The sequence below is a fragment of the Dyadobacter sp. SRI_021 genome, from assembly GCF_057586235.1.
The window spans coordinates 1-99,284 of the sequence record NZ_JBYCZM010000016.1 but is presented as its reverse complement, the minus strand read 5'-3'; the positions used below and the strand labels follow the sequence as shown (position 1 = coordinate 99,284).

At 48.9% G+C, this 99,284-nt stretch carries 86 protein-coding genes; 35 read left to right on the top strand and 51 right to left on the bottom strand.

Annotated elements, in window-relative coordinates:
- Window positions 1-281 precede the first annotated feature (281 nt).
- A complete protein-coding gene (locus AC2YIT_RS30050) occupies window positions 282-1,925 on the bottom strand; it encodes a leucine-rich repeat domain-containing protein (protein WP_487281626.1) in 1,644 nt (547 codons plus the stop codon).
- Between the two features lie 180 nt (window positions 1,926-2,105).
- Here AC2YIT_RS30050 and AC2YIT_RS30045 point away from each other — a divergent pair, with 180 nt between their 5' ends.
- Both AC2YIT_RS30045 and AC2YIT_RS30040 read left to right on the top strand, forming a co-directional pair.
- On the top strand, window positions 2,106-2,993 hold the full coding sequence (locus AC2YIT_RS30045) for a dienelactone hydrolase family protein (RefSeq protein WP_487281625.1): 888 nt from the start codon (window positions 2,106-2,108) through the stop codon (window positions 2,991-2,993).
- Window positions 2,994-3,067: 74 nt separating this feature from the next.
- On the top strand, window positions 3,068-3,490 hold the full coding sequence (locus AC2YIT_RS30040) for a hypothetical protein (protein ID WP_430851461.1): 423 nt from the start codon (window positions 3,068-3,070) through the stop codon (window positions 3,488-3,490).
- A 65-nt stretch (window positions 3,491-3,555) separates the two neighbouring features.
- Here AC2YIT_RS30040 and AC2YIT_RS30035 read toward each other — a convergent pair whose 3' ends face one another.
- The 3 genes from AC2YIT_RS30035 to AC2YIT_RS30025 form a co-directional block, all read right to left on the bottom strand.
- A complete protein-coding gene (locus AC2YIT_RS30035) occupies window positions 3,556-5,382 on the bottom strand; it encodes a YjbH domain-containing protein (protein WP_487281624.1) in 1,827 nt (608 codons plus the stop codon).
- 74 nt (window positions 5,383-5,456) lie between these two features.
- Window positions 5,457-6,491 (bottom strand): hypothetical protein, encoded by a 1,035-nt coding sequence (locus AC2YIT_RS30030; protein WP_487281623.1) that lies wholly within the window; start codon window positions 6,489-6,491, stop codon window positions 5,457-5,459.
- A 1,055-nt stretch (window positions 6,492-7,546) separates the two neighbouring features.
- Window positions 7,547-8,977, bottom strand: coding sequence for a T9SS type A sorting domain-containing protein (locus AC2YIT_RS30025; RefSeq protein ID WP_430851467.1), 1,431 nt, complete (start codon window positions 8,975-8,977; stop codon window positions 7,547-7,549).
- Window positions 8,978-9,483: 506 nt separating this feature from the next.
- Here AC2YIT_RS30025 and AC2YIT_RS30020 point away from each other — a divergent pair.
- Window positions 9,484-11,187, top strand: coding sequence for a tail fiber domain-containing protein (locus AC2YIT_RS30020; protein ID WP_487281622.1), 1,704 nt, complete (start codon window positions 9,484-9,486; stop codon window positions 11,185-11,187).
- Between the two features lie 57 nt (window positions 11,188-11,244).
- Here AC2YIT_RS30020 and AC2YIT_RS30015 read toward each other — a convergent pair whose 3' ends face one another.
- The 9 genes from AC2YIT_RS30015 to AC2YIT_RS29975 form a co-directional block, all read right to left on the bottom strand.
- Window positions 11,245-12,147, bottom strand: a complete 903-nt coding sequence (locus AC2YIT_RS30015; RefSeq protein WP_487281621.1) for a carbon-nitrogen hydrolase family protein — start codon at window positions 12,145-12,147, stop codon at window positions 11,245-11,247.
- Window positions 12,148-12,152: 5 nt separating this feature from the next.
- The gene (locus AC2YIT_RS30010) at window positions 12,153-12,755 is read right to left on the bottom strand and encodes a GNAT family N-acetyltransferase (protein WP_487281620.1); all 603 of its coding nucleotides are present in this window, start codon (window positions 12,753-12,755) and stop codon (window positions 12,153-12,155) included.
- Window positions 12,752-13,156 (bottom strand): ketosteroid isomerase-related protein, encoded by a 405-nt coding sequence (locus AC2YIT_RS30005; protein WP_291034839.1) that lies wholly within the window; start codon window positions 13,154-13,156, stop codon window positions 12,752-12,754. Before AC2YIT_RS30005 ends, AC2YIT_RS30010 begins: the two co-directional genes overlap by 4 nt.
- Before the next feature lie 26 nt (window positions 13,157-13,182).
- Window positions 13,183-13,584: a hypothetical protein gene (locus AC2YIT_RS30000; RefSeq protein WP_487281619.1), complete on the bottom strand. Its 402-nt coding sequence runs from the start codon at window positions 13,582-13,584 to the stop codon at window positions 13,183-13,185.
- Between the two features lie 15 nt (window positions 13,585-13,599).
- Entirely contained in the window at window positions 13,600-15,582 is a 1,983-nt protein-coding gene (locus AC2YIT_RS29995; protein ID WP_487281618.1) for an ArnT family glycosyltransferase, read from the bottom strand.
- 65 nt (window positions 15,583-15,647) lie between these two features.
- Window positions 15,648-16,697 carry an ABC transporter ATP-binding protein gene (locus AC2YIT_RS29990; RefSeq protein ID WP_430851481.1) on the bottom strand — a complete coding sequence of 350 codons (1,050 nt, stop codon included), beginning with the start codon at window positions 16,695-16,697 and terminating at the stop codon, window positions 15,648-15,650.
- A complete protein-coding gene (locus AC2YIT_RS29985) occupies window positions 16,694-17,716 on the bottom strand; it encodes a FecCD family ABC transporter permease (protein WP_430851483.1) in 1,023 nt (340 codons plus the stop codon). The genes AC2YIT_RS29990 and AC2YIT_RS29985 overlap by 4 nt, the downstream gene beginning before the upstream one ends.
- A 26-nt stretch (window positions 17,717-17,742) precedes the next feature.
- Complete coding sequence (locus AC2YIT_RS29980; RefSeq protein ID WP_430851485.1) at window positions 17,743-18,915, bottom strand: ABC transporter substrate-binding protein; 1,173 nt, start codon at window positions 18,913-18,915, stop codon at window positions 17,743-17,745.
- Between the two features lie 81 nt (window positions 18,916-18,996).
- On the bottom strand, window positions 18,997-19,389 hold the full coding sequence (locus tag AC2YIT_RS29975; protein ID WP_430851487.1) for a DUF5618 family protein: 393 nt from the start codon (window positions 19,387-19,389) through the stop codon (window positions 18,997-18,999).
- Between the two features lie 172 nt (window positions 19,390-19,561).
- Here AC2YIT_RS29975 and AC2YIT_RS29970 point away from each other — a divergent pair, with 172 nt between their 5' ends.
- The 8 genes from AC2YIT_RS29970 (at window position 19,562) to AC2YIT_RS29935 (ending at window position 28,600) form a co-directional block, all read left to right on the top strand.
- Window positions 19,562-20,671 carry a ligase-associated DNA damage response exonuclease gene (locus AC2YIT_RS29970; protein WP_487281617.1) on the top strand — a complete coding sequence of 370 codons (1,110 nt, stop codon included), beginning with the start codon at window positions 19,562-19,564 and terminating at the stop codon, window positions 20,669-20,671.
- Window positions 20,668-22,266 (top strand): ATP-dependent DNA ligase, encoded by a 1,599-nt coding sequence (locus tag AC2YIT_RS29965; protein WP_487281616.1) that lies wholly within the window; start codon window positions 20,668-20,670, stop codon window positions 22,264-22,266. Before AC2YIT_RS29970 ends, AC2YIT_RS29965 begins: the two co-directional genes overlap by 4 nt.
- A gap of 68 nt (window positions 22,267-22,334) precedes the next feature.
- On the top strand, window positions 22,335-23,513 hold the full coding sequence (locus AC2YIT_RS29960) for an ATP-binding protein (RefSeq protein ID WP_487281615.1): 1,179 nt from the start codon (window positions 22,335-22,337) through the stop codon (window positions 23,511-23,513).
- Window positions 23,514-23,613: 100 nt separating this feature from the next.
- Window positions 23,614-23,847, top strand: coding sequence for a DUF433 domain-containing protein (locus AC2YIT_RS29955; protein WP_223408154.1), 234 nt, complete (start codon window positions 23,614-23,616; stop codon window positions 23,845-23,847).
- Window positions 23,847-24,197 (top strand): DUF5615 family PIN-like protein, encoded by a 351-nt coding sequence (locus tag AC2YIT_RS29950; protein ID WP_223408156.1) that lies wholly within the window; start codon window positions 23,847-23,849, stop codon window positions 24,195-24,197. The genes AC2YIT_RS29955 and AC2YIT_RS29950 overlap by 1 nt, the downstream gene beginning before the upstream one ends.
- A gap of 63 nt (window positions 24,198-24,260) precedes the next feature.
- Entirely contained in the window at window positions 24,261-26,723 is a 2,463-nt protein-coding gene (locus AC2YIT_RS29945) for a ligase-associated DNA damage response DEXH box helicase (RefSeq protein ID WP_487281614.1), read from the top strand.
- The gene (gene pdeM, locus AC2YIT_RS29940) at window positions 26,713-27,354 is read left to right on the top strand and encodes a ligase-associated DNA damage response endonuclease PdeM (protein WP_487281613.1); all 642 of its coding nucleotides are present in this window, start codon (window positions 26,713-26,715) and stop codon (window positions 27,352-27,354) included. The genes AC2YIT_RS29945 and pdeM overlap by 11 nt, the downstream gene beginning before the upstream one ends.
- Before the next feature lie 85 nt (window positions 27,355-27,439).
- Window positions 27,440-28,600, top strand: coding sequence for an ATP-binding protein (locus AC2YIT_RS29935; protein ID WP_487281612.1), 1,161 nt, complete (start codon window positions 27,440-27,442; stop codon window positions 28,598-28,600).
- Window positions 28,601-28,721: 121 nt separating this feature from the next.
- Here the strand turns inward: AC2YIT_RS29935 and AC2YIT_RS29930 are convergent, their stop codons facing one another.
- The 7 genes from AC2YIT_RS29930 to AC2YIT_RS29900 form a co-directional block, all read right to left on the bottom strand.
- Window positions 28,722-28,874, bottom strand: a complete 153-nt coding sequence (locus tag AC2YIT_RS29930; protein ID WP_430851502.1) for a hypothetical protein — start codon at window positions 28,872-28,874, stop codon at window positions 28,722-28,724.
- Between the two features lie 71 nt (window positions 28,875-28,945).
- Window positions 28,946-29,152, bottom strand: coding sequence for a hypothetical protein (locus AC2YIT_RS29925; protein ID WP_309993166.1), 207 nt, complete (start codon window positions 29,150-29,152; stop codon window positions 28,946-28,948).
- Window positions 29,153-29,311: 159 nt separating this feature from the next.
- Window positions 29,312-31,315 carry a PAS domain-containing hybrid sensor histidine kinase/response regulator gene (locus tag AC2YIT_RS29920; protein WP_487281611.1) on the bottom strand — a complete coding sequence of 668 codons (2,004 nt, stop codon included), beginning with the start codon at window positions 31,313-31,315 and terminating at the stop codon, window positions 29,312-29,314.
- Window positions 31,316-31,342: 27 nt separating this feature from the next.
- Window positions 31,343-31,750 (bottom strand): response regulator, encoded by a 408-nt coding sequence (locus AC2YIT_RS29915; protein WP_430851507.1) that lies wholly within the window; start codon window positions 31,748-31,750, stop codon window positions 31,343-31,345.
- 62 nt (window positions 31,751-31,812) lie between these two features.
- Window positions 31,813-33,144 carry a sensor histidine kinase gene (locus tag AC2YIT_RS29910; RefSeq protein WP_487281610.1) on the bottom strand — a complete coding sequence of 444 codons (1,332 nt, stop codon included), beginning with the start codon at window positions 33,142-33,144 and terminating at the stop codon, window positions 31,813-31,815.
- A gap of 3 nt (window positions 33,145-33,147) precedes the next feature.
- A complete protein-coding gene (locus tag AC2YIT_RS29905) occupies window positions 33,148-34,269 on the bottom strand; it encodes an FIST signal transduction protein (protein ID WP_430851511.1) in 1,122 nt (373 codons plus the stop codon).
- A 109-nt stretch (window positions 34,270-34,378) separates the two neighbouring features.
- A complete protein-coding gene (locus AC2YIT_RS29900) occupies window positions 34,379-35,725 on the bottom strand; it encodes a deoxyguanosinetriphosphate triphosphohydrolase (RefSeq protein WP_430851513.1) in 1,347 nt (448 codons plus the stop codon).
- Window positions 35,726-35,870: 145 nt separating this feature from the next.
- On the opposite strand from AC2YIT_RS29900, the gene AC2YIT_RS29895 reads away from it, so the two are divergent.
- The 6 genes from AC2YIT_RS29895 to AC2YIT_RS29870 are packed head-to-tail and all read left to right on the top strand — an operon-like array spanning window position 35,871 to window position 39,566.
- Entirely contained in the window at window positions 35,871-36,914 is a 1,044-nt protein-coding gene (locus AC2YIT_RS29895) for a DUF3500 domain-containing protein (protein WP_430851515.1), read from the top strand.
- 39 nt (window positions 36,915-36,953) lie between these two features.
- Window positions 36,954-37,202: a hypothetical protein gene (locus tag AC2YIT_RS29890; protein WP_487281609.1), complete on the top strand. Its 249-nt coding sequence runs from the start codon at window positions 36,954-36,956 to the stop codon at window positions 37,200-37,202.
- The gene (locus AC2YIT_RS29885) at window positions 37,187-37,486 is read left to right on the top strand and encodes a type II toxin-antitoxin system RelE/ParE family toxin (protein WP_487281608.1); all 300 of its coding nucleotides are present in this window, start codon (window positions 37,187-37,189) and stop codon (window positions 37,484-37,486) included. Before AC2YIT_RS29890 ends, AC2YIT_RS29885 begins: the two co-directional genes overlap by 16 nt.
- A 6-nt stretch (window positions 37,487-37,492) precedes the next feature.
- On the top strand, window positions 37,493-38,158 hold the full coding sequence (locus AC2YIT_RS29880; RefSeq protein ID WP_430851521.1) for a pseudouridine synthase: 666 nt from the start codon (window positions 37,493-37,495) through the stop codon (window positions 38,156-38,158).
- Between the two features lie 50 nt (window positions 38,159-38,208).
- Entirely contained in the window at window positions 38,209-38,580 is a 372-nt protein-coding gene (locus AC2YIT_RS29875) for a YccF domain-containing protein (RefSeq protein WP_487281607.1), read from the top strand.
- Window positions 38,577-39,566: an NAD(P)H-quinone oxidoreductase gene (locus AC2YIT_RS29870; RefSeq protein ID WP_487281606.1), complete on the top strand. Its 990-nt coding sequence runs from the start codon at window positions 38,577-38,579 to the stop codon at window positions 39,564-39,566. The genes AC2YIT_RS29875 and AC2YIT_RS29870 overlap by 4 nt, the downstream gene beginning before the upstream one ends.
- Here AC2YIT_RS29870 and AC2YIT_RS29865 read toward each other — a convergent pair.
- Both AC2YIT_RS29865 and AC2YIT_RS29860 read right to left on the bottom strand, forming a co-directional pair.
- Window positions 39,541-40,314, bottom strand: a complete 774-nt coding sequence (locus AC2YIT_RS29865; protein ID WP_487281605.1) for an alpha/beta hydrolase — start codon at window positions 40,312-40,314, stop codon at window positions 39,541-39,543. The two genes, AC2YIT_RS29870 and AC2YIT_RS29865, sit on opposite strands and share 26 nt — an antisense overlap.
- A gap of 49 nt (window positions 40,315-40,363) precedes the next feature.
- On the bottom strand, window positions 40,364-42,331 hold the full coding sequence (locus AC2YIT_RS29860) for a TonB-dependent receptor plug domain-containing protein (protein ID WP_487281604.1): 1,968 nt from the start codon (window positions 42,329-42,331) through the stop codon (window positions 40,364-40,366).
- A 68-nt stretch (window positions 42,332-42,399) separates the two neighbouring features.
- Here AC2YIT_RS29860 and pdxR point away from each other — a divergent pair, with 68 nt between their 5' ends.
- The 4 genes from pdxR to AC2YIT_RS29840 all read left to right on the top strand — a co-directional run bounded on the left by pdxR (window position 42,400) and on the right by AC2YIT_RS29840 (window position 47,507).
- The gene (pdxR, locus tag AC2YIT_RS29855) at window positions 42,400-43,887 is read left to right on the top strand and encodes a MocR-like pyridoxine biosynthesis transcription factor PdxR (RefSeq protein WP_487281603.1); all 1,488 of its coding nucleotides are present in this window, start codon (window positions 42,400-42,402) and stop codon (window positions 43,885-43,887) included.
- Between the two features lie 76 nt (window positions 43,888-43,963).
- Window positions 43,964-45,316, top strand: coding sequence for a D-arabinono-1,4-lactone oxidase (locus AC2YIT_RS29850; RefSeq protein ID WP_487281602.1), 1,353 nt, complete (start codon window positions 43,964-43,966; stop codon window positions 45,314-45,316).
- 212 nt (window positions 45,317-45,528) lie between these two features.
- Window positions 45,529-46,203: a TetR family transcriptional regulator C-terminal domain-containing protein gene (locus tag AC2YIT_RS29845; protein ID WP_430851535.1), complete on the top strand. Its 675-nt coding sequence runs from the start codon at window positions 45,529-45,531 to the stop codon at window positions 46,201-46,203.
- 2 nt (window positions 46,204-46,205) lie between these two features.
- On the top strand, window positions 46,206-47,507 hold the full coding sequence (locus tag AC2YIT_RS29840) for an ABC1 kinase family protein (RefSeq protein WP_487281601.1): 1,302 nt from the start codon (window positions 46,206-46,208) through the stop codon (window positions 47,505-47,507).
- Between the two features lie 27 nt (window positions 47,508-47,534).
- On the opposite strand, the gene AC2YIT_RS29835 is transcribed toward AC2YIT_RS29840, so the two are convergent.
- Genes AC2YIT_RS29835 through AC2YIT_RS29820 form a run of 4 tightly spaced genes read right to left on the bottom strand, consistent with a single transcriptional unit; the run spans window position 47,535 to window position 52,199 of the window.
- Entirely contained in the window at window positions 47,535-48,734 is a 1,200-nt protein-coding gene (locus tag AC2YIT_RS29835; RefSeq protein WP_487281600.1) for an AI-2E family transporter, read from the bottom strand.
- Window positions 48,735-48,759: 25 nt separating this feature from the next.
- The gene (locus AC2YIT_RS29830) at window positions 48,760-49,212 is read right to left on the bottom strand and encodes a GNAT family N-acetyltransferase (RefSeq protein WP_487281599.1); all 453 of its coding nucleotides are present in this window, start codon (window positions 49,210-49,212) and stop codon (window positions 48,760-48,762) included.
- A gap of 57 nt (window positions 49,213-49,269) precedes the next feature.
- Window positions 49,270-50,280 (bottom strand): T9SS type A sorting domain-containing protein, encoded by a 1,011-nt coding sequence (locus tag AC2YIT_RS29825; protein WP_487281598.1) that lies wholly within the window; start codon window positions 50,278-50,280, stop codon window positions 49,270-49,272.
- 50 nt (window positions 50,281-50,330) lie between these two features.
- Window positions 50,331-52,199, bottom strand: a complete 1,869-nt coding sequence (locus AC2YIT_RS29820; protein ID WP_487281597.1) for a hypothetical protein — start codon at window positions 52,197-52,199, stop codon at window positions 50,331-50,333.
- A gap of 223 nt (window positions 52,200-52,422) precedes the next feature.
- Here AC2YIT_RS29820 and AC2YIT_RS29815 point away from each other — a divergent pair, with 223 nt between their 5' ends.
- On the top strand, window positions 52,423-53,370 hold the full coding sequence (locus AC2YIT_RS29815) for an MBL fold metallo-hydrolase (protein ID WP_487281596.1): 948 nt from the start codon (window positions 52,423-52,425) through the stop codon (window positions 53,368-53,370).
- A 43-nt stretch (window positions 53,371-53,413) separates the two neighbouring features.
- Here the strand turns inward: AC2YIT_RS29815 and AC2YIT_RS29810 are convergent, their stop codons facing one another.
- The 4 genes from AC2YIT_RS29810 to AC2YIT_RS29795 form a co-directional block, all read right to left on the bottom strand.
- Window positions 53,414-54,313, bottom strand: coding sequence for a DUF72 domain-containing protein (locus AC2YIT_RS29810; RefSeq protein WP_487281595.1), 900 nt, complete (start codon window positions 54,311-54,313; stop codon window positions 53,414-53,416).
- A gap of 72 nt (window positions 54,314-54,385) precedes the next feature.
- Window positions 54,386-54,901 (bottom strand): cupin domain-containing protein, encoded by a 516-nt coding sequence (locus tag AC2YIT_RS29805; protein WP_487281594.1) that lies wholly within the window; start codon window positions 54,899-54,901, stop codon window positions 54,386-54,388.
- Between the two features lie 274 nt (window positions 54,902-55,175).
- Complete coding sequence (locus AC2YIT_RS29800) at window positions 55,176-56,243, bottom strand: branched-chain amino acid aminotransferase (protein WP_487281593.1); 1,068 nt, start codon at window positions 56,241-56,243, stop codon at window positions 55,176-55,178.
- A 141-nt stretch (window positions 56,244-56,384) separates the two neighbouring features.
- Window positions 56,385-56,945 (bottom strand): cob(I)yrinic acid a,c-diamide adenosyltransferase, encoded by a 561-nt coding sequence (locus tag AC2YIT_RS29795; protein WP_487281592.1) that lies wholly within the window; start codon window positions 56,943-56,945, stop codon window positions 56,385-56,387.
- Window positions 56,946-57,054: 109 nt separating this feature from the next.
- On the opposite strand from AC2YIT_RS29795, the gene AC2YIT_RS29790 reads away from it, so the two are divergent.
- From AC2YIT_RS29790 to AC2YIT_RS29780, 3 genes are all read left to right on the top strand, one after another.
- Window positions 57,055-57,567, top strand: coding sequence for a hypothetical protein (locus AC2YIT_RS29790; RefSeq protein WP_487281591.1), 513 nt, complete (start codon window positions 57,055-57,057; stop codon window positions 57,565-57,567).
- A gap of 11 nt (window positions 57,568-57,578) precedes the next feature.
- Window positions 57,579-58,850, top strand: a complete 1,272-nt coding sequence (locus AC2YIT_RS29785; protein ID WP_487281590.1) for an S-adenosylmethionine:tRNA ribosyltransferase-isomerase — start codon at window positions 57,579-57,581, stop codon at window positions 58,848-58,850.
- A gap of 79 nt (window positions 58,851-58,929) precedes the next feature.
- Entirely contained in the window at window positions 58,930-59,481 is a 552-nt protein-coding gene (locus AC2YIT_RS29780; RefSeq protein ID WP_487281589.1) for a Uma2 family endonuclease, read from the top strand.
- Window positions 59,482-59,489: 8 nt separating this feature from the next.
- Here the strand turns inward: AC2YIT_RS29780 and AC2YIT_RS29775 are convergent, their stop codons facing one another.
- The gene (locus tag AC2YIT_RS29775; RefSeq protein WP_487281588.1) at window positions 59,490-61,271 is read right to left on the bottom strand and encodes a family 43 glycosylhydrolase; all 1,782 of its coding nucleotides are present in this window, start codon (window positions 61,269-61,271) and stop codon (window positions 59,490-59,492) included.
- Window positions 61,272-61,419: 148 nt separating this feature from the next.
- On the opposite strand from AC2YIT_RS29775, the gene tyrS reads away from it, so the two are divergent.
- Window positions 61,420-62,715, top strand: coding sequence for a tyrosine--tRNA ligase (gene tyrS, locus AC2YIT_RS29770; RefSeq protein ID WP_487281627.1), 1,296 nt, complete (start codon window positions 61,420-61,422; stop codon window positions 62,713-62,715).
- Window positions 62,716-62,739: 24 nt separating this feature from the next.
- Here tyrS and AC2YIT_RS29765 read toward each other — a convergent pair whose 3' ends face one another.
- Together AC2YIT_RS29765 and AC2YIT_RS29760 are read right to left on the bottom strand one after the other, a co-directional pair.
- On the bottom strand, window positions 62,740-63,960 hold the full coding sequence (locus tag AC2YIT_RS29765; protein WP_487281587.1) for an NAD(P)/FAD-dependent oxidoreductase: 1,221 nt from the start codon (window positions 63,958-63,960) through the stop codon (window positions 62,740-62,742).
- Between the two features lie 91 nt (window positions 63,961-64,051).
- A complete protein-coding gene (locus tag AC2YIT_RS29760) occupies window positions 64,052-64,867 on the bottom strand; it encodes a metallophosphoesterase family protein (protein ID WP_487281586.1) in 816 nt (271 codons plus the stop codon).
- Window positions 64,868-64,988: 121 nt separating this feature from the next.
- Between AC2YIT_RS29760 and AC2YIT_RS29755 the strand changes: the two genes are divergently transcribed.
- On the top strand, window positions 64,989-65,441 hold the full coding sequence (locus AC2YIT_RS29755; protein WP_430851569.1) for a regulatory protein RecX: 453 nt from the start codon (window positions 64,989-64,991) through the stop codon (window positions 65,439-65,441).
- Between the two features lie 79 nt (window positions 65,442-65,520).
- Here AC2YIT_RS29755 and AC2YIT_RS29750 read toward each other — a convergent pair whose 3' ends face one another.
- Window positions 65,521-66,516: a ribonucleoside-diphosphate reductase small subunit gene (locus AC2YIT_RS29750; RefSeq protein ID WP_430851571.1), complete on the bottom strand. Its 996-nt coding sequence runs from the start codon at window positions 66,514-66,516 to the stop codon at window positions 65,521-65,523.
- Between the two features lie 441 nt (window positions 66,517-66,957).
- Between AC2YIT_RS29750 and AC2YIT_RS29745 the strand changes: the two genes are divergently transcribed.
- Window positions 66,958-67,575 carry an FkbM family methyltransferase gene (locus AC2YIT_RS29745; RefSeq protein ID WP_487281585.1) on the top strand — a complete coding sequence of 206 codons (618 nt, stop codon included), beginning with the start codon at window positions 66,958-66,960 and terminating at the stop codon, window positions 67,573-67,575.
- 11 nt (window positions 67,576-67,586) lie between these two features.
- Window positions 67,587-68,654, top strand: coding sequence for a glycosyltransferase family 4 protein (locus AC2YIT_RS29740; protein WP_487281584.1), 1,068 nt, complete (start codon window positions 67,587-67,589; stop codon window positions 68,652-68,654).
- On the opposite strand, the gene AC2YIT_RS29735 is transcribed toward AC2YIT_RS29740, so the two are convergent.
- Together AC2YIT_RS29735 and corA are read right to left on the bottom strand one after the other, a co-directional pair.
- The gene (locus AC2YIT_RS29735; RefSeq protein ID WP_430851577.1) at window positions 68,641-69,627 is read right to left on the bottom strand and encodes a glycosyltransferase family 2 protein; all 987 of its coding nucleotides are present in this window, start codon (window positions 69,625-69,627) and stop codon (window positions 68,641-68,643) included. The two genes, AC2YIT_RS29740 and AC2YIT_RS29735, sit on opposite strands and share 14 nt — an antisense overlap.
- A 384-nt stretch (window positions 69,628-70,011) precedes the next feature.
- Entirely contained in the window at window positions 70,012-70,956 is a 945-nt protein-coding gene (gene corA / locus AC2YIT_RS29730; RefSeq protein WP_487281583.1) for a magnesium/cobalt transporter CorA, read from the bottom strand.
- Window positions 70,957-71,203: 247 nt separating this feature from the next.
- Here corA and AC2YIT_RS29725 point away from each other — a divergent pair, with 247 nt between their 5' ends.
- Together AC2YIT_RS29725 and AC2YIT_RS29720 are read left to right on the top strand one after the other, a co-directional pair.
- Window positions 71,204-72,391 (top strand): MFS transporter, encoded by a 1,188-nt coding sequence (locus AC2YIT_RS29725; protein ID WP_430851581.1) that lies wholly within the window; start codon window positions 71,204-71,206, stop codon window positions 72,389-72,391.
- Window positions 72,381-72,989, top strand: coding sequence for an IMPACT family protein (locus tag AC2YIT_RS29720; RefSeq protein ID WP_430851583.1), 609 nt, complete (start codon window positions 72,381-72,383; stop codon window positions 72,987-72,989). The genes AC2YIT_RS29725 and AC2YIT_RS29720 overlap by 11 nt, the downstream gene beginning before the upstream one ends.
- On the opposite strand, the gene AC2YIT_RS29715 is transcribed toward AC2YIT_RS29720, so the two are convergent.
- The 3 genes from AC2YIT_RS29715 to AC2YIT_RS29705 all read right to left on the bottom strand — a co-directional run bounded on the left by AC2YIT_RS29715 (window position 72,986) and on the right by AC2YIT_RS29705 (window position 78,319).
- Window positions 72,986-73,150, bottom strand: a complete 165-nt coding sequence (locus AC2YIT_RS29715) for a hypothetical protein (RefSeq protein ID WP_170118904.1) — start codon at window positions 73,148-73,150, stop codon at window positions 72,986-72,988. The genes AC2YIT_RS29720 and AC2YIT_RS29715 overlap by 4 nt on opposite strands.
- Window positions 73,151-73,262: 112 nt before the next feature.
- Window positions 73,263-75,026 (bottom strand): RagB/SusD family nutrient uptake outer membrane protein, encoded by a 1,764-nt coding sequence (locus tag AC2YIT_RS29710; protein WP_430851585.1) that lies wholly within the window; start codon window positions 75,024-75,026, stop codon window positions 73,263-73,265.
- Between the two features lie 35 nt (window positions 75,027-75,061).
- Window positions 75,062-78,319: a SusC/RagA family TonB-linked outer membrane protein gene (locus AC2YIT_RS29705; protein WP_430851587.1), complete on the bottom strand. Its 3,258-nt coding sequence runs from the start codon at window positions 78,317-78,319 to the stop codon at window positions 75,062-75,064.
- Between the two features lie 313 nt (window positions 78,320-78,632).
- Here AC2YIT_RS29705 and uvrA point away from each other — a divergent pair, with 313 nt between their 5' ends.
- The gene (gene uvrA, locus AC2YIT_RS29700) at window positions 78,633-81,485 is read left to right on the top strand and encodes an excinuclease ABC subunit UvrA (protein ID WP_430851589.1); all 2,853 of its coding nucleotides are present in this window, start codon (window positions 78,633-78,635) and stop codon (window positions 81,483-81,485) included.
- 58 nt (window positions 81,486-81,543) lie between these two features.
- On the opposite strand, the gene AC2YIT_RS29695 is transcribed toward uvrA, so the two are convergent.
- From AC2YIT_RS29695 to AC2YIT_RS29685, 3 genes are read right to left on the bottom strand one after another with little or no spacing between them, the layout of a single operon-like run.
- Complete coding sequence (locus AC2YIT_RS29695; protein WP_487281582.1) at window positions 81,544-82,911, bottom strand: Ig-like domain-containing protein; 1,368 nt, start codon at window positions 82,909-82,911, stop codon at window positions 81,544-81,546.
- A 60-nt stretch (window positions 82,912-82,971) separates the two neighbouring features.
- Window positions 82,972-83,703, bottom strand: coding sequence for a LytR/AlgR family response regulator transcription factor (locus AC2YIT_RS29690; RefSeq protein ID WP_430851618.1), 732 nt, complete (start codon window positions 83,701-83,703; stop codon window positions 82,972-82,974).
- A 2-nt stretch (window positions 83,704-83,705) separates the two neighbouring features.
- Window positions 83,706-84,776 (bottom strand): sensor histidine kinase, encoded by a 1,071-nt coding sequence (locus AC2YIT_RS29685; protein WP_430851591.1) that lies wholly within the window; start codon window positions 84,774-84,776, stop codon window positions 83,706-83,708.
- A gap of 359 nt (window positions 84,777-85,135) precedes the next feature.
- Here AC2YIT_RS29685 and AC2YIT_RS29680 point away from each other — a divergent pair, with 359 nt between their 5' ends.
- On the top strand, window positions 85,136-88,033 hold the full coding sequence (locus tag AC2YIT_RS29680; protein WP_487281581.1) for a TonB-dependent receptor: 2,898 nt from the start codon (window positions 85,136-85,138) through the stop codon (window positions 88,031-88,033).
- 64 nt (window positions 88,034-88,097) lie between these two features.
- Here AC2YIT_RS29680 and hemC read toward each other — a convergent pair whose 3' ends face one another.
- Genes hemC through AC2YIT_RS29665 form a run of 3 tightly spaced genes read right to left on the bottom strand, consistent with a single transcriptional unit; the run spans window position 88,098 to window position 89,718 of the window.
- Window positions 88,098-89,030, bottom strand: coding sequence for a hydroxymethylbilane synthase (hemC, locus tag AC2YIT_RS29675; RefSeq protein ID WP_487281580.1), 933 nt, complete (start codon window positions 89,028-89,030; stop codon window positions 88,098-88,100).
- 33 nt (window positions 89,031-89,063) lie between these two features.
- Window positions 89,064-89,423: a helix-turn-helix domain-containing protein gene (locus AC2YIT_RS29670; protein WP_430851597.1), complete on the bottom strand. Its 360-nt coding sequence runs from the start codon at window positions 89,421-89,423 to the stop codon at window positions 89,064-89,066.
- Window positions 89,401-89,718: a type II toxin-antitoxin system HigB family toxin gene (locus AC2YIT_RS29665; RefSeq protein WP_430851599.1), complete on the bottom strand. Its 318-nt coding sequence runs from the start codon at window positions 89,716-89,718 to the stop codon at window positions 89,401-89,403. Before AC2YIT_RS29665 ends, AC2YIT_RS29670 begins: the two co-directional genes overlap by 23 nt.
- Before the next feature lie 167 nt (window positions 89,719-89,885).
- On the opposite strand from AC2YIT_RS29665, the gene AC2YIT_RS29660 reads away from it, so the two are divergent.
- Entirely contained in the window at window positions 89,886-90,974 is a 1,089-nt protein-coding gene (locus AC2YIT_RS29660; protein ID WP_487281579.1) for a DUF2652 domain-containing protein, read from the top strand.
- A 67-nt stretch (window positions 90,975-91,041) separates the two neighbouring features.
- Here AC2YIT_RS29660 and rimK read toward each other — a convergent pair whose 3' ends face one another.
- The 6 genes from rimK to AC2YIT_RS29630 form a co-directional block, all read right to left on the bottom strand.
- Window positions 91,042-91,944 carry a 30S ribosomal protein S6--L-glutamate ligase gene (gene rimK / locus AC2YIT_RS29655; RefSeq protein ID WP_430851603.1) on the bottom strand — a complete coding sequence of 301 codons (903 nt, stop codon included), beginning with the start codon at window positions 91,942-91,944 and terminating at the stop codon, window positions 91,042-91,044.
- Between the two features lie 59 nt (window positions 91,945-92,003).
- Window positions 92,004-92,474 (bottom strand): ATP-dependent zinc protease family protein, encoded by a 471-nt coding sequence (locus tag AC2YIT_RS29650; RefSeq protein ID WP_487281578.1) that lies wholly within the window; start codon window positions 92,472-92,474, stop codon window positions 92,004-92,006.
- Complete coding sequence (locus tag AC2YIT_RS29645; RefSeq protein ID WP_487281577.1) at window positions 92,471-93,589, bottom strand: DNA polymerase III subunit; 1,119 nt, start codon at window positions 93,587-93,589, stop codon at window positions 92,471-92,473. Before AC2YIT_RS29645 ends, AC2YIT_RS29650 begins: the two co-directional genes overlap by 4 nt.
- Window positions 93,590-93,622: 33 nt before the next feature.
- The gene (locus AC2YIT_RS29640; RefSeq protein ID WP_487281576.1) at window positions 93,623-94,807 is read right to left on the bottom strand and encodes a putative sugar nucleotidyl transferase; all 1,185 of its coding nucleotides are present in this window, start codon (window positions 94,805-94,807) and stop codon (window positions 93,623-93,625) included.
- A gap of 154 nt (window positions 94,808-94,961) precedes the next feature.
- Complete coding sequence (locus AC2YIT_RS29635) at window positions 94,962-95,204, bottom strand: type B 50S ribosomal protein L31 (RefSeq protein WP_019945104.1); 243 nt, start codon at window positions 95,202-95,204, stop codon at window positions 94,962-94,964.
- Window positions 95,205-95,334: 130 nt separating this feature from the next.
- Window positions 95,335-96,246: a sugar phosphate isomerase/epimerase family protein gene (locus tag AC2YIT_RS29630; RefSeq protein ID WP_487281575.1), complete on the bottom strand. Its 912-nt coding sequence runs from the start codon at window positions 96,244-96,246 to the stop codon at window positions 95,335-95,337.
- Between the two features lie 439 nt (window positions 96,247-96,685).
- Between AC2YIT_RS29630 and AC2YIT_RS29625 the strand changes: the two genes are divergently transcribed.
- Entirely contained in the window at window positions 96,686-99,130 is a 2,445-nt protein-coding gene (locus AC2YIT_RS29625) for a ribonucleoside-diphosphate reductase subunit alpha (RefSeq protein WP_487281574.1), read from the top strand.
- The last annotated feature ends 154 nt before the right edge of the window (window positions 99,131-99,284 follow it).

Sequence of the window (99,284 nt, the reverse complement as noted above, 5' to 3'; positions counted from 1 at the left end):
GGGGGTCTGGTGTTCACCTCTTCCCAGTGGTACGCCAGCCGGTCGAGCGCGACCCCGGCCCCAACAGAGAAGTTAAGCGGGGCTGCCTAAGCGGGGCTGCCTAAGCGGCGCTGCCGATGATACTTGAACTACGCGTCCCGGACTACGCGTCCCGGTTCAAACCCGGTAAAGCAGGCGGGGCGCGCAGCCTAGCCGCCACAATTACTAACAACAACAAAAGCATCCCGCAAAGGATGCTTTTTTGCGTTTGGGGGTCTGGTGTTCACCTCTTCTTCTATTTCCTATTTTATGATAACGATCTTCTGCGCCACACGAGATGCGCTGATCGTGTATAAGCCTGGCGCAATGCCAGCTGTTGTCAATGGCTTGCCCGGCTCACCGATTTGCGTGCTCATGATTTTCCCTTGTAAATTCCGTATCACAATTTCCTCTTTTTCTTTCAGGTTTTTGAGGTAGAAATGGTCTGTAGCCGGATTCGGATATGCGATGACGTACGTGTTCTGATTTTGAATTGAAATAACTCTTGAATAGGCAAATGTGCCGTCAAAATCCAATTGTTTGAGACGATAATAGCTGGTAAAAAGCGGGCTTTTGTCGACAAAATTATAATCTCTATCAGCGTTACCGTCGCCTCTACTTGGCAAAAAGCCAATTTTCGCAAAATCAGTCCCGTTCCAGCTTCGCTCAATGTCAAACCCCCGACTATTGCTTTCAAAAGTGGTTTTCCAGGCCAAGATGTTTTGCTCTCCTTCGTTGCTGCCGGAAAATGAGACGAGTATTACGGGAAGCATAGCTACCACTAGGTTTTCGGTAGTAAGTGTGAGGCCCGGTACAGTGCTGTTTGAGACCTCCGCATGGTAAGTTCCATCTTCGACGACATTATAGGTTTTGTTGCCGGTTACTGTGGCGATCAGTGTATTATATCGATACCATTTGTAGGTGTTATTGGCGATATTCCCGCCTGCCTCGGCAGTAAGTAGTTTCGCCTGGGCGTCGTAACTAATGTTAATTTTTGCTTGATTGGCGTAAAAATCGATCCGGCTAATATTCGAATCTAGCCCCTCGAAATTAAAGGAGTTGTTACTGATATCGACGTTCGCAGCGACAGGGATACCCGTTAGCGTGGGAACGGGGCCGGTGAGCGTTCCGTAGCTCTCGCCACAGCAGTTAGAGTAGCGTAGACCTAGTGATTGCAGGTTAGTAAGGTTGTTAAACGAAGCGGGGATTGTGCCGCTAAATTGATTGGCGCCGCTTAGATTTAAATACTCGAGTTGGGTGAGGTTACCTAGCTCTGACGGGATAGCACCTGAAAATTGCTGATTTCCCAAATTCAGATATTTTAGATTGACCAGGTTGCCGAACGTGTTTGGAATAGGGCCATCGAGCGAGCCATGGTACATCATATCCCGTAGCATGCAACTCAGATTAAGGTAAGTGAGTTTTGTAAGATTTCCGATGCTTGCGGGTAGAGGGCCGGGCAACGGCAAGCCGCCATAAATGTCGTAGTTGATACCGTTATCCCCGCTCAGATCGAGGTGTTCCAGGTTGGTAAGGTTGCCGATTTCGGTAGGAATGGGCAAATAGGGTGGATTATACGCGGTGCGCGCGTCGGTCAGAGCTGTCCAGCCAAGTATCAGTGTCTTTAGTTGGTCTAGGTTGCCGATGGCGGGAGGAATGCTACCGTCAAGGCCACTTTGTAGTAAGTTTAACCCGGTTACGCGCCCACCCTCGCATGTAACTCCATACCAACCACAGGGGCTATCACCGGGGATACCAGCTGGATTCCAGCCGGCTTTTTGAAACCAGGCCGAACCATTGGTGGAGTTATAAAGCGAGATTAATGCCAAGCGATCCGATTCCAGCGATCCTTGCCCGAAACTTGACACAAACGATAAAAGCAGAAATGGTAAAAGCAGTTTTTTCATAGCATATTTAGATATGTTGGAGGAATATGTGAAAGTATATATTGGTAGTGACAAAATTGCTAATACCAGATACAATTGCAAAATAAACATTTCATTATGTTGGAGTTAGGTAGAAACGTATGTGAGACTGATTTTACTCCTAACTTTATAAATATCCATTTCACACAAACCCCTTTTCCCATGGCCCGGCTTAGAAAAGAAGATATCAAGCAGGAGGTATTCGACCTTTACGACGACTATGCGCATGACCGTATTGATCGTCGCAACTTTGTTCATAGTCTGTCGGCCTACGCAGTGGGTGGCGTGACGGTGGCCTCGCTAATGGGCTTTTTAATGCCGGATTACAAAGACCAGATTCAAGTTCAGGCGGGAGACCCTCGCTTGCAATCGGATTATGTGAATTATGACTCACCCAAGGGCGGGAAGACGATCAAGGCTCTGCTCTCTAAGCCTGCCAATGCCGTGGGGAAACTAGGAGGCATTGTGGTGGTACATGAAAACCGGGGGTTGAACCCGCATATCGAAGACGTTGCGCGCAGAGCGGCATTGGCTGGGTTCATTTCTGTTGCGCCGGATGCGCTTTCTCCCTTGGGTGGGTACCCCGGTAATGACGACGCCGGACGCGAATTGCAAAGCAAGCGTGATCGGAATGAAATGCAGGAAGATTTTATTGCGGCTTACGAGTATCTGAAAAACCACAGGGATTGCAATGGAAAGATCGGCGTAGTAGGGTTCTGTTTTGGCGGTGGTATTGCCAATATGATGGCCGTACGCATTCCTGATCTGGCGGCATCAGTGCCTTTTTATGGTGGACAGCCGGCTACTGAGGACGTTCCGAGTATCAAAGCACCGTTATTGTTGCATTACGCCGGGCTTGATACGCGCGTGAATGAAGGTTGGCCAGCGTATGAGAAGGCATTGAAGGAAAACCATAAGGAGTACACTGCATTTATTTATCCCGAGGTCAATCACGGTTTTCATAACGACACGACTCCCCGTTTCGACAAGACAGCTGCCGAACTGGCCTGGAAACGTACAATCGACTTTTTTAAGGAGAAATTAGCGTAGCGTAGGCAGCGGTTCGGTGAGCATTCTGGTCTGTGATAATGGAGGAAATCATTTATCATTAGTCAAAAAATCTCATGAAAGGCCATTTACGAACATTTATAGCGCTTTTTTTTCTGGTCGGTCTCAATGCATGTTCTTTACAGGACCATGTTGTTCCAAAGAAAATAAAGCTGAGTACGCCCGCATTCGAGTATACCGATGATTTCAAAATGCGGTTTAAAGTGCAGGCTGATTCGCTGGGCGATCTGCCGGTAACGGAATACGGAATTTTGCACCTGAGTTTTTTCCGGGCGGAAAATGATACAGATTACACGCCGCGGATTGAGCATGGTGCGAGAATGCAGTTTGACCAGCCGATAGTCATGGGTGTTAATAATTTCGTCTACACGGGTAATGCTTTCCAGGGCAAATACTTCTTTTTCTACCGTGCGTATGCACTGCTTTCGGACGGATCGGTTGCATACGGGGACATTAAGAGTTTTACGTTCGAACGATAGCATCTTTTAAAACCTGAAGTAAATTGCCCTGCGGAACGCTCTTTGGTTCGCAGGGCAATTGTGCATTACGGTCTTTGTCTGTTGAGATAATCGGTGTGGTATTGACGCAATTTTTGATCCAACTGGTAACCGGTGCGATAGCGTTCGCCTATCCGAAATCCACGAGTATAACTATATTCCCAGCGGAATTCATCGGCCGTCCGGAATCTGATTTTCTTGCCCTGGGCGATCTTTCCGGGTGGAATAGGGACCGCAAAATTGAAGCCTGCGGTTGTTCCGTTCTGGGTTTTCATTACATACAAACCAATTTCCGCATTGGTAAACTGACGTATGAGGTCAAACCGAGCCCCCTCGTCGCCGGCAAGGTACCTCCCACCTGACAATTTCAATGTCAGGTCCGGTTTTGAAAGTCGGTAAGCGGCATCGGCAATGAGCAGCAGGTTATTCATTTTTTCGTAATAAATCCCGCTTCTGGTGTAATAATAGAGCCCCGTAAGTCCGCCTTCGAGACCGAAGGACCATGGGCCGGATAGGTCGTGATGGCGGTATTGGATATTCGCGCCGTATTGATCATTGTAAAAATAGCCCGCCGAAGCACTTACAAAATGTTTTCCGAATGCCAGAAACTGGTTCAGGAAAACAGGGGCCGGACGGATGATTTTAGGACGGTTGTCCATGTCGTTGGTAATCGGGAACAGCACGCCGGCATTCAGGGCTAGTCCTTTCCAGAGGTAAAACTGGGTTTGGAGTAAAAGGCTTGTGTTGCTTTGCAGCGTTTTTTCCCGGTAGCCGAAATTGGCTGCAAACACTGGTTGAAGCCAGAAATCAAGCTTGTATTTACTAAGCAAAAAAACTGGGCGGGGCATTTCGTCTTTAGCAAGTTGGCGGTAGCTGAGTCGCTTGCCCATTTTGTAAGCCCCGATGGGCACCCCCTGGAACATTGGGATAAACTCCCTGCTGCCCGAATCAGGCAGAGCACGTTCCATTTCGAGCATGCCGACGTACGGATTGCGGTAAAGTCGCTGCTCGTAAACTACCTTTTCTGACGTAGAGTCAATGGTTAGATTTTCAAAATTATTGAGTAATCTTTCTTTTTCAGAAGCCGGTGCAGTTTTGGGTGGCTTGGCACGGGCCGCCTCCTGATAGGTGCGCAATCTCCTCGGAAGCGGCAGCATATTCACCGCATAGGAAGTGCCGAAGGTAATCTGATCGAAATTCAGTACACCTGCCTGAATGGTCCAGCGTTTGAAAAGGGTAGCATAGAGGCCCGCATTGAAATGCTGGCTGTCCCATTCGGCCATGAAGCCTGCTTTGTTGTCGAACCGCAAGTTGAAACCGCCGAACGGCCCCGACAGATAGCGATAGGCAAGGTCTTTTTTCTTAATGATCTCGAGACTTTCGAAAATGTTGTAGTTGCTTTTTTCCGATTCGTCGCGCTGGACGTAAATAGGGCTGCCGAATCCGGCCGTAACGTCTGCATAAATCCGGTTACCCAGGGAGAACGTTTTACTCGCCATGAGCGCGTTGGTAGATAAGGAGTTATCGATCCCGAACGGAGCGGAAAGAATAATCGCGACTGCGGGGCGTTTAGCAGTTTCTTTTAAAAAGACATATTTGATATCCAACTGGCGGTCTCCAATGCCTTTCTGTCCGCGTTTTACCTCGTGATTGATCCGAAGCAGGTTCACGTTGATTTCCAGCCTGGGCAGCAATGTCACATTGGCAAAATAAATTCCCTCCGAATTCCTGCGGTTGTACCTGAATCCATAGCGGATCGGATTGAAATGGTAGCCAAACTGGAGCGCAGCGTCGTTTGTCTGTTGGGCCGAGGGAATGTAGATCAGGCCTGGCTTGCCCGAAATGTTCGTTTGTGCGTGTATATGGGAGCTCAAACATAGAGCAAGCAGAAAGGGAAACAATACATTCCCCCTTCTGCCTCTAACAAATTGAATCATCCGCCGTATCGTTATTTACCGCCGCCTTGGTTGTGGCAGTTTTCGATCATTTTATCCCTCAACTCGATCGCCTTTGCAAGAGCATCATTGTAATTAGCTTCCACGCGGGCAGTGTTTGAGTTTTTGGTCTCTTCTGCACGTGCCTTCGCTTTTTCAGCGATTTCAGTGCAGGTAGCAGTTTTCGCTGCTTCCAACTGATTCACTTTGTCCAGATAGTCGAGCAGTTGGACATTGATCAGTGCTTTGAGGTATTCGTACTGGCCAGGGCGCAGGAATGGTTTTACTTTTTCTAATGCGGCCAATGCGTCGTTTGCAACCTTAATGCCAGCCTGACGAAGCGCTTCGAAATACGCAGCGTTGTTTTCGCCTGTACACTTTTCAAGGTTTCTCTGAATGCGTTCCAGGTCCTTGTTGTAGTTGTCATTGATCTTTCCCAGCTCTCTTGCTTTGCTGTCGTCCAGACGCTCCTTGGTTTTTTCAAACTTCTCGTTCGCACGGGCGATACAGTCGTCAGTATTACCTGCTTCGATCGCGGGGCTGGTGACAGATCCATCTGTTACTGCACCGGTTCTTTTGCTGTCAGAGAGGCCTTCTACCTTGGCCGCAGTAAGCAATGAAAGATAGCTTTGAAGTTTCGCATCGGCAGATGCCTTGTTCAGGATAGCACGCACCTGCTCAGAGTTGAGCACTGATTTGCTAGCTTGTGCAGGTGAAACTTCGTTCAGAGCCTTGATGTCAGCCTGTGAAAGCGAAGCCGATACCTCTTCGGCGGCTTTTGAAACGCTTGCAGGAATGTTGCTGGCAGTAACTGTGCTGAGCGATTTGTTGAGTTCCTGCGTTTTAGCCGAAGCTTCCACTTTTCCGGGTACGAGTTTGACGTCCGGTGTCTCTTCAAGTGTGGTAGGAGCCATTTCCAACTTGTCCAATTGATTGGAAAGCTCGGTATTGGCTGGTTCGAGTGAATCCGCTTCTTTGTCCTTACATTCATAAAGGAAGAATGTGAGGAACATCAGAAGGGTGAGTAATCTCAGAGTACGTGTTTTCATACGAGTTAGATTTAGTGAAAAAGGATATTCGGCGGATTATTAAATTGGTTCAATGAGTTCAATATTTTCCCGGGTCAGCGGGCCTGTGGAGGCCTGACCAACATTGGCTGATTACCGGTCGTAAACAGTCTGGTATCCCATCGCATAATAATGCCAGGCATTGCCTCTGTAAGGCAAGCTGCATGAAGCGAACGGATACTGCTATATGTTCCCTGTCAGACCATCTGATAACCCATTTGGTTATGAAGCATGGTCATGACCGCACGTGCTTTTCCTGCATTCCAAAAGGAATTTTCGCAATTATCAGTAAGAGGAAGTAGGTTGGACCTTTCCGACACGGAAGTCCACGAAATTGGATACTTAAAACGTAGGGTAGGATTATCAAATTGCCCTGGATGGGCCCACCCTGAACTGGGTGATACATTGCCGTGTGGCAAGAGCCGTTGGTAAGGATTTTCCATCATGTCTTTTAACGTTGAGTGAGTTACTGTCCAGACAGAGCTTCCATTCAAATTGGAATTCCACTAGCAATATGTAGACGTTATTTTACTTATGAGCTACCATGTGTAAAATAAAATCTACAACAAGTTTAAAGGATAAGATTTCAATTTCAAAATAAAAATATCTCTACAACTTCGTAATATACTCATAATGAGGAAAATGAATTTTGTCAAAAGTGAATATTCAAAAATGTTCTTTTAAAAGTAACATGCCTCAGAGAGTGCAGAGTGTCGTTTTTTCTGGAACAGGCCGCCGAGATGGGGCCAGTCTCCGGTGTTGCGGCAGCGGTTGTGAATAATCGTTGGTAATAGTTTCCCAAAGGCAGGAAGGGCCTATTCAAGTGGGAGTAAGACCTTATGATGATTTGATGCCTGAACACGATTTTTTGGGGGTGGAAGAAACGGCGTAGGTACTTATCTATATCCGGAAGAATTTCGGAAATGACGCCGATGCATTTCGGTAAACCACGTGCAGCGGGTATTGGGTAACTGATAAAAGCAAGACGCCCGCCGAAACATTCCGGCGGGCGTTCTGTAAGGGAGGGATTCAGTGGACTACGGCAGCAGTACTTTTTTGGTGATCGCACTGGCATTGCTGCGTTGCAACGAAAGGATGTAAAGCCCTGAGGAAATGCCACCCTTAGGTTTCAGGGTAAACTCGTTGCCGGTTTGACTTAGCGAGAACCGTATGGCCTTGCCTGACAAATCAAAAAGGCCCACATTCGCGGCGTTTTCGTTTTTAAGCAAGAATTTGATTTCCTTCCCCGATGCCGGATTTCCCAGAAGTTCGAATGCGACGCTATTGGCGCCGTTGTCAATGGAAATCATCCGCGAGAATTCAAACTTGCCATCGGCATCAACCATTTTGAGGCGGTAGTAGTTAATTCCCGTCAAAGGTTTGATATCCATGAATTTGTATTGCTGGGTTACCGACGAGTTGCCCTTAGCTTCTACGCGGCCCAGTTGAATAAATTCTTTCGCATCAGCACTTCTCTCGATATTGAAATGGCTGCTACCGCTTTCCTCTGTAGTGGTCCAGGAAAGACTGACCGCATTATTCAGCAGCGTTCCATTAAAGCGTGACAAGGTGACGGGCAATGTGATTGTACAGCCATTCTGCAACTCAGCTACGATTGCATTGGGTAGGCTTGGGCCGGTCAGTACTACCCATATAGTACGTTTGTCTTCCAGGAAATCATATGGATAATTCTCGTCCTTGCTTTGAATAGGCTGTGATGTGGAAAGGTTGGTCGGACCGCTTGTATAGAAAGCTTCGTCACCGGCACCGAAAGTCGTTACTCCGTTTGTCAATACGCCGTCGTCCAGGTATAATGTATACGAAACCTCAAATGCGGTTGGGTTAGTCGAAATGATACTCAGGTCATATGTACGAGGCCCTTCGGGTTCATTGCAGTTAATCTTACCTGTAATGACCGGGTCATTGATTTGCAAGTTGAAGCCTTCGGAATAGCAGTGAACCGGAGGGTTTGCACTGGATGCCTGGCTCGACCATACGTCTCCCTTCAGAATAGGGAGATCTTCACACGCACCTGGCACCGGGAACTGGATATTATTGATGGTTATACGAGTCAATCCTCCTCCCAGGTCTTCTTCCATAATAGTTAGTCCTGTATATAAAGGTATGACGGTCCCATCGGCGCTGTAAGTCGATAACAGAGACACAGCTCCGTCTGTATCGATGGCCAGTGTTGCAAGTACGCTGCCTAGGTCAGCTGCTTTCGGCGCTTTTTTGTAATCAATGTCGGGATACTCGGTAGGTTTCCATAAATGCACGTAGGTGAACTTGTTGCCATTGTTTTTATTGATTGTGAATGAAAGGTTGACATTCACATTGCAATTGCCGCCGCTGGAAGAAACACTGTTTAATTCAATTGCGGGTTCCACCAACGCGCACTGCGCGAAGGACTTGGAGGGGATGTGAATCGCCACGAGGGCAAGGCATACCCATAGGTAAAGAGTTTTCATGATTGAGGACGTTTAGTAACTAAATAATGCTAGACCAATATACCTCCAATATCTTGAAATAGTTACATTATTGTGAATTTGGTAAAGTATTTCTTACTAAACGTTTTGGCGGTATACGTGTTTGTAAAAATAATACTTATTGGAGTCAATTTAGTTGTTTGTCAGAATAGAATATATGTATCCAAATGTGTACATATATTTTTAGTTAATTGATTTACAAATGATTACATATTATTAAAATTGTTTTACAATAATAATTAATTATAATAAGACTATTTATAAATAAATCAGGGAGCCACTTGGTATGATCTTGGCAGGAAGAGGTCTGTATTGTAAAAGTACAATTCTTTATATCGAAGCTATCTTGGCGGAGTCCTACTTCACATGCATATATCCGTAATCAGACCATTATACGTTAACCTGTTAATTGGAGATTATGAATTCGTTCTCTCTGCGCCCTAAGGCCATATTCAGGCCTTTGCATTGAGTACGTTATTATTTTACCGATGCTATGTCTATTTCTGCCATTTGCTCATTCTTTTTGCAATCCCTGCTTTTATCGTCTCTTCTTTGGCGGTGGGTCGGATATCCGTTTCTCTCCGTTATTTAAAACAGCACATGATGAAAGCACTTTTAATTTGCACCTTTCTTACAATTCAGGTCTCACTTGCATTGCGCAGGCTCCTCAGCAGGTTAGTTTTCAAGGGTTGGCAAGAAAGGCGGACGGGAAGGTTGCTGCCAATACCTTGATAGGTCTCCGTCTTACGATTCATTCCGAAACAACGGGCGGAACCGTCGTTTATCAGGAGACACACACCGCGCAGACAAACGCCATCGGCATTTGCAATATTCAAATTGGAGGCGGTACTGTTGTAAGTGGCACATTTGCCGCTATACCGTGGAAAACGTTCCCGCATTTCCTCCAACTCGAAATGGACCCGCTTGGCAGCTCGGCGTATACCGATTTAGGTACGACGGAGATGCTTAGCGTGCCTTATGCCATGCAAGCAAAGGAGTCGACTAAATGGAACGATGGCTATCCGGTGGTGCAGAAGTTTGAATTCGGACCTGATGTTGATCCGAATGACCCGAATTCTATAAACGATCCTGATCTTCAAAAGTATTTGCTGCCGACAATTGGCGATGGGAACAGGTTGATTTGGTACCCATTGCAAGGGGCATTCCGCGCAGGCGAGTCACTGAATGGGAAATGGGAAAGCTCTCAAATTGGGGCTAAATCGGTTGCCTTCGGCGGGAACAATCAAGCGAAAGGTGATTTTAGCTTTGCGGTTGGCCTTGAAACCTCTGCAACTGGGCTTGCATCTAACGCAATCGGTTTTAGTGCGACGGCGACTGGTGATAATGCTGTTGCAATCGGAAAGGAGGTTATCGCTTCTGGACCGTCTGCTACTGCTCTCGGGTTGGGTATACTAAGCAGGTTTAAAGGGGAGTTTGCTGCGGGAATGTTTAATGCCACTCCGGATGTAGCAGATCCCGTCAATATCAAACCAACTGACGTCTTGTTCCAAATGGGAAACGGAACTTCAAGTATCGACAGGAAAAGTGCATTGACTTTGTTGCGAAGTGGAAATTTTGGGATAGGGAATAATACAATCGCACCCGAGTTCTTACTTGACGTAGGCGGTAGAATAAGAATCAAACACAATGGCTCCACATCCGGCATCCATTTCAATAACTCTCAAAATGTTGTAGATGGCTTCATGGGCATGAAAACAGATACGCAAATTGGCTTTTACATCAACAATGGATGGCGCTTCTGGATCGACGCGATAGGAGATGGCTACTTGCACGGGAATGTAATTCAATCCTCCGACCGCCGCCTCAAACGCGACTTCTCCCCACTTGCATCCAGCCTCGAAAGGTTCTCGCATTTGAAAGGCTATCATTACTACTGGAAAGACAAAGATCGCGATCAATCACTCCAGACAGGCCTGATCGCCCAGGATGTGGAGGCGCTGTTTCCGGAACTGGTAAAAACGGACGAGAAGGGCTTCAAATCACTGAATTATACGGGTTTGATTCCGCATTTGATTGAGTCCGTAAAGGAACTGGCGAAGCAAAATGCGAAGCTGGAAGCGGAAAATGCCGCTTTCCGGACAGATAACCAAGCAATTAATCAAAAGCTAACAACCATAGCGGCCCGCCTTGACCAGCTATCTTCAATACGCGCTGAAACAACGGCGAAATAGAGGTTTACGAGAGAGAGGTTAAATAGCTGCATTCAATTTGAGTGCAGCTATTTTGTTTCATAAGGATCTGAAAACGATAGATACCGCTTCTTCCGCCAGTCCGATGGACATACGTGACTGATCCCTGAAATTAAATACATGCCCGTCCCTGCGTACTTCGTCGGTAAGCGAAAAATCGATGGTTTGGATCAGCCAACCTTCTTCCTGCGGGTTTTTGGTGGCGATAATGCCTTCTTCGGGCATATCCTTATCGGGCGTAGTGTAGAATGCCGCGTAGCCGTAATTGAGGTCTACAGCGGGCGACCATAATGCTTCGCCGACGGTCTGGGACACTACCGTAAATGCCTGGTTCTCGAGTGCGCGGGCGCGGGCACCGACGTGTACACGTGTGGCGCCGCGGATGGTTTCTGTGCAGCTTGGTGCGAGAATCAGATTGGCGCCGGCTTCGCAGAGTTTTTGTGCGCCAATCGGGAATTCGACATCGTAACAGATCTGAATGCCGAATTTGCCCCACGAGGCTTCAAAGATTGTAAGCTGTTTCGGAGCGCTGTCGATACCCCAATGCTCGTTTTCGAAACGGGTCATGAAAAATTTGTCCTGATAACCAGCCAACCCGTTGGCCGAGAATACGAAGGCCCGGTTGAGTTTCTTGCCACCTTCGATCACCGGAATGCTCGGTGCGACTATAATGACGCGGTATTTCCGGGCTAATGCCTCAAAAGTCGCGCAGAAATCGGCCCTCAGATCATTCAAGTCGTGAATCTGGCGCCGGATATCGTTGCGCACCTCATTCCCGAAAATACTCACCAGCTCCATTGCCCCGTATTCCGGGAAAAGCACTAGCTCGGCACCCCGAATGGCGGCGTCCGACACCCATTTCTCGGTATGCCGCTGCCATGAGGCGAAATCCGCATGTTCGGTAATAGGATATTGCGCCGAAGCGATGGTTACTTGCTGCATGGTAGCTAGCGGTTGAGGGGTTTGGTCCAGAAAATCATGGTTTTGGGCGTAGAGGTAGTTTCTCCCAGATCGGGCCACTCCATGGTACTTTGTAATGCGGGTTCCTTACGGTAACCACGTTTAAGCCAGAATGCGTCGTTTGGGCGATAGTCAGATGGTTTAAGCGGATGGTTGTCGCCCCGGTCGACGGAGCAGAAACAGCAAGTTTCGAAATCGCCCAGGTTACGTGTATGCGCTTCGCGCTCGTCGAAAAATCGGTGACCCAGTCCATGTCCGCGGTAGGCGGGTAAAAGAATGCTCTCGCCAAAATAGCAGATAGCGCCTATGTCAAAGCCGGCGTCCTCGAAAGGTTTGCGGACGTCGGCTGTCTCGTCTTGCAGTGGAATACAGGTGGTGGCACCCACCATTTTCTTGCCGTCATAAACGGCAAAGAGAAGAGAGCGCTCCGATTGCAGGTAGGTTTGCAAATAACCCAATTCATATTCCACACTACCTTCGTACAAATAGGGATAATCCCTGAAAACGGCAATGCGGAGCCTGGCGAGGTCATTGAAAACTTCGGCAATGCCCGCTCCGGTTTTTCGAACGAATGTCAGTTCGGCGGTCATGGCTTGGAAACGAGTTCAATCCAGAGCGGTAGGTTGTAGTAGGTGGTTACACGGCTGATCTTGCCATCGGTCACTTCGAGGAATGCGCCGGCCGGTAGCACGTACGATTGTCCATGCGCTTCGGGAAGGCCTTCTTCGGCCTGCTTGTAAATACCGTTTACGACGAATTCCACGGCCACGCGCTTGTTCTGCGGCTCGCTGAAAAACACCATGTCGGTCAGTGTTTCTTCGTAGGCCTCGTCCATTTTTTGGAGAAATGCAGTGAATTTTTCCAATCCGATGCGCACGTCGCCCTGGTTGGCTTCATGTCTTACTTCAGGGTGGAGCAATGCGAGCATACCTTTCCAGTTTTTCGCATTGAAGGCTTCATAATATTGTTGTACGATTTCGAGTGCAGTCATTTGTATTATATCTGTTCAAAAAATATTCAAGGTAAGGGCCCCAAGGAAACCTGCCCATTGGCGTCTTTACGGTACACGGCAATGCAGCCGGCGGCGAATTTTGGTTCGAAATGGGGCTCCGTAGCGACCAGGTTGCCCGGGATCGGTTTTGCGGCATTGAAAAAATAGACTGTTGTGGTGCCATATTTAGTGTAGGGCATCAGGTCGCCGTATTGGCGCATATCCTTCGAAAGTGTATCTCCCACACTCACGGCATACACACGAATGATCGGCCCCGTGTTGTTCTCGTTGCGGTACATGGCCACTTCCCGAAAGCCGCCTTGCAGATCGGCCACAGTGGGCTGCGAAGCCGAGTCGTAAACAATGTAGCCGATAATGATGGCTAGCGCGAGTAACAAGAGGTTCTTTTTATTCTTAAAAAACTTCATAACAATTAAACAGGGTCATTGGGACGGAACGTAAAGCCACTTGCCATCGCTTTCCAGCGCGAGCCGGTAGTTTTTTCCATGATATCTAAATCCGGATCCTTCATTCTTTTCGGCGATGACCACGTCAGGTTGAAATGCCGGATCTTCCAACACCCGGGAGGGATTGCCCACGTGTATATGTGCAAATGCGCGGCCGGGTTTTCTCAACAGGAACTGGTAGGCATAGTCGAAACTGGCTTCCGTAAAAACAAAACCGATTTTTTGCGGATTGAGTGCATTCACCTGCTTCAAAAGTGTTTCGGTTCCGGGCCAGTGGTCGCCCCAGAACAGCCGTCCCGGACTGGCGTACAAGACGCTCTCCTGTTTGAGGTTCAGGTTAGCAGCGTCAATGCGGATGTTCAGATGCAATGCTGAATTGATAGGCGGGAAAATTTTTTCAAAAAACCATTTTGTGGAGAGAAAAGGGTGCGCCGAGCTGAGCAATGCGAAAGGCAGCGCTGCCAACCAAAGCAGGAAAGGAAGCAGCCGGGCCGGCCATGCGGGTAGCACCGAGCCGTAGGTGAAGCCCACAACAGGAGCTGCCAGAAGGAAGAATGGAATATGCAGCCGCGAACCGTAGGTCTGGTAGCTGATGAAAAAGCAGAAGACCAGCATGCTGAGGAAAGTCAGCCAGCCATACCATCTGGCAGTATTGGATAAGCGCGTAAAAATAAGAAGCGGAATGCTGAAAAGGATCAGCCAGATACCAAAGAAATTATGGGCAAAATCCTCATTGAAATTCAGCTTGTTCATCTTGAATGGCATTCCGAGACGCGGTACATCGAGGGGAATACCCATTGCCGTATGGAGGTTTCGCAGCTGGTTGAGGAGAAAATCGTTGTAGTAGTTACCGGGCGATACGAAGCCCAGGTGAAGAAAAGTATGCTTGCTGACCGACGAAATGTAGTCGGCCGGGCCGGTAAAAGTGTTCCGATTCCCCGAACTGATCGTGCCTACGGGCGAGGCGAAGATTTCGTAGGTACGGTACCAGTAGGGGATATTGATTGAGAGGGTCAGGATGAGGGAAGAGGCGAGAAACGCGATAATATGTTTTTGAAAAGCCTGCTTTCGAAGCATCGAAATTAACAGATAAGTGGCGAACGGAAGTACATAAAATAGGAATGTCCCCTTCGTCATCATACCGACTGCACAGCATACCGGAATCAGATACAGGCTTGTAAGATGGTTATTTTGGATATAATCAAAAATAAAAAATGCAGTCGCAAGGATAAAAAATGCTACAACCAGGTCATTCTGGGTCGTCATTGATTCCAGGACGACGATAGGTAGCGTGGCGGCAAAGCACATGCCGATACGAAGCGCCGCACGGGAATTTGAAAAAAGTCGGATAATCATGGAAACCAGCGCCAGTACGCCCGCGAGGCAGCACCATTGCAAAAGCTGGAAATAGCGCTCGGAGCCGGAAAGCAGGAAGGTATGCAGATGCACATATTCCGAAAAAGGGCTGAACGAGATCGAGCGCTCGATATGCGAGGCATAATGCGCCACGTTGCCCTGCTGTATCCAGTAACCCAGCCGGCTCAGATGGTAGCTGAGGGAATCCTGGTTATTGGGAATAGCTGCCAGGGCAACCACCAGAGTAATCGACGCAAGGATCGCCAGCATGGCAGTTGTGAAGGTGCCGAGTTCCAGGCAAAAGTTTCGGGTAGCATTCAGCCAGTGCTTCACAATGGTCCGGAAAGTCATGCTGTGAGTACTTTTCAGCCGGAACCACGTTGCCGCCAGGACGATATTGAAGACGGTCCAGCTGCTGGCAATAGCAACCCGGTTGATCAGGTTGAACAATCCCAGTGCCTCCGTGCTGATGGCAATGAAAAGGAATATAAAAATAGCGGCGGAAATCAGCGAACTGCGGAAGGGGTGCTCCGCGTTTCTGTAAAATGCCACATAGCAATTCGCTGTGGCCAGCACCATCGCCGTCGGGATCAAAAAGATCATAGTTAAGGAAGTCCTGTTCGGCAAATATGAGCCGCAAACTAACTATTTCGTTGCAAAGAATCGCATTAACTCGTCATACGCGGATGCGCGGGGGATGGAAAAAGTAAGTGCATTTGCCCGATAAGTGCCTGAACTGACGATACTTTGACCAGTTCCTTCTGGAAGATTATTTCGGCCTCAAATCCGTTTTCGGCTTCAAATACCCTGATAATGCAGGGGGCATCGCGGTAGCTGCCGACACCCAGTCCTTCCCTTTGCAGCGCCCGCCTTACCCAGAAGAGCGGTTTTTCAGCACCTTCGAGGTAAATCTGCGCATTGTCCACGGGTTGGTGGATGATAAATGTGCCGGTAGTGCGGTCAAATGAAAAGCCGTTTCGGGCAAATGTGGCTTCGAATGCGCCGTTTAGGACAAGATCTTCGGGAAGTCCTGCCAGAATTTTGCCATCGGGGTGCATTAGCCAGAGTTCGTCGGCGGTTTGCAGCGCGAGGTCCAGCTCGTGCGTGCTGAGCAGGATCGCTTTATGCATGTTACGCGCGAGCGTGTGCAGGAGGCGCATCATTTCCACGCGATTAGGGAGGTCGAGGTGGGCCGTAGGTTCATCGAGCAGGATCAGCGGCGTGTCCTGCGCGAGTGCGCGGGCGAGCATTACTTTCTGTCTTTCGCCATCGCTGAGCTGGTGCATATGGCGGTCGAGCAGCGGGGCGATGCCGGTTTGTTCGATGCTTTGGGCTATTTGGAAATGGTCATCTTTTGTCAATGTACCCAGCCAGCCGGTGTAGGGCGTGCGTCCCAATGCAACCAGCTCGCGGGCTGTGAGATTGCCAGCATCGACTCGGTCGGTTAATACAAGACTGAGTTTTTGGGCGAGCTCGGCCGGTTTCAGCGCGTGGAGCGGGCGGTTATCGATCGTAATTTCGCCCGTCAGAGCCGGTTGGAGACCACTTAATGTTCGCATCAATGTAGATTTGCCTGCCCCATTTGAACCGAGCAAACATACCAGGCTTCCGGGCCGTAACTGTAAGTCGAGATCGGTTGCTACCGTTCGTTCCGTACCGGACGACCGGTAACCGATCGCCAGTGCGTGGGTTTCGACAATGGCTTTCTGATTTTTCATGAAAAAGACGAACGTAGGTTATTGCGTCGGACAATGATCCAGATCACGACCGGAGCGCCAAGCAACGAGGTCACGACGTTAATCGGGATGATGGTTTGCGAGCCAGGAAGCTGGGCAATGATATCGCAAAACAGTAACAGTACGGTTCCGGTGAGGCAGGTTGCAGGGATAAGCACGCGGTGGTTGGATGTCCCGAGCAGCGAACGGGTAATGTGCGGAATAGCGATGCCCACAAAACCGATAGGCCCACAAAATGCTGTAACGCTGCCGGTAAGAAGGCTCGTGCTGAGCATGATCATCAAGCGCGTCCGGCCGACCGTAAGTCCCATGCTTCTCGCGTAATTTTCACCCAATAATAATGCATTGAGTGATTTCGAGGATGCAAATGCGAGCAATAAGCCTCCTGTAACTACACCCGAAAGTACATATAAATGATAGCCTGTAACACCGCCCAGTGATCCGAACGTCCACATAATGTATTCCTGCAATTGCTCGGGCTGGCTGAAATATTGCCAGATACTGATGACGGAAAGCGTAATGGTGCCGATCATGACACCCACTATGAGTAGGATTACGTTGTCGCGGATGCGCCCGGCGATCAGGAGAATCAATGCCAGAACACCGGCTGAGCCCAGCGAAGCCATCCCGATAATGAGCCAGCTTCCGGAAATTCCTAACTGGCTGATCGCGTACATGCTCGCGCTGCCCCCGCCTGCAAGCATTACGGCCGCCACACCCAGGCCGGCGCCTGCGGTAATGCCCAGTTCCGATGGTCCGGCCAGTGGGTTACGGAAGAGCGTCTGCATTTGCAGCCCACTGACCGACAGGCCACAGCCAGCAAGCATAGCGGTGATGGCTTTGGGTAAACGTATTTTTTCAATGATAAAAAGCCAGGCCCTGTTCTCGGATTCGCCGGTGGTCACGATCCGGATTACTTCCTTGAATGGTATCGCCACCGAGCCGAGCATGATATCAAGGCAGAACAGGGCGATGGCAAAAATCCCTAAAAAGAGTAACATCCAGCTTCTGTTTGGCATGTGCTGCGTCATTCGGGAAGCTGTTTGTAGTAAATAAGCTGATGATCCGGGAGGAGTTCGGGATGGAAAATCCGGACCATATCAGCCAAAACACTATTTGGGTTTACACTGCCCGATTCAAAAAAATCGTTCGAACCCTGGTCGTTGACCAGGCGGTTGTAGCTGTACAGCCTGCCTGTATGTACCGCTTTGAAATCGGCATAGCGGGTATCCTGGGCTATGATACTTTTCCGGGTGTCGCGACTGTCGAAGCCGACATTCAACCAGTAATCTGCTTTGAGAGCAAATGGATACACAGCTTCGAAACTAAGGGGAAGGCTTCCGGTCGCGGGATCGTTCTTCCACGGGTAATCGGCACCGGCATCCTTAAAGAAACGGGCCATGTAGCTATTCCCTCCGGGCAGAAACCAGGCATCTTTGGTATTCAATCCGGAAAGTACCATAGGCTTCTTCGTCGCTTTTTGGGCAAGGGCAGATAGCCGCTCATATTCTGTTTCTATTTGTGTAAATTTTTGATTAACCAACTCTTCTTTATCCAGCAATGCGGCCATGAGTTTCACCCATTCTGCACGGGCCAGTGGCGTTTGTTCAACCCACTCGGAGTTGATCAGCACCGGTATTCCGGCTTCCTTTAATATGTGGTAATGCTCCATTTTTCCGCCTGGATTGCCAATCGTCATTATCAGGTCAGGTCGCATTTCGATAACCTTCTCGTCATTCAAACCCTGATCGCGGCCTACTTCTGCTATTTTGCCGGCTTTGATCATGTCGATAACTTTCGGAGAATACACGTATTGCAAATTGCCAAGACCGGTCAGCACGTGTTCCGCATTCAGGAAACCCAATAATCCGATATGCATGGAAGACATGGCGACGAGGCTTTTTACCGGTATTTCAATGCGCTGAGCGCGTGGGTAACCCGCGGGCATTGCAGCATCTTTTTTTTGAAGAATATATTGTAAAGTATCGTCCTTTCCGCCGAATGGATTGATAATGCTGACCAGTTTGAAGTCTTTGAAATAGGCAATCTTAAATCCTCGTGCGTGATGGATTTCAGTTTTAACAAACCGGGTGATTGAATCGGCGGAAGCCTTCTGTCCCTTTTGCTCATCGCCTGATGGGCCGCAGCCCTGGATAAGCAAGCCTGTGAAAATGAGCAGGTAAAAGATTTTGAACATCATTTGTAATTTTGAACGAGTCATCGACTCGTTCAAAATTACTCATTTATTAAGCGTTTGCAGTGGTTAATGAATTTGTTCTCGTCAAATGTAACTCAGCATTTGTCTGACATTATTTAACCCATTTTGCATAGTGTCCACAGAACGAGTTCCATGATAGTAGCCAGCCAAATGCAGCTCATCATACACATTAGCGAGAATTCTCAAAAGCTTCTTGTCGTACTTTCTCAGCCGTATCATATAATCCTCGATACTCTTTGGTTTCGTAAAATGAATGCATTCCTTCTGCCGGAGATATTCATCCAGAATAAGCAATGCAGCCGAATAAGCCGTACCCGCAGCCATTTTAACATACTTGACATCGGCATAGAGGCCGTCTTTCTTGCCGGCTTTCTCGGTTAGGATCTGGCGTGCGTTTTCAAGGTAGCGTTCGGCTTCCTGCGCGGGAGTGAGGGGGAGATGGTGTTGTTCCGGCATAGTGGTGTGTTGGTTTATCTTACTCTTTATACGAACACATTCAGGAAAGGTAACATTCAAGTTCTGAATAAATTTCATCAGCTTTTACTGTCGGGTGGCAAAAGTTAGCACTCAATCGCATTTATAGCCGGGCTGGTGGCGCATTTGGCATACTTTTGATAAATTCCGGGATATGCCAAAACAGCCTCTCTTACAGTTTACCGGCAAAAGTATTTATTGCGCCATTGCCGATGTTCATATCGATCCGTGGATGCCCGTAGGCCGCGCGATCATCACGCATGCGCATAGCGATCACGCGCGATGGGGAAGCCGGCATTACCTCGCACACAAGGATAGCGAGCCGATCCTGCGGCTACGGCTCGGGCAGGATATTAATCTCCAGACGGTGCAATATGGTGAGAAATTCATGATCAACGGGGTGAAGTTTTCTTTGCATCCGGCCGGCCATATCATTGGGTCGGCGCAGGTGAGGGTGGAGTATCAGGGCGAAGTGTGGGTAGCCAGCGGCGACTACAAGCTGGAAGACGATCATTTCGCAACGCCGTTCGAACCCGTGAAATGCAATGTGTTTATCACCGAATCTACATTTGGATTACCTATTTATAAGTGGCAGCCGCAGCAAGAGGTGATGACAGAAATCGACGACTGGTGGGCGCAGAACCGCGCCGAAGACAAGGCCAGTGTGTTAATGGGTTATTCGCTGGGGAAAATGCAGCGGATTTTGAGGAATATCCGGTTGCAGGATTCTTCCATTTACGCGCACGGGGCCATTTACACTGTGAATGAGCGCCTGCGAGAGGCTGGTTTCGATCTGCCGGAGCTGACATTGGTTACCAAAGAGATAGACAGAAAGCTGTTCAAAGGGGCGCTGGTGCTGGCTCCACCTTCGGCTGACGGCACCACGTGGATCAGGAAGTTTGCACCTTATTCGGTCGGGTATTGCTCTGGCTGGATGGCTCTGCGTGGCGCTAAAAACCGCCGCGCGGTGGATCAGGGGTTCGTATTAAGCGACCATGTCGACTGGCCTGATCTGAACCGGGCTGTGAAAGAAACCGGCGCCGAAAAAGTGTACGTCACGCATGGTTATACGAGCATTTATGCACGTTGGCTCAATGAAAACGGCATTGAAGCGGCCGAAGTGAACACGATGTACGGTAACGAGGACGAAAATGAAGAAGAGGAAGCCGCGCAGGATGTTTCGGCAGGGCAGAATGCCTATGAAGAGCACAAACGAGAGCTTGACGGGCTAGTGGACACAGACAAAGACGGTACCGGGCTATGAAACAGTTTGCAGAACTCTTCATGAACCTCGACCGCACGAACAAGACGAATGCGAAGGTCGATTTGTTGAAAAGCTACTTTCTGACGGCTTCGGACGAGGATAAGCTGTGGGCGTTGACATTGTTTACAGGGCGCAGGCCCTCATTCAAAGTCAATCGCACGCAGGTGAAAGAATGGGCTGCAGAGGAGGCCGGAATCCCGATGTGGCTTTTTCAGGAGAGCTACCATAGCGTGGGGGATTTGGGTGAGACGATTTCGCTGCTTTTGCCGCGGATAAGCCCCGGAAGTTCTGAGAAATCGCTCTCGGAGTGGTTCCGCTACCTGGGAATGCTGCCCGGCATGACCGACGAGCAAAAGCGAGATCACATTACCCGCGCCTGGATGCAGCTTTCGCAGCATGAGACATTCGTATTCAATAAACTGCTCATGGGCAGCTTCCGCATCGGGGTTTCGCAGACTTTGGTAGTCCGTGCATTGGCAGAAGCGACCGAAACCGATTCCAATGTGATTGCCCACCGGGTAATGGGGCAATGGGACCCGTTGGAAACTACTTTTGAGCAGCTGATTCTTGATAAAGGTGAAAATGACAATGCGTCGCGTCCTTACCCGTTTTTTCTCGCTTACCCGATAGAGGGTGACGTTGCGGATCTCGGCGAGCCCGGCGACTGGTTTGCCGAGTGGAAATGGGACGGCATCCGCTCTCAAATCATTTACCGGAACAAGGAGTTGTTCATCTGGACAAGAGGCGAGGAATTGTCCACCGAAAAGTTTCCTGAGCTGCATTTCCTGAGTGAGGTTCTTCCCGCTGGTACCGTGCTCGACGGTGAAATTGTAACTTATGCGGATGGCCGGCCTATGCCGTTCAATGTGTTGCAAACCCGCATTGGTCGTAAAAATTTGTCCAAAAAGGTGCTCGAAGAAGCACCGGTTGCATTTTTGGCTTATGATATGCTCGAAGCGAATGGCGTGGATATCCGCGGGCTTACGCAGGAGCAGCGTCGCGCGCAGCTGGAAGCGGTATATGCGAATATACCCCCACAAAGCTATTTCAACCTTTCGCCGTTGATCGATTTCGGAGATTGGCAGGTCCTGCGTGACCTTCACCCGCAGTCGCGCGAGAATATCGCGGAAGGCTTCATGATCAAGCGTAAAGCGAGCACTTACCAGGTCGGTCGTAAGAAGGGCGATTGGTGGAAATGGAAGATCGATCCGCTGAGTATCGACGCGGTGCTTATTTATGCCCAGAAAGGTTCCGGTCGTCGCGCCGAACTTTTCACCGACTATACCTTCGCTGTATGGGGCGACGACGGTAAGCTTGTACCGTTTGCGAAGGCCTATTCCGGCCTCACGGATGCTGAAATCGGGCAGGTGGATTACTTTATCAAGCGCAATGTTCTCGAAAAATTTGGTCCTGTCCGCACCGTCAAGCCCGAGCTGGTTTTTGAAATCGGATTTGAAGGAATCAATGAGTCAACGCGCCATAAATCGGGAATAGCAGTACGGTTTCCACGGATTTTGCGGTGGCGGAAGGATAAGAAGGCAGAGGAAGCGGATAGTTTGAGTAGCTTGCGAGAGATTCTATATAATTATAGATAAACATTAAAAAATATAACTATTTGTGTTTTAACTATGCAAATTTAATATTCTATGTTAGATTTGCATAGATGATTAGACGCAGGCTCGAAAATAGAATCAAGGAGGCTCTGACAAAGAATGCTTCGATCGCTCTGATGGGACCCCGTCAGATAGGAAAAACTACAATCGCTCTCGATGTGGTTGACGCTACACCTGCATTATATTTAGATCTGGAAAGTCGTCTGGATCTGGAAAAAGTCAGAGACATCCGCGCATTTTATGAGGCGAATAAGGACCAGCTGATTGTTCTTGATGAAGTTCAACGGATACCTGAGCTTTTTACCGAATTGCGAGGTATTATCGATCAGGAGAGGCGAAGAGGCAACAGATCGGGTTTGTTTTTATTCCTTGGCTCGGCTTCTATTGATTTACTTCAACAATCGAGCGAGTCGCTCGCGGGGCGCATATCCTACCTGGAACTTTACCCCCTAGACGTTATTGAATATGCGTCCGAGGATTTTCAACAGGTTAACACATTGTGGCTTCGCGGTGGCTTCCCCGAAAGTTTATTGGCGGCTTCGGATCGCGACAGCCTGGAATGGCGACAGGATTTTATCCGGACGTATCTCGAACGTGACATTCCTCAACTTGGTCCGCGCATTCCGGCAACAACTTTGGAGCGGTTCTGGACAATGCTCGCGCATAATCAGGGCGGAGTATTAAATGCATCGCACCTGGCGAGAAATCTCGACGTTTCGGGCGTGACCATTAGTCGTTACCTGGATTTGATGGTCGATCTGCTCCTCGTAAGACGGTTGCAGCCCTGGGCTTCGAATGCAGGCAAAAGATTGGTGCGAAGTCCCAAAATTTATGTGAGAGATAGCGGTATTACCCATGCTTTAATGGGGATAGAAACTTTCAATAACCTGCTAGCCCATCCGGTGGTAGGCGGTAGTTGGGAAGGATTTGTAATAGAAAACATTATGAGCGTTGCCCCGGCCCGGATGCAGCCCTATTTCTACCGCAGCGCCGGTGGCGCGGAGGTTGACCTGATCCTGGAATTTGCGGACGGTAAAAAATGGGCAATCGAAATCAAAAGAAACTCGGCTCCGCATTTATCCAAAGGATTTCACATTGCCTGCGAGGACATTCAGCCGGACAGAAAATTCGTGATCTATTCGGGAAAGGATACGTTTCCTATGGGTGATGGCGTTGTGGCTACTTCGCTTATCAATATCATGAGGGAAATTTTGGATAATTATAAATGACCGCCTGATCATAAAGTGTTTATCGAGCGGTTGTAAGCCAGTAGTAGCAATTTGTTTCAGTATTTTGTTGTTATTTTTGTATAAAAGCTGACTTGCAGACATGAATAATAAGTTGGAACGAATTACAATAGATGAAGCCGTGTGCAATGGTAAACCGGTTATCCGGGGTTTTCGGATGACGGTTAAAACCGTATTAGAGTATCTGGCGGCAGGGGAAAGCATTGAAAATATACTGGCTGCTTACCCGTTTTTGGAGGAAGACGATATTAAGGCATGCATCGAGTTCGCTGCCAAAACGGTTGACGGTGAACATTTTTCCTTAACGGCTGCCTGATGTCGGTTTACCGCTATTTGATCGACGTTAACCTTCCCAAATATTTCAGCTTTTTTCATTCTCCTGAATTTGAATTTGTCATCGACATCAATGCGAAATGGCCTGATCGGGACATTTGGGGTTATGCACAGGAGCATGGACTCATCATTGTCACGAAAGATTCTGATTTCTACCATCGTTGCCTGCTCGATAAACAGCCTGCTAAGGTGATTCATTTGAAGTTAGGAAATCTGCTCCTGAAAGATCTTCATACTTTTTTTCATAACAACTGGGATCAGATTACATCCCATCTCCCCGAAGCCCGGCTGATCATTGCGACGGTAGACGGCCTCGAAGTTTTCCCCTACTGACTTCTTTTGTAGATTGGTACAGAAATTGTGAAATCAGTCCTGTATTTAATCAGACTATCACCCTTGACCAAATCCCGCGGACATGCCATTGTTGAACAATGGTTTAAAGATAAAAAGTGGAAATGGGCAGCTTTTCAGAAGGAGGCCGCGGTGGCTTATCTGGCGGGGAAAAGTGGCTTGGTGAATGCACCCACGGGTAGCGGAAAGACCTACTCGCTCTGGCTACCGATCCTGATCAGGCATATCAATTCGCTTCCTAAAAAGCCTCTCAAAACAAAAAAAAGGCTGCAAGTACTTTGGATTACGCCGCTTCGGGCGCTTTCGAAAGACCTTTTCCGGAACATGGAAATGGCGGCGCTTGAAATGAACCTCACGTGGCGCGTAGGCATACGTACGGGCGATACGGGTACGCGGGAACGCAACGAGCAGAAGCGGCAAATGCCCGACGCCCTCATTATCACGCCGGAGAGCCTGCACATGCTTTTTACGCAAAAGAACGCCTCCGAATTCTTCAAAAACCTCCATACGGTAGTCGTGGACGAGTGGCACGAGCTCATGGGTAGCAAGCGCGGCACGCAGACGGAGCTTGCGCTGGCGCGCCTGCGGACCATTAACCCGGATCTGCAAACCTGGGGCATCTCCGCGACGATCGGAAACCTGGGAGAAGCGAAGCAGGTACTGCTGGGAATGCGGTTCCCGGAAGAAAACTCGGTGATTATCCGGGCGAATACTGAAAAGAAGATCCTGGTGGAAAGTATCATTCCCGACAGGGTGGAAACGTTGCCGTGGTCGGGGTATATGGGGATCAGGCTGGTGGATAAGGTGGTGGAAGTGGTGAACAGGAGCCGTACTACGCTGCTTTTTACCAATACGCGGTCGGGAACGGAAATCTGGTACCGTACGATCATCGAAAAATACCCTGAGTTTGCCGGTATTATGGCCCTGCACCACGCCTCACTCGACCGCGAGATTCGCGATTGGGTGGAGGAGGCATTGCACGACGAGCGGTTGAAACTGGTCATATGCACTGCCAGCCTTGATCTGGGGGTCGATTTCCGGCCTGTGGACACGGTTATTCAGGTAGGGAGCCCCAAAAGCATTGCGCGGTTCGTGCAACGCGCGGGCAGGAGCGGTCACCAGCCGGGCGTCGATAGCAAGATCTATTTTTGCCCTACCAATGCATTGGAACTGATCGAAGCCGTATCACTGCGGGAGGGCGTGATCAAGAATATGATCGAGGACCGGCCACCGGTTGCTCATGCATTCGATGTGCTGGCTCAATGGATGATCACGCTGGCAGTAGGCGAGGGGTTCGATGAAGCGGAGCTTTTCGAAGAGGTGCGAAATACATATGGCTATCAATATCTTAACCGGGAGGAATGGGAGTGGCTCCTGGGATACATCACCACGGGCAGTTCGTCGCTCACGGTTTATGACGAATACAAGAAAGTAGAAAGAGTGAATGGCCGCTATGTGGTGACGAGCCGGCGTATAGCCCATCGGCATTTGCTGAGCATGGGCACGATCGTTTCCGAAGTTTCGCTGAAAGTGAAGCTGCAAAGTGGAAAATACCTGGGAGCCGTGGAGGAGTCATTTGTGACGTGGATGAAAGCCGGCGACGTATTTTTCTTTGCTGGTATGAGTGTGGAATTTGTACGAATCCATGAAATGACCGTGACCGTCAAAAAGGCTGAGGGTAAAAAAGGTTACCTCGTGCGCTGGGCAGGAGGGCGGATGCCTCTGTCGTCCCAGCTCTCCGCATTCATCCGCGAACGCCTCGCCGACGCGATCGAAAACCCGCATAAGGAAGTGGAGCTGGCCAAAATGCAGCCGTTACTCAAATTGCAGGAAAAGCGCTCGGTCATTCCTAAGACTAACGAACTGCTGATCGAGCAATGCGAAACCCGCGAGGGATATCATATCTTCATATTCCCTTTCGAGGGGCGACTGGTGCATGAGGGCATGTCGATTTTGCTCGCTTACCGCATTAGCCAGCTGCGGCCGATCACATTTTCGGTGGCGATGAACGATTACGGTTTTGAGTTGTTAAGTGATCAGTATGTGGATCTGGCCGAAATCCTGGGTGAAACGGACCTTTTCTCGACCCAACATCTCGTCGACGATATTTACCAGAGCGTGAACGCGACGGAAATGGCGAAACGGAAGTTCCGCGAGATTGCCGCCATTGCGGGGCTGATGTTTCAAGGATATCCGGGTAAATATGTCAAAACGAGGCAATTGCAGGCGTCGAGTTCATTGCTTTTCAATGTGATGAGTAAGTATGAAGACAATAACCTGCTGATCAAGCAAGCATATCAGGAGGTTCTGACTTACCAGCTTGAAGAGGTACGCATGCGCGAGGCGCTTGCGCGGATCGAACATCAGAAAATAGTCATACAAAACACCGACAGACCGACGCCATTCTCGTTTCCGATCATGGTCGACAGGCTTCGGGAGCAATTAACTTCGGAAAAGCTGGACGACAGGATCCAGCGAATGATCAAACAGTACGGTAATGCAGATTGAGATCAGAGGCAACCACTTTTTATTATTGACGCAGAGGGCGATTTTCTGGGAAGAAACACAAACATTACTGATCGGAGACCTGCATTTAGGGAAAGTAACGCATTTCAGAAAGGAAGGAATAGCGATCCCGCACAATGCCGCCGCCAACAACTTCGAGCGGCTCGATGAACTGGTCCGGCAGACCGGAGCCACCCGCATTATATTCCTCGGCGATCTTTTTCACAGCGAATACAATTCAGAATGGGAAACGTTCCGCGAATGGCGCGCCGGGCACCACTACATCGAAATGATCATCGTCATAGGTAACCACGACATCCTGCCCGTAAGCCTGTTGCTCGAATGTGATTTACAAGTGTATGCAGATGATTACGAGGAAGATGTATTCATTTTTACACATCATCCGAAAGTGGAGTTCGATACTTCCAAATTCGTTTTCGCGGGCCATGTGCACCCGGTTTTCACTTCCTATGGCAGAGGCCGCCAGAGCGTGCGGCTGCCGTGCTTTGTGATTGATAAATACCAGGCAATTTTGCCGAGTTTTGGGGTGTTTACAGGAGGATACCAGATGGGGCTGGCTGATGATAGGAAGATTTACATTACGACGGAGACCCGAGTGTTTTCTGTTTGTTAGTGGTTGACAATGAAGTGATTATGTTGAAATCGGAAAAATATGGAATTAGATTCCATATTTTTCCGATTTTGCTTATTTTTGATGTATGATAGAAAGAATTGCTGCATCAAAAATTGAGCAATTGGCAGCCACATTCAAATCTGTGGCTGTTACCGGACCGCGGCAGTCCGGCAAAACGACATTAGCAAAGTCATTGTTTCCCGAAAAAGCGTACTTATCTCTCGAAAACCCGGACGTTCGGCGATTTGCATTAGAAGACCCGCGTGGGTTTCTGGCGAGGTATCAATCCGGGGCCATTTTTGATGAAGTACAACGCGCGCCCGAGCTATTTTCCTATTTACAGGAAATCCTGGATGACTCGCCAGAGCCCGGTCGTTTCATTCTTACTGGTTCCAATAACTTTCTATTGCAGCAAAATATCTCGCAAACCTTGGCCGGTCGCGTTGCTATTTTGAATCTATTGCCATTCAGTACCGCGGAGCTTTTTGCAGGATTCAATGACGTGCCTGATGAGGACCAATTGATATTTAAAGGGCTATACCCGCCTATTTACGAGCCTGGAATCCCGCCGGAAGATTGGTTTCCCAACTATTTGCGGACTTACATTGATCGCGATGTGCGGCAAATCAAAAACATTACCGATCTCATCGTATTCGAAAGGTTCATACGACTTCTTGCCGGACGGAATGGTCAGGAATTGAACCTCACTTCTCTTGCAGTCGACACAGGCGTGGACACAAAAACCGTGCAGTCGTGGATAGGCATTCTGGAAAGCAGTTTTATCATTTATCTTTTGCGCCCGCATTATAAAAATTTTAATAAAACCCTCATTAAGCGGCCCAAGGTCTATTTTTATGATACAGGACTGGTTTGTTCGCTGCTCGGAATTTCCAGTATGGAACAATTGCCGCTTCATCCGTTGCGCGGCGTACTCTTTGAATCGCTGGTGGTTACGGAACTCGTAAAACAGCGGACGAATGCGGGAAGGCCTGTCAACCTTTACTACTGGCGTGATAAAACCGGGCATGAGGTTGATATTATAATTGATAATGGCCTTTCACTACTTCCTGTCGAGATTAAAGCCGGAAAGACAGTTAACAACGAGTTTTTCGGCAATATCACCTATTGGAACAAGTTGAGCGGCGCAACGAAGGGCTACATCGCCTACGCCGGGAACCAGATCGAAGAGCGTTCGAACGGGATCACCGTTCTGAATTGGTTTGAGTTATTGAAACGGGGTGTTTAGCGTCTTTTGCACAAAGGAGGCTCCATCTGGAGCCAGGACGTCCTTTCACACAATGCCATGCTATAAACAGAAGATTCGTATGGAATCAATCTTGTAGATGTAGTTCTGGGGAGCGTCCCGTTTATAGCGACCGGAGCGATACGTGGTAAAAGGAGGCTCCATCCGGAGCCAAAAGGCTTTCAACCATGAAGTTGAGAGAGTTAATTATTTCGCTTGCGCTGTCGGTTTGGAAAAATGCTTTGATGATTTCGTGTTCGTTTTGCAGTGTGCTCATGTTATAAAAATAGTTTAGGTAAAAAATATATTTGTAGAGTATTCTACAAAATCTGTGCAAATAAAAAGCCTTTACGGCTCATGGGTGATAATAGTCTCGATTTTGAACCTGCCAAATTCAATTAAAATCTCTTTCATTCGCTTCTCTGAAACACCGCCCCCGTGGGTATAGTCACGCCATGCAGATACGGGTTTTCCCTTTTTCAGGTCCGCTGGTAGATTTGGGTACTCGTTTTTTAACCACCAATCAAATGCTTCAGGGATTGAAGAAAACTTCATCGTTGCAAATATAGAATTTGTAGATTACTCTACAAAGAAATAAAGGCTTTGTAGAAACTGATATTACGAATTTTACAAATATATCAGTTTGTGATTTATCTGCCGGGCAGCACTGTGTGCGAAATAGCGATGCGTCTGGAAAAGCGGCTCATTAAGCCCTCAGCTCAGTGCCGCCCGCGTAGGCTGGGTTTTCACTTTCAAATGCTTGCTGATCACCCGGATCAATTCTTCTGCCTTGAAAGGCTTTGTTACAAATCCGCTGAAATTGCAGGCAGCTATTTCGGGGGTCTTTTCGGCGAAGGTGTCCGCTGTGAGGGCGATTACCGGAACGTGCCGGTGCCTGGGGTAGGAGCTTTGGATTTTTTTCATGGCCGTCACACCATCCATAACCGGCATTTGAATATCCATTAAAATCAGGTCGAAATCGGCGGTTTCGAGGGCGTGGAGCACTTCTTTCCCATTGTTGCAGATTACAAAGTCCGCCTCCCATTTGTTGAGCAGATGTTTGAGCAGGATCTGGTTCGCCAGGATGTCCTCGGCGGCCAGAATGCGGTAGCCCTTCAACGATAAAGTGGCAGGTGCGCCGGTCTTTTCTTCTTCATACGAGGTACTTCCCTTGCCAAAATTCAACACCACGGTAAATGTGCTGCCTTCCCCAAGCCTGCTGCTTGCGGAAATAGATCCGTTCATGAGTTCGGTGATCTTTCGGGTAATGCTTAAACCAAGCCCGGTACCCCCGAAATTACGCGCGGCATTGTTATTGTGGGCTTGTGAGAAGCTGTCGAAAATGACACTCAGTTTGTCTTCCGAAATGCCTATTCCAGAGTCAGACACTGCTATTTGCAGGTCGATATTGTCGCCGTGGTCTTGGGAGAGCCGCACGTCAACCTTAACAAAACCGCCTTCTTCCGTGAATTTGATGGCATTGCCGATCAGATTGACCATGATCTGATTGAGCCGGTAGGGGTCGCCCATGACGATTTGGGGGACCTCGCTGCTGCAATGGAATGTAAAATCGATCGACTTTTCGCTGGCCCGGATTTCAAAGGTTTTCATCAGGTAGCCGAGCTTCTCGCGTAAATCGAACTCAAAGTTTTCCAACCCGAACTTTCCGGCTTCAATTTTTGAGAAGTCGAGAATGTCATTCAGGATCACCAGCAGGTTATCGGCAGAGTATTTGATTGTGTTCAAATGCTGCTGTTGCTCTCCTGTAAAACCACTCAACAGGAGCAAATCCGTAAACCCTATGATCGCATTCATCGGTGTGCGGATCTCGTGGCTCATGGTCGAAAGGAAGTCGGATTTGATGCGCGTCGCTTCTTCGGCATCTTTTTTGGCTTTAATCAGCTCTTGTTCTGCCAATTTGCGTGCAGTAATGTCGATCGCCGTGCCGAGCACTTCCTGCACACGTCCCCGAGCATTCCTTTTGAAAGGTACTTCACGGGTGATGATCCAGATTTCCGAGCCGTCCTTGTGTTTCAGCCTGAACTCTTTTTCCACCACTTCACCGTCCTTCACCCGGTACCGCATATGGTTGTAGTGTTCGCGGAAAGTGTGCTGGTCCTGCTCGTTGATGATCTGGGCGAGGCCTTTGCGCGTATCGGTTTCGACTTCGCATTCCGAATAGCCCAATATTTTCCAAATCTGTTTGTTGTGGAAAATATTGGTCCATTTCTCGATGTCGATCACATAAATGATATTAGGAGAGAGGAGTGCTACTTTGTTAATAAACTCTTCTTTTTCGGCTAATTCGTGCTCTGCGACCTCCCTGCCCTTTTCCATTTCGAGCATTTGTCGCATGGTATGGAAGGCCTTCGTCAGTTTTTCCGGAGTAACTTCCGATTTGGGAAAATAATCCAGTGCACCAGCTTTCATCATTTCAACGGCGAGACGTTCGTCGCCATGCGCCGTAAGCACGATTACGGGCAGGTGCGGAGCACGTTTCTTAACGGCTTTCAACAGCTCCAACCCGTTGGTTTTGGGTAGTTGGTAGTCGAGGAAAATGCACCCGGGCATCCATACATCGAGCATCTGGAGTGCCTCCTCCGCATATTTGCATATTCTGACCTCCCCTATTTCCACTTGCGCCCTGCTGATAGCACGGTTCAGTTTCATAGCGTCGATATCGTCGTCTTCAACAAGCAGGATGGATAACGGGGGCATAACGAGGGCTTATAGTGGCGGATGTTACTACTGAGGATATTCGCAAAGTGTCCAATAGCTATTCAGCGTGGAAACCGCCGCAATAAACCGGTCCATCGATAACGGTTTGAGAATGTAGCCGGCAACGTTCAGGTTGAAAGCCTCGATCTTGTCACTGTCTTCATTGGAGGTGGTCATCACAAAAACGGATAGCGAAGCGAGCGACGGGTCTTGCCTGATTTCTTTCAAAAATTCGATGCCGCCCATTTTGGGCATGTTCAAGTCGAGCAATACAATTTTCGGCCTGGGATATTCCAAAGTTTCGGAGCGGAGCAACGCCAATGCTTCAATGCCGTTGGATGCGACGACGAGTTGGTTGGAGATATTGTTCTTCTTGAATGCCCGCTTGACATTCATCACATCAACTTCGTCGTCTTCTACGAGTAGTATGGTCATCGGGAGAGGGTTGGAAAAGGACATTTTTTTATTGAATAGTAGTTAAAATGGGTTATCCGACATTACTGGATGTCTTTTGCTTCGTTTTTCGGCCAGGTAAAAAGGAATGTCGTCTCCTCGCCCATAACCGTTTCGATCCTTATTTTGCTGTGTTTTTCGTCCAGGATTTTCTTCACAATGGCGAGGCCTACGCCGGTACTTTCCACCTCGTCGCGCGCTTGGAGGGTCTGGAAAATCACGAATATCCGCTCATGGAATTCGGGGCTGATGCCGGGGCCGTTGTCACTTACATAAAACTCAAACTGATTACCGAGATCTTTCCAGCCGATGGTAATCCGGATCTCCGCCTTGTCATTGTATTTGATGCCATTGGAAATCAGATTTTGCAGGATTTGTGTCAATGCAATTTTTTCTGCCTCGATCTCTGTACCCGGATCTCCTTCGATACGGAATGAAAGCGGTTTTTTGGTACTGAACGATTCACAGAGCTCGTCGACCAGGCTTCTGATCAGGAATTTCTCTTTCACGGTTTTGATCCGTCCTGCGCGGGAATAGGATAAAATCCCGTTGATCAGGTTTTCCATCCGGTGCACACGCCCGCGCAGGAGCCTGAACTGGTCCCTGGTTTCGCCTTCGAGCATATCGGCAATATCCTCCTCGATCCATTCTGAAAGGTTGTTGATCGCCCGCAGCGGCGCCTTCAGGTCGTGGCTCACGACATAGGCAAACTGGTCGAGTTCGGCATTGATGCGTTCCAGGTCGTGGGTATAGGATTTCAGCTTCGTTTCCGCCGTCACGCGCGCGGTTACATCCGAGAGCGTGCCCGTGAAGCCGATGTGTTCACCATCGACATAATATGGGCTCAGTGACACGCCGAGCCATTTTTCCTGCCCGTCCGCTGTGAATATGCGCAAGGTATTTTCCTTTCCGTGGGTTTGGGCGTGGAGTATTTCAACCAGCTTCTCCCTGGATTCGAGCAGGGGGAGAAAGCCTGCAAAACGTTGGCCAAGACTGGCGGCCACCGGGTAGCCGGTAATGCTTTCCCAAGCCTGGTTGAGATAGGTAAAATTGCCTTCGCGATCCAGCTGCACCAATACCTCCGAAATGCTGCCCACTACCTCTTCCAACCGTTTGCTGGTGAGAGCGGCCTCTTCCGTTTTTTCCTGTGCAATGCGGCTTAGTTCGCGGTTGGCTTTGAAAAGTTCGCCGGAGCTTTGTTCCAATATCAGCTCCATCCGCGTCAGATCGTCCTGGTATTCGGTATAGGCTTGATTTACAGCCATCAGGAAATCCTGCATGTCGGGATGTTCGGCAAGATCGGATGGTAGTGACTTCCTGATTTGTCGTTTTAGGAGCCGGTGGTAATTGGTTTCGGTCAGTTCGAGCGTTTGCATCGCTTATTCTCGGAAAGTGGTAATGGTCATGGTTTGGTTATGCAGCTCACAAAACGAATCGCGGTTGAACGGCGCCAGCTCGCCATAGGAATAGAAACCCGTCATAACCGGCCCTTTCAACACTCCGGAGACGGATTCTACCTCTTCTTCCACCATTTGTTTCAACACCAGTTTCCGCCCGACGCAGCTTACCAGAATAGCAAATTCAGCCTGGCTATCCAGTCCCCGCACGGCTTCCTCGGCCGCTTCTTCGGCGCCGTTGATCAGCCGGTCGTTGTTGGCTTTCATCAATCTCACAAACGAGCCTTCGGGAATATCTCCGGCGAATGTCAGGCTCTTTTCATTTTCATTGATCCCCAGGATCGTGCGTACCACCGGTGCGCGGTCCTCACTGTCACGCATGCTCAGCGGGAAAAGCAGGCCCGATGCAGGTAATTCTTTCGCTTTATCACCCAGAAATGATTTATAAAGGTCGAGTGCCGGCTCACCGTCGATTTCGTAAAGGATATTCTCTTTGGAACGCGTTACCCGTCTGTCAAGCCCGAAGCTGTCCCAGCCGCCGCGCGAACCGTAACCGATCGAAAGCTTTTCACCATAAAAGCCAATAGCCGCCACACTTTCGGTAGCGACTTTTCCATCGGGCTCAATAATTATCGTACGGGCAAAATGCGAGCCGTCGCCGGCCAGTCCCCCCGTAATAGTAGCACCGTCGGTCAACCCTTCAGTCATGCCCTTGACCAGGTCGGTACCATTGACTTTGAGGCCATCGGAAACGACGAAGACGTGTTTCAGGCCTTGGGACGGAAGTTGGGAAACGAGCCGTCTTCCGGCTTCCAGGCTGTCAAAATCAATATCTTCAAGGCTGATTTTAGAGCTTTTGATCGAAACTTCTTCGAACGCGATACCCGTAACAATAATACTATGGTCCATTACCGACTCATTAGCGATTTCCCCGGCGGTTGAGCATCCGGAAAATACGGCATCGGGATATTGTGCCGCGAGCTGGTGTGAAATCCCGGTAGTTTCAAGCAATTCCCGATCACCGAAAATGAACAACAATTGTGGGGAAAACGAGAACAGGATTTCACTGGGATTATCCGAATAGATAAACTGTTCAATCAGCATAGGGACAGGAGGTTGCAGCGTGATAAATCGATCTACAATTTACATAAAACTTTTGAGAACGAATTATTTTTACGCTTCCTCCTGAGCTGTCGTGATAAATTGGTTTTTGCTACGAAATAGATGGGAATGAAATCCCCTTGATTTTACGGAATAGTTCTACTGCATAGAGGTCTGTCATGCCTGATACAAAATCGAGGACAGTCTGTATCCGGGAGTAGGGGTCCGTTTTCGTGGTGATGAATTGCTTGGGGATCAGGTCGACCAGCTTTCGCGTGTAATGGGAGTTATTGTTGAGATAAGCCGGTACAAATTCTTCAAGCAACCCGCCCATTACCTTATAACCTGCTACTTCGATCTGCACAACCGACGAGTAATTGTAGATTTTCTGAATGGATATCCGCTCGATCTCTTTCATCGCCGAGCGGTACGGTTCGGGAATGCGGTCGATCAGACTTGCATTGAAATCGCCGTTTAGGATTGTATTTTGTTCATTGATAAACAGTTCCGAGCAGGCCCCGATGAGCGTACTGATCGATTTGGCACGCAGCAGGCCTATTTTGGCATCGTCATCGTCGATGTAGGCCAGACGTTCCGACATCCGGGCATCATTGCATAACGCGAGGAGCAGCGCTTCCACTTCCTGATAGGAGAGAATTTTGAGCCGGTGCGCATCTTCAAGGTCTATGATGTTGTAACAGATATCGTCCGCCGCCTCTACCAGGTACACCAGCGGGTGTCTTTTATAAACCACCGGCGATTCCGAAACCTGCGACAAGCCCAGTTCGGCGGCGATTTTCTGAAACCCGGCCTGCTCAGATTGAAAGAAACCGTATTTTTTGGTGTAAATATGGGCTTTCCTGTGCCCGGCGAGGGCTTCGCAGGGATATTTGGCGATGGCGGCCAAAGTGGAGTAGGTCAATGCGAAACTGCCATAACCTTTACCTGCATACGGGTGCGTGAGAATGCGGATTGCATTGGCATTGCCTTCGAAATGCGTCAGGTCGGCCCACTGTGCTTCGCTGACTTTGTTTTGGTATTTCAAACCATCGCCATCCGTGAAGTAATGCGAAATAGCGGCCTCACCCGAATGCCCGAATGCAGGGTTGCCCAGGTCGTGCGCGAGGCACGCGGCTGAAACGATATTGCCGATCTCGCTGATCAGCGGCAGGTCGTCGTCGACCTGATGGTTTTCAGTTTTCAGGTGATTATAAAACATCCGCCCGAGCGACTTGCCTACACTGGCTACTTCGAGGCTGTGTGTGAGCCGGTTGTGAACGAAAATGCTCCCGGGAAGAGGAAATACCTGTGTTTTGTTCTGCAACCGGCGGAAAGGTGAGGAAAAGATCAGCCGGTCGTAATCGCGCTGGAACTCCGAGCGGGCCTCGGTCGGATCGGAATTGTATTTATCTTCGCTGCCCCAGCGCTTTGCCGACAGCAATTGTTCCCACTTCATCATATTGATCTCGAAATAAACGGCAAAACTAATGGCTTTCGGTGAAAATGTGCAGGGAAAGACCAGTAATGCGGATTTCAGGTAGAAACCGGCGCTTCGCGGGCTTTTAACAAAGTCATTAATAGGGATTTATTTCAAACCGGACATTATGAAAAAGCTATTGCTTTTGGGGACTATCTTGAACCTCTTGAGTGGAACACAAGCGTCGGCCCAGAAGAATGAAGAGCTGGCCCACGAAATGCGTGACGCCGTAACCACATTCCTGAAAGTCCTCACGCCCGGGCAACGGCAGGAAACCGAACTTCCCTACGCCGATCTGGCCCGTTTCGACTGGAATTTTACCCCGCGCGCCCGCAAAGGCATTACTTTCAAGAGCCTGACGCCTGCCCAGCGTAAAGTAGCGATGGCCATGGTGCGCGTGGTGCTTAGCCAGGAAGGTTACAGTAAAGCCGAGCAAATTATCGACCTGGAAAATGTATTGCGGGTTGTGGAATCCCGCCCCGCCAACGACACCTACCGTGATCCCGAAAATTATGCATTCCTCGTGTTCGGCACGCCGGGTAACGATCCATGGGGCTGGCGGATGGAGGGGCACCATTTGTCGCTGCATTTTTCGTCGATCGATAACCAGGTTACCTACACGCCGAGCTTTTTCGGAAGCAATCCGGGCCAGGTAATGGCCGACGTGCCTCAGAAAGGCAAGCGGATCCTGAAAGCTGAGCAAGACTTAGCATTTGACCTGCTGCATACCCTCGACGCTTCTCAACTCGAAAAAGCAAACCTCGGCGCCAAAGCGCCCAATGAGATATTTACTTCCAATGCCAGAAAGGCCTCGCTTTCCAAAATGGAAGGCATTGCCATGGGGGAGCTGAACGCGGCACAAAAAGCGGCATTTAGAAAACTGATTATGGCCTACCTGCAACGCTACCACGTCACGCTGAAAAACCAGCAATGGGCCGAACTCGAAAAGAACGGTATAGACAAAATCCACTTCGCCTGGCTCGGCGACCAACAGCCTGAGATAGGCACAGGCCACGGCCATTACTACCGCATCCATGGTCCGACGTTTCTCATTGAGTTTGATAATACACAGAATGGCGGGAATCATATTCATTCGGTGGTAAGGGATTTGACGAGTGATTTTGGGGAGGATTTGTTGCAGGCGCATTATGAAACGGGGCATAAGAAGTGAGGGAGGACAAGGGAAAAACTCGTATATTCGGATAAACAAATGCGAAATAAGATGTCTGCAACAGGGTTGAAAGAGCGATTGATTGACAGGATCAAAGAGATCGATGACGAGGATATTCTGGCCGAGGCTTACCGGTTACTGGGAACGGATCCCGATTTGGAGGAGCCTTACCCATTGAATGCTGAGCAAAAGGCTGCTATTGAGGGAGCGAGAGCTCAAATCAAAAGCGGGAACTACCTCACCGATAATCAGGCCGACAAAGAAATAGACGAATGGCTAAACAAATAATCTGGTCTGCCAGAGCACACACTGACCGAAAACACATATTGGAGTACTGGATTAACAGAAATAAATCAAAAACGTACAGCCGGAAGCTTAATCGGCTTTTTAAGGAGGCTGTGCAGTTGGCTGCGATACATCCCAAAATAGGGAAGAGAACCGATGTGGAAAATGTCCGTATCAAGATCGTCCGGGACTATTTTATCATTTACGAAGAAACCGAATCGGAAATACATATTCTGACAATTTGGAATAGTCATCAGGATCCGGAAAATTTGGAGTGGGAATTTTAAACATACATGACTCCGACACCGCACCGCTACTTCATTATCAACAAGCCTCCCAACATGGTTTCGCAATTCGTCAGCTCGCATGATGTGCGGTTGCTGGGCGCGTTGGATTTTGAATTTCCCGAGGGGACGCATGCGGTGGGGCGGCTCGATAGCCTTTCAGAAGGCCTGTTAATCCTTACTACTAATAAAAGAGTAACCAACCTGCTTTTTCTGGGAGAGGTGCCGCACAAGCGCAAATATTGGGTGAATGTGGGCCACATTGTGCCTCCCGAGACAGTGGAGCTTTTGCGCACAGGCATTCCTATCCGTGTGAAGGGGGGTGGTTATTACGTTACAGCGCCTTGTGAGGTGGAAATCATCGACCGGCCTGCGATTTTGAGCAAACATAAAAATGAAACCCAGCCCGACGTCCCGAATACCTGGCTGAGCATTACGCTCACAGAAGGTAAGTACCACCAGGTGCGGAAGATGGTGCGGGAAGCCAATCACCGCTGCCGGCGCCTTATCCGTGCCAGTATCGAGGATTTGGAGCTGGGCGATCTGCCGCCGGGCGGCGTGAAGGAGATTGAAGAGGAGGAGTTTTTCAGATTGCTGAAAATAGAAAACTGGAAGTCAGCGATTTCGTCCGACAATTTTTTGTTGGAGCCGTCCATCGAAAATCCTGCATATTAGCGGCAGACAGCATTAGTTTTAATCCACATTCATATTAAACTGATCGCGTCATGAACCTCATTGGAAACATTATCTGGCTTATTTTCGGTGGATTTGTCGTTTTTCTCGAATATATGGCCGCCGGGTTGGCGCTCTGCCTGACCATCATCGGCATCCCTTTCGGTGTCCAATGTTTCAAAATAGGTATTATGACGCTCTTTCCTTTCGGGCAGCATGTGCGGGAGGTGCCGGGTGACTCAGGATGTTTATCGACCATCTTCAACATCGTCTGGATTTTTCTCGGCGGAATTTGGATCGCGCTGACGCATTTGGTTTTCGGGATTCTGCTCGCGATTACCATTATTGGTTTGCCGTTTGCAAAACAGCATTTTAAGCTGATGAGCCTCTCTTTTGCTCCTTTTGGGAAAGAAATTTATTCATGAAAGCTATCGTCATCGCAGAACCCGGCGCTCCGGAAGTGCTGCAAATCCGGGAACGTGCAACGCCGCGACCGGGTGTATCTCAAGTGCTGATTAAAGTATACGCCGCGGGCGTGAACCGGCCCGACGTTTTCCAGCGAAAAGGAAATTATCCACCCCCACCCGGTGCCCCGCAGGATATTCCCGGATTGGAAGTAGCCGGTGTGATCGAAGAAGTGGGTGCCGACGTTACCGAATGGAAGCCCGGCGATCGTGTGTGCGCATTGCTCGCAGGCGGAGGTTATGCGGAATACACGCTAGCGCAGGCGGCGCATTGCCTGCCCTCACCTCCGAACCTGGATTACACGGAGGCTGCTTCATTGCCCGAAACGGTGTTCACCGTTTGGCATAATGTGTTTCAAAGAGGGCAATTGCAGGCCGGAGAGCACTTTCTGGTACACGGCGGTAGCAGTGGCATAGGCATTACGGCAATTCAGCTGGCGAAGGCATTCGGTGCGAAAGTGTTTATTACGGCGGGCTCCGATGAAAAGTGTGCGGCCTGTGATGCATTGGGGACCGATATTAGTATCAATTACAAAACTTCCGATTTCGAAGAAGTGCTGAAAAAGCTGGGTGTGGATGTGATTCTCGACATGGTGGGGGGGGATTATATTCCTAAAAACCTGCGACTGCTTCGCGAAGAAGGCCGGCTGGTTTTTATCAACACCATGAAAGGCAGCAAAGTGAAGGGCACCGATGAGGTGGATTTTGGTCTGATTATGCGAAAACGCCTGACCGTCACCGGCAGTACGCTGCGAAACCGCGATCATGCTTTCAAAGCTGCTTTAACTTCTGATATTCAAAAACACGTGTGGCCGGTTTTGGAAAAAGGAGTTTTCAAACCGGTGATTGCGCAGACATTTCCACTGGCAGAAGCGGCAAAAGCACATGCATTAATGGAAACCAGCGATCACGTCGGCAAGATTATTCTGGTGAATGAATGGTCGTGAGCCGGTCGTTGAGGATTTTTGAAATCTGGTCGGCCTGCGCATAAACCATCAAATGGCCGCCGCCTTCGATGATAATATCCGGTTTCACGATGATGATCGGGATGAGTTTGTCGGCCGTTCCGTGGATGTGAAATAGGTTTTCGACCCGCTCTTTTCGATCCCAGCCGCTCATGCGTGTCAGCGCCCATTTCAGGAACTTGCTGTCGGTGTCGTGCAGGATCTGTTTGAGCAGCTGTTTCAATTCAGGGGTATCCGCTCCGAAATAGTTGTAAGTGATCCGGTTGGCCGATTTGAGCAACGGCGCCGATAATGGCGACATTAACAGGAATTTGATCATGGCCTGGTAAAACTTCGAAAGCGGAACGCCGGTTGACATACTCGAAATGAGTGTAACCTGCTGCGGACAGGCGATATCCGCAATTTCAGAAGCTACAACGCCCCCGAACGAAAGCCCCACCAGTTGGAAAGGTTGGGAGGTGTCAATTTGTTTGACCAAACGGGCCGCATAGTGCTGCAACGACTCTTTTTTCAAAGGCCTTACCCATTTGATATACTTCACATTCAGCCTCGGGTCGAGCTTGAGTTTGGTAAATACGCGCTCGTCGGCACCGAGGCCGCTGATAAAATACACGTTCATTTTCTTCACAGAAACGTCTGTTGCTGCGCTATCAGGCGCGCTTATCGCTCTTGTGCCGGAAAATGAAAGGAATGCCAATAGAAGACAGGAGTTACGTATATTCGAAAACATGATGGAGTGCTTTCACTTGAATATACGAACTCCTGCAAAAATAATGCCGCTATTTTGCAAAATTGAACCGCACGCCGCCCATCACCCATCGCCCGGGCATTACAGAACCGAGAATATCGCTGTATTGCTTGTCAAAGGCATTGTCGGCCTGGATAAATATGCCCAGCTGGCGTTTCAGGAATGCATATTCGGCTTTGACGTTGAGTATAAAATAGTTTTTTGAAATAGCCGCTTCGATTGCCGAGGCTTCCCGTTCCGCCCGTTTTTTGTACAGCCCGTTTGTACTAAGTGAAAAACCGCCGACCTGGTAAATGGCAGAGAAATTGGCGAGGAATTTCGCATGCGACGATAGGTAAAATGACTGGATCTGACTTTTGTTGTCACTATCGAGCCAGGTGAGACCGGCGTTGAGCAGCAATTTCTGGTTGTCGCCAATGGTGTTCGCCGATTGGATATCCAGTTCGAAACCGGTAGTATTCACCTCGGCAATATTCAATGCGAGGCCGAATGTCCCCGTGGGCGAAAGATTATCCTTACGCGGCATTTGGGCGTATGGAGTCGTCACATAGTCGATCAGGTCTTTTTGGCGGCGCTGGAAAAATGTGCCGGAAACTTTAAGCTGTGCAGCCGGGCTGCTGGTCAGGAACCAATCAGCGCCTGCTTCGTAGCTGAACGAGCGCTCTGCTTTCAGATCGGGGTTGCCAACGCTGCCACCCGTGACGAGTTTCTTCGCGTAGTTGTTGAAACGTTCCGTAAAATCGGCGTCGCGGATCGTCTTGCCGGCGCTTGCGCGTAGCTGCCAGCCGGCTTTTTTGAAAGAAAAATTGATTTGAGGCGAAACCTCTGTCCCGATACGCTCGCGCCAGTCCATGCGCACGGAAGGCGTTACTGTAAAATCCCCTCCAATATTCTGCACGACCGATACAAACGGCGCAAGCTGATTGAGCGTATGGTTGCCGCGGTCGTTGGATTTGATATTACGCTGCTGGAAATTGACACCAGCGATCAGATTAGTGTTGGAAGTAATGCCTTGCTGTAAAGTCGCAAGCCCTTGCCATAACTTCGATTTGCTGCTGTTGGCAAGGGAATGGGGGTTAAACAGGTAAGTGTCCTGCACCGATTTAAAGCCGCCGTCGATCGAGAACGCCGTTTTGTTTTTCTGATAACCGAGTCTTACCTGGTTCCACGACATTTTGACTTTCTCGCTGGCGGTGTCGGATTTTAAAACGGTGTAGAAATTCTGGGCCGCAAAATCGCGGTGGTCGTAAGAACTGCGAATAGCGAGGTTCCAGTTTGGCGAAATGGCATAGCTCAGTGACAATGAAGCGGTATTGTTGTGAAAATAACCTTTGATACCGCGCTGCTGTACACCGGAAGCATTGTTGGAAAGAAACCCTCCCGAAATGGCCAGCTTGTTCCGCTGCACAAATGCGCCCGCATTGGCGTTGAACAACCCATATTCACCGGCGCTGATGCCTCCGTTTACTTGCGTTTTTTGTATTGAATTACTTTCTCCTGCATTGTTTTGCCTGGCAGCGATCAGCCGCGCTGCGAAAGTTTTGGAAATGACGTGAATCACGCCACCCACGGCGTCGGAACCGTATAATGCCGACGAAGCGCCTTTCAAAACCTCGATCCGCTCGATCTCTGCGGGTGAAATTGGAATGTAGCTGTTAAAATGTCCGGTATTAGGATCGTTGAGGCGGATACCGTCGAGTATCACAAGTACTTGCTGGAATGTACCGCCGCGTAAAACAATGTCGCTCTGCGAACCTTGCGGGCCGCGGGCCTGTATTTCGACGCCCGGCACATAGCGGAGCAAGTCATCGATGCTATGCACCGGCAGTTGCTGGAAATACTCTCCTTTGATGACGGCAATGTTGCGGCCCGTTTGTGATGCACGCTTTTCGACGAGGGATGAAGTGACCGTAACCGGGTCAAGTGATATTTCCTGCGCCGGGGCCAGGTTTGTGATGAATGATAATAACAGAGTGGTGCCTAAGTAATGTAGTTTCATAGAGTGGGATGATTTCGATACAAAACTACTATCTTGCCGGCCCGTTTATATGCTCCGGTTTGAATCTAATGAGTAGTCCGGTTGAAATACCATTCAAAAATGTGATCCTGTTGGACCGTGGGTCCGGCACACCTGTTTATCTGCAAATTGCGCACCAGATGATCAACGCCATTCAGCGTGGCGTGCTCGTGACGGGCGTGCAACTGCCTGGTACCCGTGCACTTGCGGAGATGCTCGAAGTGCACCGCAAAACCGTCGTGGCCGCCTACAATGAACTCGATGCACAAGGCTGGATCGAAATGCTGCCGAACCGTGGTACGTTCGTGACCCGGAAGAGTCCGGTAGTGAAGGGCAGCGCATTGCCGGCGAATGTGAGCGACTTGAAGCAATACCCGCAGCAAACCGGCTTCGCATTTGAGGAAAGTATGCTGCTCGACCGCCCGCTGTCGCTTTCGCGTGTGGACCTGGAATTTACGGACGGCCTCCCGGATGTGCGCCTGGCGCCTATGGACAAACTCGCGAAGGCCTATTCCAGCGTTTTAAGAAGAAACAACAACCGGAAATACCTCACCTATTCGCACGTTGAAGGGAATGTATGGTTCCGCGAGCGGCTGGCGACCTATCTGAACAATACCCGTGGCCTGCATATCGGTGCGGAAAATATTATCACTACCCGCGGGATTCAGATGGGTATTTACCTCGCATCGACATTGCTGCTGAAAAAGGGTGACAATGTGGTGGTGGGTGATTTGAGCTATTACGTCGCCAATATGATTTTCCAGCAGGCTGGTGCAAATATTCTTTCGGTGCCTGTGGATGATCAGGGGATTTCTTTGGAAGCCGTGCGGCAACTGTGCGAGCGAACGCCGATCCGAATGCTGTACATTACGCCCCATCACCATTACCCCACGACGGTCACACTCAGCGCCGAGCGGCGTGTGGAATTGCTCAATTTGTCGGTGAAATACGGATTTATTATCCTGGAAGATGACCACGACTATGATTTTCATTATAACAGCAGTCCGGTGTTGCCGCTGGCAAGCGCGGATGGGACGGGGATGGTTGTTTACGTGGGCTCATTTTGTAAGGCGCTGGCTCCGGGGTTGCGTTCGGGCTATGTAGTGGCGCCGCAGAACCTGATCCGGGAACTGGGCAAAATGCGGCGGATTATCGACCGGCAGGGCGATCTGATGATGGAACAGGCGTTAGCGGAACTGCTTGATGAGGGCGAAATCCAGCGGCATATCAAGAAAGCCCAGAAAGTTTACCATCAGCGTCGTGATTTGTTTACCGAACTATTGGAAAATGATTTCAAACCTTACCTGACGTTTAAAGCCCCGCCGGGCGGCCTGGCGATCTGGACGGAATGGCGGCGCGATATTAACCTCATGCGCGTGAGTAAAGAGTGCCTGCGTGGAAACCTGCATTTGCCGCAAACATTGCTATTCCAGACCGGGCGCCTCAGCGCGATACGGCTGGGGTTCGGCAGTCTGGATGAGAGGGAGTTGCGGGAGGCTACTTCCATTCTAAAAGCAGCGCTGGAAAAGACCAGCTAGCGCAGTAGTTGGAATGCTGATTTATTCAATTAATTTGGGATAAATTCCTATTCGTGCATTCCAACACGACTTCCGCATGAACAAACGTACTTTCATTAAACTTTCATCCGCATTAATGACGGCTCCTTTACTTTCTCCACTGAGCGGCTGGGGCAATAGCGACAAGCTCCGCAACTGGGCAGGCAACCTGGAATACAGCACTGAAAAACTCGATTTGGGTAAAAACTTGCAGCAGGTACAAACGCTTGTCAAGAAATACCCCAAACTGAAAGTGCTCGGCACGCGGCATTGTTTCAACGACATTGCGGATACGAAAGACCAATTCATTACCGTCGTCGGTGGAGAGGAGGTGATTGATCTGGATACCAAAAATAAAACCGTGACTGTCAACGGCGGCCTGAAATATGGGCAGCTGGCTCCTTTGCTGCACCAGAAAGGCTTTGCATTGCATAACCTGGCGTCGCTGCCGCACATTTCCGTCGCGGGTGCATGTGCGACGGCTACACACGGGTCGGGCGAGAAGAATGGGAACCTGGCGACGGCCGTGTCGGCCATGGAGATTGTGACAGCCGACGGGGAGGTGGTGAAGTTGAGCAGGGAGAAAGATGGGGAAAAATTCAATGCGGCGGTAGTGCATTTGGGTGCGTTAGGTGTGGTGACGAAGGTGACGCTGGATGTGCAGCCGACGTTTTTTATGGCTCAGGTCGTGTATGAAAATTTGCCTTTAAACCAGCTGAAAGAGCACTTTGACGAAATTGAATCGAGGGGAGATAGCGTAAGCCTTTTTACAAACTGGGCTACGGAAGACATAACGGAGGTATGGATAAAGTATAAGACGAATAGTGACAAGCCTTTGAAAGCACGCCCGGACAAGGAGCTTTTTGGAGGAAAACTAGCTACCAGAAACTTGCATCCGATCCCCGAACTTTCAGCCGAGAACTGTACCGAACAAATGGGTGTGCCGGGGCCGTGGTACGAGCGTATGCCGCATTTCAAAATGGGTTTCACGCCCAGTAGCGGTAAGGAGCTTCAAACGGAATACTTTGTGCCACGCAAGAATGCCGTGGATGCGATCCTGGCCATTTCCAAAATGGGCAGCCAAATCAGCCCGCATTTGTTTACATCGGAGGTAAGGACAATCGCGGCGGATAATCTCTGGTTGAGCCCGTGCTACAAGCAGGATTCCGTGGCGATACATTTTACCTGGAAACAGGATTGGCCGGCTGTGAGCAAGCTGCTGCCGGTAATCGAGAGGGAGCTGGCGCCGTTCAGCCCACGGCCGCATTGGGGTAAGTTGTTTACGATTTCGCCCGGTTTGCTGGAAAAGCGGTATGAGAAACTACCGGAGTTCAGGGAGCTTGCTGCGCAGATGGATCCGAAAGGAAAATTCCGCAATGCGTTTCTGAATTTGAATGTTTTTAAAGCATAGTATGGCGCGAAGCTCTTGCTTCGTACAACCTATTCGCAGGCCTCCGGCCGGTCGGAAAAAGCGATTTACGCGAAGTCGCTCACCTGACCGGCCGGAGGCCTGCGAATAATGGGTATGAAGCAGGAGCTTCATACCAACATCAGGAATTAAATAGCTAGTCCGAGCGTTTACTTTAACGTGACTCATCTTCCATAAGTAAACAAATACTTCTGATGGCTACCAAAACGAAGGCACTACCACCGATAAGTGTGGATCTCACCGCCGACAAGATTACCGAGTTATACATGCATTACTGCCTGGAAAATCACAAGAAGCCGGAATCGGTTTACCTGTTTTCCAAGGAGCACGGTTTCGCTGAAAAGGATTTTTACAAGTTCTTTACTTCCATCGATTCGCTTGAAAGACGCGTTTTTGTGAGTTTTCATAACCTGGCTGTAAACCTGATCAACCAGAGCGGAGAGATCGAAGGGGTCGGTTTCAGGGATAAGTTGCTGGCTTATTACTTTACGCTGGTTGAAATCCTGACTGCAAACCGCAGCTACGTGGTTTTTGCATTAAAGGAGGAAAAGAACAGACTCAACGGCATTCTGAAGCTGAAAGAATTCCGTAGCAGTTTCAAGGATTATATCCACGAAATCAGCGACGGTTACCTGAAAGCCAAAAGCGAACGCATTCGCAAGGCTCAGCAGGACGCCTTGGAAGAAGGTGCGTGGATTCAGTTGCTGCTCACATTGAAATTCTGGATCGACGACGAATCCGTAGGTTTTGAAAAAACAGACCTTTTCATCGAAAAATCGATCCGTGCCACATTCGACCTGATAGATACGACGCCTCTCGAGAGCGTGATCGATTTCGGGAAGTTTTTGATTAAAGAAAAATTGAAGTAGGAATGGAAACAATTGACAGTATCCCTACTTCCAAAATAAGGCGTGCGACCCGGCTTATTTCGACGGGGGTCAAGATTGGGGGGAATTATCTGAAGTATTACGGCGAAAAAATTACCAGTCCTGAGACGGCGCGTGACAATCTCAACAATAACAATGCAGAGGATATTTACGATAGCCTCAAAAGCTTGAAAGGCAGTGCATTGAAGCTTGCCCAGATGCTGAGTATGGAGAAGAATTTCCTGCCGCAGGCTTATGTGGAGAAGTTTTCGCTCTCGCAATTTTCAGTACCGCCGCTTTCGGCGCCTTTGGTGGTGAAGACTTTCCGGAAATACTTCGGAAAATCGCCTCTGGAATTGTTTGATACATTCAATCCGAATGCGATCAATGCGGCAAGCATCGGTCAGGTGCATAAAGCGACACATGGACGAAAAGAACTGGCGGTGAAAATCCAGTATCCCGGCGTGGCGGAAAGCATTTCTTCGGACCTCGCGCTCGTGAAGCCAATTGCCATGAAAATGTTCAACATTCAGGCGAAAGATTCGGATAAGTATTTCAAAGAAGTCGAAACGAAGCTGACGGAAGAGACGAATTACATTCTTGAAATAGCCAATAGCACCGAAATCGCCGAGGCTTGCGAGCACATTCCGAATCTGCGTTTTCCGAAATACTATCCTGAATTTTCCAGCGAGCGTGTGATCACGATGGATTGGATGGATGGCGTGCATTGGTCGGAATTTTGCAAAACGAATCCGGACCAGGCAACAGCTAATAAAATAGGTCAGGCATTGTGGGATTTTTACATGTTCCAGGTGCATCAGCTCCGCAAAGTACACGCCGATCCGCACCCGGGCAATTTCCTGATCGATGAAAACGACAACCTCATCGCTATCGATTTCGGCTGCATCAAAGAAATTCCCGAGGATTTCTACGTCCCGTATTTCGAGCTCGCCGAGCCTGAAAATCTGAACAATCCCGCAGTTTTTCATGCCAAACTGGTTGAGCTGGAAATCCTGACAGAAAAAGATACCCGGGCGGAAACCATCTATTTTTCGAATCTTTTCAGGGAAATACTCGCGTTACTGACGCAGCCGTTTCAGGCCGAGACATTCGATTTTTCGGATGAAGAATTCTTCCTGAAACTCGCCGCATTGGGCGAGAAATATGCCAACGACAAAGAGCTGCGCAAAATGAACATGAATCGTGGCTCGAAACATTTTATTTACATCAACCGCACATTTTTCGGGCTGTTCAGCCTGCTGCATGACCTCAAAGCGGTGGTGGATACCAAGCAATTTGTAAGCTGACACCAATCATAACCGGTCGTGGAATTTTCACGACTGGTTTTCTTTTTCCTCTTCAGGGGCGCCTGCCGCAGGGGCGCCTGCCGCCGGATCGCCTGCCGCAGTATCATCGCCGGTCGCCGGATCGCCGGCCGTCACTTTTTTCAGATTCACGAAACGGAACAGGTTGTTATTGGCCTGCTCGGGCGTTTGGTCACCGAGCAGGATACCCCAGGGTTCGAGTCCCGGCACCCGGTCGAAAATCACTTTCATCATGGCAATCACCGGAATGGAAAGGAACATCCCCGATAATCCCGCGAGCGCGCCGCCCACGAGTACGCCCACGATCGATACCAGTGCGTTGATACGTACTTTGGAGCCGACAATGAACGGCACCAGGAAATTGTTGTCGATCACCTGCACGGCTATAAATACCCCCACAACCCCCAGCAGCACATCGATTTCGGGATGGCTGATGAACGTCACCATTACCGCCAGTGCGGTCGCAACAAGGCCGCCGATATAGGGTACCAAATTGAGGATTGCGGCCATTACGCCCAGCAAAATTGCATATTGTACATTCAAGATCAGTAATCCAGCGGAGTTGAGGACTGCCACAGCGGTCGTTTCCAGCAAGAGTCCTACCATGTAACTCTGGATAATGGATTTGATCTCTCCCAGTATCTCCAGCACGCGCTGTTTTTGCTCTTCCGCGAAGAGCACTACTGTGAAATGGATCAGCATCGCACGGTAGTAGAGCAGCAGGAACGTATAAATGGGGATAAGGATCAACGTGCCGAGCGGCCCCGTTACTACCCCAAGTGTTTCTGGCCCCTGGAAAGTTTCGAGCGTTTTGCTTTGAGCATTCTTCAAATATTCGGCTTGCTGGCGGTAGCTTACACTGTACTCGCGGCGTATCCAGCGCCGCGCATCGCGGTAGAAAAGGTCGATGTTCCTTTTGAGTTTTGGCCATTCGTCGGAGAAATCGGCCAGTTGCATGGAAATAAGTACTGTTACCGCCGAAACGATCAGGACCGCGATCAGCAATGCCAGTGTAATAGAGAGCAATTTCGGTATTCCGATTCGAATAAACAGGCGCTCGAGAGGTCGGAGCAGCACGGCCAGCAGCCCGGCCAGTGCCAGCGGCACAACAATATCCTGCCCAAGATAAATCGCGAGCATAATGATCCCGATCGCGAGGAGGGTTAGGGCGAATTTTTGATAGAAGGGATGGGGGGCGGTGGTGTTCACGTTACGCTTGGTGCTGTTGACGCGCTTAAATTAAATCTTTCCCCAAACAAACACTCCGGGACTCCTCAGGAAATTCTCCGAAATGCGGAATATTGGTATAGCCCAGCCTCCGGTATAATGCAATGGCATCCGGTTGGCCTTTGCCGGTCTCGAGGATTATTGATCCGTAACCCAGTTCTTTTCCCCATCTTTGAAGCTCATGGACCATCATTGAGGCGATGCCTTTGCCGCGGAATCCGGGTTTTACAAACATTCGTTTTAGCTCGATGCGGTGCGTGTCGAATTGCTTGATGCAGCCACAGGCAATGGCTGCATCATTTTCATAAGCCAGTATAACTGTCGGCAGACGGGTGATGCGGTTGTATTCTTCGTAATCTTCCTTGTTGGTGTTGTAAATGCGGCACAGCTCGTCGTCGAGCTCGCTGGTGAGGTTCTGGAAATCGGGATTGTCGCTGGTGGTGCGGATGATGTGAAACATGCCTTGGTTGATGATTTTCGCGAAGGTACACTTTGCCCCTGAGAAATGGACCAGGGATCACCTTGCAACTACGATCCTCCACATTTTGGTTTCGTTATTGCTTTTAGCTATTTCGACTATGTAAATGCCTGAAACAAATCCGGTTAAGTCAATTCGGTCAATTCGTTTCCTGCTTGAATGATAGACTTGTCTTCCTTTGTTGTCTCTGATTATTATGTGCTGTATTTTACTCCAATCTTCGGCTTTGACGTTCAAAAAGTCGTTTGCGGGATTGGGAAAGACCAGCTGCGGCTGAAATTCGAACCTCAGATTGCATATGGCACTGTAAGTCGCTGACCCATCAATGTCGATCATGTGGAGGCGGTAAAGATTTTGGCCATTCAACGGGTCGGTGTCTGTAAATGAATAGTCTGTCCGGGTCTTAGAGTCACCTTTTGCGGGAACGCTGATGAGCGTCTGCCAATTTTTACCGTTTCCGCTGCGCTGCACATCGAAATGGCTTGCATTCATTTCTTCCGTTGTCGTCCAATTCAGAATTGCCGTCTCTTCTTCCTTTCTGGCCCTGAATTCTTTCAGTGTCACCGGAAAATTTATCTGAACAGGAATTGCAGCCATAGCGTTGTCATTTGCGGTATAGTTGCCGTCTGTCTGAGGCCCCTGTGATCCCAGGGTCGCCGTTATTATCCCTACACCGGCCCCATTACCTTGAACCTGAATCAGAAAAGAAATGCATGAGGTATTAGGCAAGGCCGTGTTTGCCAGAAGGCGAACCGTATGATTCCCGGGATCATTCGTTGAACTTTGGATGGTAAAGCCGGTGAGGGCTGATCCATCTATGTTTGTTATCTCTTTCAGTACAAGGTTATCCGGGAAACTGATTTGCGGCCTTGGCTTGTCACTTGGAGCGGTGGTGCTTGCTGTATGGCAATTGCATATTTTGACTTCCACCTCACCTTTTGTCTTGTCCAGAATGAAAGCTTGCTGCGGATTGAGGTTGATGTCGAGGTCTTGTGTGAAGCCGTAATGCACGCATAGCGTCATTAGCATCGCCTGTATAATTACTTTCATTTTGACAATATGGTAAGGTTTTATAGAGCGCAAACTTGTGGATGGGGGCATTAGTTTGTTGAGACAGCCGTTACAACCGCGTTGTTGTAGCCATTTTTCTCTCCACCAGAGTTAGTTACGATAACAGCCGTCAAATTTTGTGTAATGCCTGCCGGCTTGTCTGCCTTTCTTTTGATTTTAAAACCTATTACCGATACGCTGCTTGCCGGAAGGGCCACGTTTGAGCTGGCCGTAATGAAATTGTCGTCTTCAGAAAAACTCCAGTTGCCATTCGTGTTGTTAATGCCTCCGAATACGCCGGAAACTCCACTGCTTGTTGGGTAGGTAATGTCAAATGCACCAATCTTGTTAATTCGGAAGGAGACATTTCCGTTAGTGCCGAACCCCGCAGTTTCATGAAGATTGATGACAAAGTCCCTTTCCGCACCTTCATTAAAGTTTAGTCCGTCAATGTCAAGAGAAACGCTTAATTCTGGCGCAGCGCAAGGAGTGGTAACATTGATGTAAGACGTTGAGACATTGGTGTTGTAGCAACCATAAGTGAGATCGTGTGCAAAAACATAGTAGGTGCCAGTGGTAACCGCGGCGGGGTTGTCTACTTTACCGGTAGTATGGTCCGGGCTGGTAAACCATTCAATAACGGTATTCGGTGGCAAGCTTAGCGGCTGGGGAAGGAAACTTGTCAGATCAGCTGTTTGCATCGGGCAGGCAATATTGGCATTGGATCCGGAAAGAGCGATCTGGCTTGAAGGATTGTTGGGATTGTTGCAGCAAATTGTAGCTGCGGTAACCGAAAATGCGGAGCTTAACAGAGCCTTGTTGGTGGAATAACAGTTACCATTGGGGTTAAAATAGAACGCGTAGTAACTACCTATCGGAGCTTGAGTCGGGTCGGCAATCATTGGGCCGACATGGCTGTCGTTGTTAAACCACCGGACCTCGTAGGGCGATTGCGCTTCCTGGCTTTTCAGATTGAATGAGCTTTGATCGACACAGTTGATGGCAGCGGAATTACTTTTGAGCGTAGCTTGAGTTTCGGTGACGTTGAAGGAAAATGCAGCCGAAGACATTTCTGTATTATAGCATTCGTAAGAAATGTTTTCTCCCTTATAAAATGCATAATAGTATTGGCCAACAGGTAATGGACTTGCCTGAGAGGCTTGTTGAGTTGTTAACGTCCCCCAAGCCACATCGGGGTTCTTTTTCCATATCACCTGTGCGCCAGGCGGGATGGGTAATTGTACATTTTCGTAGAGATTTTCTGTCGCACAGGAAAACGGTGTTACATCCGAATCTCTTATGAATTTAACCTGCCCGCCGGGAATCTTGCATGTAAACGGCCTTGAGTAAATATCAAAGTTTACATACCCGGTGCCTGCATTACAAGCTCCGTAAAGTGTAAATTCGAGTTGCGCGTTCGTAGCTGTAAAGGTTATCTCCTGTAATAACCATTGATGGATGTTGCTCGCGTCGAAAGTGGTTACCTTAGTAGCAATAATCGCCGGAAATTGATCAGTGGTGGCAACGCGCAGGGTGGCACTGGTACCATAATGTGTAGACTGCTCCTTTGAAGAAAGTACATAGTACTTTAGAGTGTATTGGAACCCCGGGACGAAGCCTCCTGAAACGACTGAGACTTTGGCGCTTTGATTGCCAATACTCTTTAATGAGACAAATACGCCATTAGTGTTGGGGAAAAGTACTTCATTTTTGGAGGGAGGCTCTGGAACTCCGAAAGCCCACGAGACACCAGGATAGCCAACGATATTCGAAATGGCCGGCTCTCCGGAAACGATGCTATATCCGGATGGCGCACAGTTGCTGCACACCGAACTTGTAAAAGTTTCCGGAAAAACCTGGCCATAGGTAGAATGGATACCTATTATGCAGATGGCCAATACGCGAAGAACTTTTTTCATAGAGCAGGTTTTTTAATAGGTGTTGCGCTTTTTACAATCAGTATTACTAATTACAGCACTTATTGAAAGCTTGTTAAAGATGAATGAATATCCGGCTGGCGCTAGTTAATATTTGGTTCCAACGGTGCATTTGAATACAATGCAAGCCGAGAGTACTCGCATACGTATGAATTTTACGCTAACGTCCCTTAGCTTTGTCGGGACGTTTACCCCCTACCTATATATGTTACGTAATTTCTGTTTGCTGATATTCCTCCTAGTATGCTTCCCCGTTTCTGCGCAAACAGGTTTTCAGATAATTCCATTAGGCGTCAATGGCGGCGCAACTGATGGAAATCTCTCCGCATACATGCTCGCCCCTGCGGGCTCAGACGCATACGTATGCCTGGATGCGGGCACGGTGAGTAATGGGATCGAAAAAGGAATTGAGAAGAAGGCGTTTAAAGTAAATGCGGAAACAGTTCTGAAAAAATACATTAAGGGCTACCTCATTTCGCATCCACATCTCGATCATATATCAGGAATGATTATCAATTCGGTGGACGACACGGTGAAGCAGGTTTACGCGATGGAGCATTGCATTAGTGTGATGAAAGCGCATTACTTCAACTGGCAAAGCTGGCCTAACCTGGCAAATGATGGCAATGCCCCCGCGTTGAACAAATACCGCTACCAACAGTTGACGGAAGGTGTCGAAATACCGGTTAAGGAAACGGAAATGTCGGTGCAGGCATTCCCGCTGAGCCATTCGAAGCCCTATTCGAGTACGGCGTTTCTGGTGAGGCGTGGTGACGAGTATGTCCTCTATTTTGGTGATACTGGCCCGGATGAAGTGGAGCAGACTGACCATATGAAACGGGTTTGGGCCGCGGTCGCGCCGCTTGTGAAATCGGGAAAATTGAAAGGCGTTTTTCTGGAAGTTTCCTATCCGAATGCGCAGCCTGACCGCCATTTATACGGTCACCTGACGCCGAAATGGTTTATAAAAGAGTTTGAGGTACTGGGGCGACTTGCCGGAAAGGAGCACTTGCGGAACCTGAATGTGGTCGTTACGCACATTAAACCCGTAGGAAATAATGAAGAAACGATCCGAAAGGAATTGGAAACAGCCAATCATTTAGACCTACGATTGATCTTCCCCGAGCAAGGTGTAAAATTTGACCTGAAATAGAAGTTAAAAAGGCGGACACCGATGCATCGATCCCGCCTTTTTGCTATTTGAATAAACTAACCTGCCCGCTTGCGACCCTCGGGTCATAAGGAACTTGCAGTTCCATTCCCAGTTCTTTGTTCAACTTTTGGATCAAATATGAAGATAGCAGCGGAGAGGCTTCTTCGTGGTTCTGATGCACGAAGAAGTAGATATTCTGAATACCCTCGTCGATCCAGAGTTTCAATCTTTCAAACCAGTCGTCCAGGCGCGTGTAGTCAGAATCCACGTTGGCACCGTTATAGCGGATGAATGCGGTCGGAGTGGTGAGCCGCATATGCAGCAGGTCACGACGGCCAGCCGAGTCGGTGACGATATGCGCGATGTTTTTCTTTTCGAGCAGGCTGTATAACTCTTCGCTATCGAAAGAGTCGTTGTACCAGCCTGTGTGCCGCAGTTCCAGCGCGAGTGGAAAGCCGGAGGGCCATTCTTCCAGGTATGCTTTCAGTATTTCCCAGTTTTTAGGACCAAAATTGTCGGGCATTTGGAGGAAAAGCATGCCGAGTTTATCCTGCAAGTGGGCAATACCGTCGAGGTAAATGTCGGTCGGCTCCTTGGCATCTTTCAGCCTTTTCCAATGGCTGATGCCCTGGTGCAATTTGGGGAAGAACTTGAAGCCCGCAGGTGTTTTGGCATACCACGATTCGATGGTTTCGACAGGAAAATTATTGTAAAAGGTCGCATTCAGTTCGATGCTGTTGAACTGTGTGGCATAATAGGCCAATTCGTCTTTAGTGCCTTTGGGGTAGAAACCTTTGAGATCGGTTTTATTCCATTTGGCGCACCCGATGTAGATTCCGGGTTTCCCGCTCTTTGCCGCATTGAGCAGTGCTTTATTGGCGGGATTGTCGGGTGGTAATGTAAAATCTATTTTGTCGGCGTCGTCAACTTTTCCAAATTTCATGACTGGTCAGGTTAGGATGAGTAAGAACCGATCCGACAGGCCACTTCGGCCTGCCGGACATGGATAATGGCATTATCTTCCGAAATCGTCCTGCACGCGAACGATATCATCTTCGTCCGAAGGGTTGGCAGGGTCGGTATGTTGCCAGATTTCAGCTACAAAACCCCATTCATTTACACCCACAAGGCGGTGGCGTTCTCCTTTTTTGAGGTTGATAACCGTGCCGATAGGCAGTTGCTGCAATTCGGTCTCTTCGTCGGTATCGCTGATCACGATGCCGGCGCTTCCGCCGATTACTTTCCAGATTTCGGCACGGCGGTGGTGGTATTGCCATGAAAGGCGTTTGTTGGGAGCCACCACGAGAATCTTGGGGCTCAATTTTTCATAACCGGCAAAGTCGGCGAGCGACAGATGCGGGAAAAATGTAGAGATGAATTTGGGGGCCTGGCTTTCGTCGAGTACGAAGAAACCACCCCATGGGCGCGAATGATCTTTGGCTACGACGGTGAATCCTTGCTCATCTATAAACTGTTGTACTTTTTCAAAAACCTCATTTTTATCGGCATTAGCCGCAAAAGATTGTATCATGACCGTGAGTAATTAGTAATTCAGGTGAATTTCAAAATTAGGATAAAAAACAAAAAAATGCCCCAAATATTCAGGGCACCTTTTGAATTATATCTGCTAATTTTTCCTATTTGTGCCTTGCGGGAATCTATTCGCGGACGTTTGCGCGAATGAATTTTGAATGAGTGAATGAGTGAATAAAAAAGAGTTCAAAGCTTTGGGATAACCCTTGGCTTTGAACTCTCCTATGAATTCGCGGCTGTCTTACACGTTCACAAGTTCACACATTCAGTCATTAAACTTTCAGCATCCAGCCGAAGATATCCTGTTCTTTACCAGTGCGCAGGTCGGTCAGATAAGTTTTTACTTTACTTACGAACGAGTCTTCCTTGATTTCAGGCAATGCGTAATCCACGCCTTCGTACGCGATCGTTGCGAACGGAGAGATTACTACCGCAGTTCCGGCCCCGAATGCGGCTTCGAGTTTACCGGCTTTCAATGCATCGATGATTTCTTTTACGCTGATACGGCGTTCTTCCACAGGAATACCCCAGTGCTCTGCGATCGCCACGATGCTTTTGCGGGTAATGCCATCCAGCGTGGTTTCAGAAACGTGCGGAGTAAGCAGTTTACCATCCAGCATGAACATGATGTTCATCGTTCCCGATTCTTCGATGTACGCATGATCGCGGGCATCGGTCCAGATCAACTGGTCGTAACCTTCCTGCTGGGCCAGTTTCGCCGGGTAAAGCGAACCTGCATAGTTGCCTGCGCATTTGGTAGCGCCTACGCCACCTTCCGCGGCGCGGATGAAATGCGTCTCTACTTTCACGCGCGGAGGTTTGGCATAATAGGTGCCTACCGGGCTCGTGAAAATGATGAAATAGTATGATTCCGATGGCTTGACACCGATGTAAGGGTCGGTAGCAAACATGTATGGGCGAATGTAAAGCGAGCAACCGGGTTGCGAAGGCACCCAACCTGCATCCAGGCGGAGCAGTTCGGTAAGGCCGTTCATGAAAATTTCTTCCGGGATCTGCGGCATGCAAAGGCGCTCAGCCGATTTGTTGAGGCGTTTCCAGTTGTCGATCGCACGGAAAAGCAGCACTTCGCCTGCGTCGTTTTTGTAGGCTTTCATTCCCTCGAAGATAGCCTGACCGTAATGTAGCGCGGCGGTAGCAGGGCTTAGTGAGAGGTCGCCGTAAGGGACGATGCGCAGATCTTGCCATTGTCCGGCTTTGTATTCGGCGATAAACATATGGTCGGAGATGTTCCGTCCAAAAACGAGGTTGTTGAAGTCAACCTCCTGCAAACGGGATTGGGTGGTTTGCTGAACTTCTATTTGTACTGTGTCGGCTGTCATGATGCCAAAAATTTAATTTTTCAAACGCTTTCCGAAGCTTATCCTTGGAGAGAGGCGGGATTGGGAGATCCCGGCGCACTCGCTCTAAGTCCCGCAATTTAAATAATTTAATCTACAAATAATTGATATTTAGTATAACAATTATTTTTGCCGCGGAACCCTCGGCTGCCATGTGATTTCTTCAATTCCGAGTTCATGCGTCATCGCCCGGCAGAGCATAAAAAGGTAGTCGGAAAGGCGGTTGAGATAGCGGATTACGATGGGTTCCACTTCCTCACCCTGCTGCAAATGGATCACCGCCCGCTCGGCCCGGCGGCAAACCGTCCGCGCGATGTGTCCGAAGGATACAGAAGCGTGACCGCCCGGCAGGATGAATGCCCGCAGTGGGGGCACCCGGGTGTCGATCAGATCCATCTCCTTTTCCAGTAGCGCAATGTCTTCGTCGAGCAAATCGGGAAGAATTTTCTTCTTTTGGTCGGATTCTGAAGCCAGATGTGCGCCGATCGTGAAAAGACGGTCCTGGATTTCTTTGAGCAGGTCTTTCCGGCCTTCGTTCACCGGCTGGTCGCGAAGCATTCCGATGTAGCTGTTCAGTTCATCGACCGTCCCGTATGCGTCTATGCGCACGTGTGCCTTACTCAGGCGCGTGCCTCCGATGAGAGACGTGGTGCCTTTGTCACCGGTTTTGGTGTAGATTTTCATTGTGGAAATTAGGTCTTTGCTTTTTTCAATTAGGTTTTAGAAACTCCCCGACCTAATTTTGCGGCTTGATTTACTATGGCGAAAAGACCTCTATTTAGGTTACCAATTCATGAAAGTTACAACATTTGCAATAAAGATCTGGCGCTGGGCATCTTTATTATTCGTTATCGGGGCGCTCGTTTGGACGTATTCGCTTTTCCCCGAAATGGTGGCCGTCGACTTCGCGGATAGCGGACTCGCGGAGCGTTACGTCGAAAAAGGACACATTTTCTATATCGTAATGGGCCTTTTTCTGCTCAATAACGTGGTGATCACGGGCATCGCCCGCCACATCCCGAATGTTGACCCGATGAACCTGCCTATCCTGAAACGCAAGGAGTGGGCGCAGCACCGCGCAGAGCTCAACGAGCACCTTACCAACTGGCTTTTCTGCCTCGTGGCGGTGATCAATACAATCACTGGTTTCAGCTTGCTGGCATTGGCGACGATCAATAGCACCAATTACAAAATGGACGTGTTCGATTTCTCCTGGCTGTATTATGCAAGCCTTGCGCTCGTTCTGGCTGTATTCCTGCTTCCATTGCGCTTGCTGTGGCCGCCTGTGCACGACGATAAACTCTAATATTGCCGGGTATGGAAGGGAAAAAGGAGGTTGAGGAGAGCCAGGATGCATTGTGGCGAAGAGAAGCAGAGGCGATTGATCTGGAAAGCTATACATACGACCTGCCAGACGACCGCATCGCGAAGTATCCCATGGAAGTTCGTGATCAGTCGAAGCTGATGGTGTATAAAAATGGTGAAATCAGTCATTTGCGCTTTATCGATATTACTTCCCAGCTGCCTGCTGATACGCTCCTTGTTTTTAACGACACCAAGGTTATTCCCGCACGGGCACATTTCAAGAAAGAAACAGGCGCGGTTATAGAACTGCTGCTATTACATCCGGAACTGCCCACAAGGGTAATCAACGATGCCATGCTCGTGCGGCATTCGTGCGTGTGGGAATGTATGATCGGGAACAAAAAGCGTTGGAAAGCCGGCGATACGTTATTCAATATTATTCCTGTAAATGGGAGGGAAGTACATTTACAGGTCTCCTACCACGATTATGAAGGCAATCTGGTGAAGCTCGCCTGGGACGCCGACGTTACATTTCTGGACCTGGTGAAAGCATTGGGGGAAATCCCGCTGCCGCCCTATCTTAACCGCGATATCGAAGAGCCGGACAAGGAAACGTACCAGACCGTGTACGCGCACCATGACGGCGCCGTGGCCGCCCCGACAGCCGGGCTGCATTTCACGCCACGGGTTTTTGATGCATTGGAGCAAAAAGGCATTCGCAAAGCGTTCCTCACTTTACATGTCGGAGCGGGTACTTTTCAACCCATTAAAGTAGAGAAGGTTACCGAGCACCGGATGCATTCCGAGCAGGTGGTTTTTACACGAGAATTAATACGGAATCTGCTTCAATCGGTGGATCATATTGTGCCGGTCGGCACTACTTCGCTGCGCTCGCTGGAAAGTTTATATTGGTATGGCGTAAAGCTTTTTAAAAAGGAAACGACAGAATTTAGCATTGAAAAGCTCTATCCATATCCGTGGAAAGAGGCAGAGCTTCCGTCGGCAACACAATCCCTGCAAGCCATTGCAGATTATATGGATGCTTCGGCGCTTCAAGAGATTGTAGGCGAAACGGAGATATTCATTTTTCCTGGTTATCGTTTTCGTTTATGCCGCGGGATAATTACTAATTACCATCAACCTGGCTCCACACTCATCCTTCTTGTTGCCGCATTTGTCGGAAAAGACTGGAAAACGATCTATTCTGAGGCATTAGCGAATGACTATCGTTTTTTAAGCTATGGGGATTCTTCGCTCCTCTGGCTAATTGACAATGCTTCCTAGTTTCATGAGTTGATTTTTCCCGCAATTTGTTGTTAAAAAACAGTAAATTATGGGATGTGTAAAGCTAATTACCAGGAAGATGACTGTCGAGGAATATTTCGAGCTGGATGAACAAAGCGATATCCGTTATGAATATTATGATGGCGAAGTATACGCCATGTCAGGCACTACATTCAATCATAATGACATTGTTGGGAACGTATCGGGCGCTTTCAGGACGTTTTTCCGACCGCGCGGCTGCCGGGTTTTTGCCGAAACTGTAAAATTAAAAGTCTCGGATATTTGCTATCTGTATCCTGACGTGGTCGTCACCTGTGCAGCAAAGGATCTTTCGGGGACTTATATTGTAGAGCGGCCTAGCGTCGTGATAGAAGTCATATCCAAGTCGTCTACCAAGCGGGACCGGGTTTTTAAATTAAATCAATACAAGACCATACCTTCGCTTCAATACTATCTTATCGTTTCTCAGGCGGAACGAAAGGTCGAATTGTATTCGCAAGTTGGAGGCAGCGACCTTTGGGCATGCCATTCTTTCAAAAGCCTGGACGACGTAATCCAATTGGAGGCGTTTGGTTTCGAAATACCTGTCAGGGAAGTTTATGAAACCATTGAATTCGCTCCCGAAGAGTAATCCGCCCGCTACTTCACAGCCACCACCTTACTCGCTACCGAAACACCATTCTCATTAAAAGCCTCAATAGCAAAATAATAAGGCACTCCCACATTTAATGCGCGCAGCTCGAAGGTGTTCGGCTCGTCGTTCCAAAATTGGTAGGTCTGGTACAGTTTATCGGGAGCGATGCCCCATAGCACATTGTAGCCGATGGCCCCCGGTACTTTTTCCCATTTCAAATCCGCATTGCGCGCATCCTTTTGGCGGACGGCGGTGAAGGTAGCCGGTGTTTGTGGGGCTTTGCCGAAGCCATTCCCGAAAATCCTGAATTCACTGATAGCTAATATTGGCGAGGCTACGTGCACGTGCTCGTAGCGCATGTAACGCGCACGCACGGGTGCCGCGAGCTCGATATAGGCGCATGGGCGGTCGCGTTTGGGCTCTTTGGTGAGGTCGCTCGCGAGTTCCCACTTCTTACCATCCTTTGAAGTCCAGATTTTGAACTGCGTGTATACTTTTTCAGGTTTGTTGTCGAAAATATCGGATTTGTAGTCGGTGTAATTGACCTGCACCGCTTTTACTTCCTGTTCGGTTTGCAGGTCTATCGTCAGCGTTTCGCCGGGTTTGTTTTGCTTCGCTGCCCAGAATGTCCGTGGATTTTCATCAGTGATTTTTTGCGCAGCCATGGTATCAAGCGTTGAGGACGCTGTTGCAGGCTTTTTGTACGAAAGTAACATCCAACCCGTAAAAAGCTCATCGCCTTTGCCGGTCCAGGCTTTGGCAGGCATTTTGTGCGGGAAGTCGCCGAAACGAGTGTTGGCAAACATTTGACCATCTTTGTCGAAACCGGCTGCGTAGCGCACAATGCGGCGCTCCATAGCCCAGTTCAGGCCGATCCACGAGGTGCCGGTGTTCCAGTAGTTGCCGAAGTTGTCCTGGAATGTATTGCCGTGTCCGGCACCGGTGGCGAAACCGCCCGGTTTGTAGGAGACGGGATTGTAAGGCGCATAAGTAAATGGCCCGAGCGGCTGGTCGGATACGTAAGTGCCATTGGCATATACATTATACTCGGTACCCGGTGCGCCGTATTGCAGGTAGTATTTGCCTTTGTGCTTGGTCATCCAGGCACCTTCGGTGAATGGTTTGAATGGGTCAGAGTGGTTTGGCCCGAAGCGTTCCCAGCCGTGCTCGTATTGATTTAACCAAAACATGGATTGGTATTGCCCCTTGAATGCAAGCCGTTTGGAATAATCCAGCTCCGAGCCGAAGATGGGGTACACATTAGAAGAACCCCAATACATATACCATTTGTCGGTGTCCGGGTCGTGGAACAATGCGGGATCCCAGGGGCCGATATCCTTCGGCAGCCGCGGCGTCCAGCGGTTGTAGAATTCCCAAATGCCTTTTTCAGGTGCAACCGAGTACAGTATCGGACGGGATTCGAAAGTAGATTGGAATAAAAACAGGGTATCACGCACTGAAACCGCCGCGGGCGCGCACATATCTTCGAAAGGCCAGCGGTTGGCGGTCAGGTATTTCCAGTTGATCATGTCTTTGGAATGCCAGTAGCCGCCCGAGATAGTGACGAAAAGGAAGTATTCGCCTTTATGATTAATAATCACGGGGTCGGCGCCGGACCGGTAGCTGATGTTTTCGTTGAGCTGCTCGAAATTATATTTGTAATCAATGTCCATCGGATTACAATAAGTGCTCTGGGCGGCAACAGGCATTGCCTTGAACAGGAGAACGAAACCGATGAATATTCCGAGAGTACGTAACAACATGATTTTGTTGATGATAGGGTGCATATTATCCTTTTAATCCTACAAAAATACCTGTTTTTGCATTAATAATCTTTCGTGCAGGCAAAACCATCGCGAGATAAAGAAGTTTTGAAACCGATAACCTGTACCTTTGCGGTCGATTTTGAAATAAGCAACAGTTTTTAGAATGGCGATTGATTTTATAGAGGAACTACGCTGGCGGGGCATGCTGCACGACATGATGCCGGGAACACATGAGCAACTTCAAAAGGAGATGACATGCGGTTACATCGGTTTCGACCCGACGGCTCCTTCGCTGCACATCGGTAACCTGGCTACCATTATGCTTTTAGTGCATTTCCAACGTGCGGGTCACAAGCCTATTGCATTGGTGGGCGGCGCTACGGGAATGATCGGAGATCCTTCTTTCAAGGCTGCCGAGCGGTCGTTCCTTGATGAGGATACATTGCGGATCAACCAGGAGGGTATCCGCAAGCAGCTCGAATCGTTCCTGGACTTCAATTCGGGAGAAAATTCGGCGGAAATGGTGAACAACTACGACTGGTTCAAGGATATCGGGTTCTTACAATTTCTGCGCGATGCGGGGAAATATCTGAGTGTGAATTATATGATGTCGAAAGACTCTGTGAAAAAGCGACTGGAAACCGGTATTTCGTTTACCGAGTTCTCGTATCAGCTTTTGCAGGGCTACGATTTCTATCATTTATATAAAACCAAAAATGTCCGGCTGCAAATGGGCGGTTCGGACCAATGGGGTAACATTACGACTGGTACGGAGATCATCCGCCGCAAGGAAGGTGACGATGAAGGCTATTTCAAGGCTTATGCATTGACGACGCCGCTCGTTACCAAAGCCGACGGCTCCAAATTCGGGAAAAGCGAGGGTGGTAACATCTGGCTCGATCCGGAGCGAACTTCGCCTTACCAATTCTACCAATTCTGGCTCAACCAGAGTGACGACGATATGCCGCGTTACCTGCGCGTGTTCTCGCTGAAAGGCCGGGAGGAAATCGAAGCGCTGGAAACAAGCCATGCTGCCGAGCCGCATTTGCGCATTATGCAAAAGGCGCTGGCATCCGAGCTTACGATCCGCATTCACTCGCAAAAGGCATTGGATCTCGTATTGAAGGCTTCGGAAGTGTTGTACGGCAAGGCGACGCTGGAAATGCTCCAAAGCATTGAGGCGGATGAATTCGACACCATTTTCGATGGTGTACCGCAAACGGAAATTACCCGTGCAGAATGGGACGAGTGCGCGAATATTACGGACCTGGTTTCCACAGTAACCCGGGGCGAAGTGTATGCCTCCAAAGGTGAAGCTCGTCGGGCTATCCAGCAGAATGCGGTGAGTGTGAACAAATCAAAGGTGACTGCGGCTGAGCAACCATTAAGCGATTTTGCATTGCTGCAAGATAAGTTTCTGTTAATTTCAAAAGGCAAGAAGAACCACCTGATCAAGGTAATATAATGTATTGAACGGCTTGGCGGTCAATTATGACTTGCCAAGCCGTTTAAAACTGAAAATTTCGGCGTCCTTATTTTTCTTTCCCGCGATAAGATCCGTAATAATGCCGGCGGCAATAATGCTGAAAAGGATGCCGTTCCCGCCAAAACCCAATGCGAACCAGGTGTTCGGGTGCTCTTTCACGCTGCCTATAAACGGAAGTCCGTCTTCTGTCTCCGCAAAAGTGCCGCACCAGGCATAATCTGTTACGAAAGGCAAGTCCGGAAACATGCTTCTGGCATTCTTTTCGAGTTCTTTGGATTTCCGGTAAAGCAGCTTGTCCCTTTTAATAGCGCTTTGAAACATTTCGTCTTTGCCGCCGATTAGCACGCGATGATCCTCCGTAGTGCGCAAATACAAATAAGGCCGGGCACTTTCCCAAAGTAATGCATGCTCATACCACAGCTCCTTCTTTTGAGGCATCGGCTTGCTGACTATCGCGTACGTAGCATGCAGGCGAACGAAGTTATGTGATATCAGCTTTTGGGATTCATAGCCCGCGGCAACGATCAGCTTTTTGGTTTTGACAACGCTGCCATTATCCAAAATCAGCGTTACACGGCCCCGTTCATGCCGGATGTCGGTGATTTCGACGGTATCATATACGCGTGCGCCTTTCCGGATGCACTCCTGCAAGAGCGCATGTGCGAGCGCATATGCGTCTACCTGCGCAGCGTCATGCGAGAGGATCGCGCCGCTTTTGCGAATGCCGGGGAAATGGGAACGTAATGTGGCCCGGTCCCACCACTCGACATCGATGCCAATCTTACGGCGCGCTTCGCATTCTTTTTCCAATAATGGTAAATCTGTTTTTTTTGAAGCGTAATACACGCTTTTAACCAGTGAAAAGCCTGTTTTGACCGGTAGCGAATCTACAATCTCCCTGGCTCTGTGAATGGCTTCCACACATAAAAGATAGCTGCGGACGGCATGCTTTTCCCCGACAAGCCCGATCAGATCGGTAAGCATGGTGTCGATTTCATATTGAAGCAACGCCGTGGAGCCGGAGGTACTTCCCATCCCGATATGTCGTTTTTCCAACACAACTACGGGAAAGCCGGCCTGCGTAAGATGCCAGGCCAGTAACGCGCCGGTAATGCCGCCGCCCATGATCACGATTTCTGCTGTTAGATTCTCTGATAGCGCAGGGTAAGAATAGAGTGCCCCACTTTTATAAAACCAATGAGGCTGGCCACTGAGTAGATCCATCGGGTGTTTTTGTTGACTGATGAATCGGGTGGTTAAAATTCTGTACCAGACTAAAACAAGAGCAAATTAGTTTTCTCCCGATTAGTTCCAGCTAGCTCTTCCCGCTAAACGTATTCAAAACCGGCGCGGCGGTCGGGTTGTATTGGTATGATTGCCAGGTGTGGTCATTGTAAATCTCGACAATGCGGTAGCCTTTGTAAGCGGTTCCCCAACTGCCTCCGAAATGGCCGTCGAAAAAATAAGGCTTTTTGCCGTACATTTTGGTACTATCCTGGTCGTGGTCGTGGCCGTTGAATATGGCTTTGACATTCGGCGTGTTTTCGAAAAGATCGATCACTTCCTTGCATTCAATGCCGTGCGTTGTCCATTTGGCCGGGGTAATGTGCAGGAAAATAAAAACTCCCTTCTTGTCCTTGTATTTCGCGATTTCGTTGCGGAGCCAGGTGACGTCGGGGCATATATACTCGCCTTTCTCGTTGGAAGTGTCGCCTACTACGAATGCATATTCGCCTTTTGCAAAGCTGTGGTTGGTAGGATAGCCCCAAGTACTTTGCCACACGTCCAGTCCCACTTTGTCATGGTTGCCGCGGCTGACATAATAGGGGACACTCAGATTCGAGATCGCGTTTTTGAAATCATATAGCAAAGTCGGATCGTCGTGAATCAGATCTCCGTTGAGGAAAAGGAAATCAACGCCTTTTTGCAATTTCTCACGGTTTACCCAGCCAACCAGATCAGCGTGGAAAGCCTTGAACTCGGTGTCCGGCTGTCCGTAATGCCCGTCGGACGCGACGATGAAACGAAGCGCAATATTTGCAGCCGGCTGTGCTTTGGCGGGCTCCGACAAATAGGTAATTCCGGATAATGCAGGCAGGAGTTTGAGAAAAGACCGTCTCTGGAAAGTCATGGTTCAAAGGGTTTGGATGAACGGAAATAGGGGTTTCTTGTGCTCTCAAAAATAGTTATTCGTCCGTGATATTTCCTTAATCTTGTACATTGTTAAGCATATTTAATAAAAACCTGAATACATGGACCGGCTTATTCTGCAAAAAGCGGCTTCCTACTGTGCCTACCAGGAGCGAACGCAGGACGAGGTGAAGCAGCGGCTGAAAAAATGGAATGTGTGGGGCGACGAGGCCGACGAGATCATCGCTGAGTTGATTTCCATGAATTACCTGAGCGAGGAACGTTTTGCGAAAACCTACGCCGGCGGCAAATTCCGAGTCAAAAACTGGGGCCGGATGAAAATCAGGCAGGAGTTGAACCGTCGCGGCCTGAGCACGTACAGCATTGAAAAGGGAATGAACGAAATCGGCGACGAGGATTACGTATCAGGTTTACGGGAATTGCTTTCAAAGAAACGGGATCTGCTATCCAAAACGGAGGCGGATCCTTTCAAATTGAAACAGAAGCTGGCAAGGTTCGCGCTGGGAAAAGGCTATGAGAGCGAGCTGGTGTGGAAGGAATTGGGTGAGCTATAACGGATGTCATGCTGAGCGTAGCCGAAGCACATGCATCATGCACGCGCCCTTCGACTGCGCTCAGGGTGACAATAGTAGTCTAGAAATCGGAGTCGAAGGAGATCTTGTGCGCGGATTCTTTGTCCTTCACACCGCTCATTACGCCCGCTTTCTGATATTCTCCTACACGTTTTTCGAAGAAGTTGGTCTTGCCCGGAAGCGAGATCAGTTCCATGAAATCGAATGGGTTGGCTGAACCGAATTGTTTCGGGCAGCCGAGCCTTTCGAGCCAGAAATCGGCGATGTATTCGATATATTGTTTCATCAAATCGGCATTCATACCGATCAGCGATACCGGCAACGCCTCGCTTACAAATTCTTTTTCGATTGCCACCGCGTCCAGCATAATTTCGATTACGCGTTCTTGTGGTAACTGGTTCAGGATATGTTTGGTGTATAACAAACATGCGAACTCGCAATGAAGGCCTTCATCGCGGGAGATCAGCTCGTTGGAGAATGAAAGCCCGGGCATCAGGCCGCGTTTTTTCAGCCAGAAGATCGAGCAGAACGATCCGGAGAAGAAAATCCCTTCCACCGCTGCAAATGCGATGATACGCTCCGCAAACACAGGGCTGTTGATCCATTTCAATGCCCATTCAGCTTTTTTCTGTACGCAGGGAATCGTCTCGATCGCACGTAGCAACCTGTCTTTTTCAACCGGATCTTTAATGTAGGTGTCGATCAGCAGTGAGTAGGTTTCGGAGTGGATGTTCTCCATCGCTACCTGGAATCCATAGAAGCATTTTGCTTCTGCATATTGCACTTCGCTAAGAAAATTGACAGCCAGGTTTTCGTTGACGATTCCGTCAGATGCCGCAAAGAATGCCAGTACGTGGGAAATGAAATGCCTTTCTCCGTCATTCAGGTTCTCCCAGTCCTTCATATCCTGCGACAGGTCGATTTCTTCGGCTGTCCAGAACGAAGCCTCATGACGTTTGTACATTTCCCATATATCGGAATGTTTGATAGGGAACAAAACAAACCGCAGGGGATCTTCGGTCAACAGGGGTTCCTGTCTGGTAAGTTCTTGTGACATAGTTAGTTAGAGTATTTTACGGGGATCAGAATTATATAACGTTAGTACTTGCCGTTGGCTCTGACAGCCGGGCCGGAAGAAAACAAAGCTACACGCTTTGGGCTAAAAATCAAACAATGCATTGGACATGAAGCCGCAGGAAAACTCGAACCCAGGCACTTGCTCATTATTAACCTGGTGCGAATGAGACAGTGGGTATAATGTAGCAGGGCAATGCTTTGGATGTCTGCCCCGAAATACTCCATATAGTTAAGATCATAAGCTATGCCCGTTACAGGTCCAAGGAGATACATAAATTTGTTCAGGAATATTGGAAACCCGTTCGAATACATCTTCGACAAATTCCACGATCGTGGCAGGATGCTACACTTTGTCACGAAACCCAACAAGCTCGGTTTCGACGTACCCGCCAGCCTCCACCAGGTATTTAAGGAGATATTTATGGCTGACGTATACAACATCGGGGCGCTGGTGCGCGTATTGCCTGATGATCCGTTGGTGATCGATATCGGCGCCAACGCCGGTTTTTTTGATATATTGCTTTTATCTAAAATAAAGAATGCCCAAATTTATGCGTATGAGCCTCTGAGCAGTAATATCGAACGAATGCGTTCTGTTGCATCCTCCAATCGCAGGTTTGATAAAAGCGTGACCATCAATCCCTTTGCAGTAACAGGGACGTCTTGTGAAATGTTGCGGCTATACGTACAGGACACGGAAGATAATCAGGTGGTCGCTTCTTCGTTAAAAAGTTTTAATACTGATAATACAAAGGAGTTATGGATTCCGGCCATCTCATTCTCAGAAATAATGGCCCACATCCCGAGGGCGAAAATCGATTTGCTGAAAATGGATTGCGAAGGAAGTGAATATGATATTATCTTGAATACATCTCCCGATCTCATACGCCGGGTCGAACGAATGCTGATTGAAGTGCACGATATTGATAGTCAGTTTGATATAAATACAATCAGTCGGTATCTCGGCGAACTGGGTTATGAGGTGAACTATACGGCTATTAATGGCTTTTGTTATGCGCTGGAAGCGTGCAGAAAATGAATAATTATTTTATGTTGAAAAGAATTCTGATTGATTGCGAGAGGATGAGGCACCCTCATACCGGGCTTTATCATTATTGCCTTCAATTAGGAAATTCCCTTTTAAAAAGAGCCGGAGAAGATAGAGAAAAGATTGCCTTTTATTTGCCGACTTCGGCAGAACATGCTTTCGGAGAGAACGCTAATTACGTTTCCCAGCATTTTATTCACAAACTGTTTTTCCCAGATACTAAATCGGTTGATATCTGGCATTGTACCTATCAGGGTTCGAGATATTTTCCTTTTGGAAAGAAGGTTTCTGTGGTCTTAACGGTTCATGATTTGAATTTCCTTTATGATGGAAACAGATCACAGAAGCGGATAAGCAAGTACTTGAATAGGTTACAAATGAAAATTGACCGGGCAGATCATATTGTAGCAATTTCCTATTATGTTCTGGAAGATTTAAAAAGACATCTTGAATTGGGTGGCAAGCCGACTTCGGTGATTTATAACGGCTGCAATATTGACGATACTGGAATTGTTGACGTGCCCGAAAAGCCTGTTGAACAGCCATTTCTGTTCACGATTGGCACCATTGTCGGGAAGAAGAATTTTCATGTGCTGCCCGCATTGCTGGTAGGGAATGAGTTCAAATTAGTCATTGCGGGGATCGATAGCAGTCAGGAATATAAAAAAATGATTATTCGGGAAGCGCAGAGACTAAATGTGCTCGACAGGCTGGTTTTTACAGGTCCCGTGTCAGAGAATGATAAGAAATGGTATCTCAGTAACTGCACTGCTTTTGTCTTTCCATCAATCGCGGAAGGTTTTGGACTGCCGGTTATAGAGGCGATGTACTATGGCAAGCCTGTTATCTTGTCGCGCTGCACGTCCTTACCTGAAATCGGTGGGGACTGTGCTTACTATTTCGACAATTTTGAGCCCGAGCATATGCGTAACGTATTGACTGCGAGTCTTGAAGACTATAGAAAAACAAAACCCAGAGAAAGAATCCGGGAACGGGCCAGATTCTTTTCCTGGGACAGGGCAGCTTCGGAATACCTTGATTTGTATCGGAGCCTTGCTAATTCAGTTTAATTACCTGCTGATATTTCAGCATCATTCGGAAGTTATTAATCACGTCGATAATGCCGATATCTGAGTGATGTTTCTTCATCTCCCTGTTGAACGCTACTTTCTTCGCTTGCAGGTTATCGCGGTTTTTAAAGAAATCCCAATAGGCTTCGACTTTAAAGAATTGCAGCGTGAGGAGTCCGAGTAAAACATCGCAAAGCAGGATTTGTAAATGCCATAATTTTAGATCCATTCCTTGCAGGTGCAGGTAATGCACATAATAACGGTTTCTGAAATGGATTCTTTTGATCGCTTTTTTATGATTGTGGTTTTTGGTGCTTGCCGATACCTCATGCCGGCAAACAGCGTCATGTTCGTAATAGCATTTCCAACCCAATCGCCACGCCCTGATTGAAAGTTCCTGATCTTCGCCATAATAAGGGTTAAACATTTCGTTGAATCCGTTAATGGCTTTCAGCTTTTGCGTGTCCATCAATGCAATGGCGCCTGACAAATAAAATGTAGGTGTAAAGGCATTAATGTTCTGCAAGTGAAAGAAGTCAGAAGATTTTATTTTTCTTCCCGATATTTTAGGCTCCCTTGCAGCTTCACGAATCAAATCATCGTTCATACCGATAACTCTGCCCATTACACCGAAAGTATCTTCCAATTCGAAATATTTATAAAGCTTTTCTATGTATCCAGGTTCAAGGGTTACATCGGTATTGAGGAGAAAAATCAGATCATTGGTGGCATTCTGGATGCCAATATTGCAAGTCTCTGAAAACCCTGAATTGGTTTCTTTGCAAATGAGTGTGATTTTATCTGCGTAGTGTTCTTGTAAATATGCAACAGATTCATCCGTAGATGCATCATCAATTACAATAATCTGGACACTGGTTTCGAGTTTTTGAAGGACTTTATAATTATGCTCAAAATATTTTTCGAACAGATGTTTCCCGTTATAATTGGGAATTACTACTGATATACTTTTCATATACAATCGGTTATCAAGTTAGTTGAGCGTTTTTTCAATACCCGATTCTTTACTACTTCCTTGTAACAGGATGGCGTTCATGATCTTCTCCTTTCGTGAAATTATATAGCTCATTTCCATATCCTTACGGATATTTTTTGTACAAATATCAAGCCAGCGTTTGCCGGAGCTGCGCTGCCCTGACTTATGACTCTGCTGTTAGGGAAATGGTTGGAAGAGGGTCGGTTGCATCGGGTATAAGCCCGGGACGCCGAAATATAACTTCTATACTAACACTATGGCGAAACATTTATTGTATTCTCCCACCACAATAAAGATTACATTAAAATTATACCCGCAACGTATAATCATCAAAAAAAATACGTATTCGAGATAAGTTCCTTTCTAAATCCATTTTTTTCTTCTGAAAAACCAAAGAACAACGAGGGATGAAAAGACCATTAGCAGCAGCGAAAGCCAGAATCCCCACGACTCACCGGTAGACGGTATGTGTTGGTAGTTCATCCCAAAAATACCGGCGATCAGCGTGGGCGGCATAAAAATGATCGTCACGACGGTGAAAATCTTGATTACCTGACTCTGTTCGAGGTTGATCAGACCCATGAAGGTGTTCTGGAGGTATTCGAGGCGTTCGAAATTGAAGGTGGTATATTCGAGAAGGGAGTTGATGTCTTTCAGGATAATACGCAGGTGTTCCTTACGGTCTTCGGGGAAATACTGGCTTCGCAGGATACCCGAAAGGACACGTTGCTTGTCGATACTCGTTTCGCGGAGCATCATGGTGATTTCCTGCAATCCGCTGATGCGGATCAGAACTTCCTGCCGCGTCTTTTGCTCATGTGTAAGATCCTTACTGATTGCCGAGATGTCCCTGGAAATGCCTTCCAGCGCGTCGGCGTCCGCTTCTATGCGCGTTTCGAGCAGCAAGAGCATGAAATCGACCCCGCCCTGTATACTTTCCGGGCTCACTTTCATTTTCTTGACCGTGTCGGCGAACGTTTTCGAGTCACCGCGACGGTAAGTAAAGAGCACATTTTGGTTCAGAATGAAGGAAACCGGATACGTTTCATAACCTTCCCGCTCTATTTTGAGAAAGTTGGAGTTAGCGTTGATCGTCTCGTTCTGCTCAAAGAAACGCGAACTGCTTTCAATCTCCACGATTTCCTGGGGTGTCTGAAAACTGATATTACACTTGTTTTCAACCCATTCTTCCTCTTCCGCACTTGGAGACTGTAAATCTACCCACACGAGATTCGGGACTTTTCCTAGCTCGCGGATATCGTTTTCGCGCTTAATGACTTTACCTTCCTTATAGAATATGCGTACCATGGATTAAAGTTGGGAAAAAAAGCCAGAAGCTCAACCGTTCGGTCATCGGTATCGCATTGGCTTGGAGCGCTCGACGGTTAAAGCTAACTTGTATTCTTTTAATACACACACTGTGAAAGAGAAATTTTACCATTGGTTGTCCGTAAAGTCGAAGAGGCAAAACGTGTTTTAGCTACTTAAAAAAAGCCATTGTCCGAATACTACAAGTAAATTCCGCTCTTTCTGGAAAGTGTCGTAAATTTGCGTGATGCAAAATACAGCTTCACGTGGGATATTGACGACGCAGTTCTGGTTGCTGGGTCTTAGCTCGTTTCTCTTCTCTTCCAGCTTCAATATGCTGATCCCCGAGCTTCCGGCCTATCTTTCAAGTATGGGCGGGGCGGAATACAAAGGGGCAATTATCGGATTGTTTACTTTAACGGCAGGTCTTTCGAGACCATTCAGTGGCCGGCTTACCGACCGGGTCGGGCGAGTTCCCGTGATGGCGTTCGGTTCGCTGGTATGTTTCGTTTGTGGGTTTCTGTACCCGATCTTCACGACGGTAATGCCGTTTCTGCTGCTCAGACTTGTGCATGGCTTCTCTACGGGTTTTAAACCGACTGGTACCGCTGCATATGTGGCGGATATTGTTCCTATCAATCGCCGGGGAGAGGCGATGGGCATCCATGGCATGTGTATGAGCGTGGGCTCGGCTTTCGGGCCGGCGATAGGGAGTATGATCAGCGAGGAATTTTCTCTGAATGCGCTCTTCTACACATCGTCGTTACTGGCATTCCTTTCCATCGCGATCCTTTTGAATATGAAGGAGACTTTGCAAGAAAAGCAAAGACTCAGTCTGAAGTCTTTTCAAATCACCCGGAGGGACATTTTCGAGCCCGATGTCTTCAGTCCGGCACTTATTACATTCCTTTGCTACTTTGGCTTCGGTGCAGTGGCTACGGTTACGCCGGATTTCAGCGGTTATCTCGGCTTACAAAATCGGGGGTTATATTTCATGATGTTTACGATCTCTTCCATCCTGGTGCGTCTCTTTGCCGGTAAAATATCCGACCGCCATGGCCGCATGCCAGTCACGATCGTGGGATGTATCATCCTGATCGTCGCGATGATTCTCACAGGCTTTGCCGAGTCCGTATTCATGTTCCTGGCTGGCGCGGCTTTTTTTGGGGTAGCGATGGGCATTCTTTCGCCGGTGCTTTCTGCCTGGACAGTCGATCTGAGTGGCGATCACAATCGCGGGCGCGCCATTGCCACGATGTTCATCTCCCTGGAAGCAGGCATTGGCCTTGGTGCATTCTTGTCCGCGGAATTATTTGAAAACCAGCGGGAGAACCTACCACTGGTGTTTTTCTGCATGGCTGCGTTTGCATTGGCTGCGCTTTCCTATACAGTAGTTATTTACCAGTTTAAAAAGCGACGTGCCCGTGTTATTTGACGATACTTACCGAAGCATTGCTGCACCGGTAGAAGGCTTTTTTAAGGATAAAGGAAGTAAATTCCTGGCTTATGCCTATCCGGTTGAAAATGATGAACAGGCGAAATCGTACCTGAATGAGCTGTACGAATTGCATCCCAAAGCGGTACACCATTGTTACGCGTATCGCCTGGGTGCCGACAGGATGAGTTATCGCATGAGCGATGATGGCGAGCCATCGGGAACCGCGGGTAGGCCAATTCTCAATACTTTATATTCGAGGAATGTTACGAACGTTCTAGTGGTGGTAGTGCGGTATTTCGGAGGAACGTTGCTCGGAGTACCGGGGCTTATCAACGCTTACAAAACCGCTACCGACGCGGCATTGGACGTAGCCGAAATAGTCACGCGGCACTATTTCAGTGTTTACAGGTTGTCGTTCCAATACCCGCAAATGAACGACGTCATGCGGATCGTGAAGGAAATGGAGTTGCCTGTACGCGTCCAAGCATTTGAAATGCAATGCACTATGGAAGTGGAAGTCCGCTCCACGCTCGTCGAAAGGTTTATGACGCGTTCGGAAAAAGTCGAGGGGCTTTCCATAGAACTGGTTATCTAGTTGTTTTCACGAAGCATTCGCACGAAATCGTCTTCATATTCCTTAATCGCTTTCAGGAGTTCTTGCAATTCTTTTTCTTCCGGTGTGCCTTTTTTGGCATCGAATATCTCGTCGGCCCGTTCGGAGGCTTTTTCGTATTCGGTTTCGTTCGTGATTTTCATGATTGCAGGTATTTGAATGTTTTTTCAAAAGTATTTCATTGTTTTTCAATGCACAAAAAAACCGGCACGAAGGCCGGCTTTTTTGCGGGTGCGTTAGTGGGTTATGCCGGTATTAATATCCCGGATTTTGTTTCAAGGTAGGCTTGCCGTCTTTCTGGCTGTTGAGGATTTCGTCCTGTGGCAGAGGATAATAGAGGTTCTTTTGGGTGAATGTTTTACCCGCCATATAACCCCGCTTGTTGAACGTACGTCCCGATGGTTCTTTACCAGGTACAGCTTCTTCGGCCGCGTATTTGTTCAATACCTTTTCAGCAATACCCCAGCGTACAAGGTCGAAGAAGCGGTGACCTTCCATCGCGAATTCCAGGCGTTGCTCCATCCGTACTGCATTTCTCGCATAATCAGCACCTTTGGCAGCGAAGGTTCCTGCCGGATAAGGTTCCACTTTGTAAGTCACGGTTGGGTCCTGTACAGAACCGGTTTTCGCGCGGACACGGATCTGGTTCACCAAATCCTGAGCCACTGCCAGGTTACCGAGTTCGACTTCGCATTCAGCCAGCCATAACAGCACGTGCGACAGTTTAATGAGGCGGTAGTTGTTGTTTACGTTCCGCTTGCTGGTGGAGTGGGTAGTGCTGTTTTCTTCCGCCAAATAATACATCCATTTTTTACCTGTAAATGGTCCCGCATAAGCTTGGTCCCGGATCCAGGTTGAGCCCGGCATAGGGCCCCAGTCGAGGAAATTCACTCCGCGACGGCCGACGGTCCAGTCGAGCCGGGGGTCAACCGGAATGGTTTTATCCAAAGTAAATGCGGCCGACGCGACGATTCCCTCATCGTTTGGTAAGTCCACTTTATTATAAGTGTCCAAAGAACCGTCTGCGGCAGCACCGATCATCGGGAGCCCATTCTCGGTTTTGAATGCATTTACGAGGTTGTGAGATGGTTGGTAGAAACCGCAGCATCCACGTCCGGGAGCGGTGGCAGAGTAAGGCCAGTTGAGGTTATCACCGGCGTTACCGTTGTTACCGTTCGTACCGTCGTTTACAGAGAACTGCACTTCCATGATCGACTCGGAATTGTTGTTACCGGCCGTGCGGTAATTGTCGTGGTAGTTGGCAACCAGTTTTTTGCCGGAATTTTTAACAATATCATCCAGCAGTTCTTTGGCTTTGTCCCATTTTTTCTGAAAAAGAAGCGCCTTGGCGAGATATGCTTTGGCGGCCCATTTCGTAGCACGGCCTTTTTGTGCCTGTGTTGCCGGAAGGTTATCAGCAGCAAATTGAAAGTCCGCTTCGATTTTACCCCAGATATCTTCCGTATTTGGGACTTTTGTCGAGTTGGGATCACCAGCGTTGTAAATCTTCTCGTCGATGTAAGGGACATTGTTCCACATTTTCTTTGCCTCGAAGTGATAATGGCCGCGGAGGAAACGTGCTTCCGCAATTACCTGTGTCTTTTCAGCCTCAGTCATGTCTTTTATGTCCGGACTTCCTGCTATCTGGATTGTCTCGTTGGCGCGGGCAACACCATCATAGGAATGCCACCATTTTCCAAGGAAGTAGGTGTTGTCTGACAGCCAGTTGTATTGTTCGATAAACGATTGCTCTGGCTGGTCGCCAGCGTCGGTGCCTTTCACGGCGTCGTCGCTACTGATACCCCCGAAAACGTAGTTCGAAATCGTCGATTGGCGACCCGTGTTACCAGCGCCCACACCATCGAGTAGCGAGTAGGTGCCTATAAGCAGGGCATTAACGCCGTTTTTATTGCTGAGCTGTTCTTTTGAGGCTCGCCCTTGAGGTTTCAGATCAAAGAAGTCGTCAGAGCAAGAGAAGCTCAGACCGACTAACATGCACATTAATAATGTCTTTTTCATTGTATGGTTCTGTATAATGAAGATCAATAGATGGACTAGAAGTTGAAACGTAAACCGCCGAGGAAAGACTTGGCTACCGGATAGGAGCCTTCATCCACGCCCATGTGAATATCCTGGTTGTTTTCGCCCGATCTTCTCAGGTTAATATCCGGGTCAAGTCCTGTGTATTTCGTGAATGTAAACAGGTTTTGGCCCTGAACGTAAATCTGTGCCGATCCCAGTTTCGCCTTTTTTAGCCAGTTTGAGGGCAAATTGAATGTCAGCTGAATGTTTTTCAAGCGGAAGTAAGAACCATCTTCCAGGAAGTAGGAGGAAACCTGCTGGCTGGTGGCGTCACCCGAGTTCAGGCGTGGCAGTTTCGCATTGTCACCCGGTTTTTTCCACGAATCATAAAGCATGGTTTTCGAGCGGTTGCCCTGGAATACGTTGAAGTCTGTCCAGTATTTCACATAGTTGAAGATCTGGTTGCCTTGCACACCTTGTCCGAACAATGTCAGGTCGAACCATTTCCAGCCTACACCCACGTTGATACCATAGTTGAAGTCGGGGTGCGGATTGCCTATGATGGTGCGGTCGGCGGCAGTAATTACGCCGTCGCCATTCACGTCACGGAATTTGAAAGTACCTTCTCTTGTATAAGATCCGAATTTCGGAGCCGCGTCAGCTTCGGCCTGATCTTTGATCACACCATCTACGAAATAACCATAGTAGCTCGCGATTGGCAGGCCAGCTTTGGTAGCCGACATGGCCGGAAGACGGGTTGTGAAACCGAAAATAGTCGCATTCGGGTCATTGTTCAGTTTCAGTACCTTGTTTTTGTAGTGGCCAAAGTTGATACCCACCATGTAGTTGAAATCACCTTTTTTATCACGGAAAGTGATGCCAAGGTCTACACCGCGGTTGCGCACCTCACCGATATTGGTATAAGGGATCGTACCGGAACCGGCCGTTCTCGGAATGGCGATCTGCGTCAGCATGTCGGAGGTAATACGGTTATAAACGTCGAGTACCACTTCCAGTTTGCTATTGAACAAACTCGCGTCGAGACCAACGTTGGTGGAAGTATTGGTTTCCCATTTACCATTGGAGTTTCCAAACTGAACCAGGTCGAAACCACCTACAATCGACGTACCCGTACCGTTGATGTCGTAGGCGTTGTTCTGGGGATCGGCGGCGTACAGGGTGTAAGCATTATAAACGTTAGGGATGAGTTGGTTACCGGTTTTACCCCAGCCAAAACGCAGTTTTAAATCGTCGACGAATTTCACAGGCTTCATGAACGCCAACTCGGTCATACGTAAACCCAGTGAAAATGCAGGGAAAACACCGTAGCGGTTGACAGCTGAAAAACGTGATGATCCGTCACGACGTAAGGTTACGTCGGCAAGGAGGAGTTCTTTAAATGCGTAGTTGATTTTTCCGAACTGCGAAAAAAGCGCACTTTCTGTTGCACCAGGGCCTGCATTGCTCAAACCGGCTGCCGAACCTGCATCGAGGTAGCGGTAATCGAGGTCGTCAAATGCGAATGCGCTCCGGCTGGCGCGGAATTCAGCGGCATACGTTTTCACAGCTTCGGTGCCAAGCAACACACTGAAATTATGCACGCCGAATGATTTGGCGTAATTCAAAGTGTTAAACCAGGTGAACGAGCGATCGACATTGTTGATCACGTTCAAGCTGTTGGCATTTCTGGCTTCCGCAGCTTCGATATCGCGGTGGAAGTACTCCGAGCGGTTGTACTGGTTGTATTCAATACCAAGGCTCGTGCGTGCGTACAAACCCGGAAGAATGTCGACCTGTGCAAATACGTTACCGAACGCGTGCGTACCCTTTGTAAGGTTGTCTTTCTCGCGGTACAGACGCGCAAGTGGATTGGGGGCGTTACCGAGGTTACTACCGCGGCTTCCTGCAAATCCGTTGTAATCGGATGTGTTTGTTCCACCCAATGCTTTCGGGCCGCCTGTAATGTCGAATACCGGGATGATCGGGTGTACGCGGATCGCGAACATGATCGGGTTACTTTCGTCGTTGTTGGTAATCCCCTGTCTTTCGTCGTAAGAGAATGTAAAGTTCTCACCCACAGTTACCGGGCCTTTTTTGAACTCGGTGTTTGCGCGGAGAGAGTATCTTTTGTATTTGGTGTATCTCAAAATACCATTCTGCTTGAAGTAGTTCGCCGAAAGCGCATATTTGGCAGCATCGGAACCTCCGGATGCGCCAATCTGGTAGTTGGAGATCGAAGCCGGGTCGAAGATTACATCCTGCCAGTCGGTTCCCTCTTTATTCGCTTTGGTGATGTTGAATGCGGTTTTACCAAGTGCCGGATCGGCAATGTCGTTGGTATAGGTGTAGTTGCTTGGCAAATCGCCGTACACGTTCGGATAAATGTAATCGGCAATGGTCTGATTCCCGTTCTCATCGAACTTGTATTGGGCGGAAGGAGATGTTACCGACGGGTTTTTGCCTGCGCCAAGGTCAGCTTCATAGAGGTACTGACCCAGCTCCTTCGTATTCAGCAGGTCGAGCATCTTGCCGGGGCGCTGGGTGCCGGTATAGAAGTCGAATGTAATGTTTGGAGCGCCGGTTTTGCCCTTTTTGGTCGTGATGATCACCACCCCGTTCGCTGCACGTGCACCGTAAATGGATGCCGCCGAAGCGTCTTTCAGCACCTGCATCGACTCGATGTCGTTCGGGTTGATCTGGTTCAGTGTACCCTGTGTAGGTACCCCGTCGATCACGTAAAGTGGGCTGTTGTTGTTGATTGAACCAAAACCGCGAATACGTACCATCGTACCACCGCCGGGAGAATTGTCGTTTCCGACAGTCACCCCGGAAGCCCGTCCTTGCAGCATTTGCGTTACGCTCGCAGTAGGAACCGAGGTGAGTTCTTTGGGATTAATCACCGTTACAGCGCCGGTAATATCCTTTTTACGCTGTGCGGCATAACCGGTTACAACCACTTCACTCAGGTTCTTGATATCGTCCTCCATCGTCACGTCAATGGTCGTCTGGTTGCCGACAGGTATTTCCTTCTTGACCAAACCGATGGATGAGAAAACCAGGATTGCACCGGATCCTTTCGCTTCGATCGAATAAACGCCGTCGGCATCGGTGACTGTACCGATATTCGTTCCTTTCAGTTGCACGTTCACACCGGGGATGCCGGTTCCATCAGCAGAGGAGGATACTTTACCCTTGACCTGATGATCCTGGGCGTAGGACAGATGAGCTGCTATTGCGAACAGCATAATCATGACACCCCGGAAAAGCGGGACTAGTAAATGTTTGTTCATAAATTGAGTTGGGATGATGTTAAAAATGTATTACTAAATGTCAATATACTGTTAAAGGTAGAAATTAGAGCGCTGTTTTTGGTAATATTTTTATAATTAATATTAATCTACAACTGGTTACAAGCTATTTCTTCTTTGAAAAATCTTATTATGCAATCGTTTGCATTAAAGGTGAGCGTCTTGGAAAAAACCAATCTTCAAATGGTATACGCAAGTGGTTGCGTGTGAGAAAATTTGCAACTCAAAGTGTATTTTTGTGGTTATCACATTTACAACTTCATTTACAGACTAACTCACAAACGATCATCAGATTTTGGAATATTTAAATGGCCTGGAAGTGGCGGAACAGGACCTTATTGAGGTACAGGGCGCCCGAGAACACAATCTCAAAAACATCGATGTCGCTATCCCGCGTAACAAGCTCGTGGTAGTGACGGGTATCAGCGGCAGCGGCAAGTCGTCGCTCGCATTTGATACAATTTATGCCGAGGGGCAGCGCAGGTATATGGAGAGCTTCTCGTCCTATGCACGCGGCTTCATCGGCGAAATGGAACGGCCGGATGTGGACAAGATCAGTGGCCTCTCGCCGGTCATCAGCATCGAGCAGAAAACGACATCACGCAACCCGCGGTCTACCGTGGGCACGGTAACGGAGATTTATGATTTCCTGCGCTTGCTTTACGCACGTGCGGGTGAGGCGTACTCGTATGTGACGGGCCGACGGATGATCAAGCAATCGCAGGATCAGATCGTGAACCAGCTCATGACGCAGTTTCTTGGGCAGAAAATCGTGCTGCTGGCACCGGCTGTCAAAGGCCGGAAGGGACATTACCGCGAGCTTTTCGTGCAGATTGCCCGGCTGGGTTATACCAAAGTGCGTGTCGATGGCGAGGTACAGGATATTACCCCCAAAATGCAGCTCGACCGCTATAAGGTCCACGATATCGAGATTGTGATCGACCGCGTGATTCCGAAAAAGGAAGAAGAAGACCCGCAGTCGAGATACCGGATGAGCCAGTCAGTAGCGACGGCCATTAAGCAGGGAAAAGGTGCATTGATGGTGCTGGATGCGAAAGGTAACACGCATTATTTTTCCCAAAACCTGATGGACCCTGAATCCGGCATCAGCTATGACGACCCGGCGCCCAATGCGTTCTCGTTCAACTCTCCTTATGGCTGGTGTCCTACCTGTCAGGGATTGGGCATTATCGAGGAAATTACTGAAGATTCCATTATTCCAGACAAATCGCTGAGTATCAGCCGGGGAGGCATTGCGCCGATGGGAGAGTACCGTGAGGCTTGGATATTCAAGCAGTTAGAGGTTTTATTAAAGAAATACAAAATCACGCTCACGACCCCGCTCGAAAAGTTCCCCGAGGAAGCATTGAAACTCGTGCTTTACGGCAGCGAAGAGGCGGTGCCGGTGCCTTCGAAGAAATACCCGGGTACCGAGTGGGAAACCAAATTCGACGGGATCATTAACTTTTTGAAAAGGCAGCAGGAGTCGGGTAACGAGAAAATTCAGGATTGGCTGAAAGATTTCATGGTAACCCAAACCTGCCCCGAATGCAAAGGCAAGCGCCTGCGGAAAGAGTCATTGCATTTCAAAATTGATAAAAAAGACATTGCCGAGCTGGCCGACAGCGACATTCGCGAACTGGCCGAATGGCTGGTAGGACTCGAAGACCGCCTGGAAGAAAAGCAGCGGGTGATCGGGCACGAGGTTTTGAAGGAAATCCGGAAACGCGTTGGGTTTATGCTTGATGTGGGACTGGATTACCTCACATTGAACCGTTCGTTGAGGACATTATCCGGTGGCGAAGCCCAGCGCATTCGCCTCGCGACGCAAATCGGCACGCAGCTGACGGGTGTACTGTACATTATGGATGAACCAAGCATCGGCCTGCACCAGCGGGACAATGTACGGCTCATTAATTCCCTCAAAAGCCTGCGCGACCTGGGCAATACGGTGCTTGTGGTAGAACACGATAAGGACATGATGCTCGCCTCGGACTACATCCTCGACATCGGGCCGGGAGCGGGACGCCACGGAGGAAGCGTCGTAGGAGCTGGTACTCCGGAGAAATTCCTGCAAAATGGCTCGCTGACTGCCGATTACCTGGCCGGTCGTGAAGCCATCGACGTGCCTAAAAAGCGGAGAAAAGGCAAAGGTGAATCCATTGTATTGAAAGGATGTACAGGCCATAACCTGAAAAATGTCTCGGTTTCGATCCCGCTGGGCACGATGATCTGCGTGACAGGCGTGAGCGGCAGCGGCAAGTCGTCGCTGATCCACGAAACGCTGTTCCCGTTATTGAACCAGCATTTTTACAAATCGAGAAGGGAGCCGCTTCCTTACAAATCCATCGAAGGGCTCGAACATATCGACAAGGTGATCGAGGTAGATCAGTCGCCGATCGGGCGCACGCCTCGCTCGAATCCGGCTACCTACACCAACCTCTTTACCGATATCCGTACGCTCTTTGCTGAATTGCCCGAAGCGAAAATCCGTGGCTACAAACCGGGACGTTTTTCGTTCAATGTAAAAGGAGGCCGCTGCGAGGATTGCGAGGGTGCTGGTATGAAGAAGATCGAAATGGACTTCCTGCCTGACGTGCATGTCAACTGCGAAACGTGCAAAGGCAAGCGCTTCAACCGCGAGACATTGGAAGTGCGTTTCAAAGGCAAATCCATCGCCGATGTGCTCGATATGACTGTGGAATCGGCATTAGAGTTCTTTGAGAACCAGCCGAGATTACTGCGCAAAGTTCAGACTCTGAATGATGTAGGTTTGGGATACATTACCCTTGGTCAGCATGCTACCACATTATCTGGCGGCGAGGCACAGCGTGTGAAGTTGTCGGAAGAGCTATCGAAACGAGATACCGGGAAGACCTTGTACATTCTGGACGAACCTACCACCGGTTTGCATTTCCAGGACATCCGCCATTTGCTCAATGTTTTGAATAAACTGGTCGAAAAAGGAAACACAGTGCTCATTATCGAGCATAACCTCGACGTAATCAAGGTTGCAGACTACATTATAGACGTAGGGCCCGAAGGTGGCGCGCAGGGCGGCCGCATTATTGCGGAGGGGACGCCCGAGAAGGTAGCGAAAGTGAAGGGGAGTTTTACCGGCTATTTTTTGCAGGAAGAATTGAAATAGAAATAGCCCTGGCATTTAAGATCGCCCTGCATTGTTCGCAATGCAGGGCGTTTTGCATTTAGCGCACTTCTATTTTGTTCCAGAACGGCAGTGATACCGATTGGTCAGGATAGGATAACCGGGCTTCGTAGGTGCCGGGCGGAAGTGTGGCCGGAATGATGTACTGGCCATAATAGACATGGAAAGTGCCGTCGGCATAAGAAGGGTCGGACTTCACTTCGGCTTGCAGCGTCGCGCTCATGGTCCCGTTTTTCAACTGCAAATCAGGTAAGACCTGGTATGGATTAAATCCGGCGTACATCTGGCCGAGAACGGCCGGGAAAGGGTTCGCGAAAATGGCCTGTCCCCGCTCGGCAACAATCCTTTTTGCCATGTAATAGGCGGAACTGTTGATGAGATAATCATTTTGGGAGACCCACATTTGGCCGATCGCCTTTTCTTTTTCATTGCCGGCAATGACGCTCACCAGTGATCTGACCAGGGTATCATTCTCAAAAACGTTGACGGTGTACGAACCATCGGGAATGCCCGACGGGAGCGTGCATTGGAGCGAGTTAAAATCACTGAAAGTTACCGGGGCTGTGACGGGGTTGGGAAGGAAATCACTTTGAACAGTCACTTTATAAGCAGCTTTCACGGAAAAGCCGGCCCCCGAAATACGTATTTGTTTGTTGCGTGGTATGGCCGAGAAAAGCGGAAACTCTCCGAACAAATTCACGGCCGGGCGAAGCGGTAAAAATTTCCGGTTTTTAGCCAGTTCAAAAGTTTTGTTGCCATATCGAAGTACCACACCCAGCTGCTCCGACTTTTCGAATTCGCGCGCATTTTCGAAATAGACCCCATTAAGCCACATATTTCCGATGATTTCCCTGCCGGTACTGCCGTCGGTGAGTGAGGGAATGAGCTTCGTTTCCGCCCCCGGGCTTTCGGGAATGGTACCAATGCCGGTAATGAGGTCCAGCCAAAGTTCGAACCCGCCGGAACTTGCGAGCTGAAATTCGTCTCCCGCGTCGATCGCCGCCTTCAAAGGGCCGGAATGTTTGACGTAAAACTCGTAGGTTTTCATGAGGCCGGTTGCCGTGGTGATTTGCAGGCGCAACGGAGGTTTGTTCTTGAATGAGAAATCAACCAATGTGCTCGACTTCGTATTGTTCCAGTTGAGGTACACACCCGGATATAACTTGAACTGAATGCCGATTTCGTCGGGCGTATAGCCGGCTTGCAGCGTAATCTCGTAGGCATCGAGCGTGGAGTCAAAAGTGATCTTTTCCGCACCGGCTACTTCAATATATTGTATAAAAGCCGGGTCGGTCAGCGGCGTGACCTTAATTTCTTCCGGTTGCGGTCCCGGCGTATCCTTTTGTTTTTTCTGACATGCCAAAAAACACATCAGTGAAGCAGAAATAAGCAGGAGAAGTTTTTTCATGGCTACAACTTGATGACTGATAGGGGAATACCAGTTGTCAAGTTAAGAAAAAATTTCCGCTTACATCCACTTACCCAAAAACTGGTTGAACGCCTCCTTGTACTGGTCGCTCACCGGAATGGACGTTGCGCCGATCTGAATCGTGTTCCGCGTTACAGCGCTGATTTTATCGAGGTTAACTATGAACGACCGGTGCACACGCATGAACTTGGAGGCGGGCAGTTTTTCTTCCAGCGCTTTCAGGCTAGTGAGCGAGAGGATAGGCTTCGGGTCCGATTTGAGATGGACTTTTACGTAATCTTTGAGTCCCTCCGTGTACAAAATATCGTCGTAGGCGATCCGTACCAGCTGATATTCCACTTTCAGGAATAAGTACTCGTCCTTAGGCTCCGAAGAACCGGCCGACGAAGCCTTTTGAACCAGCTCCACATACGCCTGCGCTTTGGATGCGGCACGGAGGAACTCTTCGTAGTTAAAGGGTTTTAGGAGATAGTCAATGGCGTCTACGCGAAAACCATCGAGTGCGTATTGGTTAAATGCGGTCGTAAAAATGATCCTCGGTGCCTTGGTACCCGCTTTTTCAAGTACTCGCGCCAATTCGATACCCGTCAAATCCGGCATTTGAATATCCAGGAAAATAACGTCGATAGGTTTGCTGTTGATCACCTGCAATGCCTCGACGGCGCTGGAATACCTCCCTGCGAGGTTCAGGAACGGTGTCTTTTCGATAAATGCGCACACCAGCCCGAGCGCTAACGGCTCGTCGTCGACGGCGATGCATTCCAATGTGATGCTCATGCCGTCTCCAGTTCGAGGTGTACTTCAAACTCTTTTTCCTCCTTGTTTTCGGTTACTTCCAGCTGGTATTTGCCGGGGTAAAGCAAGTCGAGGCGGCGCTGGGTATTGGCCAGGCCGATGCCGTTACTTTCATCGAGAATAGCCCGTTTATCGGTAAACAGCGTGTTTTTCACTTCTACAAAAATTTTGTGGCCCTCCTGGCGGATCTGAATGTCGATCCGGCTCGGCTGAACGGCGCTTACACCGTGTTTGAATGCATTTTCGATAAAGGGCAGGAATAGCATGGGTGCGATAGAAACGTCGTGGAGCGGATTGGGCGGATCGAGGTGTACGGTAACCTTGTCGGTAAGGCGCAGTTGCATCAGCTGAATGTAATCCTGTGCAAATGCGATTTCCTGGCTCAGCAGCACGGTTCCGTGTTGCGTCTCGTACAGCACGTAGCGCATCATACGCGAGAGCTTATGCAACGCCTCGCGCGCAGCCTCCACGTCGATTACAGTGAGTGCATAAATGTTATTCAGGGTATTGAAGAAGAAGTGCGGGTTGATCTGCGCTTTCAGGAACGAGAGCTCGGAGTTGATCTTCTCCTTTTCCAGGTTCTGGCGGTACTGCTTGTCGAGCTGCGCGGTGCGCACAGCGGCGACGCTGGTACTGAGCCCGATGATCATCAGGGCGGTGAGCAATGCGAAGTAATCGAGGCGGTCGTGGCGTTTTTTATCGCCATTTGCTTCGCGCGCCAGTTTGAAAGCACGGTCCATTTGCTCGCCGTGGTTGATCGCGATCTTCACCTGCTCGGTGATCACTGCCAGCATCACTACCGACACGATATTGAAGAGGATGAACCGCGAGTATTTGTTCCTGGCGAGGAATTTCGGGAACCAAATGTAGTAGTTGAGATAAAATATCGTAATGAGGAGTGAAAACAATACCGCCTGTTTCACCCAGAAACTGACGGGAAACTCGATTTGCCAGCTCAAAGGCTGCCACATCAAGAACAGGGCCAGAAAACTCCATCCGAGTAAATGGAGGAATAACGGGGGGTATTTCCGGGCAGCACGCGTATCCATTTAGCAATTAGTTAGTTTCAATGTGATTTGAACGCAACACATCGCTGCAATCTTACGGTGAATTTACGAAATCACCTATTTCAATCGATCAATATACCCCGAACGCCGACCGGCGGTACGTCGCAATCTATTAATTAAGAATGTGCAGGCGGGCGGGTTAAGCCTTGCGGCGGCCGCCAAGTCCAAATCCGGCGGTGTTGTAAAACAGTCCCTGCCGGATTGCCTGTCATTTCCAGGGATATATCGTTTGAAAACGCCCGTTGATCGGTATATCTATCCTATCCATCTATTCCTTTTTTTTCTGAGGATTCTACCTTGTTATTTTGAAATTCGAAAAGTACACTTTTAAAACCCCAACCATGAAACTTGTTTTACAACTTACATTCCTGGCTGTGTTTTCAGGGCTTACATCGACGGCATTCGCCCAGTTTCCGGGCGGTGGCGGTGGTGGTGGCGGATTTCGCGGCGGTGGCGGCGGAGATTTCCGCGGAGGCGACAGGCAGCGGCAGACGGTCATTCCGGGAACGGCAGAAGACACTCCTAAAGGTAGCGGAAAGATCACGGGCGTACTCGTGGATTCGACTTCCAAAAAACCGGTAGAATTTGCAGCATTATCTTTGGTGGATACCAAAACCAACAATCCTATCGATGGTACTACTACCGATGAAAAGGGGGAATTTACACTTACGAAAGTAGCGTCGGGTAATTTCAAGATCCTGATTTCCTTCATTGGATATAAGACAAAGACAATCAATAATGTCAGGATCGATCGCAAAACCGAATTGAACCTTGGCACCGTTACACTGGTGCCGGATGTGGTGCAGCTCAACGAAGTCGAGGTAGTAGGGATGGCTCAGATGGTCGAAGAGAAAGTAGACAGGCTGGTTTACAATGCGGAAAAGGATATTACCAGCAAAGGCGGCGATGCTTCGGATGTCATGAAAAAGGTACCGATGCTGACCGTCGACCTGGATGGCAACGTGTCGCTCCGCGGTAGCTCCAACGTGCGCGTGCTGATCAACAATAAGCCTTCGACCATTATCGCAACCAGCGTGGCTGACGCATTGAAGCAGATTCCGGCGGATATGATCAAGTCGGTGGAGGTGATCACTTCACCCTCGGCGCGCTATGATGCGGAGGGTTCTGCGGGTATTATCAATATCATTACCAAGAAAAGCACGATCCAGGGCGGTACGCTCAACCTCGACACGGGTATCGGTAACCGCGGCTCTAACCTCGGCTTGCGTGGAAATTACCGTGTCGGTAAAATGGGTTTCAGCCTGGGCGGTTTCGGACGGTTCAACTACAATATGCCGGGCAAATCGGAGAATATCCAGATCGGGAAACTCAGCCCATTCACCGTACGCCAGACGAGTGACTCCAAAAATAAAATGGCGTTCGGTTCCTATAACTTTGGCTGGGACTGGGAGATTGATTCCAAAACCTCATTGTCGGCAGGCCTGCGCTACGGAATGCGGAATGCTAAAGTGGACCAGGAGCTTTATACTTATAATACTGTAAACGATACCACAAGAACCAGCTTCCGCGATGTAAGTAGCAAGGACCTTTCAGGTACCTGGGACGTGAATGTGGATTATATGAAAACACTGGCGAAGGCCGGTCAGGAGTTGAGCATTTCGACGCAGTACAGCCGTAACAACCGTACCAACGATTACGATGCCGATATTTACTCACTCAGCAACTCACAATTGAAAGAGCTGTTGGGTGCGCAGGGTAACAACAACAGCAGCCATAACCAGGAAAGTACCGTTCAGGTCGACTATCAGACGCCTATCAAGGATAATCAGATGCTGGAAGTAGGTGGTAAAGGCATTTTCCGCCAGGTTGTGAGTAATTACGATTATTACAGCGAAGTCGGGCAAGCGCAACCCGCCAGTAACCTGAACTATGACCAGAATGTGGCTGCCGGATATTTGTCCTATACATACACTACTAAAAGCCGGTTTACCGTGAAAGCCGGTACGCGTTACGAATACACGAGCATCGACGCACGCCAGGGCGAGGCGGGAGACCTGAGATTACCGGCATATAGTAACCTCGTGCCGAGCATTAACCTTTCGCAGACATTCGGAAAAGGACAGACCATTAAACTGGCCTATAACCGCCGTCTGCAACGTCCGGGTATTCAGTTCCTGAACCCGAACGTGAATGCGGCTAACCCGCAGAACATCACCGTCGGTAACCCGAATCTTAAACCGGAGCTGACCGACCAGATTGAATTGGGGACGAGTTTCTTCAAAAACTCGCTATATGTCAACGTTTCGACATTTGCGCGTTTCACCAACAGCTCGATCGAAAGCATTCGTACCACCAGCGCCGACGGTGTGATCACGACCACTTATGGCAACATCGGTTCAAAAAAGAATTATGGTGCGAATATTTTCGGAAATGTAACATTCTTCAAAAGATGGCAACTGGGCGGCGGTTTCGATTTCTATTATGCTGATTTGTCGAACAACAGCCCTGATCCTGCTTTGCAGAACTCGAACAGCGGTTTCGTGTTGAGCGGCCGTATGCGCACAAGCCTTACCATCAAAAATGGCTGGGGTTTACAGGCAGGCGGGTTCATGCGTGGCCGCGACGTGCAGTTGCAGGGTACACAGGCGGGTTTCCGCATGTACGACTTCGGTGTCCGCAAGGATTTCAAGAATAAACGCGGAAGCATCGGTTTCGCGATGGAGAATTTCCTGGCGCCGTCTTTCAAAATGAAGACCAGCCTGGAATCGAAGACATTTACCCAAAACAACACCAACTACCTGTATAACCGCGGTTTCCGTGTGAATTTCTCTTACCGCTTTGGTAAAATGACGTTTGTGGAGCAGAAAACACGCAGAAGAAAATCCGTCAACAACGACGACCAGAAGTCTGACGGCGGTGGTAATATGGATACCGGCGGAGGTAGCGGTGGAGCGCAAGGCGGCGCACAAACGCCGGCAGTTACACCGGCAGCAGGCGGCCGTGGCGCAGGTGCGCAAGGTGCAGGTCGTCCGCAAGGAGTCGCGAGCCCCGGAGCAGCTGTGGATAGCACAGCCCGCCCGGTGCGCCAGGGAGGATTTCAGGGCCGCCCGGGACAGCCCCGCCCGGATTCGACACAATTCAAGCCGGATTCAACCCGCGTGCGTCCCGACAGCAGCACGATTAAACCCGACAGCACAGCCCGCCCGGCAATCCCAGCGGATTCCACTGCATTGCCAGTGAAACCAGCCACACCGGCCGATTCAACCAAGAAAGATTAACAGACCTCTATAAGCAGAGAAGCCCGGCTGATCTCAACCGGGCTTCTCTTGTTTTAATAATATCTCAAAGGGAGCTGTTTTGCTGCTTAATGCTTGCCAGAATGCGGTCGGCGCCCGCTGCGAGCAATTCTTCTGCCAATGATGTGCCCAGTTCCTGTGGAAACGCATGTCCGCCGCTTTCTGCTCTGCGGATAAGTTCGGAGCCGTCGAGGCTGATAATACCGCCCGTCATCCGGATTTCCTCATCGTGCAATGTCGCCATTCCGAATACCGGAATGCTGCAACCGCCTTGCAGGCGTTTCAGGAATGCCCTTTCTGCCAGCAGGCATATTTCGGTAGGTTCGTGGTTGAGTAGTTCTCTCAATTTGGTTTTTTTCTGGGCATCCAGTGAAACCGCGCATTCAATGGCGACGCTGCCCTGGCCTACTGCCGGGGTAAATTCGTCGAGGAGTAAATGCTCGGCGATTTTGTCGTCGTATTCCATGCGGTGCACGCCTGCATATGCGAGCAGGAGCGCGTCGCATTGGCCTTCCTCCAACTTGCGGAGGCGCGTTTGCAGATTGCCGCGCATATCCACCGTCTTGATATGCGGGTAATAGTGTTTCAAAACTGCCACCCTGCGCGTGGACGACGTTCCTACCGTGAACGACTCGCCGCTTTTCAACGATAATGTGGTATCGTGGCTTACGAGCACGTCGTTTGCGTGTTCGCGCTCGGTGAATGCGATGATTTCAAATGCATCGTCCAGCTGCGATTGCAGGTCTTTCGCGCTGTGCACGGCAATATCGATGCCGCTGCTGCGGAGCTGGTCTTCCAGTTCTTCTGTAAAAACACCTTTGCTACCGATTTTCGAAAGCGACCGATCGAGGATCTTGTCGCCCTTCGTTTCAATAATAACGATCTCCGTCTCAATCCCGCCCTTCTGCAACAGCTCTTCGACGTAATATGCCTGCCAAAGCGCGAGCTTGCTACCGCGGGTTCCTATTTTTATATGCATGGTTGTTTGTACAATATAAGGCCGAAATGTTTATTAGTAGGCCTGTATTAAAATCTCCGCCGGAATATGAAGCTTCTCATTAAGCCTGCGGATCATACTTAAATTCAATTTTCTTTTGCCGGAGAGGATTTCAGATTTTCGGGATCGGTACCCCAATATTTCAGAGAGTTCTTTTTCCGAAATACCCATTTGCTCCAATCGAAAGCGGATCGCTTCCAGCGGGTTTGGTTTGGGAATCGGGAAATGCGCGTTCTCATAGTCCTTCACTAGAATGGAAAGCAGTTCCAACTCATCCGACTCTTTCGAATCCGGTATGATTTCGGTTTGCATCAATTCATAAATGCGCGCCAGGTACTTGTCGTATTGCTCGTTATTTTTGATGGGTCCGATCATAGCTAATTGTTCTTGCATCAATTTTATCGTACTCAATATGTGGCCCGAACCAGACGATAAAGACGATTTTTAGTCTGTATTCAATATCAACAATCAGCCGGTAATGGTTCCCGTGGATGTTGAACACCACCCGTTTCTGGCTTAAGACGGATGCATTTCGATAATGTACTTTCAAAGCATTAGGCGATTCCCAGCTAGCTACTTCTACTTCCTGGTTCCAGGCAAGCAACGATTGCTCTGCTTTTGGATAAACCTTCATGTAATGGCGTAATGTCTGTACAGCGATGATGCGCATCGTTCCAACAAAGATAAGTGATTTGTTACCATTTTGGTTACGTTATTTAGATGGAACGTTGGATGAGACAGTTTCAGCGAGCTGCTTTCGAACGGCGAAGTTATGGAGATACTCTCAAATCAACCAGTGAAAGATTGCCGAATTCCCCGTAAATTAACCCAATCAAAATGAGCACCATGGAAAATAAAGGATTGATATTCATTCCCGACATCAGCGGGTTTACGCGGTTTATGCATGAAACGGAGATCGAGCATGGCCGGCATATTATACAGGAATTGCTCGAAACGCTCGTGAATGCGAACCAGATCGGGTTAGAGATTTCGGAGATAGAGGGGGACGCGATATTGTTTTTCAAATTCGGCCAGGCACCGGAGCTGGAAGCGCTGTACAGGCAGGTGGAACGGATGTTCTGCGATTTTCACAAATATCTCATTGCCTACGACAACCGCCGCTTTTGCCAATGCAAGGCCTGCGTTTCGGCGGTGAATCTTACTCTGAAAGTGGTGACGCATTATGGAGAGTTTACCACTTACCAGGTCAAGAATTTCAGGAAACTGATTGGGAAAGACATTATCGTAGCGCACCAGCTGCTCAAAAACGAAATCGACCAGCACGAGTACTGGCTGGTAACCCAGAACCTGCTCAAGGGACAGAAGCCGGATGGTTTTACGGATTGGATGCAATGGTACCCCGGCTCCAAAACGACCGAGACCGAGCAGATTCCTTTCCAGTATACCCAGATAGGCCCGTTGAAAGCCAGCATTCCTCCCTACGAACCGCCCCTGTTGGAGCCGAAGGACAAGGTGCAAGTGCTGTCGGTTTCGAAGGAATATGATGCGGATATCAAAAAACTGTTCTTCACCACCGGCCACCTGGAACTGCGGCACCGCTGGCAGGCCGGTGTGAAATCCATTGAAGAGCTCGACCATTTCCTGCCGGGCGTTGGCTCGCGCCACCGGCGCATACGAGAAGACGGCGAAACGATCATGTATGCCAGCGGTTTTACCTATGACCCCGAATCCCGCATCATTTTCAGCGAATCGGACGAACAGCTCACCAACACGCTCTATTTCGTACTCGAAAAGCTGGCCGAAAACCGCACGCGCCTCACTTTGGAATACTATCTGAAAAAGAATCCATTAAAGCAGCTGGCGTTCCAGCTATTCAAAAAAGATAAAATGGAGGCTGAGTTCCGGAAATCACAGGAAAATCTGGAAGCACTACTCCCGCAGATTCACGTACCCGTTGATTTTTAAGCAGCAGTTTATTCAATCATCGCCCCGGCGACCCGGTCAATCATTCAATCATTCACTCATTCAAAACTCAAACCCCGACGGTATCGCCCTCATCAGTAACGATTTTGTCTTCAATGTAAGCCACGATCAGCGACGCAATGTCGATACCGCTTACTTCCTCGATACCCCGCAGGCCCGGGGAAGAATTGACTTCCATAACCAATGGCCCGCGCTCGGATTGCAGCATATCGACGCCGGCTATTTTCACACCTAAAGCCTTTGCCGCTGCAATAGCCGTATGCTCCTCTTCGGGTGAAAGCTCGATCATACAGCCGGAGCCGCCGCGGTGGAGGTTGGAGCGGAAATCGCCCTCGGCGCCCTGGCGCTTCATGGCGGCGATTACCCTGTTGCCGATCACAAATGCGCGGATATCGGCGCCTTTCGATTCTGCCACATATTCCTGGATCAGGAAGTTTGCCCGCAAGCCGTAGAATGCCTCAATGGTCGATTTGGCGGCTTTAATCGTTTCGGCGAGTACAACGCCCACGCCCTGTGTACCTTCCAGCAGTTTGATGATCACCGGCGGGCCGCCCACCATATGGATGAGCTCATTCACTTGCGCCGGATTTTTGGCAAAAACGGTCTTTGGAATATCGATACCGGCCTTCGCGAGGACCTGCATGCTGCGCAGCTTGTCGCGCGAGCGCAGGATGGCCTGCGATTTGACGGTGGTAAATACTTTCATTAATTCGAGCTGACGCACTACCGCGCAGCCGAATGCATTTACCGACGTGCCAATGCGGGGAATGACGGCGTCGATGCCCGTAACGGACTTGCCTTTGTAGACGACCGTTGGCTTACCGCCCTCGATCATGACAAAGCATTTGACGTGGTCGATCACAACTGCTTCGTGTCCCTTTTGTTTGATTGCCTCCACCAGACGCCTGGTTGAATACAGGTCCGGATTGGTGGATAATACGGCGATTTTCATAAAAATGTTTTTAGAAAATGTGGAGGTTGGGTTTTACGCCCTGGTCTTGGTGCTCCGGTCTAGTTCTGAGGTAATTTTTGGGAACGAGTTGGTGTCAGCGAATGCCTTGCCGCTGACAGGTTCTTTTGGGAGACATCCACAATGAACCTGTTTTTGAGCAATTTTCGCCCGAGTAGTATGGGGTAACTCATTTTCTGCCGGTTGGCCAGCGAAAATTCGGTACGTATTTTCCGGCCGAAAAGCCTGATTGGTGTCTTAATCACAAACCGTTTTTCTTCTTTCCCGAAGGAGTTTCGGATCACGGTTTCTTTAAAATCGGTTACTATAAAGAAATGTGGAGGTGCGCCACGCTTGGCATCAAGGTACACGTGGAGTTCCCTGCACCCTTCGTTTTCTATCAACTTCACCCGGGAACAATGGATAGCGGATGTCGCCGCGCCCGAATCCACACGCACAGGCACATTGTGCCAGCCCAGCTCCGGTAAATCCACAATATCGGTCGCGCCGATAATTTCCAAAGGACGTTTCATCTGCGCTGGAAAAACTGGGCGACCGTCAGTGACAGGTCCAGAAACACCATTTTGGCCCGCACATTGCGCTCAATGTGGTAATAGGCCGTATTTACTTCCCCGATCATCCTTTCCATCGACTCAAAATTGACGGTTTTGGAAAAATTCTGTACGAAAGTAAGCTCTTCCTGCGGAACGCGCAAAAGCTCTCCTGCGCCGTGGCTCCACACGAGCATATCCCTGAACAGCCGCAATGCATATTCGAGCAGGCCTTTTTGCTTTTCCTTGCTCATGACGTCGTAGTTATCGGCGAGCTTCACCAAATGCGAAACATCGAATTTGTAAGAAGAGCGCATCCAGTCGGCAAACCATGACGAGCGGTCATCCTGCTCTTCCTGAACGAGTTTCAACGCTTCGGCCATGTTCCCGTCGGACAGGAACGCTACCTGACTGGCCAAGGCGTCGGTCACATCGCCTTGTTTCAGGTAGGTTTTGATTTCCGCATCGGTGAATGCGGGAATAGTAATCCGCTGCGTCCGGGAAATGATGGTCGTCAGTAACTTATCGGATTGATCACTTACCAAAAGGAACAATGTTTTTTCAGGCGGTTCTTCCAGAATTTTCAAAATCGCATTGGAAGAAGCCGCATTCATGATATCGGCCTTCCAGATCAGCAGGATTTTGTACTCGCCTTCATAGGCCTTTACCGACAATTTTCTCAAAATCCCGCGCGCTTCTTCTACTGAAATGTTACCCTGTTTGTTGTCTGCACCGATATGGTCGAGCCAGTCGGGGAGGACGCGGTAGGGGTTTTCCAGCAAAAACGAGCGCCAGAGCGGCAGGAATGCTTCACTCGTTTTGCCATCCACTTTTTTGGAAGTGGCTATGGGGAATATGAAATGGAAATCGGGGTGGATGAGCTTACTCATTTTCATGCAGGATGCGCAGGCACCGCAAGCGTCTTCCTCGTTTCTGTTTTCGCAGTTAATGTAGGTAGAGAATGCCAGGGCCATTGCCAGCCCTGCTCCGCCTGCGGGATAATCAAAAAGCTGGGCGTGGGCCAGATGGCTGTTCCGGACCGAGCGGCGCAATGTCGCTTTAATATTTTCAAGTCCTGGAATATCTCTGAAAAGCACGATTTAAATCAATTAATGGGTGAGTAAAAACGCCTATTGGCCGCGCGTGTTTTTAAAAATGGCACGCATGATATCTTCCTCGGTCTGCCCGAATGCGATGCCCCGGCGGCTCACCGTATCTTTTGCTACCGCCACGGCCTTATCGAAACGATACTCTATGCAGCCCTCCGCCGCGCCGCCCCAGGTGAACGATGGGACGTGCTTGTTCTGGAACCCGGCACCGAATACATTCACACTTACGCCGACAACCGTTCCGGTGTTGAACATGGTCGAAATTCCCGCTTTAGAATAATCGCCCATCATCAACCCGCAGAAGAGCAAGCCGGTGTCGGTGAGCATATTCGTTGCATAGCTATGCAGCTTGACATTCGTGTGGTCGTTTTTCAAATTCGAATTGTTGGTATTGGCGCCGAGGTTACACCATTCTCCCAGCACGGAATTGCCCAGGTAGCCGTCGTGGCCCTTGTTGCTGTACCCTAAAACCACGCAATTACTCACTTCCCCGCCGACTTTGGACGACGGGCCAACGGTAGTATTGGGGCGAATCTTCGTTCCTTGCGCCAGCACCCCGTTTTCACCGATTGCAAATGGCCCCTGGATCATCGATCCTTCCTGGATCAATGCGTTTCTGCCAATATAAATAGGCCCGTTCTCTGCATTCAGAATGGACGCTTTGATTACCGCACCTTCTTCTACAAATATATTCTCCGGTTTGTAGCAATGCGTAAAAGGATCGGTAATGCCTACCGATTTTCTAAGGGAAGCAATGCGTTCATAGTCGATTTTGATTTGCGCCCCATTCTGCCCGAAAATATCCCATACATTGCGGATCATTGTAAAAGGCTCCGAGTATTTCACTACTGAAAGTCCGTTGGTGCCATCCGAAGCTTTCCATGCCGAATGCGATCGTACTGCGAGGATTTCACTGTTGTTGGAAACAAGCGCATTGCCGTGCGGCAGGCCTTTGACAATGCCGGTCAGGTGATCATCCGGGCATAATGCACCGTTGATATAAAGGTTGTCTCCGGAGTTATGTTCCGGGTATTTGGTGGCGAGATAAGCTTCTGTTTGGAATGAGACCGTGGAGTGGCATCTGTCGGCCCACTTTTCGGCCAGTGTATGGATGCCGCACCGGATGCCGGCGACAGGTCTTGTATAGGTAAAAGGTAAAAGCTGGATTCTAATCTTGGGATCGTCGAACAGAATGGTACTGGGCATAAATTAAGTCGTATGTGCCTGCCAAAGTTCGGGCATTTTATTGGTTACGGCAAAAAAAGAAGCAGTCTCCCGGACATATTTGTCGGGAGACTGCCATCGTATTTTTCTGTTCTCCTGATGTGTTCGACCACACAGGAAAAAGCCAATGCGTTGCTTATTTTCCGTAACGCTTTCTGAACTTGTCAACGCGACCAGCTGTGTCAACCAGTACGTTTTTACCAGTGTAGAAAGGGTGTGACTGAGAAGACACCTCGACTTTGTACACTGGGTAGGTTTTGCCGTCTTCCCAAGTGATAGTCTCGTTAGTGTCTATGGTAGAGCGAGTAATGAATTTAAAGTCGCTTGATAGATCCCAGAAAACTACCTCTCTATAGTTGGGATGAATATCTTTTTTCATTGGTATATGGTATTATTTGTTTCTATACGATTTCCAAAAGGATTGCAAAAGTAAAAAATCCAGATTTGTAAATCAAGTATTGAAACGCTATCTTTTTTAATATTAATGCAATACGGCGAAAATTAACGCGCTAGACCTCACTAAGTTGCTGTTTGAGTACCTCGACGCCGCGTTTTGCCTCCTTTTCAAAATCGGTGTACACGAAACATTCGATGGAAAGTCCGCCTTTATAGCCGATTTTCTTCAATGCTGCCAGGTAGGCTCTGAAATCGTCGCCTTTCACACCCGGTGGTGTGCGCTTCTCTTTCTCGGCAATGTGGCAATGCACGATGTGCTTACCATATTTAACGATCTCCGACGCCGGTTCGTCCTCTTTTAACATATGATATATATCGCAAAGCAGCTTCACGCGAGGACTTTTCACGGCATCTACGATCTCGACGCCCTCAGCCAGGCTGTTGATAAAATTGGTTTCTCCGCGGTTCAGCGGCTCTACGGCGATGGTAACCCCGTACTTTTCGGCCATCGGCGCCATTTTTTGGGTTAATTCAATGTGCTGAGCCTTTGCCTTTGCGCGATCGAAGCCTTCGGGTATGATTCTTGAAGCACCGCTTCCGAACACGACGAATTGCGAATCGCACTCCCTGGCGCGTTTCAGGACGGTCTCCGTTCTTTGGAGGATTGCTTCGTGATTCGCTTCCGGGCCTAGTGTTTTCAAACTTGCCGGCAGGAGGATCACGTAAGATTTGATAGGAAAGTGTTCGGTCTTGAGTTGCTGGAGGTTTTTTTCGTAGCCGGGATCGCCACCCTCGGGAATTAAGAAACCCGCTACGGATTCTTCAATGTAGGCACACCCCGATTTGCGTAAAAAGTCAGCTTTGTCGTAGGCCGCATACACGCCGAGTGGAATGCTATAAGCGGCGTTTCCGGTGGCCTTGGCCATGGCGCCGGTTAGTGATCCGCCCATGGCAAGGCCGGCGACGATTCCGGAGGTAGTTTTAAGGAATGTCCGTCTGTCGGCCTGTTCGATAATTGTGCTCATATGTTTGAAATTTTATGGCTACTGATTGCTATTTTGTGTTGAAACGAAATGTGTTATGTTTTACAAAGTTTACAAGTTTAGAATTATTATAAATAGTATGACCGATATTAAATCGTTGATTTTCAGCAATTATTGTCATGTCAATCTTTCTTTGGCAAAAATTTTTCTTTGAAAAAGTTTGCAAAATTTGAAGTGCATTTTTCTGAATTTTTTTTCTTTGAAACAATTTAGTGTAAGCTTTCCGTAAACAACTAGGTATTAGTTTCTTAACAATTTAGTAATTTGGACTATGCTGATAAGGCATGGTTTTGTAGATAAATCCTGATTGCGAATCTGATTTCTTTAGTGTTATTTCAAGAGATTTTTAAAGTCATCTCCGACTGATCTTCCAAGAATATACATCACTAACGTTCTATCAAACACCACATTACTTATGTCTATGTATGTCATAAAGCGTGATGGTCGCCGCGAATCCGTAAAATTCGACAAGGTGACCGCCCGCATAGAGAAACTGAGCTACGGCCTGGACGCTGCTTATGTTCAGCCCGTGGAAGTAGCCAAGAAGGTTGTTTCCGGCATTTACGACGGTGTTACCACTGCCGAGCTGGATAACCTCGCTGCCGAAACCGCAGCTTCCATGACCACCAAGCACCCTGATTACGCAATCCTGGCTGCCCGCGTCGCTATCTCAAATCTCCATAAGAACACATTGAAGTCGTTTTCGGCTACAATGAAGCGTCTTTATACATATATAGATTCCAAAACCGGTGAAAATGCATCGTTGATCTCCAAGGAGGTCTACGAGGTGATTCGCCAGAATGCATCGCTGCTCGACTCTACTATTATATATGACCGCGACTATTCCTACGATTATTTCGGCTATAAAACCCTCGAAAAGTCGTATTTACTGAAAGTTGAAGGGAAAATTGTCGAGCGCCCTCAGCATATGCTCATGCGAGTGGCGATCGGTATCCACCAGGAAGACGTGCAAGCGGCGATTGAAACCTATCATTTGCTATCAGAAAAATGGTTTACCCATGCTACGCCTACCCTGTTCAACGCAGGTACGCCGAAGCCGCAAATGTCGTCGTGCTTCTTGCTCACGATGAAGGAGGATAGCATCAATGGTATTTATGATACCCTCAAAAACTGCGCATTGATCTCGCAGTCGGCGGGTGGTATCGGCTTGAGCATTCACGACGTCCGCGCGACGGGTACATATATTAAAGGAACGAATGGGCAATCGAACGGTATTGTTCCGATGCTTCGCGTGTTCAATGATACTGCGCGTTACGTAGATCAGGGAGGCGGCAAACGCAAAGGGTCTTTTGCCATCTATATAGAACCATGGCATTCCGATATCTTCGACTTCCTCGATTTGAAAAAGAACCATGGTAAAGAAGAGCAGCGCGCACGCGACCTTTTCTATGCATTGTGGATTCCGGATTTGTTTATGAAGCGCGTGGAAGCGAATGATACCTGGTCCCTCTTCTGCCCGCATGAATGTCCGGGACTGGCGGATACGCACAGCGCGGAGTTCGAAAAACTGTATGAGCAATACGAGCGCGAAGGAAGAGCGCGCAAGACTATCAAGGCGCAGGACCTATGGTTCGCGATCATGGAATCGCAGATCGAGACAGGTACACCATATATGTTGTATAAAGACCACGCCAATAGCAAGTCCAACCAGCAGAACCTGGGTACCATTAAGTCTTCTAACCTTTGCACGGAGATCATCGAGTACACAGCTCCTGATGAAGTAGCGGTTTGTAACCTAGCTTCTATCGCATTGCCGAAATTTGTAGAGCAAGGCGCGGACGGTTTCATGCGTTTCGATCACCAAAAGTTGTACGAGATTACCAAAGTGGTAACGCGCAACCTGAACAAGATCATCGACCTGAACTTCTATCCGGTTCCCGAAGCCGAGAAGAGCAACAAACGCCACCGTCCGATCGGTATCGGGGTGCAAGGCCTGGCCGATGCATTCTGCATGATGCGTATGCCATTCGACTCCGACGAGGCACGTCAATTGAACAAAGATATTTTCGAAACGATATATTTCGGATCAATGGAGGCGTCGATGGAGCTTGCCATACAGCACGGCCCGTACGAATCCTGGGCAGGCAGTCCAATCTCGAAAGGCGTGTTCCAATTCGATATGTGGGGTGTGACGCCGGAAAGTAAGCGCTGGAACTGGGAGAAGCTGCGGAAAGAAGTGGTACAAAACGGTGTGCGCAACTCGTTGCTCCTTGCACCGATGCCGACGGCATCTACGAGCCAGATCCTCGGTAATAATGAATGCTTCGAGCCATTCACTTCCAATATATATGTAAGAAGGGTATTGTCGGGTGAATTCGTGGTTGTGAATAAATATCTGCTCAAAGACCTCGTGCGCCTGGGCCTGTGGAGCGAGGAAATGAAAAACAACCTCGTTCGCGCCAGCGGGTCGGTACAAGCCATCCCGAATATCCCGCAAAATATCAAGGAACTCTATAAAACGGCATGGGAGATCAAACAGCGCAGCCTGCTCGATATGTCAGCGGACCGCGGTGCTTACATTTGCCAGTCGCAGTCGCTGAACATCTTCATGGAAGAAGCGAACTTCGGCAAACTGACTTCGATGCACTTCTATGCATGGAAGAAGGGGCTCAAAACCGGTATGTACTACCTGCGTACCCGCGCGGCATCTGACCCGGTACAATTCACCGTGAGCAAGCAAGCAGAGCCGCAACTGGAACCTGCTACTGCTGTGGTGGCCGAAAAGGAGCTCAACTACGTGCAGTACGCGGAGGAACACGCTAAGCCGGTCGCGCCGCGTGATAATCGCTCCGACATGCAATGCTCTCTCGATGATCCGGAAGGGTGCGAAGCTTGTGGATCGTAATTAAGGTTAAAATCGCAATAGCGAAGAGGTGTCTGATCGTAGATCGGGCACCTTTTTCGTTTTCGGGCATGGGGTGCTGAAAAAAGTTTGAAATTTTTATTGAGTATACAGTTTTGTTTATCAATCGGTTAAAAGATTTTGGTGAAAATTCTGT

Coding starts and splice junctions, on each gene's coding strand:
- AC2YIT_RS29895 (WP_430851515.1), top strand. CDS start 35,871: ATGAAAAAGCTATTGCTTTTGGGGACTATCTTGAACCTCTTGAGTGGA.
- AC2YIT_RS29800 (WP_487281593.1), bottom strand. CDS start 56,243: ATGACAGCCGACACAGTACAAATAGAAGTTCAGCAAACCACCCAATCC.
- AC2YIT_RS29910 (WP_487281610.1), bottom strand. CDS start 33,144: ATGCAAACGCTCGAACTGACCGAAACCAATTACCACCGGCTCCTAAAA.
- AC2YIT_RS29725 (WP_430851581.1), top strand. CDS start 71,204: ATGCAAAATACAGCTTCACGTGGGATATTGACGACGCAGTTCTGGTTG.
- AC2YIT_RS29930 (WP_430851502.1), bottom strand. CDS start 28,874: ATGAGCACACTGCAAAACGAACACGAAATCATCAAAGCATTTTTCCAA.
- AC2YIT_RS29915 (WP_430851507.1), bottom strand. CDS start 31,750: ATGACCATACTACTCGTAGAAGACGACGAAGTTGATGTGATGAATGTC.
- rimK (WP_430851603.1), bottom strand. CDS start 91,944: ATGAAAATCGCCGTATTATCCACCAATCCGGACCTGTATTCAACCAGG.
- AC2YIT_RS29980 (WP_430851485.1), bottom strand. CDS start 18,915: ATGATGTTCAAAATCTTTTACCTGCTCATTTTCACAGGCTTGCTTATC.
- AC2YIT_RS29760 (WP_487281586.1), bottom strand. CDS start 64,867: ATGACTTTCCAGAGACGGTCTTTTCTCAAACTCCTGCCTGCATTATCC.
- AC2YIT_RS30050 (WP_487281626.1), bottom strand. CDS start 1,925: ATGAAAAAACTGCTTTTACCATTTCTGCTTTTATCGTTTGTGTCAAGT.
- AC2YIT_RS29790 (WP_487281591.1), top strand. CDS start 57,055: ATGAAAGTTACAACATTTGCAATAAAGATCTGGCGCTGGGCATCTTTA.
- hemC (WP_487281580.1), bottom strand. CDS start 89,030: ATGCATATAAAAATAGGAACCCGCGGTAGCAAGCTCGCGCTTTGGCAG.
- AC2YIT_RS29805 (WP_487281594.1), bottom strand. CDS start 54,901: ATGATACAATCTTTTGCGGCTAATGCCGATAAAAATGAGGTTTTTGAA.
- AC2YIT_RS29765 (WP_487281587.1), bottom strand. CDS start 63,960: ATGGATCTACTCAGTGGCCAGCCTCATTGGTTTTATAAAAGTGGGGCA.
- AC2YIT_RS29775 (WP_487281588.1), bottom strand. CDS start 61,271: ATGCACCCTATCATCAACAAAATCATGTTGTTACGTACTCTCGGAATA.
- AC2YIT_RS29830 (WP_487281599.1), bottom strand. CDS start 49,212: ATGTTTCACATCATCCGCACCACCAGCGACAATCCCGATTTCCAGAAC.
- AC2YIT_RS29950 (WP_223408156.1), top strand. CDS start 23,847: ATGTCGGTTTACCGCTATTTGATCGACGTTAACCTTCCCAAATATTTC.
- AC2YIT_RS29890 (WP_487281609.1), top strand. CDS start 36,954: ATGCGAAATAAGATGTCTGCAACAGGGTTGAAAGAGCGATTGATTGAC.
- AC2YIT_RS29710 (WP_430851585.1), bottom strand. CDS start 75,026: ATGAAAAAGACATTATTAATGTGCATGTTAGTCGGTCTGAGCTTCTCT.
- AC2YIT_RS29670 (WP_430851597.1), bottom strand. CDS start 89,423: ATGATCGGACCCATCAAAAATAACGAGCAATACGACAAGTACCTGGCG.
- AC2YIT_RS29650 (WP_487281578.1), bottom strand. CDS start 92,474: ATGAAACGTCCTTTGGAAATTATCGGCGCGACCGATATTGTGGATTTA.
- AC2YIT_RS30025 (WP_430851467.1), bottom strand. CDS start 8,977: ATGAAAACTCTTTACCTATGGGTATGCCTTGCCCTCGTGGCGATTCAC.
- AC2YIT_RS30020 (WP_487281622.1), top strand. CDS start 9,484: ATGCTATGTCTATTTCTGCCATTTGCTCATTCTTTTTGCAATCCCTGC.
- AC2YIT_RS29660 (WP_487281579.1), top strand. CDS start 89,886: ATGAGCACCATGGAAAATAAAGGATTGATATTCATTCCCGACATCAGC.
- AC2YIT_RS29995 (WP_487281618.1), bottom strand. CDS start 15,582: ATGATCTTTTTGATCCCGACGGCGATGGTGCTGGCCACAGCGAATTGC.
- AC2YIT_RS29850 (WP_487281602.1), top strand. CDS start 43,964: ATGAACAAACGTACTTTCATTAAACTTTCATCCGCATTAATGACGGCT.
- AC2YIT_RS29630 (WP_487281575.1), bottom strand. CDS start 96,246: ATGAGCACAATTATCGAACAGGCCGACAGACGGACATTCCTTAAAACT.
- AC2YIT_RS29885 (WP_487281608.1), top strand. CDS start 37,187: ATGGCTAAACAAATAATCTGGTCTGCCAGAGCACACACTGACCGAAAA.
- AC2YIT_RS30005 (WP_291034839.1), bottom strand. CDS start 13,156: ATGACTGCACTCGAAATCGTACAACAATATTATGAAGCCTTCAATGCG.
- AC2YIT_RS29960 (WP_487281615.1), top strand. CDS start 22,335: ATGATTAGACGCAGGCTCGAAAATAGAATCAAGGAGGCTCTGACAAAG.
- AC2YIT_RS29865 (WP_487281605.1), bottom strand. CDS start 40,314: ATGTTTTCGAATATACGTAACTCCTGTCTTCTATTGGCATTCCTTTCA.
- AC2YIT_RS29745 (WP_487281585.1), top strand. CDS start 66,958: ATGGCTGACGTATACAACATCGGGGCGCTGGTGCGCGTATTGCCTGAT.
- AC2YIT_RS29755 (WP_430851569.1), top strand. CDS start 64,989: ATGGACCGGCTTATTCTGCAAAAAGCGGCTTCCTACTGTGCCTACCAG.
- AC2YIT_RS29955 (WP_223408154.1), top strand. CDS start 23,614: ATGAATAATAAGTTGGAACGAATTACAATAGATGAAGCCGTGTGCAAT.
- AC2YIT_RS29875 (WP_487281607.1), top strand. CDS start 38,209: ATGAACCTCATTGGAAACATTATCTGGCTTATTTTCGGTGGATTTGTC.
- AC2YIT_RS29640 (WP_487281576.1), bottom strand. CDS start 94,807: ATGCCCAGTACCATTCTGTTCGACGATCCCAAGATTAGAATCCAGCTT.
- AC2YIT_RS29635 (WP_019945104.1), bottom strand. CDS start 95,204: ATGAAAAAAGATATTCATCCCAACTATAGAGAGGTAGTTTTCTGGGAT.
- AC2YIT_RS29900 (WP_430851513.1), bottom strand. CDS start 35,725: ATGATGAAGTGGGAACAATTGCTGTCGGCAAAGCGCTGGGGCAGCGAA.
- AC2YIT_RS29840 (WP_487281601.1), top strand. CDS start 46,206: ATGGAAACAATTGACAGTATCCCTACTTCCAAAATAAGGCGTGCGACC.
- AC2YIT_RS29935 (WP_487281612.1), top strand. CDS start 27,440: ATGATAGAAAGAATTGCTGCATCAAAAATTGAGCAATTGGCAGCCACA.
- AC2YIT_RS29780 (WP_487281589.1), top strand. CDS start 58,930: ATGACTGTCGAGGAATATTTCGAGCTGGATGAACAAAGCGATATCCGT.
- AC2YIT_RS29845 (WP_430851535.1), top strand. CDS start 45,529: ATGGCTACCAAAACGAAGGCACTACCACCGATAAGTGTGGATCTCACC.
- AC2YIT_RS29735 (WP_430851577.1), bottom strand. CDS start 69,627: ATGAAAAGTATATCAGTAGTAATTCCCAATTATAACGGGAAACATCTG.
- AC2YIT_RS30000 (WP_487281619.1), bottom strand. CDS start 13,584: ATGAAGTTTTTTAAGAATAAAAAGAACCTCTTGTTACTCGCGCTAGCC.
- AC2YIT_RS29795 (WP_487281592.1), bottom strand. CDS start 56,945: ATGAAAATCTACACCAAAACCGGTGACAAAGGCACCACGTCTCTCATC.
- AC2YIT_RS29680 (WP_487281581.1), top strand. CDS start 85,136: ATGAAACTTGTTTTACAACTTACATTCCTGGCTGTGTTTTCAGGGCTT.
- AC2YIT_RS30015 (WP_487281621.1), bottom strand. CDS start 12,147: ATGCAGCAAGTAACCATCGCTTCGGCGCAATATCCTATTACCGAACAT.
- AC2YIT_RS29985 (WP_430851483.1), bottom strand. CDS start 17,716: ATGTTACTCTTTTTAGGGATTTTTGCCATCGCCCTGTTCTGCCTTGAT.
- AC2YIT_RS29785 (WP_487281590.1), top strand. CDS start 57,579: ATGGAAGGGAAAAAGGAGGTTGAGGAGAGCCAGGATGCATTGTGGCGA.
- AC2YIT_RS29905 (WP_430851511.1), bottom strand. CDS start 34,269: ATGCTGATTGAACAGTTTATCTATTCGGATAATCCCAGTGAAATCCTG.
- AC2YIT_RS29665 (WP_430851599.1), bottom strand. CDS start 89,718: ATGCGCATCATCGCTGTACAGACATTACGCCATTACATGAAGGTTTAT.
- AC2YIT_RS29880 (WP_430851521.1), top strand. CDS start 37,493: ATGACTCCGACACCGCACCGCTACTTCATTATCAACAAGCCTCCCAAC.
- AC2YIT_RS29975 (WP_430851487.1), bottom strand. CDS start 19,389: ATGCCGGAACAACACCATCTCCCCCTCACTCCCGCGCAGGAAGCCGAA.
- AC2YIT_RS30045 (WP_487281625.1), top strand. CDS start 2,106: ATGGCCCGGCTTAGAAAAGAAGATATCAAGCAGGAGGTATTCGACCTT.
- AC2YIT_RS29965 (WP_487281616.1), top strand. CDS start 20,668: ATGAAACAGTTTGCAGAACTCTTCATGAACCTCGACCGCACGAACAAG.
- AC2YIT_RS30010 (WP_487281620.1), bottom strand. CDS start 12,755: ATGACCGCCGAACTGACATTCGTTCGAAAAACCGGAGCGGGCATTGCC.
- AC2YIT_RS29825 (WP_487281598.1), bottom strand. CDS start 50,280: ATGAAAGTAATTATACAGGCGATGCTAATGACGCTATGCGTGCATTAC.
- pdeM (WP_487281613.1), top strand. CDS start 26,713: ATGCAGATTGAGATCAGAGGCAACCACTTTTTATTATTGACGCAGAGG.
- pdxR (WP_487281603.1), top strand. CDS start 42,400: ATGAGTAGTCCGGTTGAAATACCATTCAAAAATGTGATCCTGTTGGAC.
- AC2YIT_RS29990 (WP_430851481.1), bottom strand. CDS start 16,697: ATGAAAAATCAGAAAGCCATTGTCGAAACCCACGCACTGGCGATCGGT.
- AC2YIT_RS29625 (WP_487281574.1), top strand. CDS start 96,686: ATGTATGTCATAAAGCGTGATGGTCGCCGCGAATCCGTAAAATTCGAC.
- AC2YIT_RS30040 (WP_430851461.1), top strand. CDS start 3,068: ATGAAAGGCCATTTACGAACATTTATAGCGCTTTTTTTTCTGGTCGGT.
- AC2YIT_RS29715 (WP_170118904.1), bottom strand. CDS start 73,150: ATGAAAATCACGAACGAAACCGAATACGAAAAAGCCTCCGAACGGGCC.
- AC2YIT_RS29920 (WP_487281611.1), bottom strand. CDS start 31,315: ATGCCCCCGTTATCCATCCTGCTTGTTGAAGACGACGATATCGACGCT.
- AC2YIT_RS29925 (WP_309993166.1), bottom strand. CDS start 29,152: ATGAAGTTTTCTTCAATCCCTGAAGCATTTGATTGGTGGTTAAAAAAC.
- AC2YIT_RS29740 (WP_487281584.1), top strand. CDS start 67,587: ATGTTGAAAAGAATTCTGATTGATTGCGAGAGGATGAGGCACCCTCAT.
- AC2YIT_RS29815 (WP_487281596.1), top strand. CDS start 52,423: ATGTTACGTAATTTCTGTTTGCTGATATTCCTCCTAGTATGCTTCCCC.
- AC2YIT_RS29750 (WP_430851571.1), bottom strand. CDS start 66,516: ATGTCACAAGAACTTACCAGACAGGAACCCCTGTTGACCGAAGATCCC.
- AC2YIT_RS29870 (WP_487281606.1), top strand. CDS start 38,577: ATGAAAGCTATCGTCATCGCAGAACCCGGCGCTCCGGAAGTGCTGCAA.
- AC2YIT_RS29810 (WP_487281595.1), bottom strand. CDS start 54,313: ATGAAATTTGGAAAAGTTGACGACGCCGACAAAATAGATTTTACATTA.
- AC2YIT_RS29970 (WP_487281617.1), top strand. CDS start 19,562: ATGCCAAAACAGCCTCTCTTACAGTTTACCGGCAAAAGTATTTATTGC.
- AC2YIT_RS29820 (WP_487281597.1), bottom strand. CDS start 52,199: ATGAAAAAAGTTCTTCGCGTATTGGCCATCTGCATAATAGGTATCCAT.
- AC2YIT_RS29860 (WP_487281604.1), bottom strand. CDS start 42,331: ATGAAACTACATTACTTAGGCACCACTCTGTTATTATCATTCATCACA.
- AC2YIT_RS30030 (WP_487281623.1), bottom strand. CDS start 6,491: ATGAAAACACGTACTCTGAGATTACTCACCCTTCTGATGTTCCTCACA.
- corA (WP_487281583.1), bottom strand. CDS start 70,956: ATGGTACGCATATTCTATAAGGAAGGTAAAGTCATTAAGCGCGAAAAC.
- AC2YIT_RS29685 (WP_430851591.1), bottom strand. CDS start 84,776: ATGGATACGCGTGCTGCCCGGAAATACCCCCCGTTATTCCTCCATTTA.
- AC2YIT_RS29705 (WP_430851587.1), bottom strand. CDS start 78,319: ATGAACAAACATTTACTAGTCCCGCTTTTCCGGGGTGTCATGATTATG.
- AC2YIT_RS29695 (WP_487281582.1), bottom strand. CDS start 82,911: ATGAAAAAACTTCTCCTGCTTATTTCTGCTTCACTGATGTGTTTTTTG.